The following is a 114,262-nucleotide window of genomic DNA, read 5'->3' on the forward strand; positions in this document are numbered from 1 at the left end:
CAGATTTCTGCCGTGATCTCAAGGAGCTGGGGCATGAAGCCAAAGTCTCCGCCACCACCGGCCTCCTGCTTGATCCCTATTTCTCCGGCACCAAACTACGCTGGCTGCTCGACAATGTCGAAGGTGCCCGCCAGAGGGCCGAGGCGGGTGAGTTGCTGTTCGGCACGGTCGACAGTTTCCTGATCTGGCGTCTGACCCGCGGCAAGACCCACGCCACCGACGCCACCAATGCCTCGCGCACCATGCTTTATGACATCCACGCCGGCGGCTGGAGCTCCGAGATGTGCGAGATGCTGGATGTGCCGATGGGAATGCTGCCGCAAGTCTTTGATTGTGCAGCAGATTATGGTGTGAGCGATGCCGCCATCCTTGGGGCGGAAATTCCGATCATGGGCGTCGCCGGCGACCAGCAAGCCGCCACCATCGGGCAGGCCTGTTTTGCGCCGGGCATGATGAAATCTACCTATGGCACCGGCTGTTTCGCCCTGTTGAACACCGGCGATACGGCGGTGGCGTCCAAGAATCGCCTGCTGACCACGGTGGCCTACCAACTGGACGGAAAACCCACCTATGCCCTTGAAGGTGCTATCTTTATTGCCGGTGCGGTGGTGCAGTGGCTGCGCGATGGACTGAAGATCATCGAGACCGCCAGCGAGACGCAGGCCCTTGCCGAGGCCAGCGACAGGGAGCAGTCACTGATCATGGTGCCCGCCTTTACCGGCCTTGGTGCGCCGTATTGGGCGCCCGATTGCCGTGGGGCTGTTTTCGGCCTGACCCGAAACTCCGGCCCCGCCGAATTCGCCCGCGCTGCGCTGGAAAGCGTCGGTTTCCAGACCCGTGATCTGATCGAGGCGATGATTGCCGACATGAGCGGCGCACCGGATACCGTCTTGCGCGTCGACGGGGGCATGACGGCGAGCGATTGGACGATGCAGTTCCTCTCCGACATCATCGGCGCGCCGGTCGACCGTCCGACGGTTTTCGAAAGTACCGCGATGGGGGCGGCATGGCTTGCCGGTATGCGGGCCGGTATCTATCCGGATATGCAGGGTTTTTCCGAAACCTGGGCGCGTGATCGCCGTTTTCAGCCCGCGATGACACCGGAAGACCGCGCGCATCGCTATGACGGCTGGAAACGCGCCGTTGCGGCCACGTTGGCGGTTTAGTCCCGGATCGCGATCACCAGATCCATCACGTTGGTGCCGGTCGGGCCGGAGGTGAACAGCGCCCCGTGCTGTTCGAGGAACCGTCCGCTGTCTGCCTGTCGCAGATAGCGATCTCCGTCTTCGCGCCAGGTTGCCCCGGTGATGATCCCGCCTGCCGCAGCCGTTGGCCCGTCGGTGCCATCGGTCCCGGCAACCAGAACAGTCAGGCCAACCACGCCTGATACCTCGCGGGCCAGCGCCAGCGCCAACGCCTGATTGCGACCGCCTTGACCGGGGTCCGGCGGCAGGACGACTGTCGGCTCACCGCCCCAGATGTGCACACCCGAGGGCGCATCACGCAGGTAGTGTCCGATCTCTTCGGCCAGTGCGAAGACATCGGCATAAAGGGTTTCCTTGTCCGACAGCACGTTCAGCCCGAGGCCGGTTGCCTTTTCCGCCGCCGCCGCGCGGGCGATGCCGTTCGAGGCAACGATGAAGGGATCAAAGGAAAACCGATAGAATTCAGGCGCATCGCCGATGCCCGACCCGATGACCGACAGCGCGTCGCCCTCGACGTCCGAGATTGCCAGAGTGGTGACAAGGGCCCCGTTGAAGTTCGCGAGCAGCTTGCCGCCCTTGATCTGCGAAAGCTCTTTGCGGCGTGCGTTCATCGCATGAATGTCGAGCCCCTGTGACAGGAGGCGCGTGTTCTCGGTTTGCAGCGCGGCCAGCGAGAGGCCGTCCTCGGGCAGTTCCGCCAGCGCCGATGCCCCGCCAGAGACCAGCACCAGAAGGTGGGCCTCTTCCGGCAGGTCGCGGACGGCGGCCAGCAAGGCATGACCAGCAATCAGCGAGTTTTCATCCGGCACCGGATGGGCCGCCTCAATGATCCGGGCCGAGGGGGGCAGGGGCTCTGCGTGATCATACTTGGTGACCACAAGCGCCGGAATATCGCCACCGAACACCTCGAACGCCCCCGCGGCCATGGCGCAGGCGGCTTTGCCCACGGCAATGATATGATCCGGCCGCGCCACCTGTTCCGCCAGAAGCGCACGTTTCACGGCCTCGGTGCCGCGCACCGCGTTCACACCGTGCCACCAGATATCCTGGGCCTGCTGCCGGGCAATCTCGCTCATCCGTGTCTCCTCTCACACGTTAACGCTAACGTCGCTTCATATCCTGTTCCCGCACCAGAGGAAAGCTCTGGACGGGGGCAGGGGGCAGGGCCATAAGCGGGGCAAACACGCAAGGATCACCTCATGTCAGACCAATGCGCCCTTTGCGGGGCAGTTGACGGGATCGCGCCCCATGTTGTCGCGCCCAAAACGGAAGAAATTGCGCTTTGCGCGACATGTTTGGCCGGTGTCGAAGGAACGCTCGAAGACGCGCCGCACTGGCAATGCCTGCACGACGCCATCTGGAGCACGGAACCTGCGGTGCAGGTGGTGGCATGGCGTCTGTTGAACGCATTGACGGCGGCACCCTGGGCGCGTGACCTTCTGGATATTGCCTATCTTGAACCCGATGTCCTGGCCTGGGCCGAAGCAGGCCTGCCCGATCCGGACGCTCTCACGCACCGCGATAGCAACGGCGCGGTGCTGGCGGGCGGCGATACGGTCGTGCTGATCAAGGATCTGCCGGTCAAGGGTGCGGGCTTTACCGCCAAGCGCGGGACGGCGGTGCGCAACATCTCGCTCGTGGCGGACAATGCCGAACACATTGAAGGCCGCGTCGAAGGCCAGCGGATCGTGATCCTCACCAAGTTTGTCAAGAAATCCTGACGGTTAGCTGTCGGTATCCATCCAGATCGTGACCGGGCCGTCGTTCAGCAGGCGCACCTTCATGTCTGCCCCGAACCGGCCCTTCGCGGTGGGCAACCCTTCGGACGCAATGCGATCTGCGAAGTATTCGTAAAGCCGTTCGCCCTCAGCAGGGGCGGCGGCGGTCGAGAACCCGGGACGGTTGCCGCTGCGGGTGTCGGCGGCAAGGGTGAACTGCGAGACCACAAGCACGCTGCCGCCAGTATCGCGGACCGATTTGTTCATTTTGCCCGCGTCATCCTGAAAGATGCGCAGCTTGGCGATCTTGGCCGCGAGCTTGTCGGCCTGTGCCTCGCCATCGCCCTGCATCGCGCAAATCAGAACCAGAAGGCCTTGGCCAATCTCTCCGACAACCTCGCCCTCTACGGTGACCGAGGCTTCGCTGACACGTTGGATAAGGGCTCTCATGCGAGGTCTTTCTTGGTTGGCGGGGTGGCCCCGGCGCGGGTGACGGAATAGGTGGCCGCGCGAATGCCATAGGCCAGCGCACGGTTCAAGGTGCCCATGTCTGTCCGAGCGAGCTGCGCCGGCGTGGTGATGCCCTGTTCGAACAATGAGGCCAGAAGACCCGCCACCAAAGTGTCTCCGGCACCGACGCTGTCGACAACCTCGACCGGCGAGGTGGGGATATGCTGTGCTCCGTGGCGCGAATAAAGCGTGGCGCCCTGTGCGCCATGACTGTGGATCACCAGTGCGGCACGGCCAGTCAGCAGGTGTTCCGGCGGATCGGGGTGCAGCCAGTCGATGTCTTCATCCGACAGCTTGATGATGTCCGCCATCGCCATCATGCGCTGTAACCGTTCCCGATAGCCGGCTTCCTCCTCCCCTATGAGGGCAGGGCGGATGTTCGGGTCGATCAGGATCAGGCGATCGTGGCCCGCCATCTGCATCAGCGCCTCAAAGGCCCCGGCAGCAGGGCGATGGATCAGGCTGATCCCCCCGAAAACCAGCGCCTGAACGCCGGTTAGGTCGGGGAGCATGGTCACCGCGAGGGACCGTCCGGCGCTGTCGGTGTCAAAAAACGAAAACCCCTGACTTTCTCCGGCAGGGTGCACAAAGGCCAGCGTTGATGGCTGCGCGACGGGGGAAATGCGCGACAGGTCAACGCCTTCGCGTTGCATCTCCTGCATCAGGAACTGCCCGAAGGTGTCGTTCGACATCCCGCCGAAAAAGCCAACGCTCTGGCCAAGTCGCGAAAGGGCGATTGCACAGTTGACCGCCGCGCCCCCAGTCACGGGGCGGAAGCCGGATGCACCATCCGCCAGTTCGGCTGACAGCATGTCGATCACGGCTTCGCCGCAGGTCAGGATCATGGCAGGGCTTTCGTCAGGCGCGTTTCGGTCCGTCCATGATGATACAGGTGGTCGAGCCGGTCGCATAGAGGCGACCATCGTCTGCGCCAATGATTTCACCGTCGGAAATCCCGGTCGAGCGGCCGGAGTGATGCACCGTCCCCACCGCATGTACCCGCGTGCCAAGGGGGATCGGGCGGATGATGTTGATCTTGTATTCCAGCGTTGTGTAAATCTGACCCGCTTTCAGCTTGGTCTGAACCGCGCAGGCCATGCAGCTGTCCAGGATCGTGCCATACCAGCCGCCATGAACCGTGCCGATGGGGTTCATCACCTTGAATTCCGGCACGCCTTCGAAAATGGCCTTCCCGTCTTCGACGTGGTGCAGGCGAAAACCGAGGGTCTGGCCAATCGGTGGGGCGGCGAACTTGCCATCCAGAATGCCTTGCATGAACTCGAGCCCGGTACAGTCCAGGATGTCGTCCATCGTGGCAAGCTGGTCGGGGGATGTGGCAAAGAAATGGTTGGACATGGTTGCGGCCTCCTGAGTCTCCTCTCTCAGAAGGCCGCAATTTGCGGGCCGCTACAAGCGGTCCGGCGGGGATTTACGCAACGTTCTCAAGCGTGATCTGCGGGGTGATCCCCAGGGCAAAGCACACGTCGCGGGTCAGTTCGGGGCGGTTCAGCGTGTAGAAGTGCAGCGACTCCACACCTTCATCCAGCAGGTCCGAGCACAGTTCGGTGCAAAGCGCGGTTGCCAGAAGGTCCTGACGGTTGTCACGTTCGGCCTTGGCAAAGGCATTGTCGAGCCAGGCCGGGATCTCCGTGCCACAGCGTTTGGCAAAGTTGCGCGCGCCTTTCCAGTTCTCGATCGGCAGGATGCCGGGGATGATCGGCGCGTCGATGCCAGCCTTGGCACAGGCGTCACGGAAGCGCAGGAAGGTGTCGGGCTCAAAGAAGAACTGGGTGATGGCTTCCGAGGCACCGGCGTCGATCTTGCGCTTGAGCCAGTCGATGTCAGCCTGCGCGCTGGCAGCTTCGGGGTGTTTGTCGGGATAGGCCCCCACGCGGATGTTGAACTTGCCCGTCTCGGCAAGGGCTTCGATCAGTTCGACCGAGTTCGCGAAGCCCTCGGGGTGGGGTTCGAAGTTGGCGCTGCCCTTGGGCGGATCGCCCCGCAGGGCAACCAGTTCGGAAACACCGGCGGCGGCAAAGTCGTTGGCGATGCGCAGGGTTTCCTCGCGGGTGGCGTTCACGCAGGTCAGGTGCGCCGCAACATTCAGGCCGCTGGATTTGTGCAGGGTTGCCACCGCATCGCGGGTCAGATCGCGGGTGGTACCACCGGCGCCATAGGTGACCGACACAAAGCGCGGGTCCATCGGTGCCAGAGTCTGAACGGTATCCCAAAGACGAAACGAGGCCTCAAGGTTCTGAGGCGGGAAGAATTCGAAGGATATTGCAGGTGCGGTCATGATCTCTGGTCCAATCTTGCTGTTGCACTCATATTGCAGACGTGACACCTTACGGCAAATTCATAATCCTCAAGAACAATATGAGTTCCACATGAAGATGCATCTTGAGCTTCGTCACCTGAAAACGGTGCGGGCGATCCACGAGGCAGGCGGTCTGGCCAAGGCGGCAGAACAGCTCAACATCACGCAGTCGGCGCTGAGCCACCAGGTCAAGGGGCTTGAGGCGCAGGCCGGGGTCGAGCTTTTCGTGCGCCGCTCGAAACCGATGAAACTCTCGGCGGCCGGGTTGCGCCTGCTGCGGCTGGCCAACAAGATCCTGCCTGAAATCGACGCGCTTGAGGCCGAGTTCAACGGGCTGCGCGACGGCAGTTCCGGCCGCCTGCATATCGCCATCGAATGCCACGCCTGTTTCGAATGGCTGTTCCCGGTGCTCGAGAAGTTCCGCAAGATCTGGCCCGATGTGGATGTCGACATCCGCCCCGGGCTGGCCTTCGAGGCCATGCCGGCGCTTCAGAAAGAAGAGGTCGATCTGGTGGTGTCCTCCGACCCCGAGAACCTGCCCGGTATCTCGTTTTCGCACCTGTTTGACTATTCCCCGGTGTTCGTGGCGGCCGCCCAGCACCCGCTGGCGCAGAAAGACTACATCGATGCCGAGGATTTCCGGGGCCAGACCCTGATCACCTATCCGGTCGAAAGGGCGCGTCTCGACATTTTCTCGCAGCTTCTGACGCCGGCCAAGGTCGAACCCGCCTCAGTGCGTCAGGCGGAACTGACGGCGGTGATCCTGCTGCTGGTGGCTTCGAACCGCGGCGTTTCGGTGTTGCCCGACTGGGTGGTGCGCGAGGTGAAATACTCGTCCGACTATGTCACCCGGCCCCTGACCAAGGAGGGACTCACCCGTCAACTCTTTGCCGCAACCCGCGATGACGACCTCGAAAAACCCTATATGCGCGACCTGATCCGCCTCGCAGGCGAAGAAGCCCGCCGCCTTCAGGAGGCTTGAGCCCTGCGCATGGCGGATTCGCGCGGGAAACAAGGGTCTAAAGGCTTGGCAAGCGGACTTTAGACGCGTATACGCGCGCCCTGAACATCTTATAGGAGCCGTGCCATGCCGGGCAGCGCAAATCTGAACATCATGATGAAGGCCGCCCGTAAAGCAGGGCGTTCGCTGGTCAAGGACTTCACCGAAGTCGAGAACCTTCAGGTGTCGATGAAAGGGGCAGGCGACTTTGTGAGCCGCGCCGACCTGCGCGCCGAGGAAATCCTCAAGGAAGAACTGATGGGCGCGCGCCCGACCTATGGCTGGGTTGCCGAGGAAGGTGGCGAGGAAGCAGGGCAGGACCCGACCCGCCGCTGGATTGTCGACCCGCTGGACGGCACCACCAACTTCCTGCACGGCCTGCCGCACTGGGCGATTTCGATCGCGCTCGAGCACAAGGGCAACGTGGTGGCTGGCGTGATCTATGACGCCGCCAAGGACGAGATGTTCTGGGCCGAGAAGGGCGAGGGCGCATGGCTGAACGACAAGGTGCGCCTGCGCGTGTCGGGCCGTTCGCGGATGATTGAATCGATCTTTGCCACCGGCCTGCCGTTCGGTGGCCGCGGTGATCTGCCCCAAACCCTGCAAGACCTCGCGCGCCTGCTGCCCGCAACCGCCGGTGTGCGCCGCTTCGGCTCTGCCGCGCTGGACATGGCCTATGTGGCGGCCGGTCGCTACGAAGGTTTCTGGGAACGCCGCCTGAACGCCTGGGACATGGCCGCAGGTATCATCATTGTGAAAGAAGCAGGTGGTTTCGTGCAGCCGCTGAACCCCGAGGGCAATATCCTTGAGGACGGCGAAGTGATCTGTGCCAACGAACCGATCTTCGATCAGTTCGCCAAGGTGATCCGCCAGGGGTAATACAGGGGCGTAAGCCTTTGTGAACAAGGCGCCGTTGCGGCGCCTTTTTTATTGCGTGTCAGACGGATGGTTGACCCCGTCGACCCAGCCGATCTCGCCAAGGTCGCGCGGGTTCACGCCTTCGAGGGCGCCAAGGTTGACGCCGTATTCATTCGGGTTCGAGCGCCGCTGGTGGTGGGTGTAGATGCCGCAGGTCTTGCAGAAGTAGTGCTTCGCCACCTTGGTGTTCCATTGGTAGAGCGAGAGGTTCTCCGCGCCCTTGACGATTTCCAGCCCCTCCAGCGGCACCGTCACCGCGGCTGCGCCCCGGCGGCGGCAGAAGGAACAGTCACAGCGCCGTGCCGTGTTCAGCCCGTCCAGAAGATCGACACGCAATTCGACGGCGCCGCAATGGCAGGTAAGTTTGTGGCTCATTTTCTGATCCTTCTGACAACGGGTATGGAACTGCGATCATAGCGGGTTTCGGGGTGGGGCGGATGGCCTGCGGTACGCGCCCAGAACCCGGTTCCGCCGCGGCGGAGCCAAAGCGGCAGGGTCAAGAGGACACCGGCGACAAACCCGCCCGCGTGGGCCCAGTGCGCAACGCCGCTGCTGGCGGCATCCACAAGCAGGCCGTTGAACACCTGAAAGGCAAACCACAGCCCCAGAACAATCCACGCCGGGATCGTGAAAACCTTGAAAAAGATCACGAGGATCAACAGGATGTCGACCCGCGCCTTGGGAAACAGCAGAAGGTAGCCGCCCATGACACCGGCGATGGCCCCCGAGGCCCCGACCGTGGGAATATGCGAATATGGCTCGGACAGAACCTGCGCCATGCCTGCTGCAAGCCCGGCCAGCACGTAGAAGAGGGCAAAGCCGACATGGCCCATCTCGTCTTCCATGTTGTCGCCATAGATCCACAGGAACAACATGTTGCCGGCAAGGTGCATAATGCCGCCATGCAGGAACATCGAGGTGAAAAGTCCCAGCTGGTCGCGGCCACTGCTGACCTCGGAAGGGATCAGCGCCCAGTCGTTGAAGAAGCTGGCAATCCTGTAGGGGTCATCAAGAATGGGCCAATACATCAGGAAAATCCCGATATTGGCGGCCATCAGGGCATAGACGACATAGGGCGTCCGCCCTGACGGGTTGTGGTCACGTATCGGAAGCATGCTCCCAATGTGGCGGTTCTGGCTGGGGCGTCAAGCCGCCCCGCCAAGAAGCGCGGCGTTTCCGCCCGCTGCGGTGGTGTCGACACAGACGTGACGTTCGCCCACCGCCCGTGCCCGATCCGGCAGGCCGGTGATCAGCGGCAGGATCGGGCCGCTGCGCTGTGCCAGTGCCTGCTCATAGGCGCGGGCCTGATCGACGTCGCCCCACCACATGGCTCCCGAGAAACCGTCAAGCGTTTCCAGCGCACCGGCGGGCAGGGTGCCGGTGGCCTGAACGGCCACGCCGCCCAAGGCCTCGATCGCCGCCGCCTGCGCCGCGGCTGCGTTGTGGCCTGGTCCAAGGCAGAGGACCGGCGGGCGGGCAAAGGTGGTCAGGCGGTTGGACTCGCCGGTTGGTCCCGGCAGGCTGACCGTGGTGGTGGCGGGTTGTGCAGGTGCCGCAGCAAGCGCCGCCTGTGCCGCATCGGCCGACATCGGCGCCTGCCACTGGCCCGCGTCCTGCGGTGCGACCTTGGCAAAACGGCCAAGGTAGTTTGGGCCGCCCGCCTTGGGGCCGGTGCCGGAAAGGCCTTCGCCGCCAAAGGGTTGCGATCCGACGATGGCGCCGATCTGGTTGCGGTTCACATAGATGTTGCCCGCGTGAATGCGATCCGAGACATGCTGAACACGGTCGTCGATCCGGGTTTGCAGGCCGAAGGTCAGGCCGTATCCGGTGGCGTTGATCGTATCGATCACCGCGTCCAACTCATCCGCCTTGAAGGTGGCGACATGCAGAACCGGGCCAAAGATTTCACGCTCAAGATCGTCGATGCCACCCACCGTGATGATGGTCGGCGCGATAAAGGTGCCGGTTTGCGGCGTGCTCAGCTGGAACACCACGCGCCCTTCGGCCTGTGCCTGAGCGATGTGGTCGGCAATCCCCTGACGCGCGGCCTCGTCGATCACCGGGCCGCTGTCTGTGCGCAGCTCCCACGGGTCGCCAAGGTGCAACTCTTTGGTGGCCCCGATCAGCATCTCGAGAAGGCCCTCGGCAATGTCTTCCTGCACATAGAGGCAGCGCAGGGCGGAACACCTCTGGCCCGCCGACTGGAAGGCGCTTTCGATGATGGCGGTCACGGCCTGTTCGGGCAGGGCGGTGGAATCCACGATCATGGCATTCAGGCCGCCGGTCTCGGCAATGAAGGGGGCACCGGGTGCGAGGTTATCTGCCATGTTCCGGCGAATGCGCTGGGCGGTGGCGGTCGAGCCGGTGAAGGCCACGCCATTCACGCGCGGATCAGAGGTCAGCGCCGCGCCGACAACCGCGCCCGAGCCGGGCAGCAATTGCAGCACGTCACGCGGCACGCCTGCCTCGTGCAAGAGTTTCACGGCCTCGTGGGCAATGATCGGCGTCTGGTCGGCGGGTTTTGCAAGCACCGCGTTGCCCGCGGCAAGGGCCGCCGAAATCTGGCCGGTGAAGATCGCCAGCGGGAAGTTCCAGGGGCTGATGCAGGTGAACACACCGGCCGGTGCCTCTTGCGGCGCGTTGGCGGCGTAGTAGCGCAGGAAATCCACCGCCTCGCGCAGTTCCGCCACCGCATCCAGCGGGGTCTTGCCCGCCTCGCGCGGCAGGATGGCAAAGAACAGGCCATAGTTCTCTTCGTAGAGGTCCGCGGCGCGTGCGAGGATCGCGGCCCGTTCTGCCGGGGTCGCATCCCAGGGCTTGGCGGCGGCGAGCGCGGTCTCGACATCCGCCGCACTTGCGTGGGCCACGGTGCCGGGGCTGTCGGATTGCAGGTAGGGGTTGGTGACGGGGTGCGGCACCTCTGGCTGGGCCTCGCCCGCGATCAGCGGGCCTGCCTGCCAGGTTGCCTTGCGATAGGGCGCATGTGCGGCCTCGAGACGGTCAAGCGTCGGCAGGTCACGCAGGTCGTGACCCACCGAGTTCGGGCGCTCGGGTGCAAAGAGTTCGGGGCCGGTGGGCAGGGGCGCGGCGGCATCTTCCAGCGCCACGAAGGGATCGCGTGCAACTTCCTCGGCCGGGACCTCTTCATCGACGATCTGGTTCACGAAGGACGAGTTCGCGCCGTTTTCCAGCAGGCGGCGCACCAGATACGCCAGAAGATCCCGATGCGCCCCAACCGGCGCATAGATGCGGCAACGGGTGTTTTGTGCTTCCAGAACAATGCCATGCAGGGCCTCGCCCATGCCGTGCAGGCGCTGGAACTCAAAGGCGCTCATGTCTTCGGCCATGTCGAGAATGGCCGCAACCGTATGCGCGTTGTGGGTGGCGAACTGTGGATAGATGCGATCGGTCATGCCCAGAAGCTTGCGGGCATTGACGATATAGCTCACGTCGGTCGCCGCTTTCGAGGTGAACACGGGGAAGCCGTCGACACCCAGCACCTGAGCATTCTTGATCTCGGTGTCCCAATAGGCCCCTTTCACAAGGCGTACCATGATCTTGCGATCCAGTCGCGTGGCGAGGTCGTAGAGGTAATCCAGCGTCGCACCGGCGCGTTTGCCATAGGCCTGCACCACGATGCCAAACCCATCCCAGCCTTCAAGCGCCGGCTCGGACAGCACGCTTTCGATCACGTCCATCGAGATCGACAGGCGGTCGGCTTCCTCGGCGTCGATGTTGAGGCCCATGCCGGCAGACTTCGCCAAGAGCGCCAGCGACCGGAGGCGCGGCACCAGTTCTTCCATCACGCGGTCCTTTTGGGACACTTCATAGCGCGGATGCAGCGCCGACAGCTTAACCGAGATGCCGGGGTTTTCGCGGATGTCTTCCTTGGTGCAGGCCGCCGCAATCGCGGTGATCGCACGGGAATAGGCAAGGTGATAGCGCATGGCGTCGGCGTCGGTTTTCGCAGCTTCGCCCAGCATGTCATAGGAATAGGTATAGCCCTTTTCCTCCATCGCCGCCGCACGTTCCATCGCGCTGGTGATGGTTTCCCCCAGAACGAACTGACGCCCCATTTCCTTCATCGCGCGGCCAACCGCCGTACGGATCACCGGCTCGCCCAGACGCTTGACTGCCCCGCGTAGGGTGCCGATCAGGCCCGGTTCGCGATCTTCAAGCACCTTGCCGGTCAGCATCAGGGCCCAGGTCGAGGCGTTCACCAGTGACGAGGTCGAGGCGCCGAGGTGCTTGCCCCAGTCACTGGGGGCGATCTTGTCCTCGATCAGCGCGTCGATGGTTTCCGCATCCGGCACCCGTAGCAGGGCCTCGGCAAGGCACATCAGCGCGATACCTTCGTCGGTCGACAGCCCATATTCGGCGAGGAACACTTCCATCAGACCGGGATTGGTGGTGTCGCGGATCGCGCGCACGAGATCAGCTGCCTGATCGCAGATGCGGGTGCGGTCCTCGGCGCTCAGGCCGGCCTGTTCGATCAACTCGGCCACAAGCGCGGCTTCGTCACGATAGGTTGTGGTGTCGATAAGGGTGCGGGCAGACATCGGCATCTCCAGTTGTTTCGACCAGAGTATCACGTTCAATCAGGTTGATTTTCCCGAATTGATCGGAAATGATTTTCGAAACGACTGAATAATCGGAGTAAGGCAATGCAAAACGGTCAGGTGGGACTTGATCGCTTCGATCATAAGATTCTGGATGTTCTGTCTTCGGACGGGCGCATTTCGATTACCGACCTTGCCAAGCAGATCGGCCTGTCCAAAAGCCCGACCCAGGCCCGTCTCAGACGGCTTGAGGCCGAAGGGGTCATCACGGGCTACTCTGCAATGATGGACCCGATCCGCCTTGGGTTGGATCACGTTGCCTTCGTCGAGGTCAAGCTTACCGACACCCGCGAAGCCGCGCTGGCCGCCTTCAATGCCGCGGTGCTCAAGGTGGGCGAGATCGAACAGGCCCATATGATGGCGTCGAATTTCGACTATCTTCTGAAGATACGAACCCGCGATATGGCGGCCTATCGCACTGTGCTGGGCGAGAAAATCTCGACCCTTCCGCATGTGGCCAGTACCTCGACCTATGTCGCGATGGAAGCGGTCAAGGAGGGGCCTCTCGCGGACGTGACTTGATTTCGCTTGGCAATGCGTCATCCTCTTGACCCATGCGAACCCTCATTGCCCTTGTTTTCATGGCGTCCCCGGCCTTTGCCGCGACATGCCCCGCCGCTCCGGATCACAGCGAAGTGTTGGATACGCTGATCGCGCAGATCCAGACCGCCCCGAACCAGGCCGCGGCCTCTTCGCTCTCCGATGACATGTGGTCCTACTGGGCAGATGCCCCCGACGAAACCGCGCAGGAGATTCTCGACCGCGGGATGCGCAAACGCTCGGGGTGGGATCTTCTGGGGGCGCTTGAGGATTTCAATGCGCTGGTCACCTATTGTCCCGAGTACGCCGAGGGCTACAACCAGCGCGCCTTCGTGAACTTTTTGTCGCAGAACTATGCGGCGGCCTTGCCGGACCTGGATCGCGCGCTCAGCCTGTCGCCCCGCCACATCGGAGCGCTTTCCGGGAAGGCGCTCAGCCTTATAGCATTGGGCCGCGAGGCCGAGGCGCAGGATGCGCTTGCCGAAGCCCTCGAGCTGAACCCCTGGTTGCCGGAGCGATCGCTTCTTAAAGCGCCGCCTGTAAACCCTTCGAATGAAGAAGAATTATAGCCATATCGATACTTTACACCTAGGCCACAGACGCTATGTTGCCGCCAGTTGACCTTTAGGTCAGGATTTTACGAGTGCCCGCGTGGTGGAATGGTAGACACAGGGGACTTAAAATCCCTAGGCTGAGAGGCCGTGCCGGTTCGAGTCCGGCCGCGGGTACCAATTTCTATCCTTCGTGATTGCCGACGAACGGCGCCCTATTGGGCGACCTTTTCGCCAAGCGGCACTTTCGCATCAAGCTCGACTCGCCCCTTGGAAAGCGCTGGTGTCAGCCAATCCAAGGCCTGAAAACGCGAACTGTCACAAAATCGAAGTGTTTTTTGGCGAGTTTATGGGTACACTCCTCCGAGTACCTGAATCATTTTAACAAGGCGAAGCATGGCGTTGAGCCCACGGCATCGCGCTGTCGCGATAGGAATTATGGTTGCAGCCGGATTGGCGGGCACAGGGTCCGCAAGTGAATTGGATGTGTCGGAATTTCAGCTTGGCGATGGATGGTTGCCGTCAAGCGATAGCTTCTGGGTGTCCAATACCGAAATCGGCGTGATCGCCCAGAAGGGCGGCGCCAACGGGGTGTCCTACGGCCTGCTGACACTGGCGCAAGACGGATCGTCGGAATTGGCCTTGCCCCTGGCCGATCAGGGCCACTGCATCACTCCAGACCGCAGGTTCCTTTTGCGCACCGGATCGCGCAGCGCCCCGGAAGCCGTGGAATGGCGCGTGGATCGAACCACCACGCCGCTGGAAAGCCCGCAGGTGATCACCCTTTGCAAGTCGCAACTGGCCAAGGCCAATCGCGACAACGAGGACCGCTTTGGCCGCCAGAACGTTCTTGCCACGGATGGCACGCGGTTTGCGGGGCTTCTGGCTGCGGGCGAGGATACCTCGGAAATCGTGCTGTACGATGCGCAGGACATCCTTGGCCGCTGGAAAATCGCCGGTGATCTTTGGCGTGATCCTGTCGAGGCCGTGGCCCGGCCCGACGGCAGTTTCCTCTTCTATGCCGATGTCGGCGCACGCCGTCAGGCCGAATTGAAGGATCAGTTCGGGTACGAGGGCATTCCGACCTTCGTGATCTCCGCCGATGGCGACTTTGAAATGCGTGACCTGCCCTGGCCGGGCTGGAAGAAGGTCGGGAACTACAAGATTGCCGAAAGCCGTGTCGGATGGCTGCTTGCTGCCACAAGCCGCCGCAATGACGCGATTGACGGTCTTTATCATCTGGGGCTGGACGGTTGGCGCCAGATCCGCAAGACGGACGTATTACCAGAAACTTTGGAAATCAGCCCCGACGGGTGCCGCGTGCTCTGGCATGAGCGCGAAGATGCGGCATCTGCCGGTGGCCCAAGACAGATCCGCAGCGCAACTCTGTGTCGCTCAGACGACTGAGACCTGCCGCCTAGCATTTTGGGGGGGATGACCCATGCCGAATAACAGACTTGGCCGTGATGCCGCGAATATTGCTTACAAGGACCTCAAGGTCGGAAGCACGATCAACGATCCGAACTATGCCAGCCTGAATGGCTTCAAGGTCGAACGCTATTTCGGCGACAAGGCAGATCCGGACGGTCTGAATGCCTATGCGCTGCGCAACCCGAACACGGGCGAGGTGGTGATTGCCTTCCGCGGGTCCTACGAAGGGCGCGACTGGATCGATGACGCGACGAACTTGGGCTATCGCCAGTGGGAAGAAGCCCGCAGCGAAGTTCGCAACTATCTTGCCAACAACTGGGATGCGGGCGCCGACGTCACCTTTGCCGGCCACAGCCTTGGTGGCGCGCTTTCGCAATACGCCCTTTACGACATCGCGGGCCAGCATCCGGACCGGACCGGCGACATGAACATGGTCACCCTGAATGGTCTGGGGGCGCAGAACGGGATCGAGGAAAACGAAGGCCCCTATGATTCCTCGCGGATCGGCGATGCGGACACGGCCAACCTTTATAACGAAGACGACCGCGTGCCGCGCCTTGGCGATGGCCACGTCGGCGATACCTACAACGTGGGCTCGTTCCGCGATGGCGTTGACGGTGTCTATACGGCACACGCCGGGGACGGCTTTACCAATGCCGTGCTTGATCGCGCGGTTGCCGGCAATCCGGACTATTACCAGATGTCGGCGATTCAGTCCGATCCCGGGGCCTATGCCGCCTTCCTCGGTCAGCTCGCCTGGGCCATGGGTGTCGACAGCGTCAATCCGTTCTCGAACGATTTTGACAACACGATGCAGGTGGTGCTCGACAACCTTGATTTTGTCACCCAGACACCCGCTGCGCTGGATTTTGTGCAGGACATACTCGAGGGCATCGGGATCGAGATCAAGGACGGCGTGAACGACTATATCGTTGACCCGGCCCTGCAAACCGCCGAAGCCGCATGGAACGGCCTGATCGACCTGGGCGAAGACCTCGGCGAGGTTGTTGTCGAAGGGTACAACTGGGCGGGTGAGGCCGCGGGCGATCTGTGGGACAAGTTTTCCACATTCCTCGACAACACCACGGACTGGACGACGCAGACGGTTCAGGACGCCTATGACTATCTCGGCGACCTTAAGGATGACGCCCTAGACTGGTTTGACGTGCAGGCCGACAACATCGAGGCCTGGGTCGATGATGGCATTGAGTCCGCCTATGACTTCGTCAACGACACCGGCGAGGCGATCGACGATTTCGCGAACTGGCTCAGCGATAACGCGACCGAACTCGGCAACGATCTGTCGGATCTCTGGGATGACGCCAGCGACGCCTTTGACAATGCAAAGGATGATGCGCTTGACTGGCTGGGCGAACAGAAAGACGACCTGCTTGAAACGGCCAACAATACGCTCGATAGCGCGCGGGACTGGCTCGAAAACCGGGTCGATACCCTGCTTGATCGGGCGGATGATTTTCTTGATAGCATCGGTGACGGCGTCGATGAATTCAAGGATGCGGTTGGCGACAAGCTCAACGAAGGTCTGGATGCCCTTGGGGACGCCAAGGACAGCCTGACCAGTGCCGCCAATGATCTCTGGGACGACCTCAGCGAGTGGTGGAACGGCGACGACGATGACACGGCCGACTACTCTGACGATGTCGATGACCGGTCGACGACCGCCCGCACCGAAGCCTCGCCGCTGGTGCTCGACCTGGATGGCGACGGCATCGAACTGGCCGGCCCGACAAGCCGTGGCGCGGTCTATTGGGATATTGATCTCGACGGGATGCTGGAACGCACTGGCTGGGTCAAACCCGATGACGGGCTGCTTGCCATTGATACCAACCAGAACGGCGAGATTGACGACCACTCGGAACTGTTCGGCACTGAAACCACCGATGGTTTCTCGGTTCTTCAGGTCTTTGACTCCAACCTCGATGGCGTGATCGACAATACCGACGATGCCTTTGGCGATCTCGTCGTGTGGCGCGACCTGAACCAGAACGGGCGCTCGGATGTTGGTGAAATCCAGACACTGGACGAGGCCGGCGTGCGCTCGATCAATGTCAACGCCACCACCTCGACCGATGTGATCGCGGGCAACCGCATCAGCCACGAGTCGACCTATGTCACCACCTCGGGCCAGACCCGCGACATTGTCGATGCCTGGTTTACCTACAGCAACCTCAACAGCCGTAGCAGCGACCTGCCGACCTTTGATCTGATCGCGGCGGCCCTGCCGCAGATCCGCGGCTATGGGCGTCTTGAAGACATGCGCACCGCGATGTCCAAGGATGACACGCTGCGCGACATGATGCAGGCCATTGAGCAGGCCGGTGCCGCGGGCATGTTCGATCCGACGTTTGATCTTGTCGGCAAGATGGAGGCGCTGCTTTATCGCTGGGCCGGAACCGAGAACATCGATCCCACCAGCCGTGGCTCTTATGTGGATGCCCGCCAGCTTGGGTTCGTCGAAGCCTTTACCGACCGCGACTTCCTGCAAAGCGGCCGCCCCAATCCGGCCCCGGAAGCCAGCCGCACCCTGACAAGCGCCTTTGAAACGGCGATGAACAACGCGCTCCTGCGTATCGCGGTTCAGACCATCGGCAGCGAAATCTTCAAACAGAACCCGCTTTATGACTGGGCCACCGACACGTTCAGCAGGCCGCTGGAAATCAAGTTCACGGGCCTCGAAAACCTTGTGAACGGCTATCTGGCTGCGGGCGCCGACATGGAGGATGTCTGGACCAACCTGATCCGCATCTATGACACTGGTGTCGGTATCGACAATCTCACGGCGCAACAGCGCACGCGCCTTGATAACCTCGTGCAGGCCACGTCGAACGGCACGGGTATCACCGTCGAAAACGCCTTGCTCACCATCTATCCGGCCCAGAGCCTTGGCCTCAACGGTACCAGCGGCGATGACAACCTGAATGGCGGCGGCGGTCGTGACAACCTTTCGACCGGTGCGGGTAATGACTACCTCAAGGGCTTCCGCGGCGATGACGTCCTGAACGGCGGCGCCGACAACGACACGATGGACGGCGGCAGCGGCAACGACCTTGTGCAGGGCGATCTTGGCAACGACACCTATATCTATCGCAGCGGCTTTGACACCTTCGTCGAACGCGGCGGCGAAGACACGATCCTGATTAAGGGCAACGTGACCCTTGCCAATCTCGCCTTCCACCGCTCGCTCAGCAACGAGGACGATCTTGAAATCTACCTCGATGGTGCGCTGATTATCCGGGTTGAGGGCTTCTATACCGATGCCGGCGCGATCGAGAGCCTGCGTCTTGATGACGGCACCCTGTTTGATCTCAAGCGCATGGCGCGCGGCATCGTGGGCACGGCCCAGAACGACAAGTTGAACGGGGACCAGAACTCGGGCGTCCTGTCCGACCGCATGATCGGCCTCAAGGGTAACGACAAGCTGTTCGGCAAGCTGGGCTCGGACGTGCTTGAAGGCGGCAAGGGCAAGGACCAACTGTTCGGCGGCGCAGAAGGCGACATCCTGATTGGTGGCGAAGGCTATGACACGCTGGTCGGTGGCGCGGGCAACGACGTGAACCATGGCGGTCGCGGTAATGACCTCTACAAGGTGTTTGGACACGACACGATCGAGGAAACCGGCGGCTTTGACACCATTGCCTTCCCGACGGGTATCGGCGTCAAGCATATCACCCTGTTCCGCACCGTGAACTCGGACGACCTGACCATCTTGGCCGGATCGCACAGCGTGACGATCCTCAACCACTTCAAAGATGCCGACAGCGCGGTGGAACGCCTGCGCTTTACCATCAATGGCAACACCTATCACCGCAAGATCGTTGACCTGCCCATCGAAACCCGCGGCACGGCCAACTATGACTATCTACGCGGTGACGAGGACGGCATCGAACGTCCCGACGTTCTAGTTGGTCTTGAGGGCATCGACCGCCTCTATGGCTATGGCGGCAACGATGAACTACGTGGCGGCGATGATACCGACTATCTCTATGGCGCTGACGGAAATGACACGCTGAAAGGCGAAGCCGGCGACGACAGCCTGTATGGTGGTAACGGAAATGATCGTTACGAAGTTGGCGAAGGTAATGATTTCATTCAGGATTATGGTGCCGACACCGATGTGAATGACAAGCTCAAGCTGGCGCAAGGCCTGCATGAGGGCAACATCACCATGTACCGCATGGTCGATGGCGACATCATGATTTCGTGGAATGGCGGCAGCGTGCGCATCGACCGTGCCTACGAGTCGCGCTATGCCATCGAAAAGCTGATCTACGGCGGCGGCAAGACGGTGAACCTGCTCGACCTTGCCCTGCAAACGCGCGGCACCGAAAACGACGAGTCGATTTATGGCAACCGGTCACCGCTTGGTGGGCGCGACGATCACCTCAAGGGCTTTGCCGGAGATGACAACCTCTACGGCTATGACGGCAACGACACGCTGGAAGGCGGTGCCGGAAACGACAATCTCTATGGGGCCGAAGGCGGTGACACCTATATCGCGGGCAAAGGCGACGACTATATCCGCGACTACGGCGATGTCGGTGATCCCGATGACACAATCATCCTGCCGAACAAGGTCAAGGCAGCCGATCTTTCGGTCGCGCGCCTTCTGGATGGCGACCTGCTGCTGACCTGGGATGGCGGGTCGATCCGTATCGACCGCGCTTATGATGCACGTTACCTGATTGAAAAGCTGGTCTACGGCGATGGAACCACGGTTGATCTGCCGGACCTGATCGCCAAGACGGCGGGCACCAACGGCTCTGAGAACATCTACGGCAACACCGAGGAATTCGGTACCCGCGACGATCACCTTCTGGGACGCGACGGCAACGATACCCTGAACGGCTACGACGGCGAGGACACGCTGGACGGCGGCAAGGGGGATGACTCGCTCCTTGGGCGCGACGGGGCGGATACCTACATCGTCGGCAAGGGCAACGACACCATCGAAGACTATGGCAACGTGGATGACGATCCCGACGTTGTCGTCCTTCCGGCGGGCGTGAAAAAGGCCGACCTCACCTATACCCGCACACCCGATGGTCACCTTCTGATCTCATGGGCCACGGCAAGTGTGCTGATCGAACGCGCCTTCGACGAGCGTTACGCGATTGAAACCCTGCGCCTGGCATCCGGCGCGACGGTGGACCTGACCCAGCTCGAAGTCGACACGCTTGGAACAGCCGCTTCGGAAGCCATTTACGGCAACCGCGAGGAACACGGCAGCCGCAACGACCACATCTTCGGCTTTGCCGGAAATGACACGCTCTATGGCTACGACGGCAACGACACGCTGGTTGGCGGCACGGGCAACGATACCCACTACGGGGCCGATGGCAACGACACCTACAAGATCAGCAGCGGCCACAACTATATCAGCGATCAGGGCGACGAGACCGACACCGCCGACCGCCTTGAATTCGTGGGCAATGTGCTGGCATCGGATATGACCATGTGGCGTGACAGCGCTGGGCATATCTACATGACCTGGGGCAGCCATTCGGTGAAAATCAACTATGGTTTCGACAAGGACTATATCGTCGAAACGGTGCAGTTCACCGACGGCTCCACCCTCGACATGACCACGCTTGCGCTGCGCACGCTGGGCACCACGGCCAGCGAGCGGCTCAACGGTAACCGCGAGGAATTCGGCAGCCGCAACGACCACATCATCGGCTATGACGGCGATGACACGCTCTATGGCTATGATGGCAATGACACGCTGAACGGCGGCCCGGGCAACGACAGCCTCTATGGCGCCGAAGGCAGCGACACCTACATCGTCGGCAATGGTCACAACTACATCTATGACTACGAGGCCTCGGGCACCGAGATTGACACCCTGATCCTGCCCAATGGCGTTGGCAAGGACGACATCACCCTGACCCGTGTCACCGGTGGGGATCTTCTGATCACCTGGTCCACCGGATCGGTGCTGATCGACAACGCCTTTGACCCGCGCTACGCCATCGAAACCCTGCAATACGGTGTTGCGGCGGATGGTACGCTCGATCTCACCACGGTCACACCGCCGGTACATGGCACGCTGGGCGACGACCGCGTTTATGGCCAGCAGGAAACCTATGGTGGCCGCAACGAAAGCCTCTATGGCTTTGCCGGTAACGACACGCTGTACGGCTACGATGGCAATGACACGCTGGATGGCGGTCTGGGCAATGACACCCTCTACGGCGCAGAGGGCAACGATACCTACATCGTGGGTGAAGGTCATGACTACATCAGCGACTACGACACCTCCAAGCTGGGCGTGGATGTGATTGTCCTGCCCGCGGGCGTGGCCCCGGGCGATGTGAGCTATAATCGCGTGAATGGCGACGATCTGCTGATCAGCTGGCCCAATGGCTCTGTCCAGATTGCGAACGCCTTCGAAGACAATTACCGCGTGGAAACCCTGCGGTTCAATGACGGCACCGAGGTCGACCTTACCACGCTGGCGGCCCCAACCATTGGCACCGCGGCGAGCGAAGGCCTCTATGGCAACACCGATCCCAGCGGCTCGCGTGATGACCTGATGCAGGGCGAGGGCGGGAACGACACGCTTTATGGCTATGATGGCAACGACACGCTGAACGGCGGCGACGGCAACGACACGCTCTATGGCGAGGCAGGCGGCGACACCTATGTGGTCTCGGCTGGCAATGACTTTGTCCGCGACTATGGCACCGTCGGTGATCCGGCTGATACGCTGTTGTTCGGCCCCGGTGTGACAGCCTCCGATCTCAGCTTCTCGCTGCTCGACAACCGCTATCTGCTGATCGATTGGGGCGGCGGCATCGTCACCGTCGATTACTGGACGACCGACCGCTACAAGATCGAGACCGCCCGGTTCCACGATGGCAGCACGCTTGATCTGTCGACCATCACCCCGACGCCGATCACCTCGACAAGCGGGCAAACCTTCTATGGGGATGCCACCAACAATTCCCTCACGGGCACTGCCGGCAATGATCGTTTCTATGGCTACGAGGGCAACGACACCCTTGATGGTGCGGCGGGCAACGACACCTTCTACGGTGCCGCAGGCAATGACCGCATGATCGTTGGCAATGGTCACAACTACATCGATGACTCAGGGCTTGCGACCGATACGGCGGATATTGCCGTTCTGCCGGTCACACAGGCCGAGGTAGACATCTACCGTCGCCCGGATGGCGATCTGATCATCACCTGGGCTGGCGGTTCGCTGGTGATCAACCTTGCCTATACCGAAATCCGCGCCGTCGAGACGCTGGAATTCAGCGACGGCAGCACCATCGACCTGCGCACCTTTGCCGTGGAAACACGTGGTACGGGTGGCAACGACCGGGTTTACGGCAACCGCGAAACCCACGGCGCGACAGACGAAACCCTTGTCGGCAAGGAAGGCAATGACTCGCTTTACGGTTACGAGGGGGCCGATACCCTGATTGGCGGTGAAGGCAATGACTCGCTTTATGGCGACGACGGGGCCGATGTCTACCGCGTGGGCGAAGGCCACGACTATATCGACGACAACGGCTTGGCCACGGACGGCGCCGATGTCATCGAACTGCCCGCCGGCGTGGTTCCGGGCGACGTGACCTTCACGCGCCTCAACGATGGCGACCTGTTGATCGACTGGGGCTTTGGATCGGTGCGCATCGACAACGCCTTCGATCTCAATTCGGCGGTCGAAACCCTGCGCTATGCCAATGGCACCACGGTCGACCTGACCACCCTCGCGGTGGAAACCCACGGCACGCTTGTCAATGAAACCCTGCGCGGCAACCGCGAGGAAAACGGCAGCCGCAACGACACGCTGCGTGGCTTTGAAGGCAATGACATCCTCTATGGCTATGACGGCAACGACGATCTGATCGGCGGCCCGGGCAATGATACGCTCTACGGGGAAAGCGGTGGTGACAATTACCGCATCGATATCAACGGCCACGATTATATCTCGGACTACACCACCGTTGATGGCGACGGCGATGACACGATCTTCCTGCCGGTCGGCGTCTCCCCGTCAGATGTGACATTCACCCGCCTGAAAGATGGTGATCTTGTCATCGCGTGGAGCACCGGATCGGTCCGGATCAACGAAGCCTTCGACACGCGTTACCATGTCGAAAAGCTTACCTTTGCCAACGGCACGACCCAGAACATCGCTGATCTGACCTTTGTCACCGAAGGCACCCACGCGGGGGAAAGCATCTATGGAAACCGCGAAGCCTTTGGCAGCCGGGATGACAGCATGAAGGGCCGCGATGGCAACGATGCGCTTTACGGCTATGACGGCGATGACTCCCTGGCTGGCGGCAACGGCAACGACTCGATGTATGGCGCGGACGGCGAAGACACCTACTATGTCGGCCCGGGCGACGACTATATTTCCGATGTCGGTGTTGTTGGCGAGAACGATACGATCGTTCTGCCCTTCGGCGTCAAACCCAGCGATGTGACCATGATCCGCCGCAGCAATGACGATGTGGAAATCATGTGGGAGGGTGGCTCGGTCTATGTCGACTACATGTTCGACGAACGCTATGGCATCGAAACGCTTCAGTTCCGCAATGGCACCACCTGGGACCTGACCAGCCTGCAACTGGAAACCCACGGGTCAGGCAACAACGAAACCCTGAACGGCAACCGTCAGGAATTCGGCTCGCGCGATGATTTCATCTTCGGGTTTGCCGGTAATGACGTTCTGAACGGTCACGACGGTGCAGATACGCTTGTTGGCGGGCTTGGAAACGACAGCCTGTACGGCGGCGTCGATGCCGACACCTACCGCGTGGGGCAGGGGCACGACTATATCTCCGACTACTCGGCCTCGGGCGAAACCAGCGATGATGTCATCAAACTGCTGAATGGCATCAACAAATCCGATGCCACCCTGTCGCGGATGCTGGATGGCGACCTTCTGGTGGAATGGAATGGTGGCTCGGTGCGTGTCAACAACGCCTTCGACGAACGCTATGACATTGCCCGTATCGACTGGGCCAATGGTGCCTCGACCGATGTGCGCACGCTGGAAATTGCCACCATGGGCACGGGCGGCAGCGAACGTGTCTACGGCAATCGCGAACTCTACGGCAGCCGCAATGACAGCCTCGTCGCGAAAGACGGCAATGACTCGCTTTATGGCTATGACGGCAACGATACGCTGCTGGGCGGTCTGGGAGATGACTTTGTCTATGGCGGCGCGGACAACGATGTCTATGTCGCGGGCAGCGGCAGTGACGTCTTTGATGAGCAGGGTTATGGCGGTGACGATACCATCCTGTTCCGCAATGTCGCCTCGGCCAGCGATCTGACGATCCAGCGGTCGGGCACCTACGACCTTGCCATCTCCTGGTCGGGCGGTGACATCCTGGTGCGCAACCACTTCTACCGTGATGATTACCGTATCGAGACGGTGACCCTCTCGGACGGCAGCACCTTCGATCTGCTGTAAGAGTGCAGCCTAGAACGTGGCGCTGGCCTTCATGGCCAGTGCCCCGTCGTGACGGCGGGCCCAAAGGGTCATGCCGCCCTCTGAGTTGCGGCCCTCAATATGGAGCGGCTGCATCCCGGCCAGAGGCGCAAGCCCGCGGAATTCAAAGGTTTTCGGCGCGCGCCCGATCGTTCGCGCCGCCAGATCCACCAAGAGGGTCGCGGTCAGTGGCCCGTGGAACACCAGCCCGTCATAGCCTTCCACCTGCCGCGCATAATCCACGTCATAGTGAATGCGGTGGCCATTGAAGGTCAGGGCGGAATAGCGGAACAGCATCACCTGAGAGGGTGTGATCTCTTCTGAAACCTCCGCCGTCTCGGGGGCCATCGCCGGTGTCGGCGACGGGGCATCCGGATCAGGGTCTTCCCGGTAGACGATGTCATGTTCTTCGCTCAGCGCCAGCGTGCCATCTTCAAGGAACAGCTCGTGCAGGACCGTCACGAAACACAGGTCTCCGGTCCGTCCTGACTTTTCGACGATATTCTTGATCGTGGATGTTTTCGACGTCGTACCGCCAATCCGGAGCGGCCTGTGAAAAGTGAACCGACCTCCGGCCCACATGCGGCGGGGCAGGGCAACGGGGGGAAGAAAACCGCCTTTCTGCGGGTGTCCGTCCCGCCCCAATTCCCCAAGCGGCTTGGCCTCTAGGAAATACAGCCAGTGCCACAGCGGGGGCAGGGCATCGCCCTCCATCAGGCTCGCCTCACGCCCCAGGGTCGCCTGCATGAACCGCGCCGGTTCACTGCGCAGGATGTCGGTATATCCCTCGCTGCGTCCGAGCCAGTTTTCGACGGCGTCAGTCATTCTCACTCTCCCGCTCCCTGCGTCACCTCTGACATTTACACCCTCAAATCCCCGCCTTTGCAATTGCGGGATTCCGACCAATTGCGGGTATCGTTTTCCCAAAAGGCAAAAACCCGCCCCGGTTATCCCGGGACAGGTCTCCTCGCTCCAACTGGCAGAAGGTTATTTCAGCAAAACATCGAGCGGCACCGGCTCGCTGATGGTCCAATCGCCTACGACACCGGGTTTGGCGTTCGAGATCTCGATGATCTGCATCTTGGCGCTGTTCTGGTGATGCAGGCTGTCGCTGAAACTGCGCGGACCAAAGGCCGTGCCTTCACTCTGCATCTGTTCCAGTTTGGCCGTCACAGCGGCACCCTCGACCGAACCGGCACGCTCTACGGCCTTGGCCCAGAGATCGATCAGGATATAGCCGGGATAGGCATATTGGCTTGCCGGACGTGCACCCGTGGCCGCTTCGTAGGCAGTGTTGAACGCTTCGACCGCCGCGCGCGGGTCATCGCCATAGATCGATCCCTGAACCGGCAGGACGAACCCCGAGAGGTTCGGCACCGCGTCAAGCCAGTAAGAACCATCGACTGCTGAGCCATTCAGGATCAGCGAATTGATACCCGCCGCTCGAATCTGGCGCACGGCAGCAGCGGCGCCCGGAATGTAGGAACACAGCATGATCACGTCAGGCTCCTGCGGCAGGGCCTTGATGCGGCTGATCTGCGAAGCGATCGAGGCATCGTTGTTCTTGAACGTGTCTCGGCCGACGATTTCGCCACCCGCCTTGGGGAACATCCAGTCAAAGCCGGTGCAGATGCCCTTGTTGTATTCGATCGTAGTGTCCAGCAGGACATAACCGGTTTTGGCATTGCGTGCGGCCATCGACCATTCGGCCATCGTGGCGCCCTGGACCGCGGCAAGAACCGATCCGGAAAAACTATTGGGGCCAACGCCTTGGATGCCGGCTTTCACGTCTTCGGCGCAAAGAAAGAACGAGTTCTTGCCTTCTGCTTCCGCCGCCAGCGCTGCCGGCGCGCCGAAGTCGTAGTCACAGCTGACCACCATCATGTCAGCGCCCTGGTCCAGCACTTGCAGGCCCGCCTTGGCCGATTGTGCACGGTCGGTCTTGGTGTCGGCCTCGACCCACTTGATCTGTTTGCCGAGAAGGCCGCCATTGGCGTTGATCTCGTCAATCCGGATCTTTGCCGCCGTGGCTGCCGGGGTGTCATAGGCTTCCATCCATCCGGACTGGGCGATGGCAAAGCCGACGGTGATGTCATCCGCAGCGGCAGGCAGGGCCAGCGCAAGGGACAATGTGGTTGCAAGCATGGTGTGTTTCATCATGCGTCTCCTCTGTTGGGGTTGGTTTGTTTTGAGTGAAGGGAAAGGGGCAGGCGCGGCAGTTGCAGGTCCTTGCCGGCCATGAGACCCGAGGGGCGCAGGATCAGGACAAGGATCATGACCACGCCGATCAGGATTTCCTGTGCGCCGCCCGGCAGGGCGAAACGTGCCCCACCAAGGGTGACCCCTTGTTCCAGCCGGACAAGCATCTCGATGAGCATCGACAGGCCCAGCACGCCGACGACAGCGCCGGACAGGCTTCCGATGCCGCCGACAACAAGCATTGCCAGCGAGATGAAGGTGATCCCGAGATAGAAACTGTCCGGATTGAGAACGCCGATCGAATGGCCAAGAAGTGCGCCGGAGACGCCGGTGAAAAAGCCGCTGATCACCAGTGACAACAGGCGGTGCCGATACATGTTGATGCCAGAGGCGCTTGCGGCCACTTCGTCTTCGCGGGTGGCTCGCAGGGCCAGGCCGCTGGCAGAGTTGGCATAGAGATTAGCCACCAGAATGGCCGCCGCCGCCCAGGCCAAAGCCACCCACTGATCGACATAGCGCGGCAGCCCGACAACCGAACTGGTCGCGCCTGTCACGCCTTCCCAGTTGGAATAGACCGTGTTCACGATGGCGAGAAAGGCAAAGGTTGCGATCGAAGCCGCGATCCCCGACAGCCGCAGGATGGCGGCACCGGAAATCAGCGCCACGATTGCGGCCAGCAGACCCGAGGCAATCGCGGCAGGCAGGACCGGCCACTGCGCCTGGGCCAACCACTCGGGCAGGTCCGGCAGGAAAAGGGCTTTCATTTGCGGTTTCAGGGTCAGCCAGGCCGAGCAATAGGCCCCGATGGCCATATAGCCTGCGTGTCCAAAGCTCACGACGCCCGAGTTGCCGACAAAGATCCAAAGGCCAACCACGAGGACCACGCGGATCAGGGTCTCGGCGGCCATGCGCGCCAGCGCCTTATCCCCGGTGAGGGCAATCAGGCTGACGAACAGGATCAGAAGCGCGATCAGGACAATCGGTGTGGAATAGGCCATGCGCCTGTTTTGTGCGTGTTTTCCCATTGTCTTAGATCCTTGGCTTGGCTGAGCTGGGCACGAACAACCCCTGCGGCCGCAGCAACAGGCAGACGATCACCAGCGTGTAGAGAAAGGCGTCGCGGAACGGACGCACGTCGAGCGGCAGAAAGGCTTGAAGCAGGACCGAGGCCGCGCCGATCAGAAAGCCTGCGGCCACTGCGCCGGGCAGAGACCCAAGCCCCCCGATCACGGTGGCGATAAAGGCGACAAGCATGATCTGCCCGCCCATCCGTACATCCGCGACACCGGTCTGCGTGGCCATGATCAGGGCGACGGCGGCGGCCAACGCTCCGGACAGGGCAAAGGCCCCTGTGATCACCACGTTGGCCCGTACCCCAAGAAGGCGCGCCATCGTGAAGTTTTCGGCAGCTGCGCGCATCTCGAGGCCGAGCCGGGTTTTCTTGAGCAAGAGCGCCAGCCCCGAGACGACCACCAATGTCGACAGGATCACGATGAGCTGCAATAGCGGCACCTCGGCCCCGGCCACCGCGACGGGCGTATTCAGATCGGGCCAGAGGCTGATCGCCTTCGGTCGACCGCCATAGACGGCAAGAAGCGCATTCTGGATCACGAAACCAAGCGCAAAGGACGAGATCATCATCGCCACCGGGCTTGCCTTGCGCATGTGGCGGAACACCACGTATTCGCTGGCCATCGCGGCCCCGGCTCCTATCCCAAGGAGGATCGGGATCAATAGGAAAGCCGGGGCCTTGCCCAGGAACATGACCGCGACGGCCTCTGTCGAGGGCACGATCAGGGCAAAGACGCAAAAGGCGATGTATTCCCCATGGGCGAAATTGACGAGGTTCATGACCCCGAAGATCAGGGCGATGCCAAGCGCGGCCATCGCGTAGATGCCGCCCAGCGAGGCCGCGTCGAAAAACAGCTGTGCAAGGGAACTCATTGCGCCGCCTCCTTGTTGGAATTGCCGAAATAGGCTTCGCTCAGCAGGTCGCTTTCGGCGAAATCCGATGCGTCGCCGTCTCCCACGATGCCGCCGCCCCGCAAGAGGATCATGCGTCCTCCCACACGCGCGGCACGGGTCGAGCTCTGCTCGACGATTAGGAGCGTGAGCCCACGGTCTTCCTGCAGCTGAACCAAGGTGTCATAGACCTGGTCGACGATCTTGGGAGCGAGACCAAGCGACGGTTCATCGACCATCATCAGCTTGGGGTTTGTCATCAATGCCCGCCCGATCGCTAGCATCTGCTGCTGCCCACCGGACAACGCACCGGCGCTGGCGTAGCGGCGGTCGCCAAGGATCGGGAAAGCTTCGAAAATCTCGGCGATGTCGCCGGCAATCGCGTCGCGGTCTCGGCGCAGGCCGGTGCCGACCAGAAGGTTTTCTTCCACGGTCAGGCTGCCAAAGATCTCGCGGCCTTCGGGCACCATCGACAGACCCAGGCGGGCAATGGCTTCGGGCGGACGGCCCGTCAGAAGATCGCCGTCCATCTCGATGCGGCCGTGCGATGTGGCCACCTTGCCGCTGATCGCGCCAAGCAACGAAGACTTGCCCGCGCCGTTCGGCCCCGAGATGAACACCCGCTCGCCTTCGGCAAGGTGAAGGGTCACATCGTTCAGTGCAGGGACCTTGCCATAGCGCACGGACAGATCGAAAACACCAAGTTTGGACATCACGCCGCCTCCTGGTCTGCGCCAAGATAGGCGTCTCGCACCGCGCGGCTTTTCAGGATGACGTCCACGTCGCCTTCCTCGATGATCATCCCGGCATCCAGCACGTAGATGTGGTGAGAAACCGACAACACGAGCCCGACGTTGTGTTCGATCAACAAAACACCGGTGCCAAGGTCCTCGGCGACCCGCCGTATCAGTGCCGCAAGGTCTGCGGCTTCGGTTTCCGACATGCCTGCCGCCGGTTCGTCCAGCAGCAGGAAGGCCGGCGAGAACATCAGGGCGCGGGCAATCCCGACGCGCCGTTCGTCCGTATAGGGCAGGCCCGCCGCAGGATGTTCGGCAAGGTGGGGCACGCCCATCCAGTCAAGGATGCGCAATGCCTCGGCTTCTGACGCAGCACGCCCGTGGCCAAGCCCGACGCCGGTCACCGCGAGGTTGTCGAGAACGTCCAACCCCGAGAACAGACGGCCGGCCTGGAAGGTGCGCGCCACGCCTTCGCGACGCAGATCATGCGGCGAAAGCGTTCCGACGTCGCGACCGCCGAGCCCGACAGTCCCGGAGGTCGGAGACTGAAAGCCGGTCAGGGTGTTGACCATCGTGGTCTTTCCCGCCCCGTTCGGACCGATCAGCCCATGCACGGCCCCGGGTGTGATCGACAGCGTCACGTCGGTGAGAGCCTTGAAGCCGCCGAACGCCACCGTCACCCCGGAAGCCGACAGGGAGGACCCGTTTTTCTTTCGCCGCATCATGGATCAGACCTCGGCCAGTTCTTTGAGCTGATCCATCTGACGCGCTTCGGGCGAGGCATCCGCGGTCAGCACGTAGACGCCGGTTTCGTGCAAGCTCACCGTCCAGCCCGGTTCGACCACGATGGTGGTGGTCACTTCCTCGATCACCGCGGGTCCGTGCAGCGTGTCACCGGCGCCCATTGCAGAACCGTCGTAGACAGGGGTATCCTGCGTGGTGCCGTCTGCGTTGAACACCATCGGACGCGTGCCCTTGAGCGTTGCTTGCGCCCCGGTGCCTTCGGCAATCGTCATCCGCGCCGGTTTGTCGACGTGGCCGGCAATGGTGCTTTCAACGTTCACCACTTCCACCGCGTTGTGCGGCTCGTCATAGGTGTAGAGTTCCTTGTGACGGGCATGGAAGGCGGCCTTGATGTCTTCCAACGTGGCCTCTGTCACGTCAAAGGCCTCGATTTCGACCGTGCATTCGTGCACCTGCCCGACATAGCGCATGTCCAGTGACCGGCGGATCGAGATACGGTCTTCGCCAAAGCCATCACCTTCAAGGTCATCCTTGCCGCGCAGTTCCAGCGACTTGAACAGACCATCCAGCTTGGCAGCCGCTTCCGCGCCCTCAAGACGGATCGGGGCAGGGGCCATGTAGTTGTATTTCACGTCGGAAATGATCTGACCGTAGGCGCAAAGACCAGAGGCCAGTTTCGAGATCAGCACCTTTGAAATGCCCATCTCGCGGGCCAGCGCGGTGATATGTGCCCCTGTCGCGCCACCTGCGCCCATCAGCACGAAATCGCGCGGGTCATAGCCGCGTTCCACCGAAACCCGGCGGATGGCGTTGACCATGTTGTTGTTGACGATGGTGAACATGCCATAGGCGGCTTTCTCGACCGAGATCCCGAGCGGATCGGCGAGGTTCGTCTTGATCGCGCCGCGAGCCTTTTCAACGTCAAGTGGCAAGCGCCCCCCGACAAGGCCGTCCGCATTCAGATAGCCCAGTGTCAGGTTGGCATCGGTGGTGGTCGGGTTTTCGCCGCCCTGCCCATAGCAGGCAGGCCCCGGCTCGGACCCCGCCGATTGCGGACCCATCTGCATCAGGCCCATCGAGTCGATCCAGCCGATCGAGCCGCCACCGGCCCCCAGCGTCTCGACCTGGATCATCGGAATGCCGATGCGATAGCGCAGGAAGTCGATGTTCTTGTTGACGTTGGCCTGACCATCCTTGGTCAGGGTGATGTCGAACGAGGTGCCGCCCATGTCGCAGGTGATGATGTTCTTGTCACCCCAGGGTTCGGCCACGTCGAGGGCCGCCTGCGGCGCCGAAGCAGGCCCGGAATTGATGGCATAGACCGACTGGTCGCTGACCACTTTGCCAAGCGCCAGGCCACCGTTCGACTGGAAGTATCGCACAGGATGCTGGCTGCCCAACTCGCGGAAATAGGCGTCGATGGCCTCGACATAGCGTTGCAGGATCGGCGCAAGGTAAGCGTTCACGATGGCGGTTGAGGTGCGGGTGTACTCGCGCACCTGTGGATAAAGCTGCGACCCCACGGTCAGGCGCACATCCGGCATCATCTCGCGGACGATCTCTGCCGCGCGCAACTCGTGCTCGGGGTGCAGCACCGACCACACAAAGCTAATGGCAACCGACTCGACACCTTCGGCAATGAAGTACCGACAGGCCTCGCGCACGTCCTCTTCGTTGATCGGAGACTTGACCGATCCGTCCGAAATCACGCGCTCGCTGATGCCTTTGCGAAGGTGACGCGGGACCAGCATGGTCGCGGGCGGATAATCGGGATCATAGCGATAGCCGTCTTCCTTGTGGCCAAGCCGGATCTCGATGGAATCCTCGTGCCCCTTAGTGGCGATCAGGCCTGTCTTGGCACCGGTGTGGGTGATGAGCGCGTTCAGGCCAACCGTGGTGCCGTTGATGCAGAGATCAGAGTTCGAAACGATCTCCTGCGCCGTCAGCCCGGTTTCTTCGGTGATCAGGGCAAGACCGTTCTTGATGGCCTTGGTGGGTTCCGTGGGCGTGGACAGAACCTTGAAGATCTGGGTTCCGCCTTTCTTGTCGGCCAGAATGAAGTCGGTGAAGGTGCCGCCGGCATCAATGCCCAGACGATATTGGGTACGCATGTTGTTTTCCTTTCTGTCGGGCTTCAGGCTGCCTTGCGGGCCTGGGCTGTTGCGGCTTCGTCGATGGCAAGGGTCTCGGCGTCAGCGATGATCACGCCGTAGTCGAGCCGTGCGCCTTCGATCGAAACGAGGCCGTTGCGCACGTCTTCGACAACCTTCAGCGGGTCACGCTCGAACGGGTTGCCAAAGCCACCACCACCGGGGTTCAGGTTGGCCGCGATTTCACCGGGCTTGATGGTTTCGATCACGTTGTCGGTGATGATCTGAGTCTCGCCGTCGCGGGTGACTTCCAGTCGTCCGACCTTCTTGTCGATCATCGTCGACTTCGCCCCGCCTGCGCCCATCGCCGGAATACGGCGGCCTTCGCCGAAGGTGACCAGCGTCATGTCGGTGTCCAGCGGCTCAACCGCCCAGCGGGTGCCCGAGCCACCCCGGAACTTGCCAGCCCCGCCACTGTCGGTCATCAGGCCGTATTCGTGGATGATGATCGGGTAGGAATGCTCGAGCATCTCGATGTCACCCGAGGTCAGCGCCCCGAAACAGCATTCCGGTCCACAGGCGTGCCAACCGTCCTGACTTGCCGTTGCCCCGGCGCCCGAGATGATCGAGGCCAGAACCATTGTGACGTATTCCTCGTCGTGGCGGCTGTCCCAACCGGCGATGTTACAGCCATTGGCATGGCCCCAGCTTGCCGAAACCTTCTCGGGCGCGGCCTGTTCAAAGGCCAGGCGCACAGCGTCGGTCAGGGTTTCCATCGGCGTGGTCGTGCAGTTCATGTGTGGGGCAGGGGGCTTGGCGTTGCACAGCGTCCCCTTCGGCCCCATGTCCACCGTCACATTGCGGTAAAGGCCTTCGTTGTAGGGCGGTGGCAGTTGGGCAAACATCATCAGGCCGAGATAGACGCCCGAATAGGAATTGCCCTCGTAAGAATTGATGAAATAGGGGATCTGCGGTGGGCTGGCGATCTCGATGTGGCAGGTTTCGCCCTTGATCGTGACCGTGGCGGTGATGTCGAAATCCCCGAACCCGTGGCCTGCGTCTTCAAGGATGGCCGTACCGGAATAGGTGCCATCGGGAACCTGGGCGATCAGGCTGTTCATGTGCCGGTTGGCCATCGTCAGCAGCTCTTCGATACAGGCCTGCACCGTGTCCTTGCCGTATTTGTCCATCAGCGCCACCAGATTGCGCGCGCCTACCTGGCAGGCCCCGATCAGGGCGTTGAAATCGCCTTCCTGGTCACGGCGGGCCCGCATGTTCGTCAACAACATGTTCATGATGTCGTGGCGCGGCACGCCCTTGTCCCAGATCTTGATCGGAGGAATGCGCAGACCCTCGGCAAAGATCTCCTTGGCCTCGGGATTATAGCCGGCGGGCACCGGGCCGCCGATGTCGGTCAGGTGGCCCTTGCAGACCGTCCAGAACACGAGCTCCCCCTCATAGAACACCGGGTAGTACATGCAGGTGTCGATGATGTGGCTGCCGGCATAGTCGGGGTCGTTGTGCAGGATCAGGTCACCCTCGTGGATGTCCCCTTCAAAAAATCCGTCCACGGCCTTCATCGCCGGAATGAGCGAGCCAAGATGGATCGGAATGTCCTGTCCCTGAAGGATCATTTCCGGGGTGTGGTTGAACAGGGCGGTTGAATAATCGTGCGCCAGGTTGAACACCGAACTGCGCGCGGTCTTTTCCAGCGCCAGGGTCATTTCGCGCTGCGTGGTTTCCAATACACCCCGCACCACTGAAAGCGTGATGGGGTCGACTTGTCTCTCTGCCATTTTCTCGTCCTTTGCTCTGTGCAAAGGGCACGTCAGACGGGTGTGTTTTCCTCCCGATCCGCCGCGCTCCTCCAGCACGTCGTTCTCGGATTTCAGGATGGACGCATCGCCTCGGGGCCGTCTTGACGCTCAGTGCACAAGCGTTTGACAAACCGCGCAGCAGAATTTGACACTCCGCGCACAACTGCTTGCATATCCGTGCAAAGACGCAGTTTTCCTTTGTTTTATTGGGCTGTCCGGATAGTCTTTTGCGAAGGGAGGAACACAACATGACCGCCGGGTACACATTCTCGACGGCCACGACAGAGCCGCAGCACCGCTCCAGCAGATGGAACGCGGTGATTGCCGACGCGTATTTTCCGCTCGAGCTTCAGTTTCGTGACCCGATCCATTTCAACGGCGACCTAAGCCGCAACACCCTGGGACATGTCTGCATGTCGCGCCTTGTGTCGGATCCCCTCAGCTATGAGCGCCGCAGGGCCCACATCCGCGAGGCACGCGAAGAGGAATACCTGATCACCCTGCCGCGGGCCTCATCCGTAGAGTTCCGCCAACTGGGCCGCGAAGTGCGCTGTGATCCCGGTGGCTTCATCATCGAACGCGGGGACGAACCCTATAAGTTCCTCTATGAAAACCCCAATGACCTCTTTGTGCTCAAGGTCTCGCGCAAGGCACTGGAAGAGAGAGTGCGCCAGCCCGACCGTTTCTGCGCCCGCGTGTTCAATGCCACCTCGGGCACGGCCGGTCTGTTTTCGTCAATGGTGGATCAGGCCCAATCCATCGCCCCAACGCTCGACAGGGCCGCGTCTGAGACCATTGGCCGGCAATTGCTCGAACTCCTTGGCCTGATCTTGGAAGACGGGGCCTCCGCGGCCACCAGTTCCCTGTCGACGGTGCGCGCGGCTCATATCTCGCGCGTCGAGAAGTTCATTCGCGCCAATCTCAAGAACCCCGATCTGTCGCCGGACCTTATCGCCGAGAGTTGCGGTATCTCGAAACGCTACCTGCACGATCTCTTCAAGGATGTGAATGGCACGGTCAGCCAGCAAATCCGCGACCAACGCCTCGTCGCCGCGCGCGACCGTCTTGCCGCGACCCCCAATCTGGCGATCTCGGAACTGGCCTACCGGTTCGGATTTTCCGATCAGGCCCAGTTCTCCCGCCTGTTCAAGGCCAAGTTCGGCAGGACCCCGACCGAGTTCAAGGCCGAAACGGCAACCTCCTTTGATACACGCGGCAGTGAGAATCTGTCCTGATCATCCTACTGGTTCAGGTCGTTCAGTCGCGCTTTTCTCGCTGATGTCTCGCAAGCCCTATTGACCTCCCAAAACACCTGTTTTAGGTAGTCAGAACTTCGAGCGGGTATGGTGAAATGGTATCATAAGAGCCTTCCAAGCTTAAGGTGCGGGTTCGATTCCCGCTACCCGCTCCAAGAAATCCCTGCTTGCTCTCCTTGAATTAGAAACGTCACGTAAGGCGCTGATTTTGCGCGCTTAACTCTTGGGGTTTATCCGCCAACATCAGCCGCGGCCGCGCGGCCTGCGTTGCGACCCGAGAAAATGCAACCGCCAAGGAAGGTGCCTTCGAGGCTGCGGTAGCCGTGATAGCCGCCACCGCCAAAGCCCGAGACTTCGCCCGCTGCGTAAAGCCCCGGCATGATCTCTGCGCCACGGCCTTCGGCGCTGCGGAAACACCGCCCTCCCAGATCGGTTTCCAGACCGCCAAGCGTCTTGCGCGTCAGGATGTTCAGCTTCACGCCGATCAGCGGCCCTTTCGAGGGATCAAGAATCTTGTGCGGTTTGGCCGTGCGGATCAGCTTGTCGCCGATATAGTTCCGGAACGTCCGCAACCCCATGATCTGCTGATCCTTGGTATAGGGGTTGTCGATCTGGCGGTCCCGGTCCTCGATTTGGCGCTGTACGGTGTCGACATCCAACAACTCATTGCCGGCGATGCCGTTCATCTTGCCAATCAGCTCGGGCAGGGTGTCGGCCACTGCGAAATCCGCCCCGTGTTCCTTGAACGCCTCTACCGGCCCCGTCGCCTTGGGGCCAATGGCCCGTCCCAGTACCTGTTTCCAGTCACGCCCCGTCAGGTCGGGGTTCTGTTCTGATCCCGACAGCGCGAATTCCTTCTTGATGATCGCCTGCGTGAGGATAAACCAAGTGTAATCATGGCCGGTCTGCATGATGTGTTCCAGCGCACCAAGGCTGTCGTAGCCTGGGTAATTCGGGGCGGGCATCCGCTGGCCCGTGGCATCGAACCACATCGAAGAGGGGCCGGGCAGGATGCGAATGGCGTGATCCGGCCAGATTGGATCCCAGTTGCGCACCCCTTCCACATAGTGCCACATCCGGTCGCGGTTGATGATGTTGGCGCCGGCGTTTTCGGAAATCCCGAGCATCCGGCCATCGACATGCGCGGGCACCCCCTTGATCATATGTGCAGGCGGCGGGCCAAGCCGCTTGGGCCAGCTTTGACGCACCAGATCAAGGTTGCCGCCAATCCCGCCCGAGCAGACAATCACCGCAGGCGCGCGCAGCTCGAAACTGCCGGTCACGTCGCGGTTGCTTTCTTCGCCGCGTGGCCGGGCATCTGGCGCGAGGATCGAGCCCGAGACGCCAACACATGATCCGTTTTCGACAATAATATCATCCACTTGATGGCGGAATCTGAAGTCTATCTTTCCCTCGGCCGCCATCGCCCGTGCGCGGGTTTCGAACACCTCGACAATGCCCGGTCCGGTGCCCCATGTGATATGAAACCGCGGCACTGAGTTGCCGTTCTTCGAGGCATCAATACCGCCCCGTTCCGCCCAGCCGACCACCGGAAAGATCCGGTGCCCCATGCCCCGCAGCCAATCGCGTTTTTCCCCGGCGGCAAACTCGACATAGGCGCGGGCCCATATCTGCGGCCAGTGATCTTCGTCGCGGTCGAAACCGGCCGTACCCTGCCAATCCTGCCAGGCGAGATCAAAGCCGTCCTTCACGCCAAGGCGGCGCTGTTCCGGGGTGTCCACCATGAAAAGGCCCCCCAGCGACCAGAAGGCCTGGCCGCCCAAATTGGCCTCGCTTTCCTGTTCAAGTACGATAACACGCCGCCCTGCATCCGCCGCTTCAGTTGCGGCCACGAGCCCGGCCAATCCCCCGCCAACGACAATCACATCTGCCTGCTGCGCCATGCGTCCCTCCCCGAAAACATGTGCTTTGAGGAAGTATTGTCGCCTTTTTTCACCCTGACAACGCAAGCGCGCAGTAAACGCCACGTCAACCAACCGCCTTGCGCGCGCCCGGCTAGCCCACCTCGCGCATCTGTTGTGCCGCGTCGCGAACGACTTCCGCGATCTCGGCAAGTTGCGAGGCAAGGGGGCTGGTCTTGCGCCATATCATGCCAACCGTGCGCGACGGACGCGGAGCAGGGAAGTAATCAATGCTGACATCGGCCGAACGCGTTTCGATCGGCACCGCCATTTCCGGGATCAGCGTGACACCGATCCCCGATCCGACCATCTGCACCAGCGTCGACAGCGAACTGCCATCCAGCCCGTCGCGGGGCACCGCGCTTTGCACGCTACAGAACGACAGCGCCTGATCGCGGAAACAATGCCCTTCCTCAAGCAGCAAGAGCTTCATTTCCTTGAGCTTTGCGGCATCCGGGATCGGCTTGTCCGCATCCCCGTCGGGCCGCACCAGAACGAACTCTTCCTCGAACAGGGCCACTTCGGTCAGATGCGGCTCCGAAACCGGAAGCGCGACGATGGCGGTGTCAATCCGCCCCTCCGAAAGATCCGCCAGAAGCTTTGAGGTCAGCGTTTCGCGCACGTGGATATCCAACCCCTCGTGGCGCTTGGTCAACTCGCGGATCACCGCCGGCAAGATATAGGGCGCGATGGTCGGAATGACCCCGATTCTCAGCCGCCCGGCAAGCCCCGTACGGGCTGCGCGCGCCATTTCGCCGACTTCATCCACCGCCCGCAGGATATCGCGGATACGCTCCTGAAGGTCTTCGCCAAAGGTTGTCAGCCGCACCTTGCGGGCGCTGCGTTCAAACAAGGGGAGCCCAAGGGTTTCCTCCAACTCCTTGATTTGCAGGGATAATGCGGGCTGGGAAATGGCACAAGCATCGGCGGCGCGGCCAAAATGCCCGTGTTCGGCAAGCGCCTTGAAATAGCGCAGCTGGCGGAGGGTGAGATTCATCATAAGAAATACCTATCGTTCCGATCAGAAAATGCAACTTCTTCAAATCAAAACCCTTTGCTAGCCTCAAACCATCGAGGTTGAAAGGGAGGTCAGCCTCAGGCCCCGGCATCTGCCGACGGCCTGTTTTTTCCTCCGCAAGACCTACATTTCCCGTGACCCACGCGTCACATCCATAGCCAGATCGGAGAGCCCCATGGACGGAAACAACATCGGCAAATGCCCAGTCATGCATTCGCACAGCACCCACGCAACGCGCACCAACAGCGATTGGTGGCCGAACCAGCTTAACCTGTCGATCCTGCATCAGAATTCCTCCAAGTCCGATCCGATGGGCACGGATTTCGACTATGCCACCGCGTTCAAATCGCTGGATTTTAAGGCGCTCAAGCAAGACCTCTATGCCCTGATGACCGACAGTCAGGACTGGTGGCCGGCTGACTATGGCCATTACGGCGGCCTATTCATCCGTATGGCGTGGCACAGCGCGGGCACCTACCGTATGGGCGACGGTCGTGGCGGTGGCGGCACCGGCCAGCAACGCTTTGCGCCGCTCAACTCCTGGCCGGACAACGGCAACCTCGACAAGGCACGCCGTCTTCTGTGGCCGATCAAGAAAAAGTACGGCAACAAGATTTCCTGGGCTGACCTGATGATCCTTGCCGGCAACTGTGCCATTGAATCCATGGGCGGGCGCACCTTCGGCTTTGGCGGCGGTCGTGCCGATGTCTGGGAGCCGGAAGAAGACGTCAACTGGGGCTCGGAAGCCGAATGGCTGGCCGAGAACCGCTATACCGGCGAACGTCAGCTGGATAACCCGCTGGCCGCCGTGCAGATGGGCCTGATCTACGTGAACCCCGAAGGCCCCAATGGTGAGCCGAACATCCTCGCCTCGGGCGAAGACATCCGCGACACCTTTGGCCGCATGGGCATGAACGACGAGGAAACCGTGGCGCTGGTCGCGGGCGGCCACACTTTCGGCAAGGCGCACGGGGCAGGGGATCCCGCACTGGTCGGGCCGGAACCCGAAGCGGCCCCGATCGAGGCGATGGGTCTTGGCTGGATCAACGCGCATGGCTCGGGTAAGGGCGGTGACACCACCACCTCCGGCATCGAGGGCGCATGGACGGCCAACCCGATCAAATGGGACAACGGCTATTTCGACCTGCTGTTTGGCTATGATTGGAACCTCACCAAGTCGCCCGCCGGCGCATGGATCTGGGAACCGGTCGGTGTGCCCGAAGAGCACATGGCCCCCGCCGCGCATGACCCGAGCCAGAAGGTCAAGACCATGATGACCACCGCCGACATGGCGATGCGCATGGACCCGATCTACGGTCCGATCTCCAAGCGGTTCCACGAAAACCCCGAGGAATTTGCCGAGGCCTTTGCCCGCGCCTGGTACAAGCTGACCCACCGCGACATGGGCCCCAAATCCCGTTACCTGGGCGAGGAAGTGCCGAGCGAAGACCTCGCATGGCAGGATCCGATCCCGGCTGGCACGGCTCTTAGCGACGATCAGGTGGCCGACATCAAGGCGCGCATTCTGGCAACCGGTCTCTCGGTTTCGGAGCTGGTCTCGACCGCGTGGAACTCGGCCGCAACCTACCGTGGTTCGGATCACCGTGGCGGCGCGAACGGTGGCCGCATCCGCCTTGCACCGCAAAACGGCTGGGCCTCGAACGAGCCCGAAGCCCTGTCCAAGGTTCTGGCCGCGCTGGAAGGCGTTCAGAACGATGTCGGCGGGTCGGTGTCGATGGCAGACCTGATCGTGCTGGGCGGTGCTGCGGCAATCGAGAAGGCCGCCAAGGACGCAGGCCATGATGTCACCGTTCCGGTCAGCACCGGACGCGGCGATGCGACAGCAGATCAGACCGACGAGGCCGGCATTGCCTATCTCGAACCGGTGGCCGACGGGTTCCGCAACTACCAGAAGGCCCAGTATTCGGTATCGCCCGAAGAACTGCTGGTGGATCGCGCCCAATTGATGACGCTGACCGCGCCGGAAATGACCGTCCTGATCGGTGGCATGCGTGCCCTTGGTGCCAACCACGGCAACAGCGCCCATGGCGTCTTCACCGATCGTCCGGGCGTTCTGTCGACCGACTACTTCGTGAACCTCCTCGACATGGGCACCACCTGGACGCCCTCGTCGGAAGAGGGCATCTACGAAGGCCGCGACCGCGCCAGCGGCGATGCGAAATGGACCGCCACACGCGTTGACCTCGTGTTCGGCTCCAACTCACAACTGCGCGCCATCGCCGAGGTCTATGCGCAAGACGACTCCGCAGGCGATTTCGTCAAGGACTTCGTCGCCGCCTGGACCAAGGTCATGGACGCCGACCGCTACGACCTGTCGTAATCCGCTCAGGTCCATTCCCTGATCCCGAAAGGCGCGAGGCACTCCCTCGCGCCTTTTTTGCGGTCAACTGCACGCGCAGCGAATCTCTCAACCCGATCCTGCACCCGAAACCACCGCTCGAAGGGCACAACCAAGACCTTTCCACTGCGTCCCCCGCCTGTTGCACCCCCCATTTCCGACATGGCCCGCCTCGCCACCGACGGCCGTTTCGGACAGGCTGACTTTTTGACCTTCGGACCTTCTTTCAGGCATGGTCATTTTGTCCAAAGTGGATACCAGTATGATTTTTGTCGTTTTTCCGCCCGAGTCTTCGTGATTTTGTGCGGCAAAACGGCGGCGCAGCATGGGCGAGGGAGGCCAGTAAAAGACATGACGGATTTGTGGGACGGACTGTCCCGTGCCTTCTTTCTGCTCGTGTCCCTCGACGCCGATCTCGTCGAGATCACCCTGCGTTCGCTCAGGGTGACGCTGACCGCTTTGCTGATCGCCTCCCTGATCGCCTTGCCCTTCGGGGCGCTTTTGGCCGTACGCCGCTTTCGCTTCCGCCGCACCACGATTGCCGTCCTGAACGCCCTGATGGGGCTGCCGCCGGTGGTGGTTGGCCTGATCGTCTATGTCTTCCTAAGCCGCTCTGGCCCCTTTGGTGTCTTCGGACTGCTGTTCACGCCCACGGCGATGATCATCGCTCAGATCATCATCATCGTGCCGCTGATCGCCTCGATCGCGCATCAGGCCCTGCGCGAACTCTGGTCCGACTACCACGATCTCCTGATCTCGATGAACACCACCCACATCCAGCGCATCCAGACGCTGCTGTGGGATGGCCGCCGCGCGCTCCTGACCGCCGCGCTGGCCGGTTTCGGCCGCGCCATTGGCGAAGTCGGCGCGATCATGGTGGTGGGTGGCAACATCGACCACCACACCCGCGTGCTGACAACCGCCATCGCGCTGGAAACCGGTAAGGGTGAATTCGCCATGGCACTGGCGCTTGGCTTTATCTTGATCGGCCTCGCCATCCTCGTGAACATCGCCATCCACTGGCTGACCCAGACCGAACGGGAGGGCCGCTGGTGAGCGATCTCTTCCCCCTCAAGGTCGAACAGGCCGTCTCGCGCAGGCGCGGCAAGGTGCTGGTCGGTCCGGTTGACCTGACCCTAAAGGCCCGCGGCACCACCGTCGTGATCGGCCCCAATGGCGCGGGCAAGACATCGCTGCTGCGCATGCTGCATGGCATCGCCCGCCTTAACGCCGGCAAAATCACTTGGAACTGCCCCCAGGACGAGGCACAGCGCCGACAGTCCTTTGTGTTCCAAACCCCGGTCATGCTGCGCCGCTCGGTGCGCGACAACCTCGCCTATCCCCTGCGTGTCCTGGGCACACCCCGCGCGGATGCCTTGCAACAGGCCGACGACTGGGCCGAACGCGTGGGCCTTGGCTATGCAGTCAATCGCCCCGCCACGGTTCTCTCCGGCGGCGAACGCCAGAAACTTGCCATCGGCCGCGCCCTGATCCGCAGCCCGGACGTGCTGTTCCTTGATGAACCCTGTTCCTCGCTCGATGGCCGCGCCACCCGCGAAATCGAAGACATCCTGCAAAAGGCCGCCGCATCCGGCACCCGCCTGATCATGTCGACCCATGACATGGGACAGGCCCGCAGGCTCGCCTCCGAGGTGCTGTTCATCCTGGGCGGCAAGGTTCACGAATTCGGACCCGCAACACCATTTTTCGAAGGGCCGCAAACCGCACAGGCCCGCGCATTCCTAAGAGGAGACATTGTCGAATGAAACGAGCGATCCTGGGGGCAGTCGCTGCACTTGCCCTGTCGACGGCTGCCCTGGCAGAGGACATGAAGATGGCCGTCACCACCTCGTTCCACAACTCCGGCCTGTCCGACATCCTGCTGCCTGCGATCAAGCAAGACCTTGGTCTCGAGGTGCAGCTGCTGGTTGTCGGCACCGGTCAGGCCATCCGTCTGGGTGAGGCGGGCGACGTGGACGCCATCCTCGTCCACTCCCGCAAGGCCGAGGACAAGTTCCTCGCCGGCGGCTACGGCACGCACCGCCGCGAGATCATGTACAACGATTTCGTCTTTATCGGTCCCAAGTCGGACGAGGCCGCAATCGCAACCGCCACCGCCGCCACCGACGCCTTGCAAAAGATCGCAGGCGCCAAGGCCCCCTTCGTCAGCCGCGGCGACGACAGCGGCACCCACAAGAAGGAACTGAGCCTCTGGTCGACCGCCGGTCTTGATGCGGCTGCCTTTGACGGCTGGTACAACGCCGTCGGCGCAGGCATGGGCGCGGCGCTCAACACCGCGTCGGGGATGAACGCCTATATCATGTCCGACCGTGCAAGCTGGCTCAACTTCGGCAACAAGGGCGATCTGGCGCTGCTCTATTCCGGCGATCCGGTGCTGTTCAACCAATACGCCTACCTGCCGGTCAATCCCGCGAAACACCCGCATGTGAAAACCGAACTGGCGGCGAAACTCGAAGGCTGGCTGGTCTCGGACAAGGCCAAGGCGCTGATCAACGCCTATACCATCAACGGTGAGACACTCTTTGTCTTCAACGCCAAGCCATGAGCGCAAATCTAAAATTCCCCAAAAGGCCCGGAGCTTCCCCTCCGGGCCTTTTTCATTGGCAAGAACAGGCCCGGCACCAAATCCCTTTTGATTCATCCCGTTTCGGATAGACTTTCCCGAACGTCCGGCGCGTGGATGGGAGGCAAGCTGTGAGAGGGTGGCTGCGAGCACACTTCAGGGGCAGGCAGGGCACGCTTGCCCTGCTGTGCAACACCATTGGCCTATCTCTCGCCGCAACCCTGCTGTCACATCATCTTGGCCTACTTTACGCGGTGATCGTCACAAGCGCGCTTTGTCTCCAGGTGTTTTGGCAAGTGATCGGGGCCTTCCGGTTCGGCGACAGGCACGCCCGCGACAACCACATGGGGTTGGCGTGGCTTGGCTATGGCTCGATCACGATCGTGTTGGCCCTGCTGCTGGTCACACTGCCGGGGGTGTGGCTTGAAAAACCGGCTGTCGATCTCACACCGCACGACACGCGCGTCCGCGTCGAAGCGCACGAAGATCACCTCCTGATCAAGGGACAGATCGACTATCGCACCCTGTCCCAGTTGCGCACGGCCATTGCCGACCATCCTGCCGTTCCCATCTGGCTCGACAGCACCGGTGGGCATGTCATCGCTGCGCGGGTGATCGCAACGGTGATCGAGGCCGAACAGCGCGACACCCACGTGCCCGAACGCTGCCTGTCTGCCTGCACGATGGTGCTTGCCGGAGGCGCTCACCGCTCTGCCGCGCCGGATGCGGTGATAGGCTTTCACAGCTACCGTTTCGACCATGACATGCGCGTCGAAACCCTGAATGTCGCCGAACAGGAAGCCAAGGATCAGGCCTATCTGATTGCCCGCGGCATCGACCCGACCTTTGTCCGCCGGATCTACGAAACCCCGCCCGACAAGATGTGGCACCCCACCCGGCAGGAGATGCAGGCGGCGGGAGTCTTGAGTGCTCCTCAATGACTGTCCCGCAGGGTCGTTAACACTTTCCCGCTCGTCGGTCGCCGCACCTCCGCAATACCGACGTAATACCGACGTGATACCGACAGGCGTTTTGGCGTTAACCTATTCGTCCAATGAGCCATGCACGGCGAACTGTTCCAGCCCGGCATCCTGCGGCTGGATCACACGGTAAGCCTCGCGCACACCGGCCTCCGACAATTCACGCGCCACGGTCAGCAGGGTATTGGCCTCGTGCTCGTCACACAGGTCTGCCATTTGGGAAATCTCTTCCGCCGCTACGGGACGCGCGGCCTCTAGGCTTGGTGCGCCGTAATAGTCCACGAAATGCTGTGCCAGAAGATCGGTCAAGGTGTTGACTTCAAAGGGTTCTATCTCGGTCACGGCGACAAAGGTCACACGCCCCGACGTCTCAAGCCCGAACCAGCCGTTGGCAAAGGCCTGGCGGGCCTTGCCGCTGAGGTCCGCCTCGCTCCAGTTCGAGAACTCGAAGCCCCCCGAGATGCACCACTCGCCGGTGCGGGCCGATACCGCGAACACCCGGCTGTCGCTCTCGTCAAAATGAATGGCCCGTGCCAGCTTCATCGCCCATCCTCCAGAAGTTCTGTCAATGAAATCATAGTGGTATCTTCGTCCTGTCGCAGCAGCATGCCAAAGCGTTCATCGACCCCAAGGAAGGTGCCCGCATTGCCCATGATCTCGATCTCTTCGCCCATGCCATGCGCCAACCCGCGCCACTCGGCGTGCAGGGGTTTTACCCCTTCGTCTTCCCAGCGGGTGATCCAGTTCAACGTATGCCGCGCAAAGCTTTCCAACAGGGCAGGGGCCTCGACATCGGCACAGCCCTCGGCATAAAGCGCGGTGTCATCCGGTGTCGTCCCCGGATCGTCACTCGCCGGCCAGAGCGGCAGCTCAAGCCCCACGACCAGCCAGTCGGGGACCTCATCCGCCCCCCCCGTCGACGCCGCCACCCGCAAGCGTCCACACCGTGCCCCGTTGATCCGCAGACCACCACCCCATTCAAGGTGGACCGCCACCTCTGGCGGCGCAAGCGCCCCAAGCGCGTTCTGAAACCCCACCCCGCAGGTCGGCAGCATGGCCATCGCATCCTGCAACGGCACCTCTGGCGCAAACACCAACGCCGCGCGCAGCGTGTCGCTGCCCAAGGCATAAACCACCATCCCGGCATCACAGCCAAGCGCTGCCTTCATGCAGGCCGTCTGGAACGGATCTTCCGATCCCGACACCTCGTGACCCGCCATCAATGGTGGAAAAATCACCTCGTTCATACCTGTCCCTTCGCAATAAGCCCTTGAGCAACCTCGCGGAATCCCGCCGCCTGGGCGCTGTCCGGTTCCGAGACCACAATGGGCGCGCCGCCATCTGCGGCCATGCGAATTTTAAGGTGTAGCGGGATTTCCGCAAGCAGCGGAACCTCCATTTTTTCGGCTTCCAAGGCCACGCCGCCATGCCCGAAAACATGCTCTTCATGCCCGCAGTTCGAACAGATATGCGTCGACATGTTCTCGATCATGCCAAGGATCGGCACGTTCAGCTGGCGGAACATATCGATTCCCTTGCGGGCATCAATCAACGCCACATCCTGCGGGGTCGAGACCACGATGGCGCCGTCCACCTCGGCCTTCTGGGCCAGCGTCATCTGCACGTCGCCGGTGCCCGGCGGCAGGTCCACCAGCAAGACGTCAAGCGCCCCCCATTGCACCTGCATCATCATCTGTTGCAAGGCCCCCATCAGCATCGGCCCACGCCAGACCACCGCCTGATCATCGTTGGTCATCAGGCCAATCGACATCATCGTGACGCCGTGGTTGCGCATCGGCAGGATGGTTTTGCCATCCGGGCTCGACGGACGCCCCGACACGCCCAGCATGCGCGGCTGGCTTGGCCCATAGACATCCGCATCCAGCAAGCCAACCCGCTTGCCCTCCGCCGCCAGCGCACAGGCGAGGTTGGCCGAAACGGTCGATTTACCAACGCCGCCCTTGCCACTGGCAATCGCGATGATCTTGGCAACTCCGGGGATTTTCTCGGGGCCCTGCGGTTTGGGCCGCGCCCCCATCTTCAGGTCGGGTGGGGCCGGCTGGGCGCTGTGGCCGGTCATCACGATCGAGACCTCCTCCACGCCATCCAACTCGCGAAGGGCCGTTTCGGCCGCCGCCTGGATCGCCGCGTAACCTTCTGCCTTGGCGGGGTCGATCTCAAGCACGAACCGCACCGTGCCGCCGTCGACGTTCAAGGCCCGCATGACACCGTTCGACACGATATCCCCGCTGCCCGACAAATCGGCGATCCCTTTCAGAACCTCAAGAACCGCTTCTCGCGTTGCTGCCACCTTCGTCACTCCTGTCCCTTGATCGTGCCGGTCACCACATGCTCCATGTCCAGCCCGTCAATCGTGATGACGGCCTTGGCGGTGAACTCTTTTCCAGCGGTCTCCGCGCCGCGCATGGCCTCTTCAATCGCCTGCTGGGAGGTGACCCCAACCTGCTTCAGAAACTTGCGCATCGACATGTTGAAATCATCGCTCATCCGAGCCTCTCCTTTTTGAGTTGTTGACGAAACGGGCCGTGTGTTTTTACCATTTTCCATGCGCGCCCTTCTGAAAATATGGTTCTTTGTTGCTGTCATTTGCGTCACCTTCGCGATTCAAGTGTCTGCAAATGAACGGCAATTCCGCCTGTCCGCTCCGGCCGATCTGGTCGAAAGCGGGGTGTTGAAATACCTGCTGCCGCGCTTCTCTCTCAAGACCCAGGTGCGTATCGAACTGGTGGAACCGGGCGAAACCTCTGCGGTTTCTCTCGGAACCGAAGGCACGCCGGTGTTCAACGGATTGGGGCGAAACTGGGCGGCGCAATTGAACAATCCCGACCACGTGGGCGCACGCCGCTTTGTCGATTGGATGCGCTCGGACGTGGGCCAGCGCACGATCACGTCTTTCACCGTTGATGGCGCGTCGCCCTTCACCCTGCCAAAGGCCGAGGCGCAGGTTGTAGCCGCTGTGTCTTTTGACGGAGACGCCGAGGCCGGGCAGGTGCTTTCCCTGCAAATGTGTGGTCGCTGCCACGTGGTGAGCGATGCCAACCGGATGAACGCCATCGGCTCGACACCCTCGTTTTTCGCCCTGCGCACGCTGTCGGATTGGGACGAACGGTTTACTGCGTTCTACGCCCTCAACCCGCATCCTTCCTTCACGCAGGTTGCAGAGATCACGCCCCCCTTTGCCGACGACAGGCCATCCCCGATCGTGCCGATAGAAATGACCCTCGCTGACCTCGAGGCGATCCTGTCCTACGTGGCGCTGCTTGAGCCCGCCAACCTTGGTGCCCCCCTGCAACATCAATGATCCCGGCGCTTGCTGAGGTAGTCCGCGGTGGTGCGTGGTGCAGGGCGATCCCCTGCGGCGAAGGGGTTGTTTTTCGAATGGAATTGGGCATTCACCCGACAGTCATCGCACATCTGGATCATGCGGATGGCTTCGGGATTCTGGAACATACCGTGATTGCCCGCCAGTTTCTCGGTGATCTTGTCGATGGTCGACTTGACCCCGAACAGGGTGCCGCACTCGACACAGGCGAAAGGCTCTTCCTCGTTCAGCACCACCTGTTCCAGCGCGGTGTTCTCGAGGTTCATGCGCGGCTCATAGGTGATGGCGTCCTCGGGACAGACATTCGCGCACAACCCACATTGCAAGCAGGCATCTTCCTGAAAACGCAGCTGCGGCAGGTCGGGATTGTCGCCAAGCGCCCCGGATGGGCAGAGCGAGATGCACGACAGGCACAGGGTGCAACTGTCGGTGTCCACGAGAACCGCGCCATAAGGCGCGCCTTCGGGCAGGGCAATCTGTGCCTGATCCGGGTTCAGAGCCTTGGTCGCGGTGCGGGTCACCTGTCTGCGGGTCCCCATCGGGCGCACCGGTACGGCAATCGGCTGGTTGTCCGTGCCTTCAAACAGCATTCCTGACAGCGCGTCCGGGTCCATCGTGTCGATCAAGGCGACGCCCGAACCGGCTAGCGCCCCCGCCAGATCGGCCTGCTCCTGCATGACCTCGCGGTCGGTCTTGGGCGCGAGGAGGACGGACACATCCGCAAACCCTGCGGCAAGGGCCGCAACCATTTCGGCGTGACCAAAGGTGTTCAGGGCGTCCACCTCAAGCGGAATGACATTGGCGGGCAGGCCATCGCCAAAACGGGCGGACAGGCGGATCATCTCGCTGCCGTGATCATCAACCACCAAAAGGCGCGGCTGGCTGCCACCCGCTTCGAGATAGCTCTTGGCAAGTGTCTGAACGCGGCGGAACAGGATGTCGGGGGCAGGGGCGTCATAGCTGATCGCACCGGACGGACAGAGCGAAGAACAGGCACCGCAGCCCGCACAGATCATCGGATCAATGCTGACGTGATCGCCATTGGGTGTGATCGCCCCCGTCGGGCAGGCGTCCAGACACCGGCTACACCCTGTCTGGCTGGCCCGCGAATGGGCACAGAGCAGGGGCTCCGCCTTGACATACAGGGGTTTTTCAAAGGTCCCGACAAATTGCGAGGCCTCGAGAATGGCATCCGCGACCGCAGGGATGCTGCCCGGATCTGCCCAGAGATAACCTTCGCGTTTCTCTGGCGCGGGAAACAGCGGGGTTTCGCCGCGCAAATCAAGGATCAGATCGCATTGGGACAGGCCGCCATCGCGCGGGTCCGTGAACTGCATGGCACCGCGGCCACCGGGAATGCCCTGGCGCAACGCGTCGATCCGGACCTCGAACTGCCCAAGCGACCCGCGCGCTGACCTGAGATCGCCGACAACGACATCATAGGCCCGCGACGTCACCTGTCCCGGCTGGCTGTCCAGAAGCACGGTAACGGTCAGCAGGTCCTTGAGCTTTTCCGCCGCCGCAATTGCCACGTCTTCGGTGCCGAGGATCAGGCAGATCCCCTCGGAAATCACGTCGACCGTCTTGGCCCCCCCTTGCGGAAGGCTGGCCTCGGCCACAAGCGCGGCCATTTTGGGTAGTTTCGGGGCCGCGTCGGTCGACCATCCGGCCCGATCGCGCAGGTCAAGAAGCGCCGGTGCGGGGGCGTCTATCTCGTCTGCGAGGGCGGTGAAAAACGCCTGTTCCTGTCCGCAACAAATTATTGCCTCACCCGTGGAAATCGCCTCGGCTGCGGCCTGAACTTCGCTGGTGCAAAGTCCAGTGTGCACCTTTGAACATGCCAGTCTGGTCGTGGCCTCAAGGCCTGCCGCATCGATGGTTTGTGATCCTGAACAATCACACAAAATCAATGTCTTAGGCATGTTTTTCCTCGCTGGTTTTTGCCGGATATTCGGCGATTTCTGGCTGGATTTCCCTATCCAACTAGGCATGATTCCCGCAGGTCGTAAACCAGTTTTCTGCTGTCCTCCCGTGCTTGGAATCGCCGAATCAGAGCCGTTGATTCTCGTCAAAACGGCCATGTCGGTTTTCTGATAAAATTAGTCGGATTGGACATTTCGTCCCCCGACACACCCCGCTCCCCTCCGGTCTGCCCAATTTGTCCCGAAGCGTTGAAAACCCGCTCAAGACCCTTTGCCCAGCCATGTCCCTACGGCACCTTTGACTGAGAGCATCACGAGAGGACTTTGGGAGGCGTGATCATCGAATCCGAGAAATACGCGGCAATGCCGCTCGGCGTCGTATTGCGCCGAAGCCCTGGCGTGACCCGCTGGGCCAAGTGGTCCTGGCGCTGTGTCGATGTTCTGCCCGGCGCCGGGGATGCCGACTGGGCAGAACTCCGCAGCGAGGCCGAAGTTACCGATTTCCACGCCGCCACCCCGTCGCTCGAACTCTACGCAGACGAGACCGAAGCCTATCTTCACGGCCTCACTGCGCAGGTGCCCTGCCTCTATGTCGTGATGCGCGAAACCGAGGAAGACGCTCGTCCCTTCGACATCGTACTCGTCACCGCTTCGCCCTACGAGGCGCAGGACTATGCCGACAGCGGTGAAGAGGTGATCGAGAAAATCGCAATGCCGGCGGCCATTGCATCCTGGGTTCATGCCTTCGTTGCGCTGCATCACAAGGAAGAGGTTTTCAAGAAACGCCGCCGCGACAAGAAGGACATCACCCTTGTCGAAGACGGCATTGGCGACCCGCGCATCGCGCAGATGGCTGATGTCTACCGTTCGCCGGTTCAGGCCAAGAAGGAGCGGCTGCAATGAGCGGGGATTTCTGGTCACGTCGCAAGGCGGCCGTTGAGGCAGAACAGGCCGCTGAGGCCCGTCTTGCCGAGGAACGCGCCGAAGCCGAGCGTGATGCGGCGCTGGAAGACAAGAGCGATGCGGAAATCCTGGCCGATCTTGATCTGCCCGATCCCGATGATCTGGGCCAAGGCGATGACTTCACCGTTTTCCTGTCGAAAACCGTGCCGCAACGCATCCGTACCCGCGCTTTGCGGCGTCTCTGGCTGACCAATCCCGTTCTGGCCAATGTCGACGGCCTCGTCGACTACGGCGAGGATTTTACCGACGCCTCCTGCGTGATCGAGAACCTCCAGACCGCCTATCAGGTCGGTAAGGGCATGACGGAACATGTGCTCGAAATGGCCCGTCAGGCCGCCTTGGAAGAGGAAGGTGAGGTCGACCCGGAGACACCGGAGCCCGACGAGCCCGAAGCCGTCGAAGAGGTACCCGAGGCTGTCTTGGCCGAACGCCAGCCCGCGCCGACACCCGTCCCTGCCATGGCAGAGGTCCACGAAGACCTCTCCGAACAGACCCCCCAACCCATCCCGCGCCGTATGCGCTTTTCCTTCCAAGAGGACGCCACCGCATGATGCAGGAACAGATGATGACAGCACCTGAAACCGCCGCCCCGCCGATTTCCCCCGAAGATCGCATGCGTGCCGATCTTTACAACTTCCTTGGCATGATCCTTGCCCGTCCGGCCGACCAGCTCTCGCTTGATATGGTTGCCGGCCTTGAAGGCAACGACACGGAGCTGGGGCAGGCGATCACATCCCTGACCCGCGTGGCCCGTGTGGTCGCGCCCAAGACGGTTGAACGCGAGTTCAACCAGCTTTTCATCGGGCTGGGTCGCGGCGAACTGCTGCCCTACGCCTCCTATTACATGACGGGGTTCCTGAACGAAAAACCCCTCGCCACCCTGCGCCGCGACATGGCGGCCCGTGGCCTGAGCCGTGCGGAAAACGTCTACGAGCCGGAAGACAACATCGCTTCGTTGATGGAAATGATGGCCGCGCTGATCGTCGGGCGCTTTGGCACGCCTGCCACGCTTGAAGACCAGAAAACCTTCTTCAACCGGCACATCGCCCCATGGGCCGGGCATTTCTTTTCGGATTTGGAAGCCGCCAAGACCTCGGTCTTCTTTGCACCGGTCGGCCAGATGGGCCGCCTGTTCATGGAGATCGAAGCCGAGGGCTTTCGAATGATCGCGGAGTGATCCGCATTCACCGGCGGGCGACCGCCATCAACCAGAGAGGAGGACTCTCATGACCAAGAAAGCCGAGGAGACCCGGATCGCAGATCAGGGCCGCCGAGATTTTCTGAAACTGGCCGCGACCACCGCCCCTGTTGCCGCAGTGGCTGTTGCGACCACCGGAGGTGCGGCCGAGGCCGCAGAGCCGGACCTGTCCTTGGAAAAGATGCAGGATACAGCGCACACCCGTGCGTATTTCGACAGCGCCCGTTTCTGACGGACGGTGTTTTCTGCCAAGGGCGACTGGTTGCGATTGGCCCGACTGCCCGAGGTTTTCGTTAACCCAGCTAGGTTCCCGAAGGGGACAGCAAGGGAGGTATAAATGCTTAGGAAAAAGACCAACGGGGTAGCGAGACGCCCCCAGCGGACAAGTATCCTGTCTGACGTCGCAGAGAAATCTGTCGACCGCCGCGCATTCCTGCGGGGCAGCGGTCTGGCCATTGGGGGCCTTGCCGCGATCAGCGCCACCGGAGGAACGGTGACGCAAGCCAATGCCGCCGCGGCCGCCGCGTCTGGCACTGTCGAAACTATCAAATCGGTCTGCACCCACTGTTCGGTGGGCTGTACCGTGGTCGCCGAAGTGCAAAACGGCGTCTGGATCGGGCAGGAGCCCGGTTGGGACAGCCCGTTCAACCTCGGTGCGCATTGCGCCAAGGGCGCCTCGGTGCGCGAACACGCGCATGGTGAACGCCGCCTCAAGTACCCGATGAAGAAAGAGGGTGGTGAGTGGAAGCGCATCAGCTGGGAACAGGCGATCAACGAGATCGGCGACGGCATGATGAAGATCCGCGACGAGAGCGGACCTGACAGCGTCTACTGGCTCGGCTCGGCCAAGCACAACAACGAACAGGCCTATCTGTTCCGCAAGTTCGCCGCCTACTGGGGCACGAACAACGTGGATCACCAGGCCCGGATCTGTCACTCGACCACGGTTGCAGGTGTTGCCAACACCTGGGGCTATGGCGCGATGACGAACTCCTACAACGACATCCACAACTCCAAGGCCATCTTCATCATCGGCGGCAACCCAGCCGAGGCGCACCCCGTCTCGCTGTTGCACGTCCTGAAGGCCAAGGAACAGAACAACGCGCCGCTGATCGTCTGCGATCCGCGTTTCACCCGTACCGCGGCCCACGCCGATGAATACGTCCGGTTCCGTCCCGGTACCGACGTTGCGCTGGTCTGGGGCATTCTGTGGCATATCTTCGAAAACGGTTGGGAAGACAAAGAGTTCATCCGCACCCGTGTCTGGGGCATGGACCAGATCCGCGAGGAAGTGGCCAAGTGGAACCCGGAAGAAGTCGAGCGTGTCACCGGCACCCCGGGATCGCAGCTCAAGCGCGTGGCCCGTACCATGGCCAACAACCGCCCCGGCACCGTGATCTGGTGTATGGGCGGCACGCAGCACACCAACGGCAACAACAACACCCGTGCCTACTGCATTCTGCAACTGGCCCTTGGCAACATGGGCACCTCGGGCGGTGGTACCAACATCTTCCGTGGTCACGACAACGTTCAGGGCGCAACCGACCTTGGTGTTCTGTCCCACACCCTGCCGGGCTACTATGGCCTGTCCAAGGGCGCATGGGCACACTGGGCACGCGTCTGGGAAGAAGACGGCGAGTGGCTGAACGCCCAGTTCGACACGCTTGTCGGTAAGGACGGCAAGGAAAAATCGCTGCAGAATCTGCGCGGTATTCCGGTGTCGCGCTGGATTGATGGTGTTCTTGAAGACAAGGACAACATGGATCAGCCCAACAACGTGCGCGCGATGGTGCTTTGGGGCCATGCCCCGAACTCGCAGACCCGCGGTCCGGAAATGAAAACGGCGATGGAGAAGCTGGACATGCTGGTCGTGGTCGACCCGTATCCCACCGTCTCGGCCGTTCTGCATGACCGCACCGATGGCTGCTACCTGCTGCCGGCCTGTACCCAGTTCGAAACCCGTGGCTCTGTCACCGCCTCGAACCGGTCGTTCCAGTGGCGTGATCAGGTTGTCGAACCGCTGTTCGAATCCAAGACAGACCATGAAATCATGGGCATGTTCGCGAACAAGTTCGGCTGGGCAGATCGTTTCTTCCGCAACATCGAGATGGAAGACGAGAACACCCCGAACATCGAGAGCGTCACCCGCGAGTTCAATCGCGGCCTGTGGACCATCGGCTATACCGGTCAGAGCCCGGAACGTCTGAAGCTGCACATGGCCAACCAGCACACCTTTGACCGCACGACGCTGCGCGCCATTGGTGGGCCTGCTGACGGAGACTACTATGGTCTGCCGTGGCCGTGCTGGGGCACTGCGGATATGAAGCACCCGGGCACACCGAACCTCTATGACATGTCCAAACCCGTCTCCGAAGGCGGCCTGACCTTCCGCGCCCGTTTTGGCGTTGAACGTGATGGCGACAACCTTCTGGCCGAAGGCGTCTACTCGGCGAATTCGGAAATCCAGGACGGCTATCCGGAATTCACCATGCAGATGCTGATGGATCTCGGATGGGATGCGGACCTGACCGACGAGGAACGCGCCAGCATCGACGCGGTGGCCGGTCCCAAGACCAACTGGAAAACCGACCTGTCCGGCGGTATCCAGCGGGTCGCGATCAAGCACGAGTGTGCGCCCTTCGGCAACGCCAAGGCCCGCGCCGTGGTTTGGACCTTCCCCGATCCGGTGCCGCTGCACCGCGAGCCGCTCTATACCCCGCGGCGCGATCTGGTCGCGGACTATCCGACCTACGAAGACCGTCAGGCCTATCGTCTGCCGACGCTTTATGCCTCGATCCAGAAGAACGATTTCTCCAAGGACTATCCCATCGTCCTCACCTCCGGCCGTCTGGTCGAATACGAAGGTGGCGGCGAGGAGACCCGTTCGAACCCCTGGCTGGCAGAGCTTCAACAGGACATGTTCGTCGAGATCAACCCGCGCGACGCCAACAACCTTGGTGTTCGGGACGGGGCTCAGGTCTGGGTCGAAGGTCCGGAAGGCGGCAAGGTCAAGGTCATGGCACTGGTCACCGAGCGGGTGGGTGAGGGCGTCGCCTTCATGCCCTTCCACTTCGGCGGTCATTTCCAGGGGGCCGACCTGCGGGAGAAGTATCCCGAAGGTGCCGACCCCTATGTGCTCGGCGAAAGCTCGAACACGGCCCAGACCTATGGCTATGACTCGGTAACCCAGATGCAGGAGACGAAGACGACTCTCTGCAAGATCTCAGCAGCATAAGGAGACAAGAGAATGGCAAGAGCAAAGTTCCTCTGTGATGCCGAACGCTGCATCGAGTGCAACGCCTGCGTGACCGCGTGTAAGAACGAGCACGAGGTTCCCTGGGGGATCAACCGCCGCCGTGTTGTTACCATCAACGATGGTAAACCCGGCGAACGGTCGATCTCGGTGGCCTGCATGCACTGCTCCGATGCGCCATGTATGGCCGTCTGTCCGGTAGACTGTTTCTACCAGAACGAAGAAGGCGTGGTTCTGCACTCCAAGGATCTCTGCATCGGCTGTGGTTATTGCTTCTACGCGTGTCCCTTCGGGGCACCGCAATACCCGCAGGCGGGCAACTTCGGCAGCCGTGGCAAGATGGATAAATGTACCTTCTGTGCCGGCGGCCCCGAGGAGACCCACTCGAACGCAGAGTTCTCCAAGTACGGTCGCAACCGGATCGCGGAAGGCAAACTGCCGATCTGCGCCGAGATGTGCTCGACCAAGGCCCTCCTGGCAGGTGACGGTGACGTGGTTTCGGCCATCTACCGCGAGCGTGTCGTGGCCCGTGGCTTCGGCTCCGGCGCCTGGGGTTGGGGTACCGCCTACGACCAGAAGGGCGGCTGATCCCGGTCTTGCAACACAAATCCGGGGCGGCCTGCAATGGGCCGCCCCGGCGACCGGTTCCTGGATAGTCTTGAAAAACAAGGAGGTGGCCCATGCTTCGCGTGGCACTCGCACTCATTTTGTCTTTGTCTCTGGGCATCATGGCCCAGGCCCAAGAGACCCCGGATCGCAGCGCCACCGGTGGGGCGCAAACCCTTGAAGATATCCTCGCACGCCAGCAGGGGCAGTCCATCGACGACAGCTTCCGGCGGGATGATGTGGGCGATCCGGGACGCGCGGCTGGCGCAATGAACCAGCTTGGCACGCTCGGAGGCCTGTCCGATCCCGAAGTCTGGCGCGCGGTGCGTTATGGCTCTGCCGAGGTCAAGGTGTCCTCGGGCGGCGAGGTGGCGTCTGTCCTGATGCAGGACGGCGGCATGAAGTGGCTGGCGTGGCGCGACGGCCCGCTGCGCACCTATGGTGGCTGGTTCCTCATCGGAACGCTGGCGGCGCTGCTAGTCTTCTACCTGCTGCGCGGCAAGATCATGATCGACGAACCGATGACAGGGCGCACGGTCACCCGCTTCAAAGCCTTTGAGCGTTTCGGCCACTGGCTTCTGGCAGGGTCCTTTATCCTGCTTGGCCTCACGGGGCTCCTCATCCTGTTCGGTCGCATCTTTATCGCGCCCTATTTCGGCAAGGAGGCCAATGCCACCCTTCTGGAAGTCTCCAAATGGGTGCACAACAACGTGGCCTGGGCCTTTATCGCAGGCCTCGTGATGATCTTCGTGATGTGGGTCGTACACAACATTCCCAACCGCACCGATCTGGTCTGGCTGCGCCAATTCGGGGGCATCATCGGCAAGGCCCACCCGCCCGCGAAAAAGTTCAACGCGGGCCAGAAGGTGATCTTCTGGTCGGTGATCGTCTTTGGCGGCTCGATTGCCGTCTCCGGTGTCTCGCTGCTGTTCCCCTATGAACTGCCGCTGTTTGCCAAGACCTTCACGGTTCTGAATGACATGGGCATTCCCGGCCTGATCGGGCTGGAACAACTCCCGACCGAACTCTCCCCGCAAGAGGAAATGCAGTTCGCGCAGGGCTGGCACGCGATCATGGCCTTTGTCCTGATGGCGATTATCCTCGCCCATATCTACATCGGGTCCGTTGGCATGGAAGGGGCCTATGACGCCATGGGGTCGGGCGAGGTTGACGAGGCATGGGCGCACCAGCACCACTCGATCTGGCTGGACGAGATGAAAGAGGCCGACGCCTCAGCGCCCAAAGAGGCTACACCCGCCGAGTGATCCCATGAATCGCCTGATCTTCATGACCCTCTGTTGTCTCTCCTGCGCCGCCCCGCTTGCGGCGCAGGAGTTTACCACTTTGAAGGGCCACGGTGGTCCGGTCATGGGGCTGGACGTCGCCCCGACGGGGCAGGTGGCCAGTGCCAGCTTTGACAATTCGGTTGGTCTGTGGACCGACAGAACCCCGCTCTGGCTTGAAGGTCACGATGCGGCGGTCATCGACGTGACCTTCGCCGGCCGCGATCTCCTGTTGACGGGTGGCGATGATTTTCGGGTCATCGCCTGGCATCTCGACACGGGCGCGCATCAAACCATTGTCGTACACAAGGGCAAGGTGGCCGACATCGCCTATGATGCCGAGCGCGGTCTCATCGCCTCGGCAAGCTGGGATGGCAGCATCGCCCTGCGCTTTGTCAGGACCGACCAGCAGGGCCAGACCGTCTTTGAAGAAGGGCCGCTTTTCAAGGGGCATGCCGCAGGTGTCAATGCCGTGGCCTTTGCCAAAGAGGGCCTGTTCTCGGCCTCCAGCGACGGCTCGATCCGCCTCTGGGACATTGCCACCGGCCAATCCCGCGCCATCGTCAAACACGGCTTCGGGGTGAACGCGCTCGTCGTTGACCCCGATGGCGATTGGCTGGCCTATGGCGCGGTGGATGGCGGCACACGCATCGTTGCCCCCTTTACCGGCGCAACACTTGCCGATCTCACCCTTGATCGCAGGCCAATCCTTGCCATGGCCCATCACGCGGCAAGCAACCAACTGGCGGTGGGCGACGGGCATGGGTTCATCATGATGGTCGATACCAAAACCCGCACCATCACGCGTGATTTCCGCGCGACCCGCCGTGGCCCGGTCTGGGCGCTGGCTTTCTCGCAGGATGGCGAAACCGTCTTTGCCGGTGGCCTTGACGACGTGGTCTACGGCTGGCCCGTGGCGCTCATGGATCGTTTTGCCCCCCAGATGGGGCAGGACCGCAGCTTTCTGCAAGCCCCCGAGACCATGCCGAATGGCGAACGCCAGTTCATGCGCAAGTGTTCCATCTGCCACGCGCTGGAACCCGGTGCCTCGCGCAAGGCCGGTCCAACCCTTCATGCCCTGTTTGGCCGCCGCGCCGGGACCGTGCCGGGCTACGCCTATTCCCCGATCCTTCGCGGATCCGAAATCGTCTGGTCGGATGACACCATCGACCAGCTCTTCGACCTTGGGCCGGATCACTATATTCCGGGCTCCAAGATGCCGATGCAAAGGATCACGTCAGCCCGGGATCGGCTTGACCTGATCGCTTTTCTCAAATCCTACACTCACCTCAAGGAACAAAAACCATGAAAGCCATGTTGACCGGTTTCGTTGCGATCATTCTAATTGCGGTAGCAGCAAACTTCGCGCTCGAGCGCGCGGGCTTTGCCTCGGCGGATGTGAATTCCGGCGAGGCGGTACGGCTTGACTAAGGATGAACATGCAAAGACCACAACAGGATGAATACGGCGAAAGCCTTGCCAATGCTTCGGTTCTCGTAATCGACGATGAACCGGGGATGCGCAACTTCCTGACCAAAATCCTGTCGCCACGTTGCAAACGCGTCGAACAGGCAGCGTCTGCTGCCGAAGCCTCGGCCATTCTTGACCGTGCCTATTTCGATCTGGTGATCCTCGACAATATCATGCCGGGCAAGACCGGGCTCGACTGGATTCGCGAGCAAAATCAGGTCGGGCTTTATTCCGATACCATCCTGATCACGGCCTATGCCGACCTTGAAACAGCGATCAAGGCCCTGCGCACGGGCGTGGCGGATTTTGTCCTCAAGCCGTTTCGCGCCAACCAGATCCTGAATGCTGTGGCCCGCGCGCTGGATCGCCAGAACCTGCGGCGCGAGAACTATCTTCTCAAACACGAACTCTCGGCCGAGGCCAATGTTGCCCGTGGTCGGCTTCTCGGCAACTCCGCAGCCATCTGCGACGCCCGCGACATGCTGAAACGTCTGGCCCCGCTGCCGACACCCGTCCTCTTCACAGGGGCGACGGGCACCGGCAAGGAAGTGGCGGCCCGCACCCTGCATTCCCTGTCTGATCGCGCGGAAAAACCCTTTGTCGCCGTCAACTGCGCTGCCATTTCACCGGATCGCATGGCGCAGGAACTCTTTGGCGTGATCGACGAGCAGGACCGCCGCCGCGATGGCCTTTTCCTGCACGCGGAAGGGGGCACCCTGTTCCTTGATGAAGTGGTGCAGATGCCCGATCAGGTACAGGCGGCGCTGCTGCGGGTGCTTGAAGATCAACGCGTGCGTCCTGTCGGGGCGGAACGCGACATCCCTCTCAACCTGCGCTTTCTGTTCGCCACCAACGCCGATCTTGAAAAAGCGGTCGAGGAAGGAAGCTTTCGCGCCGATCTCTATCACAGGATCAACGTGGTGACGATCGACATGCCGCCGCTGCGAGACCGGTCCGAGGATATCGTCGAACTGGCGGCGCTGTTCATCCAGCAGTTCGCCACAACCCTTGGCCTGCCCGCACTGGAACTGGACGAGGAAACCCTTCTCAAGTTCTCGCGCTATGACTGGCCCGGCAACGTGCGCGAATTGCGCAACCTGATCGAACGCTCGGTCATCCTCGGGGCCTTTCCTGACAAGTTCTCGGGCAGTGGCCAGATCACCGGCGTGCAGGCGATGGAGAACCTCGATCTAGTGGTGCAGCGCCACATCATGCACATCCTGGATGAATGCGATGGCAATCGCGCCGAAGCGGCCCGTCGTCTCGGCGTGTCGCGCAAGACAATCGACCGCAAATGCGCCTCGTGGGGGGTTTAGAGCTGCTCTGCCGGTAGCCAGACCGAGAATTCGGCGCCACCCGCATCGCGGTTGGTTGCGCTGATCAGCCCGCCATAACGCTGGATCAGCGTCTGGCTGATCGACAGGCCCAGTCCGGTGCCTTCGGCAAGCTTGGTGGTGAAGAACGGATCAAACACCGTGTCCAGCAAATCACCGGGAATGCCCGGGCCGGTGTCGGCCACACGCAGGCAGGCGCCCTCGATCCCCTCGCGGGTCTCGGTTCCGATCGCAACCGTCAGGGTGCCGTCCTCGCCCATCGCATGAGCGGCGTTGACGATGATATTCACGATCACCTGCTGCAATTCGCCGGGATTGATGCGCACCAGCGGCGCATCTGAAAACGACCGCTCAACCGCGATATTGGTCTTGGACAGAACGTGGTCGACCAGCACCAGACAATCCTCGGTGACCATCGCCATATCGATGCTTTCCTCGAAGGTGCCAAACTCGGTTGGTCGCGCGAACTGAAGCAACTTGCCGACAATCGCTTCGATCCGCTGGACCTGCTGATCAATCAGGGCAAGTTCCGTTGCAACGTCGTCACTGCGCTGATCCAGCGTCTGGCGGATCACGTCCACGTTGCCCTGAATAACCGCGACGGGATTGTTGATCTCATGGGCCACGCCGGCGGTGATTTCCCCGATCGACGCCAGCTTTTCCGACATCACAAGCTGTTTGAAGGTATCTTCCAGCTTCTGGTTGGCTTCCTTGAGCTGCGCGGTGCGCTGTTCAACCCGCGTGTTCAATTCACCGGCCCAGGATCGCAGCGCCTGATCGCGCTCCTGTACCTGATCCAGCAGGGTATCCAGATGTCGCGCAACCTGGCCGATTTCATTGTTCGATCCGACATTGCCGTTGCGGGCAGCAAGGTCTCCGCGCTCGACCCTTGTCATGGTCTGGATCATGCGCTCCAGCGGCGAGAAGATCCCTTTGGCCATGCGCAGGAAGATCGGACCTGACAAGCCAAGAAGCACAAGGAAGGCCGCGAGCATGGTGATATAGGCGGCCCGTTTGGCCGCATTGAACGGTGCTTCGAGAAAACCGACATACAACATGCCAACCCGATTTCCGAAACTGTCGGACAAGGGCAGGTAGCCCGAGATATACCAGTCATTCACCACGAAGGCGCGATCCAGCCAGGTCTTGCCTTCGGTCAGCACCTCGTGGCGCACCACCGCTGAAACGCGGGTGCCAAGGGCGCGCACGTCCTCGAACAGGCGCACATTGGTCGAAACGCGCACATCCTCAAGGAAAAGGGTCGCGGTGCCCTGACGCTCGCCGCCTGTGGTGGCGTTCAGATAGACCAGCGCGTTGATGGTATCGATGAAATCAAGGTTGCGGTTCAACAGGATACCACCCACCAGAACCCCGCGCTGATCCCCAAGGCCCACGGGGCTTGCGGTATGAACCACCATGCCGCGATCCTCGACCGTGCGCCGAGTCGGAACGGCCGCCACGGTTTCGATCAGGGGAACGCTGGCACGCTGGGCAAGATCATCCGACAACGCCGTCAGATCTTCGCCAGAGAAAATATCGATTTCGGTCGAGAGGATGCCTGTAGATGCCGCGTCAATCACGGGCCATCTGCTGGCAAGAGCACGGGTTTCTTCGACGGGCAGGTAATAGAGAAAATCCAGCTCAAGCGCCTTTTTCTTCTCCATCAGATAGGTGTCGACCCGCTCGTGTCCGAACTCCAGCTGTCCAAGGAATTCGGCAGAATCCGCAACCCCTTCCACGTTCGCCCCGGTCCGCGCGAGGATGCGAAACAGGTATTGTTCCGCAATTCGCAGGTCACTTTGAACATTGGCGATCAGGATCTTGTCATAGTCCGCCGTCCAGCGGCTCATGCCCAGCAACAACAGCAGCGGCATCAACACCACGAGCGGCAAAAGCGCCAGCGTCAAGAGACGGAGGCGGACCGACTTCACGCGGGAAATCCTTTTGCTTTCGGGCACATGGGTAGAGTGTAGGGAAGGGGCAGGCATATTGCAATTCTGGCGTCACAGCACATCCAGCGAGACCTTGACCCGGTCCATCACGACAGCGGTGGTAAATCGGCTGACGTTGGATTCATCAAAGAAATGGCGTTGGGTAAAGGCCTCGTATTCCTTGATGTTTTCCACCGCGAGGATCATCACGAAATCTGCCTCGCCAGTGGTATAGTAGCACTGCTGCACTTCCGGCGCCTGCCGCATCTTACGCTTGAAGGCGTCCAGATGCGCACGGCTTTCCCGTTCAAGAATGACCTCGACGATGATGGTCATCTCCCGCCCAAGCGCGCCGGGCGACAGGACCGCGATTTCCTTTTCGATCACGCCGCTTTCACGCAGCCTTTTCAACCGCTTCTGAACGGCCGCAGGCGACAGGTGGACCTCCTGGCTGATCACGTCGGCAGTAAGGCGGGCGTTGCCCTGAACAAGGCGAAGAATTTCGAGGTCTTTGTCATCCATGCGCGGAAAATCGTCGCCATCGACAGAATTTGCAATCAAATTTCTCGCACCTCGCGCGATATTCGCGCACCATCCGACGGTGCTTGCCGTACCTTAGGCTGGAAAGGAGACCCCATGCCCCTAAGCCACCCGCATCTTGTCGAGATCAGGCATGATCTGCACCGCCATCCCGAACTTGGGATGCAGGAGGCGCGCACTAAAGCCTTTGTTGCCGGTTACCTGCGCGATCTGGGGCTTGAGGTTCACGAGGGCGCAGGTGTTGTCGGCATCCTGCGCTCCGGCACCGGCAATCGTGCCATTGGCCTTCGCGCCGACATGGATGCCCTGCCAATCACCGAGCAAAGCACGCATGATTACGTCTCGCAGAACACCGGCGTCATGCACGCCTGCGGCCACGACGGCCATACCACCATGCTTCTTGGCGCTGCGGCGGACCTTGCCGCGACGCGGGATTTCGACGGCACGGTGGTTTTCCTGTTCCAACCCGACGAGGAAACCGGCCACGGCGCCAAGGCGATGATCGACGAAGGCGTGCTCGAACGCTTCCCCGTGGAAGAGGTCTACGCCATCCATAACCTGCCGGGCGCGCCCCTGGGCCAGATTTCCACCCGTCCCGGCCTGATCTGCAGCAGCGAAAGCCTGTTCGAGATCACGATCACGGGGCAGGGGGGACATTCCTCCATGCCGCAGGTCGGGGTCGATGCGATCACGGTTGGCGCGGAAATGGTGCAGGCCCTGCAAACCATCGTGTCCCGCAAACTCGCACCCGGCGCTGGCGTGGTGGTCTCGATCACCGAGTTTCTGACCAACGGCCAGCGCAACGTGCTGCCGGGGCAGGCGGTCCTCAAGGGGGACGTGCGGGCGCGATCTCCCGAGGATCGCGCGCAGGTCGAAACCTTCATGCGCCAGATCACCGCCGGCATTGCCGCTGCACACGGCGTGACGGTTGAGGTGAGTTTCGTTACCGAATTCGTGGAATCCATGAACGCCACCGCTCCGGTCGAGGCCGTCGCCCGCGTCGGCACCGCACTTGGCCACGACACCATCGCCGACCGCCCTCCGATGAGCTTTTCCGAGGACTTCGGCCAGTTCAGCGCCGCCGTGCCCGGCTGTTTCCTCTTGATGGGCAACGGCACCGAGGGGGCGCAGGGGCGGCCGCTGCACTCTGACGACTATGATTTCAACGACGCGCTTTTGCCCCTCGGGGCGGCGTTCTGGGCCGCGCTCGTGCGCGACCGCCTGCCAACTGACAAGAAAGGCTGAGCATCATGCACCCCGCATTCCAAACCGCTCATATCGACCATGTTGCCACGACGCCGAAGGGCGGTGATGCGGCGCAACGTGTCCTGTCGTCGGATGATTTCGCCCGCTCCTGGCAGGAAATCACCTCGTGGCAGGGGTATGCCCCGTCGCCCCTGGCATCGCTCGACGGTCTTGCCCGCGAAATCGGCGTGGGGGCCATCCTTTACAAACACGAAGGCCCGCGGTTCGGCCTCGGCAGCTTCAAGGCGCTTGGCGGTGCTTACGCCGCGCTACGGGTTCTCCAGCGTCAGGTCTCCGAGACGCTGGGCAAAGAGGTATCCCTTGCCGACATCCGCGCCGGACACCATGCCGAGACCTGTGCCGCGATCACGCTGGTGTCGGCAACCGATGGCAACCACGGCCGGTCGCTCGCCTGGGGATGCCAGCGTTTCGGCGCACCCTGCCGCATCTACATCCACGCCGAAGTCAGCCAAGGCCGCGCAAAGGCCATGCGCGATCTTGGGGCCGAGGTCATCCGGATTGACGGCGACTATGACGCCTCGGTCGCCCTCGCACGCGATGAGGCCGAAGCCAACGGCTGGTTCGTGGTGTCCGACACCTCCTGGGAAGGCTACAGCGAGCCGCCGCGCGACGTGATGGCAGGCTATGGCGTGATGACCCGCGAGGCTTGCGAATCCATGGATCAGGCCCCGACCCATGTCTTCCTGCAAGGCGGCGTCGGCGGTCTAGCGGCCTCTGTGGCTGCGGGCCTGCGCCAATACTGGGGCGCGGATGCCCCCCGCGTGGTCGTGGTTGAACCCGAACTGGCCGCCTGCCTTTACGCCAGCGCCAAGGCCGGTGAAATGCGGGACGTACAGATCGCCGAGGAAACCATCATGGCGGGTCTCTCCTGCGGGGAACCCTCGCCAATGGCTTGGGAAATCCTTGAGGATGAAGCCTCCGACTATCTCACCATCCCCGACAGCATCGTGGCCCCCACCGTGCGTATGCTGGCCCATGCCCCCTATGGCGATGGCGCGCTGGAAGCGGGGGAAAGCGCCGTTGCGGGGCTCGCTGCCCTGATCGCCGCCCGCCAGAACGCCAGCCTCTCTGCCGCCCTCGGTCTCGATGCCACGTCCCGCGTGCTCCTGATCGGCTCCGAGGGCGTCACCGATCCCGACATCTTTGCCCAGATCATGGCCGAGGTCGAACATGCCTGACACCCCCGCACGCGGTTTTCCCGAAGCTGAATTTGCCGCCCGCACCGCCAGGGCACAGGCGCTGATGGCAGATCAAGGGTTGGCTGGGCTTCTGCTGACCACGGAACCCGAAGTGCGCTACTTCACGGGCTTCCACACCCTGTTCTGGCAAAGCCCGACACGCCCGTGGTTCCTGTTCCTGCCCGCAAGCGGCAAACCCGTCGCCGTGATCCCCGAAATTGGCGCCGCCCTCATGCGGCGGACGTGGATCACCGACATCCGCACCTGGAGCGCCCCCGCGCCAGAAGATGACGGCATCTCGCTGCTCATTGACCTCCTGTCTCCCTTGCAGGGCGACACCATCGGCATGCTCAAGGGTCACGAAACCCATATGCGCATGCCGCTTGGCGACTATGAGCGCCTGATGGCCAACCTTCCCGGCCTGAACGTCGCGGATTGCACGGGCCTTGTCCGCGCCCTGCGCATGGTGAAATCCGAAGCCGAGATCGAAAAGCTCTCCCATATCTGCGCCCTTGGCTCAGCCACCTTTGCCCGCGTGCCAGAGATCATCCATGAAGGCATGCCCTTCGATACAGCCTTCCGCACCTTCCGCCGCGAGGCGCTGGCGCAGGGGGTGGACGATGCGCCCTACCTTGTCGGGGGCGCGGCACCGGGTGGCTATGACGATGTGATCTCTCCGCCAACGGCTCGGCCGCTGCAAATGGGTGACATCCTGATGCTGGACACCGGCGCCACATGGGACGGCTACTATTGCGATTTTGACCGCAACTTCGCGATTGGCTCTGCCGACGACCTGTCCCGCCGCGCCTATGACGTCCTATGGCGCGCCACCGAAGCCGGCCTTGCCGCCGCCCGACCCGGTGCCACCTGCCGTGATCTGTTCAACGCCATGCAGAACGTGATCCGCGAAATGGACGATCAGGGGGGGGATGTCGGCCGTCTTGGCCACGGCCTCGGAATGCAACTCACCGAATGGCCCTCGCACGCCGCCTTTGACGAGACGGTGATCGAGGAAAACATGGTGCTCACGCTGGAACCCTCGCTTGGCTATGGCGATGGCCGTATCATGGTGCACGAGGAAAATATTGTCGTGCGGCAGGATGGTGCGCATCTGCTGACCACCCGTGCGGCATCTGATCTGCCGGTGATCTGAGGAAGCCACATGTTCCGCTCCAAACCCCGCACCCCCGAGATGGACAAGGGTCGCCACCACCGCGCGCGCCTTGGGTTCATCCTGATGTCGACCGACCTTGCCTTCGAGGACGATGTCTTTCGCATGGCCCCGCCGGGGGTGGGGGTGCATATCACCCGCCTGCTGACCGAGGACCACACCACCAAGGAAACGCTGGCCCGCCACATCGACACCATGGCCGACGCCGCCGCCCGCCTTCAGCCCGATGCCCGCCCTGATGTCATCAGCTACAGCTGTACCAGCGGCTCGATCGTGAATGGCGAAGACCGCGTGTTCGAGGCCATCCTCGAAGGTGCCCCTTGGACGACGCCAATGACCGTTGTGACTGGGGTGCAGGACGCGCTGCGCACATTGGGGGCAAGGAAGATCGTTATCGGCACGCCCTATCTTGACGAAATCAACGAGGCCGAAGCCCTGTTTCTTCAACAGAGGGGCTTTGACGTGCTCGACATTCAGGGCCTCAACCTCTCTACCGGCATTGAATTCGGGCAAGTCACGCCTGCCTACTGGAAGGCATTTGCGCTCGAGATCGATCAGCCCGAGGCCGAGGCGATTTTCCTGTCCTGCACCGGTATCCGCTCGCTTGAGGTGATCGAAGAGATCGAGCAGGCCGCGGGCAAGCCGGTCATCACCTCCAATCAGGCACAGTTCTGGGCCTGCCTGCGCCTTGCCGGTGTCGATGATGTCTTGCAAGGGTTCGGCCAGCTGTTCAACAAGACCCGCGCCGATCTCATGGCATCACGAAACCGCTAGGTCCTTGCACTTGCCGGGGGCGCGGCCCACTGTGCCACGGCAACAGGAGGGCAGGGCATGGCGAAACTAAAGGGCATCGGGCTATTGACCGCCGTGGTGATGGTGGCCTTTGCCGCAAATTCCCTGCTGAACCGCGCCGCCTTGCTGGATGGCGGCATGGGGCCGTCGGCCTTTTCCCTGATCCGTGTCGGGGCAGGGGTTTTTACCCTGCTGATCCTGCTTGCCCTGCGTGACAAAACCCTGCCAAAGCCGATGGCTCTGAACCTGCCCACCGTGGCCGGTCTGTCTGCCTATATGCTTGGTTTTTCCTTTGCCTACGTGTCGATGGACGCGGGCCTTGGTGCACTGATCCTCTTTGGTGGCGTGCAGATCACCATGTTCGCAGGCGCCTTGAAAGCAGGCGAGCGCCCGCCGGTAAACCGCTGGCTTGGCATGTTCATTTCACTTGGCGGTCTGGCCTATCTCGTCTGGCCCTCGGACGAGATCACCCTGTCCGCATCCGCCTTTGCCCTCATGTCCCTCGCAGCCCTGGGGTGGGGGGCGTATTCGCTGATCGGGCGCGGCGTGTCCGATCCCCTGAAAGCAACCGCTTGGAACTTTGTCTACAGCCTGCCGGTGATGGCCCTTGCGTGGCTGGCCCTTGGCACGAGCGAGCCTGTGTCCCAACACGGCGTCCTTTTGGCCGTTGCCTCTGGCGCAATTGCTTCCGGCATGGGCTATGCGCTGTGGTACAGCGTGCTTCCAAACCTCGGCACGACCGTCGCGGGCCTTGCCCAGCTTTCCGTCCCCGCCATCGCACTGGCGCTGGGCGCGGTATTTCTGGGCGAGGGCATCACGCTTCACGCGCTGTTGGCGGCTGGTATGATCCTTGGCGGCATCGCTTTCGGCATCGCGCGCCTGCGCTGATCGTCAGGTCAGATACGAGGGCACGTCGATCCCGCTGTCGCGCAGCAACCACCGCGCCACGCGCTTGTTCAGGGGCCGCGACTTCTCAAGGCGAACGGTCGACAACCCGTGCGTTTTGCCGATCAGCCGTTTCTTGGGAACGATCTCGACCAACTCACCCGCCGCAAGCGCCGCATTGGCAAAGGGCAGCGCGACAAGGCCAACCCCGATCCCCATCCGGGTCAGTTGGAGTGTCGAGCCCATGGAGTTTGCCTGGATCACCCGTCCATCAAGGGCGCCGGCATAGCGTGTCGACGCTCGCCACGCCGGCCAGCTGACCCGTGGGCCTGCGCTTTCGATCAATACGCCTTGGCCCCAGTCCTCACCCACCTCATCACGATAGGCTGGTGTGCAGGCCGCGATCAGCGTCTCTCGTGCCAACGGCACGAAGGTCGAGGACTTCGCCGCCTCGTAGGCGATCACGATATCATCCCGCTCGGCCTGTCGGCTGCTGGCCTGATAGTCGATGATCAGGTTCACTTCGAGTTCCGGAATATCCGCCATCAGCGCCGGCAGGCGCGGCGCGATCCAGTGATCGGCGAAGGTCGGCGAATAGCAACGGATCGTCACCACGTTGCGGCTCTGGCGCGAAAACATGCGCGTGGTGGTTGTCGAAAGAGAATCCAGCGCCTCGTTCACATGCGGAAAATAGGCATGACCTTCGTCGGTCAGAACCACGTGCCGCCCCCGCCGCTCGAACAATGCCGCGTTCAACGCCTCTTCCAGCTTCCTGATCTGGATCGAAATTGCCCCTTGGGTCAGGCCCAACTCGTCCGCGGCTTTGGTAAAGTTCAGGTGCCGTGCCGCGGCATCAAAAGCCGAGAGCCAGGCAAGGTTGATATTCGAATCACGAAGCATTGAATTGATCCATTAGGAATTTGTGTGATGGGCATAAAATTTACCGCCCTAGACCGGAAAAATCACGGGTTTGAGTGTGAATGTTTTGTAAAGTCTTGCGAATGGTTTGAAGACGGTCATGGCTCAAGCCCTTGAAAATAGGGCTTTGGCGGCATCAGACGCACTTCCGCGTCTAACGCAGGGTCACTTTGGACACAAAACTTTTGCAAAGAATCGAAATTTCGGCGGCAAGGCGCCAACGCCTCCACTCACGCCCCGAAACCTCCCCAAGGGTAGACCCATGAAAAAATCTCTCCTGCTTTCCGCAGCCATCGCCGTTGCAAGCACCGCGGCGACTGCCGAAACCCTGCGTATCCCGCACGAACTCGGCTATGGCGGTTCGGAGTCCATCGACCCGATTTCGCCCCAGCGCTTCTACGAAGCAATCCAGAACGTCTATTCGCGCCTTGTGCGTCAAGGTGACGACGGTCGCCCCTCGGCAGATCTGGCCCTCAGCTGGGAAGCCACTCCTGACGCCAAGGAATGGACCTTCAAGCTGCGCCCCGGTGTAACCTTCCACAACGGCAACGAATTCACCGCCGAAGACGTGGCCTTCTCGCTGATGCGCACGCAGTCGGAAACCATCGACAGCCCGACCAAGGGTGTGATGGAAATCATCGACCACGTCGAAGTGGTCGATCCGCTGACGGCCAAGGTTGTTCTGAAGCAGACCCATGCGGATTTCCCGCTGCTGGTCATGGACTACCGCATCAAGATGCTCGACGCGGAAACCTGCGGCGGTGATCTGGACGCCCTGTGCGAAAGCGGTGTCGGGACCGGCCCGTTCCAGCTGACTGGCTATGATCCGCTGGGAACCACGACACTGGACCGCTTCGACAATTACTATGGCGGCGCCGCTGGCGTTGAAAAAATGGAACTGATCGCCATTGCAGATCAGGACGCGCGCGTTGCCGCCCTGCAGGCGGGCCAGATCGATTTCATCTATGCCCTGTCGGCAGAACAGGTACCGCTGTTCAAGAACAACCCGAACTTCACCGTTCAGTCGGTTCCGACCGGGCGTTGGGTTGGTCTGGTGATGAACACCACCCTCGAACCCTTCAACGATCCGCGCGTTCGCAAGGCGATCCGCATGACCGCAGACCGCGACGCACTGGGCAAACTGGTGTACGGCAAGGACGGGTTCATTACCTCCTGTGACCATCCGGTCTGGTCCGGCGATCAATACCGCGCCGAGATCGAATGTCCGCGTGACATCGAAGGAGCCAAGGCCCTGCTGGCCGAAGCCGGCTATCCGAACGGCCTGACCGTTGAACTCTTCGTTTCGGACATCTCGGAAGGTGCCGTCAAAATGGCCGAGGTCCTTCAGAACCAGGCCAAGGATGCGGGCATCACCATCGAACTGGTCCAGGCACCGTCGGACGGCTACTGGGGCGACGTGTGGATGAAAGAAGCCTTCTTCGCCACCGGTTGGTCGCAGCGTCCTGCGGACCAGATCCTGAACGAAGCCTACCGTTCGACCGCCGCCTGGAACGAGACCGCCTGGAACTCGGCCGATTTCGATGCCGGTCTAGACGCTGCCCGTGGCGAGCTCGATTTCGACAAACGCAAGGCGCTCTACGGCAACCTGCAAAAGGAACTGTGGGAGAACGGCGGCTCGTTCATTCCGGTTCACCTCAACACGGTACGCGCCTTCTCGTCCAAGCTGGGCGGCATCCAGCCGGTCGAGGATTTCTCGATCCGCTACGAAGACGTCACCAAGTCGGGCTCGGGGTCTTAAGACCTCGCTACTCAACTCCATCAACTTGGCGCAGCCCCACCGGGCTGCGCTCCTTTGCATCAAGGGATAGCCATGATCGCCCTGATTTTCCGCCGCTTCGGCTTTGCGGCTTTCACCATTGCCTTTGTCTCGGTCGTGATGTTCGCCGCAGTCGAGGCATTGCCGGGCAACGTCTGCACATCGTTCCTGCAACGTTTCGCCCAGGGGCCGCGTCTCGAACGCTGTATTGAACAGCAGGGACTCGATCGTCCTGCGCTTGTGCGCTACGGCGAATGGGTCGCCGGGGCGGCAAAAGGCGATTTTGGCTATTCCCTGAAAAAGCGAAAACCCATCAACGAACTGATCTGGGAGCGTTTCCGCAACACTGCACTTCTTGGCGGGATTGCGGCGCTTCTGGCCATTCCCCTGGCCATCTTCCTGGGCATTGTCGCAGGCGTCAGACGGGACCGACCCGCAGATCTCACCCTTTCAAGCGCTGCCATGCTTGCGATGACGATCCCGGAATTCGTGACGGCGACCGCCCTGATCTACATTTTTGCCGTGACGCTCCAGTGGTTTCCGGCGGTCACCATCGTCTCTCCCGGTGCCTCGTTGGCACAGATGTTGCCCAACATCGTACTGCCCGTCATCGTGCTGTCTGCGGTCCTTGTAGCCCATATCATGCGCATGATGCGCGCCAGCGTGATTGACGTGATGGCCTCGGACTATGTGCAGATGGCCCGTCTCAAAGGGGTGCCGGAGCGCCAGATCATTCGCAAACACGTCGTGCCAAACGCCATGATCCCGGCTTTGAATGTGATTGCGCTGACGATTGCGTGGCTCTTGGCGGGCGTTGTCGTGGTCGAGAAGGTCTTCAACTACCCCGGTCTCGGCACCCTCATGATTCAGGCGATCTATGACCGGGATCTGCCGATGGTACAGGCCATCGCCCTGATCTTCTCGGTCATCTACGTCGGCGTGAACCTTCTGGCCGATCTCGCTGCGCTTGCTCTCGATCCTCGCCTGCGCCGGAAAGGACACTGAAATGCTGAAACTCCTGAAAACCATCGTTTCGCGCCCTTCCGGAGCGATTGGCCTTGGCCTTACGGTCTTTCACATCCTGATGGCACTCTGTGCGCCCTGGATCGCGCCTTTTGATCCCACGGCCCAGAATGCGGATGCCATCCTCATTGCCCCCTCCGCGCAGCACTGGATGGGCACCGACACCCTTGGGCGCGATGTGTTTTCGCGCGTGTTGCACGGCGGGCGTCTCGCCATTGCCGTGACTTTTTCGGCCGCCGTGCTCGCGACCCTTTGGGGCGGTTTCGCTGGCATTTTCTTCGGTACGGTCGGCGGGCGGGTCGATGAATACTCGATGCGCATCGTCGATGCATTCCTGTCGATGCCTTGGCTCCTGTTCCTTCTGCTGATCATTTCCATTGGCGGGGCAGGGCCTGTGACCATCATCCCGACCTTGGGCTTTTTCTACGGGGTTGCCGTGCTGCGCGTCATCCGCGGTGCCGCGATGCAGGTCGCCGCACGCGACTTTGTCACGGCCGCCAAAGCCCGGGGCGAGGCTCTCTGGCCGATCCTGAGCCGTGAAATGTTCCCGAACCTCTCGGACATCCTTCTGGTCGAAGGCGCGATGCGCTGGAGCTGGATGCTCCTGGCCTTCTCCTCGCTCTCGTTTCTCGGCTTCGGCGCAACACCCCCGACACCGGATTGGGGGTTGATGGTGGCCCAGGAACGCGGCCTCCTGTCGACCGCGCCTTGGGGTGTGTTCTGGCCCTGTGTTGCCTTGTCGTCGCTCATCATCGGGATCAACCTTCTGGCAGATGCCGTCGGCAAGGCCCTTGGTCTTGATCGCGCCACAGCCATCGCCGTCTGAGGAGACACACCATGACTAAACCTCTGATCAAGATCGACGATCTCTCGCTTGGCTTCACGGCCAGGGACGGTCGGCAGGCCCCGATCCTGCGGGGTGTTTCCCTGGAACTGCGCGCTGGCGAAACCCTTGGCATCGTGGGCGAATCCGGCTCCGGCAAATCGACGGTGGCTCTGGCCATGATGGGCTACCTGAAATCCGGTCTGTCGGTCTTTCGAGGCAACGCCTTTTTCGACGGCCACGACATGTTTTCCCTGCCGGAAAAGGAACGAGCCCGCCTGCGCGGATCGTCAATTGCTCTGATCCCGCAGAACGCAGGTCAGGCCCTGACCCCGACGCTCAAGATTGGTCAACAGATCGATGAAGCGCTGAGGCTACACACCGATCTTGATGCGTCGGCCCGTGCCGGCAGGGTGATAGAACTGCTGTCACGCGTCCGCCTGCCAAGCCCAGAAGATATGGCCCTGCGCTATCCGCACGAGCTTTCCGGTGGCCAGCAGCAACGCGCTGCGGTGGCAATGGCTCTGGCGGGCAACGCCAAGGCGCTCCTGCTGGACGAGCCGACCACCGGCCTTGATGTCACCACCCAGGCCCACATCCTCGAATTCCTTCGCCATCTGGCGCAGGAAATGGGCGTAGCCATGATCTACGTCAGCCACGATCTGGGCGTGATCGCCCGCGTCGCCGACCGTGTGGCCGTGATGTATGCCGGCCAACTTGCCGAAGAGGGCCCGACGCGAGAGGTGCTTCGCGCCCCGCAACACCCGTACACACGGGGTCTTCTTGCCTCGATCCCACGCCTGGGCGAGCCGGGCATCCCAGCGTCGATGCCCGGCGTTCCGCCTGCCGTGGGCTCCGAACTCACGGCATGTGCCTTCGCCGACCGGTGCGATCAGGTCCGGCCCGAATGCCGTCAATCGGTGCCGGCGCTTCTGGAAACACCACATGGTCGCGTGCGATGCCTCTTCTCCAACGACCCCGGACAGCCCCGCGAGACCACGATCCGCGACCCCCAGATCAAGGACGCCCGCGCGCTTACCCTCGACCAGGTGGCGATCTCCTATTCCAAGATCGGCTGGTTTGATCGCCTGATCGGGAAAAAAGACCCAACTCCGACGGTGGAACGCGCCACTTTCGGCCTGAAGAAGGGAGAAACCCTAGGCCTCGTGGGTGAGTCCGGATCAGGCAAGTCAACCATCCTGAGAGCCATTGCCGGGCTTGTGGGCACACAGGACGGGTCCGTTACCCTGTCAGACGGCGAAAGCCTGGCAGCCCCCGTCAACGGCCGTGATCGCGAAACCCTGCGCCGTGTCCAGATGATCTTCCAGAACGCAGATGCATCGTTGAACCCGCGCCAGACCATCGGCGAAATTCTCGCCACGCCCTTGCGTCTGTACTTTGGTCTCAAGGGCGATGACGCCCGCAAGCGCGCCGAAGATCTCCTTGAGGCCGTCCGCCTGCCGGCGCGTTACCTCGATCGGTTCCCGGGGCAACTCTCTGGCGGAGAAAAACAACGCGTCGGAGTAGCGCGTGCCTTTGCGGCCAATCCCGAGGTGACACTCTGCGACGAGGTCACCTCTGCCCTCGACGTGTCGGTTCAGGCCGCCGCGCTTGCGCTATTGACCCGCCTGCAAAAAGAGAACGGCTCGTCTTATATCTTTGTCAGCCACGATCTTGCCGTTGTGCGTGCGGTGTCGGATCGGGTAGCGGTGCTGTACCAGGGACGGATATGTGAAATCGGCCCCTCCGCGCAGGTCTATGCGCCGCCCTATCACCCCTATACCTCGACCCTGATGGGCGCAGTTCTCGAACCGGATCCAGATACCGCGCCCGCCTTGCTTGCCAACGACATGACCGAAAAGTCTCCGCCCGCGAAAGGATGTCCGTTTCAACGCTGCTGTCCGCGCCACATGGGGGATGTTTGCGACACCGAGGTGCCGCCTGCACGCGATCTTGGTACCGGTCACCTGATACACTGCCACATGCTGCCCGAGCAGTTGGTTCGCTCTGCTGACACCTCAGTGGATCAAGTTCCGGAAGAGGCGGCAGAAAACGCAATGGCTTGAGGGACGCGCAAAGCATGATCATCTTTGATTTCGACGGGGTTCTGGCGGACTCGCTTCAAACCTGCCTGTCGGCCTGCACGATTGCGGCGCAACAACAGGGCCGCGAGGTGGCCTTTGACACCGGGGCCTTTGCCACGCTCGATCCTCTGACCTTCGAAGCCCTGGCAAAACGGCACCATCTGGATCCCGACAGGTTCGCGGCGGACGTAGCAACCGCCGTTTCCTCCTTCGAGACCCCGTCGCCTGTATTCGATGGCATCTTCGATGCGCTGTCCGGTTTGGCCAAAGACCACAGTCTCGCCGTGATCAGCGCCAGCCATAGTTCCGTTATTCGAACTGTCTTGGCCCAGCAGGGGATCGATGCGCTCATGAAGCACATCATCGGTGGCGATACACCGGGCCAGAAACCGGAAAAGATCGCCGCGCTTGTGGCGGATCTGCGGGACGAAAAACACGTGATGGTCGGCGATGCCTGTAGCGATATCAAGGCGGGTCGCTCGGCCGGTATCCATACCATTGCCGTGGCATGGGGCTGGCAGTCTCCCGAGTTCCTCGCGGCTTTTTCGCCCGACGCCATTGTCGGCTCGCCGGCCGAGCTTGCGAATTCTTGCCGCTCTCTTCTAACCTGAGGCCCCAGACATGAAGCTCATTCACCTCACCGATCTCCATATTGCGGTAAACCGACCCGAGCCCGCGCTCGCGGGCACTGCGGACAGAACCCGCCAGGCTATTGCGGAAATCAACGCCCTGCATGGTGATGCCGAACTGTGCATCATCACCGGGGACATCGTGGCCGATCCGGATCCGGCCTCCTACGATCTCGCGCAGGACATCATTTCCGAACTGTCCATGCCGACAGTCGGCCTGTTGGGGAACCACGATGACCGCGACATGGCCCGCCGCCAACTGTCGTGTGTTGCCGAAACCAGCGATGGCTTTCTGCAACAGGCGATCCCGACATCTCGCGGCCTGTTTCTGACCCTGGACACCCTCGCAGAGGGAACCCACGCAGGCATGCTTTGCGACAAACGCCTGGAGTGGGTGTCTCAACACCTCTCTGCGCATCCTGGTCCGGTCTGGATCTTCATGCACCACGCCCCCTTCGCCACCGGTCTTGCAGCGATGGACAGCATCGGCCTTGATCGGGACGCCGCGAACAAACTTGGTGATCTGCTCACGAAACATGGCAATGTCGCGCATCTGTTCTTTGGCCATTATCATCGCCCGATGTCGGGCGTGTGGCGTGGCATCCCGTTCTCGTCTCACCGGTCCATGATGCTGCAATGCGCCCTCGATCTGGTCACCGAACACGAGGTCAACGCAATCTACGAAGAGCCGCAGTATGCCGTGGTTCTGGCCGATGATGAGCGCACCGTCGTCCACTACCACGATTTTGCGGCAAACGCCGTTCGCGTGAGCATGGGGTCCGCAAGCGGTTAGGGCAGGGACCTGACATATCCCTGTCGCAAATCCAGACTAGGACAGTCCTCGTAAGTGCGACCTTTGCGCTCCGGTAACACATTCTGCCTGCCGCCCCGCGGGCGGGATGTGTTCTGTCGATTCCCGCTTTTTGTGCATGATCGGAAACAAAAAGTGGGACATTTCAGGTCGTGTTTGGGCGCTAACGTGGGCAATACCCTTAAAAACAAAGTCTATTGTCCTAGTCAGCCTCTGGGATTTTGATATACAGGCGGCTCTAACGTCCCGGTGACTTCAACAGGCAGAGACTTCCACCTTGTTTGATCTACCCGCGCTGCGCGCAACGCTTTCCGAACATTACGACCTCACTCCCTCCGCGGAAATCGCCGAAGAACTTGGCGACATCTACGAGCGGATGGACCGGGTTGTTCCCCCCGCCGATTTCGCGATCTACGCGCCTTACATCAAGGCGATCAACCAGCTCAAGAAAGAGCGTAACGCGGTCATTCTCGGTCACAACTACATGACGCCCGAGATTTTCCACGGTGTTGCAGACTTCGTGGGCGACAGCCTTCAGCTGGCCATCAAGGCCACCGAGGTCGAGGCTGACGTGATCGTCCAGTGCGGCGTGCACTTCATGGCGGAAACCTCCAAGATCCTCAGCCCCGACAAGATCGTACTGATGCCTGACATGGAGGCCGGGTGCTCGTTGGCCGAGTCGATCACCGCCGAAGGGGTCGAGGAAATGCGCGCCAAGTATCCCGGCGCCCCCGTGGTTTCCTACGTCAACACCACCGCCGAGGTGAAAGCCGCCTCCGACATCTGCTGCACCTCGTCCAACGCGGTCCAGATCGTCGATGCGATGGAAAGCGACACGGTCATCATGACCCCTGACCAGTACCTCGCACAGAACGTTGCCAACGAGTCCAAGAAGAACGTCGTCTTCTGGCCCGGCTCCTGCATCGTGCACGAACTCTACACCGCCGAAGATCTGCGCGCCTACCGTGACTATGATCCGGAAGTGAAGATCATTGCGCACCCCGAATGCACCCCCGCCGTTGTCGCCGAAGCCGATTTCGCGGGCTCGACCAGCGGTATCATCAAGTGGGTCCACGACAACAAGCCCGCCAAGGCCATGCTCGTCACCGAATGTTCGATGGCTTCGAACATCTCGGACGAACTGCCCGAGGTCGAATTCGCCAAGCCCTGCAACATGTGCCCCTACATGAAGAAGATCACCCTCGAAAAGGTGCTCTACGTTCTTCACACCATGGAGAACCAGGTCGAGGTCGATCCCGAGATGGCAGACAAGGCCCGCCAGTCGGTCGAGGCCATGATCGACCTAAGCCGCAAGCTGGGGATCTGATCGCCCGATGAAAACCGTCACGACCGACCGCATCGTCATCGTCGGTGCCGGCTTGGGAGCGCTTTATGCCGCGCTCAAGCTGGCGCCGCGTCCGGTCGTGATGATTTCCCCTGAACCCCTTGGCGAAGGCGCATCTTCGGCCTGGGCGCAGGGGGGCGTTGCCGCCGCGATGGACGCCAAGGACAGCCCGCAATCCCACGCCGCCGATACCGAACGCGCCGGGGCAGGAACGGTTGATCCGGTTGTCGCCGATCTCGTGACCCGTGAGGCGCGGGAATATATCTTCGACCTCACCACTCTTGGCACCCCCTTCGATCGCACGCCCGATGGCGGCTATGTCCTGAGCCGCGAAGCAGCCCACAGCTTTGCCCGCGTCGTACGCGTCAAAGGCGATCAGGCCGGGGCCGAGATCATGGCCGCACTGATCGAACAGGTCCGGGAAACCCCGTCAATTCAGGTGCTTGAAGGCACGATGGCGGTGGATCTCGAAGTGTCCGACGACCGCATCACCGGCGTTGCCATCCAGAAGTCAGACGAAAATCGCTCGGCCCCCATCATGCTGCGTGGCGCGGCCTTCCTGCTGGCTGGTGGCGGCTCTGGCGGGCTCTATGCCCTGACCACCAACCCCCACCGCATTCGTGGACAGGTGATCGGCATGGCCGCCCGCGCAGGAGCCGAAATCTCCGACGCCGAATTTGTCCAGTTCCACCCGACCGCGATGGACGTCGGCGAGGACCCTGCACCGCTGGCCACCGAGGCCCTGCGCGGGGAGGGGGCGATCCTTATCAACAAGGACGGCCACCGCTTCATGACCGACATCCACGCCGACGCCGAACTGGCCCCGCGCGACGTGGTGGCCCGCGCGATCTATGCCCAGAAGCAGGCAGGCAATCGCCCCATGCTCGACACCCGCGCGGCGCTGGGCGAAAAGATCAAGACCCAGTTCCCGTCGGTCGCGGAATACTGTGCCCGCAACGGGATCGACCCCGCGCAAGAGCCGATCCCGGTTGCCCCCGCCGCGCACTACCACATGGGCGGCATCACCACCGACACCAAGGGCCGCTCCACGCTGGAAAACCTCTGGGTCTGCGGCGAAGCCTCGAGCACCGGCCTGCACGGGGCCAACCGTCTGGCCTCCAACGGCCTTCTCGAAGCCCTTGTTTTCGCACGTGTCTGCGCCCTGAACATCGCCGATAAAGTCTCCTGCAACGAGGCCGCACCGCTGGACCTCATGTTCGAGGAAGGTGGCGAAGCCCCCGATGCCGAAGCGGTTGCAACCCTGCGCAACACCATGACTGATCTGGTCGGTGTGGTGCGCAACGGTGACGACCTGCGCAGGGCGCTGCACACTATCGCGGCCCTCGAAGCGGCCAGCACAAGCCGTGCTTTTCTCAACATGTGCGCCACCGCCACCCTGATCGCCGCCGCCGCCCTCAAGCGTGAGGAAAGCCGCGGCGCCCACGAGCGGTCTGATTTCCCCGAACCACTGCCCGGACCGGGCAAACGGTCCCGCCTGATGTTGACCACCGCGCTCGCCATTCGGGCGCAGGCTTGCAAGGATCTGTCATGAGCTATGCCACCCTCCCTGATCTTGTTCTGGAACCCGTCGTGCGCAACGCGCTGATGGAGGATCTTGGCTCCTACGGTGACGTCACCACCCGCGCGGTTATTCCCGCAGGCACCACCTACAATGCCGCCCTGAACGCCCGTGAAGATGCGGTTGTCTCGGGCATGCAGATCGCGGCCCTGGCGTTCCGCCTTGTCGATCCCACGCTCGACATCACCACCCACATCGCCGACGGCCAGCCCTGCAAAAAGGGCGACGCGCTGATGACGATTAAAGGTTCTGCGGCCTCGATCCTGTCGGGCGAGCGCGTGGCGCTGAACTTTGCGGGCCGCCTGACCGGCATCGCCACCAAGACCGCCGGTTTCGTGGCAGAGACCAAGGGCACCAAGACCCGCGTCACCTGTACCCGCAAGACCACCCCGGGCCTGCGCATCGTCGAAAAGCTCGCCGTGTTGCACGGTGGCGGCTTCAATCACCGCTACTCGCTCTCTGATGCCATCCTGATCAAGGACAACCACATCGCCGCCGCCGGCGGGGTGAGGGCGGTTCTTGAGGCCACCAAAGCCCACGCCAGCCACATGATGGCCGTCGAAATCGAAGTCGACCGCCTTGATCAGCTGGCCGAGGTGCTCGAAGTCGGTGGTGCCTCCGTGGTGCTGCTGGACAATATGGACAACGACATGCTGCGCGAGGCTGTGGCGATGGTTGACGGTCGCATCCAGACCGAAGCCAGCGGCAATGTCACGCGTGAGCGCATCGCGTCGATTGCGGCCACGGGCGTCGATTACGTCTCGTCCGGTGCGCTGACCCATTCGGCACGCACCGTCGATCTTGGCCTCGATTTCTGATCCCGCGCCCCGCGAAACCAGACACAGACAGATCACAATTTAATCGCCCGGCGCCACCGTCGGGCCGATCATGCCTGCCGTGCGATCTCGTGACCGCGCGAGGCGAAGTTCATCGTGCAAAACATTGTTCCGAAAACAAAAACAGGCGCTCGAGGCGCCTGTCTTCGTCAACGTTTACCATGTCATACATGGTAAGAATGGTGGGCGACCTTGGAATCGAACCAAGCGTGAGTCGCCTCGAGGGAGTTACAGTCCCCTGCCACACCTTGCGGCCTGTCGCCCACTTAGCAGTGCCTTGCGGCCCTTGCGTGAGGGGCTGATTATAGGGCCTTTCAGGGAGCGTCAACAAGAAAATCGCTTGCAGTGGCCGCCTTCTGCACGCATTGGTAAAACCTCTAAGAAAACAGCGGATCAGAGCGATGAAAAAACCCAAATGGGTCGTTGAAAAGGAACAGGCCAAGCGCAAGGCAGCGGCCGAAACCGTGTGGCTTTTCGGATTGCACGCGGTGCGCGACGCGCTCCTGAACCCGGCACGCGAGAAACTGCGCCTTGTGGTGACAAAAAACGCCTCGGACAAGCTGGCTGACGCGATTGCCGAGTCGGGAATCACGGCCGAAGTCGTCGATTCGCGAAAGTTCAACGTGCCGATCGATCCGCAATCCGTACACCAGGGGGCCGCGCTTGAGGTAAAACCGCTCGATTGGGGCCGTCTGGTGGATCGCGCCATCGGCACCGAGGACCGCCCCCAGCGTCTCGTGCTGCTGGATCGTGTCACGGATCCGCACAACGTCGGGGCCATCCTGCGCTCGGCCGAGGTGTTCGGCGCGCTGGCCGTGATCGGCACCCGCCACCATTCCGCCCCCGAAACCGGCGCTCTGGCCAAAACCGCCAGCGGTGCACTCGAGCGGCAACCCTACCTGCGCCTGCGCAACCTCTCGGATGCGATCGTTGAACTGCAGCAGATGGGCTATCTCGTGCTTGGCATGGACGGGGAGGCCGAACAGACCATTGAACAGGCGCTCGAGGGCAAGCTGGACGCCCCTGTCGCGCTTGTGCTTGGTGCCGAAGGTCCGGGCCTGCGCCAGAAGACCAAGGAAACCTGCGACGCGCTGGTACGGATCGACTTTGCCGGCGGTTTCGGATCGCTCAACGTTTCCAACGCTGCCGCTGTGGCGCTTTACGCATCGCTGCCGCACTAGCGGAAAATTTTGTGCGCAAGGCTCCAAACGGGGCCTTAGCACCCTACATTGGGTCAAACACCGGCACAGACGCGGAGCAGACCTATTCCACACAACGCCAAGATCGCAACCTGCAACTATTGTGGCACCCGTGCTGCCCTCGTGCTGACCGGCGACACCCGCCACGAGCTGGCCTGCGCCTCCTGTGGCGCGCCGTTGCATGATTTGAAACACCTGCCCGCCGCGCCGAAACGGGAAAAGCCGCGCGAAAAGGTCAAGGTGGTGCATGTGCCGGCCTACCGCGACAAGCCGGAAAAGAAGGCGAAGAAGGTCAAGAAAACCAAGCGGCGCAAGGGCTGGTCCCAGCGCTTCATGGAAGAGGTCTTTGACGTGGTCGAAGATATCTTTGATTGACCCGCGACGCCGTTGATCAATCGTTCACAGGTTCTTTACCAGCCCTTTAAATCTGCGATCTCACCCCTAAATTGAACTGTGAGAGAGGCAGAAACGGAACTTCTGCTTCTCACTTCACTGTCCCTCGTTCCGTAACTATGCGCCCAAGGGTCTCCTTGGGCGCTTTTTTATTCTTCAAAAGACGGCTAGCGTGCCTGCATGAGTTATTCCGACGATCTTCTGAAATCCGTCCTGACCCGCACCAAATGTGTGGCGGTTGTGGGCGTGTCCATGAATCCGGTGCGCCCGAGCTACTATGTGGCGCGCTACCTTGGTCTCAAAGGCTACCGCGTGATCCCGGTCAATCCGGGCCATGCGGGCAAGATGCTGTTCGGGGAAACCGTTGTTGCCAGCCTCTCGGAGATCGACGCCCCCGTCGACATGGTCGACATCTTCCGCCGCTCAGAGGCCGTGCCACCCATCGTCGACGAGGCGCTGGAGGCCTTTCCAAACCTCAAGACCATCTGGATGCAGATCGGGGTGGAACACGCCGAGGCGGCGGCAAAGGCCGAAGAGCGCGGGGTCACGGTGATCCAGAACCGTTGTCCCAAGATCGAATACCAGCGCCTGTTCGGAGAGCTGCGCATGGGTGGTTTCGCAACAGGGGTGATCAGCTCGAAACTGTGATGGCCGGTTGGTGAGGCGGGCAGGGGGCTTTGCCCCCTCTTGGCGTTGCCAATTCACCCCCAGGGTATTGGCACCAAGAAGAAATCAGCCCTTGGGACGGTTGGCCTTTTCCGTGATGCCGCTGGTGCCCTGGCGGCGCGCCAGTTCCGCGAGCACCTCGTCAAGGCCCACGCCGCGCGATTGCAGCATCACCAGCAGGTGAAACAGCACATCTGCGCTCTCCGAGATCAGCCCCTCGCGGTTGTCCTTGACCGCTTCGATGATGGCCTCAACGGCCTCTTCGCCGAATTTCTCGGCGCATTTCTCCGGGCCCTTGGCCAGCAGTTTGGCTGTCCAGCTCGACTCGGGGTCGGCCTTGGCACGTTCAGCAATGGTTGCGGCGAGATCAGTCAAAGTGTTCATTGCAGCCTCATCGGAATGCCGGCATCGACCATGTGCTGTTTGGCTTCCTGAATGGTGTATTCGCCAAAGTGGAAGATCGACGCTGCCAGCACCGCGCTTGCGCCGCCCTCGGTGACACCGTCGACAAGGTGGTCCAGCGTCCCGACACCGCCCGAAGCGATCACGGGGACATCGACGGCGTCGGATATCGCCTTGGTCAGGGGCAGGTTGAAGCCCGCCTTGGTGCCGTCGCGGTCCATCGAGGTCAGCAGGATTTCACCAGCGCCTTTTTCCACCACCAGCTTGGCAAATTCCACGGCGTCGATGCCGGTGGATTTACGTCCGCCGTGGGTGAAGATTTCCCATTTTCCGGGGCTCACCGTCTTGGCATCGATCGCCACGACAATGCACTGGCTGCCGAATTGCGCGGCGGCCTCGGCGACCACGTCGGGGTTGGCGACGGCGGCAGAGTTGAAAGAAACCTTGTCGGCGCCGGCAAGCAGCAAGCGGCGCACATCCTGCACCGTGCGCACACCGCCGCCCACTGTCAGCGGTACGAAACACTGTTCGGCGCAGCGCTGCACCATGTCGATCATCACGCCACGGTTGTCATGGGTCGCGTGAATGTCGAGGAAACAGATTTCATCCGCCCCCGCCGCGTCATAGGCGCGTGCGGCCTCGACCGGATCACCGGCATCGCGCAGGCCAACAAAGTTCACACCTTTGACCACGCGGCCATCGGCAACATCAAGACAGGGGATCAGACGGGTTTTCAGCATCACAAGTCCTTTGACCGCAGGCGTATTTGCCTTGTCTCTACTGTGTCGCTTGCAAGGATGCAATCACGCTGCGGCGCGGGCGATGCGACGCATTGCATCTCGCACGATCAAAACGTGAAACGGCATGACAACCGCGAGGTAGATATGCCCCATCAGGTTGTTGCGATGCACCCATGTGCCCATATGGATCCGGCCGTCCTGGCGACGCAGGCAAATCCGGAAATCCAGATGCCTGTCATCGGTGCCAAGGATCAGCTCGTCAGCATCGCTATAGGTCTGGGGAAAGATGGCATTTCTGCCGGTGTCCGAGGCCTCGGTCTTGAGGCCGAAGGGCTTCATCAGAACGTTGCGCAACCGCAATAGCCCCGCGGCCCACCCGGGCATGGAAAATGCGATTGCGGCGGCCTCTTCGGGCGACAGCGGGCTTTGCACCGCATAGCCATCGGTAAAATCACCCGGCGCTACGTGGTGCCACCAATGGGCATCCCTGGGGATCGGGGTTTTCAGGATATCCGCCAAATCGGGGCCTCCCTTGCAGAAAAGGCATTTACCACCTTTCCCACGACCTAAGGACGCCCCGGCCGGCGATCAAGTCATGCTTTCATGACTTTCAGTGCTTCGGTCAAGTCGATCGCCCCGTCATAAAGCGCGCGCCCCGAGATCGCACCGTTCAGCGGCGCACCGCAGGTCTTGAGATTGCGCAGATCTTCAAGGGACGACACGCCGCCCGAGGCAATCACCGGAATCGAAACCGCATTGGCAAGGTCTGCCGTGGCCTCGACGTTTGGCCCCTTCATCGCGCCATCGCGCATGATGTCGGTATAGATAATGGCCGCAACCCCCGCATCTTCGAAGGATTTCGCAAGATCGTTCACCATCACGTCGGTTTCTTCGGCCCAGCCCTTGGTAGCCACCTTGCCGTTGCGCGCATCGATGCCCACGGCGACCTTGCCGGGGAACTCGCGGGCCGCCTCGCGCACCAGATCGGGGTTTTCCACTGCCACCGTGCCAAGGATGACGCGGGCCAGCCCCTTGTCGATCCAGTTTTCGATGGTCTTCATGTCGCGAATGCCGCCACCCAGCTGAGCGGGCACCTTGGTTTGCTTCAGGATCTCTTCAACCGGCGCCGCGTTCACCGGCTCGCCCGCAAAGGCACCGTTCAGGTCAACAAGGTGCAGCCATTCGCAGCCCGCTTTCACGAACTCCAGCGCCTGCGCAGCAGGGTTCTCGTTGAACACTGTCTCCTGCTCCATGTCACCATGTACGAGACGCACGGCATTTCCGTCTTTGAGGTCGATGGCGGGATAGAGGATCATGGGGCACCCAGTCTTGCAGATATCATCGCAGGTGCTTTGGCACGGCATCGCCGGAAATGCAACGTGACCCCAAGTCAGGCTTGATCGAAAATGGCGACTGTCTCAAGATTTTCCCAATCAACGGGAGGAACAACATGAAAAAGATGGCTCTGGCCACTGCGATGGTCCTGATCGGGGCAGGGGCTGCCCTTGCCGATCCGGTCTACGGCACCTGGAAAACCACGCCGGATGACAACGGCAACTTCGGCCATATCAAGGTCGCGGCCTGCGGCGCCAAGATCTGCGGCACGCTGGTCAAATCCTTCGGCCCCGATGGCAAGCCGCTCAACTCGCCCAACAACGGCAAACAGATCATCTGGAACATGGAGAACAAGGGCGACGGCAACTATGGCGGCGGCAAGGTCTGGTCCCCGGACCGCGATAAGACCTACAACTCCAAGATGGTGCTCAAGGGCAACTCGCTTGGCGTCAAGGGCTGCGTGCTGGGCATCTGCCGTGACGGTGGCAAGTGGAGCCGCGTTAATTAAGGGGTGAACAGCCCCATCTGAACCGGGATCACCGCGTATCCCTTCTCCAGCTTGAGCGCCTTCTGGCGCTCGGCTTCTTTCTGGGCCTCGGAAAACTCGGGCAAATAGGTCCGCTCTTTCTGACCGGTCTTGCCGATCGGCCCCCATTCCCGCTCAAGACACCAGTCCCCGAACAACGTCTTCGTCACGCGCAGAGCGTAATAGCGCTTCTGGCGTTTCGTGTGGTTGAACTTTTCAAGCCGGATATGCAAATCACGCGCCCTTTGTTCACGTCGGGACCCTAGCTATGGCGACATCCCGGCATGAAGTCCATCTTCCAACGCATCGCAAAGCTTCACGAAAGAAGGAGCGTGCCCCATAGGACACGCTCCTTTCGCGTTTCACACCCGCCAACGGAAGACGAAGGTGCAAAACGCGCCTGCAAGAGCTCCCCGTGCTCCTGCGAAGCCGGACTCAGACCGCGCCGGTATATTCGCCGCGGGCCGGGTAGTTGTTGGCAATTGCGAAATCGAGCGCACCGACCAGCTCCGAGAAATGCGGGCGTACGAAAGGCATGGTTTGCACCGAGCCATAGTAGAGGGTCTGCTCGGGCGTCACCATGAACAGGCCCGGCTCCGAGAACAGCGCCGGCTCCTCAATGCCGATCGAGGTCTTGCCGCGCGACGTGGAGATATAAAGCCCCCAGTCCCTGGCCACCGAAAGCGGCAGGTCATAGGCAAAGCGCAGGGCCTTGGCGTCGATCTTCTCGGCCATCTGGCGGGTCCGCTCTTCCCCGTCCGAGCTGACCGCGATGCAGGTCACACCCCGTTCTGCGAAATCCGCAACCCGCTTTTCAAGTTCTTTGAGATAGTTCGCGCAGATCGGGCAGTGCAGTCCGCGATAGAAACAGATCACCGTACCGCGCTCGGAGGATTCCGAGGCGAGGTCAAAGGTGCCGTTGTCCAGGGTCGGCAGGGTCAGGCCGGGGGTCTTCTGGCGAGGGATAAGCATGGGTGCTCCTATGAATGAATGTCCTTGAAGCCTGTTATGTCAGGGGTTAATGTTCAATAAATCCGAAATACCGTACCGGAACACCGATTTATATGGACCGCCTGACCACGCTTGTTGAAAGATTTCACCTCTCCGTGCAGGGCGCACCCTTGCCCGACGCCAATCTCGTCGCCTTCGCCGCGGCCGATGGCACCCCGGCGCGTGTGACCTTCTACGTCTCGAAAAACTGTGGCCTTGAAGAGGCCGCCGGTGTGATCTTCTCTGCTCATGTCGACTGGTCCGGACCCGCCAATCCGCTGCTCGCGGCCTTGCCCGCGCAGGTCGACTTCGACCTGACCACGCAGGAAGACACCCGTGCCCTGGTGTCACTCATGTCGGAAGAAGCGCGGGGAAACCGCTGCGGTGCGCAGACCGTGATCAATCGCCTGGGCGAGGTTCTGATGGTCCGCCTGTTGCGCGACCAGATCGAACGCGGCACCACCGAGGCCGGGCTTCTGGCTGGTATGGCCGATCCGCGGCTGCACCGGGCCATCGTTTCGATCCACGATCACCCCGAGCGGCTCTGGTCAAATGCCGACCTTGCCGAGGTGGCCGGGCTGTCCCTGTCGCGTTTTGCGGAACTCTTTGGCCAGATCGTTGGCGAAACACCTATGGGATACCTGCGCCGCTGGCGTCTGATCCTTGCGCGACAGGATGTGCTGCGCGGTGACCGGATTGACGCCGTGTCCCGCCGCTATGGCTACGGCTCCGCCGAAAGCTTTACCCGCGCCTTTCGCAAGGCCTATGGCACGGCCCCTTCGGCGCTCAGACCGTCCTGATCTTCTTCTTGTGCAAATACCCCGGGGGTTTGGGGGCAGCGCCCCCAAGCTGCCTTATGGGGTCCAGCGCAGGAAATTCCCGATCATGCGCAGGCCGACATGCTGGCTCTTTTCCGGATGGAACTGCATGCCAAGCATGGTGTCCCGGCCAATGATGGCTGTCACGTCACCGCCATAGTTCACATGGGCAATGCGCTCTTCGGCTTTTGCCACGTGGAACTGGTAGGAGTGCACGAAATAGGTGTGGTCGCCGGTCTCGACACCGTCCAGAACCGCATGGGGGCGTTCGATCACCAGATCATTCCACCCCATGTGCGGCACTTTCAATGCCTTGTCTTCCGGCGTGATCTTCTGCACATCACCCGCAACCCAGCCAAGACCGGCTGTTTCTTCGTATTCGTGACCCGTGGTCGCCATCAGCTGCATGCCGACACAGATGCCAAGGAACGGCCGGCCTTTCTGCTCGACCGCCTCGATCATCGCATCATAGATGCCCTTGTGGCCGCGCAGTTCCGCGGCACAGGCCGGAAACGCCCCGTCACCCGGCAGGACAAGCCGGTCGGCCTTGGCCACGACATCCGCATCCGAGGTCACGACGACGTCGCCCCCGTCCACTTCCCGCGCCATGCGCTGGAATGCCTTCTCGGCCGAGTGCAGGTTGCCGCTCTCGTAGTCAATGATTGCAGTCAGCATCTGGCTTACAGCGCCCCTTTGGTCGACGGAATGGCATCTGCCTTGCGCGGATCGGTCTCGACCGCGTCCCGCAGCGCACGGGCCACGGCCTTGAAGGTGGCCTCGGCAATGTGGTGGCTGTTGAAGCCGTGAATCTGGTCCACGTGCAGGGTGATCCCGCCGTGGGTCGACAGCGCCTGAAAGAACTCGCGCACAAGCTCGGTATCAAAGGTGCCGATCTTCTGGGTCGGCATCTCGACGTTCCAGATCAGGTAGGGACGCGCCGACAAATCGAGCGCCGCGCGCACCTGCGCGTCATCCATCGGCAGGTGACACGCCGCATAGCGGCGAATGCCCTTCTTGTCGCCAAGCGCCTGAGTCAACGCCTGACCCAACGCGATGCCCACGTCTTCGACGGTGTGGTGATCGTCAATGTGGTAATCGCCCTTGGCGCGGATGGTCATGTCGATCAGCGAATGGCGCGACAGCTGGTCCAGCATGTGGTCGAAGAACCCCACGCCGGTCTGGTTGTCATACACCCCGGTGCCGTCGAGGTTGATCTGCACCGTGATTTCGGTTTCCGCCGTTGTGCGGCTGACCTCTGCGCTGCGCATCTGTCGTGATCCTTGTTTGTTGCGAGGCCCTTATAGGCGGCACATGGGCACAGGCCAAGAGGACAAGCTGTCAATTCCCCGAACCCGTGCCAAATGCGCCATTGCGTAGCTGGTATCCTCAATGTGCCTGGTTGACAGGACAGGCACACGATCCGGCATTCTGACGGTGTGACAGCAGACAGGAAAGGGGCCTCTCATGGCAACCCGGCAGGAACAGAACAAGGCCAACGCGATGGCGTTCTACGACATGATGTTCAACCAGAACAAACCGCGGCAGGCGATCACCACCTATGTGGGGGATCACTATATTCAGCACAATCCGCATGTTGGCGACGGCAAAGAGGCCTTCGTCGCATATTTTGAGCGCATGGCGTCTGAGTATCCGGACAAACAGGTGCACTTCAAACGCGCGATTGCCGAGGGCGACTACGTGGTGCTGCATTGCCACCAGATCTGGCCGGGGGACGAAGATTACGCCGGAATTGACATCTTTCGCTTCGATGAAAACGGCAAGGTTGTCGAACATTGGGACGTTCTCCAGATCGTCCCTTCAGAAAGCGCCAATGACAACGGCCTTTTCTAAGTCTCTGACATATTTCAAAAATAACATGTGAGCGCTGCCGGTTCCCGGCTCCGACCGAGTCGCTTTTGTCGCATTTCGTGCCGCGCCCGAGATGATTCCATACCGTTGCGTATAGTTTTTGCCCAAATCGTGGTCGGTTTGTGCGTTTTGTGTCGCAAAAAGGCACAATCATACCGCTGGCAAACCAATGCAAACGCCGAACAGACGAAAGGATGGCCGGAATATTCAACAGCAGGGAGTAACGCGTATGTCTATAAAACCCCCATTCACGGATCTTGAGATCCGCAAGGCCGCAAGCGGCTTCTACCAGGGGCACAGCCTCGCAATCGCCTTTCTCAGCAAGGGCATCATGGTGGCACTGGTCATCTGGGCACTGGTCTGGCCGGCAAATGCCAACGGTGTTCTGGGCAGCCTGAACTGGGCCCTCCTTGAAGGGTTCAACGCCTTCTACATCATCATTGTCGGCCTGTTTGCGTTCTTCCTCTTTATCGTGGCCCTACTGCCGCAAACCGGCAAACGGATCATGGGCACCCCCGGCGAAAAGCCCGAGTTCTCGAACTTCTCCTGGTTCTCGATGATGTTCGGTGCCGGTCTGGGTGTCGGCCTGATGGTCTTTGCAACTGCCGAGCCGCTGGGCCTCTGGGGGTCGAACCCCGTTGTTGTCGCCGGCGATGTAGCTGGCAACACCGAAGCGGCGCTGACCTCCGGCTTCCGCTACACCTTCCTGCACTACGGCTTCCACGCCTGGGCGATCTATGTGGTGACCGGCCTGTCGTTGGCCTACTACGCCTATACCCGTGACATGCCGCTGACCATCCGCTCCGCGCTGACGCCGCTGTTCGGCAAGCTGATGAACGGCTTCCTCGGCCACGTCGTCGACGTTCTGGGTGTGGTTGCGACCATTCTCGGCGTGTCGGTCACCATCGGCTTTGGCGTCTCGCAGTTCATCGACGGCCTCTATGCGATCACTGGCATGGAGTGGATGATGGACATGACCGGGGACGCACCCGCGCCGGCCACCGTTGGCCTGATTGCCGGTCTTCTCGTGATCATGAGCCTCTCGATCATTTCGGCCGTGTCGGGTGTTGGCCGCGGGGTGAAGTACCTCTCCAACCTCAACCTCGTACTCTCGATCATCCTGCTGCTGACCTTCGTTGTCTTCGGCTCGTTCCTGTTCGCAATGACCACCTATGCCTCGGCGATGGTGGACTACATCCTGAACTTCATCTCCCTGAGCTTCGAAGCCTACAACCCCCAGTCGGTCGAGGCCTTCTCGGCAGCCCTGCCTGAAGCCGCCCAGCCGCACGCCGCCGCCCTCGCGGATGGCGCGCGCAACGCCTGGGGCAGCTATGACGGCTTTGTTGCTGGCCTCAGCGGTGATGCAGCCGCCCTCGACGAAGACACCCTTCGTGCAGCCTATGACGCCGGCGCCGACCAGCGTCTGTTCGGCTGGCAGGCTGGATGGACCACCTTCTACTGGGCCTGGTGGATTGCCTTCTCGCCCTTTGTCGGCCTGTTCCTGGCCCGCATCTCCAAAGGTCGTACCGTGCGCGAGTTCATCATCGGCTGCGTCTTCGCCCCGGCACTGGTCTGCTTTGCCTGGATGACCATCCTCGGTGGCACCGCGATCGATCTGGAGCTGACCGGCAACGCAGAAGGGGCCATCATCGGCGCGTCCAACACGGCCAAACTGTTCGTGACCTTGGGCCAGATGCTCGAAGGCGGTCTGTTGTCGGCAATCACCGTGATGTGCGTTGTGCTGATCCTGACCTTCCTTGTCACTTCGGCTGACTCGGGCATCCTCGTGATGAACACCATCATGTCGGGCGGTGATCAGGAGATCGGCAATAAGCACAAGATCATCTGGGGCCTGATCCTGACCTCGGTCATCGGTGCGCTGTTGCTGGCGGCTGGTGAAAACAACCCGCTGGATGCGCTGCGCAATGCGATGATCATCGGTGCACTGCCGTTCACCATGGTCATGGGCCTGATGTGCGTCTCGCTCGCCAAGGCGCTGTTCCGCGACCAGAAGCGTGACGCCGCCGCGTCCACGGCTGCCGCAGAATAAGCAAACAAGCATCAAAGCCGGGCAGGGGAGATCCTGCCCGGTTTTTCTATCCGCGCGTTCCGTTGATCCAGACATCCCGGATCGCCCGGTCATCGCCCATCATGATCGTCGGGAACAGAGCTTCCCAAATATCCTCGGCGCGGTTCGTGCGTTGTGCGATATCGGGGGTAGAGGCCAGATCCAGCACCACCAGATCGGCTTCCATGCCTTCCGCGACATTGCCGATCTTGTCTTCCATATGCAGCGCCTTGGCCGATCCCGCCGTACCCAGCCACAAAAGCTGTGCCGCATGCAGCGAATTGTGCCGCAGATGCGCCACCTCATAGGCCGCAGCCATGGTGCGCAGCATTGAAAAGCTTGATCCGCCGCCCGTGTCCGTTGCCAGACCCACACGCTGGCCATCGGCCATCAACCCGCCCATGTCGAACAGGCCCGAGCCGATAAAGGTGTTTGAGGTCGGGCAATGGATCAGGCCCGCGCCAACCTCTCGAAGTCGCGCCTTTTCACGCTCTTCCAGGTGGATGGCATGACCATAAAGGCCCTTTTCACCAAGCAGCCCAAAGGCCTCGTAGGTATCCAGATAATCGCGTGCTTCGGGGAACAGGCCCTTGACCCACTCGATTTCGTCGGTCTGTTCGCTCAGGTGGGTCTGCATCAGGCACTCGGGATGTTCCGCCCACAGGTCGCCAAGCGCCCGCAGTTGCTCGGGTGTCGAGGTCGGGGAAAACCGCGGCGTGATCGCATAAGAAATCCGGTCGACGCCGTGCCATTTCTCGATCAGCGCCTTGCTCTGGTCATAGGCCAGCTGCGCCGTATCGCGAAGCCCCTCGGGTGCATTGCGATCCATGCAGGTTTTGCCAGCCACCACTCGCTGTCCACGTGCGCTTGCCTCGCCAAAGAAGGCATCCACCGATTCCGGATGGATGGTGCAATAGCTCACCATCGTCGTCACGCCATGCGAGCGGGTCAGGTCAAAATACAGCTTTGCCATCTCGGCGGCATAGGCCGGATCGCCAAAACGCATTTCTTCGGGAAAGGTATAGCTGTTCAGCCAGTCGATCAGCCGCTTGCCCCAACTCGCGATGATACCGGTCTGCGGATAATGCACGTGCGCATCGACGAACCCGGCGCAGATCAGCCCGTCACCGTAATCCACCACGTCGGCCTGTGGATGGGCTGCGCGCAGGTCATCGCCTTCGCCCACGGCCGCGATCTTGCCGTCTTCCACCAGAACACCGCCGCGCCGCCGGAAAACCGCCGCGTCCTCGACGGCCATGTCGAACGGGTTGCCTGTGAACCCCAGCGTCTGCCCCAGCAAAAGCACTGCCTTGCTCATCCCTGTCTCCTTGCATTCGCGCATTCCGAGTCTAAAGCCTTTCGGGGTATACGGGAAGCGACCACCGCTCGAAACGCCCCATCTGAAATAGGTGTTTAAAGGGTTTCCAGAAAATCCTGCCGCCCCCTTGGGCCACATGCCCGAAGATTGTGAAAAATCTCGAAAATTCCGTCGCTTTCCGTTGAGTTTCCCCCGAATTTTCCCCTATTGTCCGGCCACGAGCAGAACACTTGGAGGGTGAACCATGAGCCAAGCGACCGACCAGATCACCCCCGAAGTCGAAGCCGACGAAGACGTCTACGCGCTCGATCCCAAGGTTGTCTCCGCGATCCTCTACGCGGTGGAGGTTCACGACAAGGACCAGCTGACCGCGCTGATGGACCCTCTGCACCCGGCCGACATCGCCGACGTGCTGGAACAGATCAACGCCTTTGACCGTCGCCGCCTGATCGAACTCTATGACCGTGAATTCGACGGTGACATCCTCTCGGAACTGGATGAAAACATCCGCGAAGAGGTCATGTCGGTCCTGAAACCCGACGTCCTTGCCGAAGCGGTGCGGGATCTTGATTCCGATGACGTTGTCGACCTCGTCGAAGACCTTGATGAACCCCAGCAGGAAGCCATCCTCGAGGTTCTCGAAGATGCCGACCGTGTCGCCGTCGAACAGGCGCTGTCCTATCCCGAGGAATCCGCTGGTCGTCTCATGCAGCGCGAAACCGCGTGGGCACCCGAGCATTGGAACGTGGGGCAATGTATCGACTACCTTCGCAATGCCGACGACCTGCCGGAACAGTTCTACCACGTGATCCTTGTCGACCCGCGCATGCGCCCCATCGGCAATGTCACGCTGGGCCGCATTATGGGCTCGCGCCGCGAAGTCCTGCTCAAGGACATCATGGAAGAGATGTTTCAGGTCATCCCCGTCTATCAGGACGAGGAAGACGTGGCCTATGCCTTCAACCAGTACCACCTGATCTCGGCCCCGGTTGTTGATGAAAACGAACGCCTCGTGGGTGTGATCACCATCGACGACGCCATGATCGTTCTGGACGAGGAGCACGAGGAAGACATCCTGCGCCTTGCCGGTGTTGGCGAAAGCTCGATGTCCGACACGGTTGTCGACACCACCAAACAGCGCCTGCCGTGGCTTGCCGTGAACCTTGTGACCGCGATCCTTGCATCGCTGGTGATCGCCCAGTTCGAAGACACCATTGGCCGCTTTGTCGCCTTGGCCGTCCTGATGCCGATCGTCGCTTCGATGGGCGGCAATGCCGGCACCCAGTCGCTGACGGTTGCGGTGCGCGCCATTGCCACCAAGGACCTTACCGGCGCCAACGTCTGGCGCGTGATCCGTCGAGAATGCCTTGTCGGCCTGTTCAACGGCCTCGCCTTTGCGGTCGTGATGGGCGTTGTTGGCGTCATCTGGTTCGGCTCTGCCCAGCTTGGCTATGTGATAGCTGTCGCGATGGTGATCAATCTGGTCGTGGCCGGGCTTGCCGGAACGGTCATTCCGGTGTTGTTGGAAAAGGTCGGCGTTGACCCGGCCCTGGCCTCCGGCTCTTTCGTGACAACGGTCACGGATGTTGTCGGCTTCTTTGCCTTCCTGGGGCTTGCCGCCGCCGTTCTGACCTAAGAAAAACGAGGAATTTCATGGATCTGACCGAGATCAAGGCCGCCGCCCGCAAGGCCGCCTTTGCCCGCCGCAAAGAGGCGTTTCACGCCGCTGCACCCGGCCAGTCCGCCCATCTTTCCGAAGTCCTCGCAGGCTATCGCGGCGTGCCCGTCGCGGGCTACATGCCGATCCGGACCGAGATCAACCCGCTGCCCGCCATGGCCGAAGCCGCCGCGCACGGCCCCGTCGGCGTGCCGGTCATTCAGGGCGAGGCGATGCCACTGGAGTTTTCCCGCTGGGAACCCGACGGCCCCCTGCGCGAAGGCCCCTTCGGTGCGCAGGTGCCGGTCGAGGACAATTACTTTGATCCCGAGATCGTCATCGTCCCGCTGGTGGCCTTCGATGCCAATGGCGGCCGTCTGGGCTATGGCGGCGGCTTCTACGACCGCACCCTCGAACGCCTGCGCGCCCGCCGCGCCACGCTCGCCATCGGCTTTGCCTTCGACGCACAGGAAGCCGAGAGCCTGCCGCTTGAGCCCACCGACCAGCCGCTCGACATGATCATCACCGAAAGCGGCGTGCGTACGTTCAAATAGCCACGCTCAAGGGTGCGCAGTTTGACCTGAGATCGATATGCGCATACCTTATGTGCATACGTTGCTGACGGGGTCACCATGCAAACCGCCACCAAGAAACCCACTAACCTCACTCTTGATCAGGGACTCTTGAAAGAGGCCCGCTCTTTCGGCGTGAACCTGTCACAGGCTGCTGAGACGGGCCTTCGTCAGGCTGTGAAAGAGGCCAAGGCAGAGCATTGGAAAAAGCAAAACGCAACGGCGCTGCAAAGCTCGAACGCTTGGGTTGAGGAAAACGGTCTCCCGCTTCAGAAATACCGCGCCTTCTGATGGCACGCTTCGACGTCAGCCCCAATCCCGATGGGAACGGATATCTGCTCGACGTTCAAAGTGATCTCCTGGAGCAACTGAATACCCGGGTCGTGGTGCCCCTTATGCCTTTGGGCGACGCGCCAGAACCGGCAAAGCGCCTAAATCCGGTTTTCACAATCGATGGAACACCACATGTTATGGTCACCCAGTTTCTGGCCGCGGTACCCACCGCGCAACTACCACCCCCGGTGGTGAATGTCGCGGAGCGCTCTGGCGAGGTGATCAACGCGCTCGACATGGTGTTCGTCGGGTTTTGAACGGCCCGCCGCAAGGCGGGTTTGCAGCCCGCGCATCCTATCCCCCCTATACAAACCCGCGCCAATGGGCTAAGGCGCGGGCTTTACCGCTCCCCGAGATGGCCAGATCATGATCGCCCCCGTGGCAAGGGTCATGCGACGCTGCCTTGATGGCACCCCCGGATAGACAAAGAAGACACCGTCGTGAAAAACGCCCTTCAGACCGCGCTGGACAAACGCGGCTACACCTCGCTCACCCCCGTGCAAGAGGCCATTCTCAACCCCGAGTACGAAGGGGCGGACCTGCTGGTTTCGGCCCAGACCGGTTCTGGCAAGACGCTGGCGTTCGGCATGACCATCGCGCCCACCATTCTGGGCGAAGAAGAGGTCTTTGGCCCGGCCGCCGCACCGCTGGCGCTCGTCATCGCGCCAACCCGTGAACTGGCCCTTCAGGTCAAGCGCGAGCTCGGCTGGCTCTATGCCGAAGCGGGTGTCTTTGTGGCCTCCTGTGTCGGTGGCATGGACATGCGCGATGAACGTCGCGCCTTGGCGCGCGGCGCGCATATCGTTGTCGCCACACCGGGCCGCCTGCGCGACCACATCATGCGCGAAAGCATCGACCTCTCGCAAATCCGCGCCGTGGTTCTGGACGAGGCCGACGAGATGCTTGACCTCGGCTTCCGCGAAGACCTCGAATTCATCCTTGGCGAAGCGCCCGAAGACCGCCAGACCCTGTTGTTCTCGGCCACGGTCCCGAAATCCATCGCCGCGCTGGCCCAAAGCTACCAGCGCGACGCCATCCGCGTGGTTGCCAAATCCGAAGCGACCCAGCACGCCGACATCGAATACCGCGCGATGCTGGTGGCCGACCGCGACGTGGACAACGCCGTCATCAACACGCTGCGTTACTACGAGGCACCCAACGCCATCGTCTTTGCCAACACACGCGCCATGGTCAACCGCCTGACCACGCGCCTGTCGAACCGTGGTTTTAACGTCGTTGCGCTCTCCGGTGAACTCTCGCAAAGCGAACGCACCCATGCGCTGCAAGCCATGCGCGACGGTCGGGCGCAGGTCTGCGTGGCCACCGATGTGGCGGCTCGCGGCATCGACCTACCGAAACTCGATCTCGTGGTGCACGCCGAACTGCCGTCGAACCATGAAACCCTTTTGCATCGCTCGGGCCGTACTGGTCGGGCAGGGCGCAAGGGCGTCAGCGCGCTGGTTGTGACTAAGAAAAGCCGTAAGAAGGCCGAGCGCATCCTTGGCTGGGCCAAGCTTACGGCAGAATGGAACAACGCGCCCTCTGCGGATGAGGTCAAGGCCCGCGACGAGGAACGCATGTTTGCCGATCCGGTCTGGGCGGAACCCATTGCCGAAAGCGATCTCGACACCGTCACCAAGCTGACCGAGGCCTTCAGCGCCGAGCAGATCGCCGCCGCTTACCTGCGCCTTTTGCACTCGATTCACACCGCGCCGGAAGAGCTGTCCGAGTTCGAAAAGAAACGCCCCCTGCACAAGGATTTCGGGCCAAGCGTCTGGTTCTCGATCGAAGGCGGTCATGACGCCGGGGCCGAGCCGCGCCGTGTCCTGCCGATGCTCTGTAAGATGGGAGACATCACCAAGGATGACATCGGCGCAATCCGCGTCCAGAAGGATCAGACCTACGTCCAGATTCTCGAGGCCAGTGTCGACGGCTTCCTTGCCGCCATCGGCGCCGAGATGAAAGTCGAAGATGGCGCCGCTCTGACACGTCTCGCCGAAGAGCCCAAACTTGCCCCGCAAGGCGGCAAACCGCGCTTTGGCGGCAAGCCGTCGGGCAAGTTCGGCTCCAAGCCGCATCGTGGTAAACCGCGCAAGGACGACGGATACAAGCCGCGCCCACCGCGTGAGGATGCCAAGGGCGGCGAGGGCGAGACCCGAAAGTCCAAACCGGGCAAGCCGCCCCGCAAAGCCGATCCCGACGTACACCGCGCGGCGAAACCACAGGGTAAGCCGCAGGGCAAACCACAAGGCAAACCCGGCAAACAGGGCGGCAACGACATGCCGCGCCGGGCCAAGTCAGATGCGCCATCGAAACCGCGCAAGCCCAAAGGCCCGCCGCCGCCCGTCGGCAAGCCCAACAGCAAGAAAAACAAGGCCCGCGCTGCGGCGGCTGCCAAGGCCAAGGCCGCAGAAAAGCGCAAGGGCGGCCGCAAGTAACCCGCCATAACGTCAGGTCGCGTCCCTTTGGCGCGTTAAAACCGCATCGCGACCTGTCGTGCCCTCTTGCCCGTGCGCAGCCAAACGGCTACGGCATGGGGCCATGAAAATTCTTTTTTTGGGCGATGTCATGGGGCGTGCGGGGCGCGCTGCCGTGAAAGATACTCTGCCGCGGCTTCGTGAAGACTGGCGGCTCGATTTCGTAGTAGTCAACGGCGAGAACGCCTCGAACGGCATGGGGCTCAGCGCCGACCATGCCAAGATCCTGCTGGATGCCGGGGCCGATTGCATCACCCTTGGCGATCACGCCTTCGACCAGAAAGACATGATGCAGTTCATCCAGACCGAACCGCGCATCATTCGCCCGCAGAACTATGCCCACGGTGATGTGCCGGGGCGGGGATACCGCGTCTTCGAGGCACGCGGCGGACGCAAGGTGCTGGTGGCACAGGTGCTGGGCCAGGTCTTCATGAAGCGCCCCTTCGATGATCCGTTTTCTGCGATTGACACGATCCTGCGCAAGCATCCGCGCGGCGGCATGGTGCAGGCCTCCATCGTCGATGTGCATTGCGAGGCGACCTCGGAAAAGATGGGGATGGGCCACTTCTGTGATGGCCGTGCCTCGCTCGTGGTCGGCACCCACACCCACGTTCCCACGGCTGACACCCAGATCCTGCCGAACGGCACCGCTTTCCAGTCCGATGCCGGCATGTGCGGAGACTACAATTCGGTGATCGGCATGGAAAAAACCGAACCCATGCGCCGCTTTGTCACCGGTATGCCCAAAGCCCGCTTTACGCCCGCCTTGGGCGAAGCCACGCTGTCCGGTGTCTATGTGGAAACCGACGATCGCACTGGTGCGGCCACCCGTATCGAAATGGTCCGTCAGGGCGGACGCCTCACGCAGGCCGGACCTGCATGAACCAGCGGCACTTCTTCGCCATCCTGCTCCTGCTCGGGTCGGGGTGGGGGCTGACCATCCCGCTGACCAAGGTCGCCGTCAGCGAAGGCTACGAACCGCTTGGCCTGATCTTCTGGCAGATGGCCATCGGTGCCGTCGCGCTTGGCCTGTTCCGCGTGATCCGGGGCAAACCCGTCGGTATGCCACGGGGCAAGCTGTGGTTCTTCCTGATGGTGGCGCTGCTGGGAACGGTCCTGCCGAACACCTTCTCCTTCCGCGCCGCGGCGCATCTCCCGGCAGGGGTGATGGCGGTCTGCATCTCCTTGGTGCCGATCTTTGCCTTTCCCATCGCGATGGCCCTGCGCACCGACAGTTTCGACTGGCTGCGCCTTGGCGGGCTGGCTGCGGGCCTTGCCGGCGTTGTGCTTCTGGTCGGCCCCGACAGCCTGCCCGAAGCCGGCATGGCACTTTGGATTCCCATCGCACTGGTCGCCCCGCTTTGCTACGGGCTCGAAGGCAATATCGTGGCCAAGGTCGGCATGCAGGGTCTTGGCCCCGGCCATGTGCTCTTTGGGGCGTCCGTCCTCGGAGCGATCATCGCCCTGCCGCTGGCCATTGGCTCAGGCCAGTTCATCGACCCGCGCACCGAATGGAATGCGCCCGAGTTTGCAATTCTCGGGGCGGCGGTCATCCACGTGGCCGTTTACACTGGCTATGTCTGGCTGGTTTCACAGGCTGGCGCAGTCTTTGCGTCGCAAGTCGCTTATGTCGTAACCGGCATGGGCGTAATCTGGTCCATGCTCCTGTTGTCCGAACGCTACTCGGGTTGGGTATGGGCCTCTTTGCTTCTTATTCTTGTTGGAATGTTTATGGTACAGCCCCGGCGCAAGGATGTGCTTGCCTCCTAGGTGGGCATCGGCAATTGTGATCGCAGGCAAATTTCGGAAGACGAATGGACCTTTTTGATTTCTCTCAGACAACTCAAGCATACCTCGCCATGGGCGTCGTGGTGTGCATGTTCGCCCTTTTCATGCGCGAAGCCTATCCGGCAGAGGTGGTTGCCATCGCAGGCGCATCGGTGCTGCTGATCCTTGGCCTTCTGCCCTATGACGAGGCGCTGCACGTCCTGTCGAACCCGGCCCCCTGGACCATTGCGGCGATGTTTATCGTCATGGGCGCGCTGGTGCGCACAGGGGCCCTCGACTGGTTTACCCAACTCGCGGAATCCCAGGCCGAACGCAGCCCGTTAATCGCGATTGGCGCCCTCATGGGGTTCGTGATGATCGCCTCTGCTTTCATGAACAACACCCCCGTTGTGGTGGTCATGATCCCCGTGTTTATTCAGCTCTCGCGCAAACTGGGCGTCTCGGCCAGCAAGCTGCTGATCCCGCTGTCCTATGCGGCGATCCTCGGCGGCTGTCTGACCCTTATCGGCACCTCGACCAACCTGTTGGTTGACGGTGTGGCCCGTTCGCGCGGCATGGAACCCTTCACCATTTTCGAGGTCACGCCGCTGGCTGCGATCCTCGCGCTTTGGGGCGCGTTTTACCTCAGCGTCATCGCCCCCCGCCTGTTGCCCAGCCGAGGCAGCATGTCCGACCTCCTGTCCGACAAGGCCTCGAAGAAATTCTTCACCGAAGCCGTGGTGCCGCCGGAATCCAACCTGATCGGGCGTGAAGTCACCGGTGTTCAGCTGTTCAAACGCGACGGCGTGCGCCTTGTCGACGTGATCCGCGGCGATGCCTCGCTGCGCCGCAACCTTGATGGTGTCACCCTTCAGGTTGGCGACCGTGTGGTCCTGCGCACGAAGATGACCGAACTTCTGAGCCTGCAACGCAACAAGAGCCTCAAGCGCGTCGATCAGGTTTCGGCCGTTGAAACCACCACCGTCGAAGCCCTCATCACGCCAAACTGCAAGATGGTTGGCCGCCGCCTTGGCGAACTGCGTCTGCGCCGTCGTTTCGGTGTCTACGTCATCGCTGCGCACCGTCGCGACAAGAACATCGGCCGCCAGCTTGACGACCTGATGGTTCAGCCCGGTGACACGCTGCTTCTCGAAGGCTCTCCGGAAGACATTCAGCGCCTGTCGACCGAGATGAACATGCTCGACGTGTCCAAACCCACGGACCGTGCCTACCGCCGCAGCCATGCGCCCCTGGCAATTGGTGCGCTGGCGGGCATCGTGGCTCTCGCGGCCTTTGGTGTCGCCCCGATCCTGCTCCTCGCGGTTCTGGCAATGGCGCTGGTCTTCCTGACCCGCTGTATCGACAGTGACGAGGCCTTCGGCTTTGTCGATGGGCGCCTGCTTGCCCTGATCTTCGCCATGCTGGCGGTGGCCACGGCGCTCGAGACCTCGGGCGCGATCGAGCTGATCGTACATGCCATCACGCCCTATATCGCGGAACTCTCGCCGTTCTTCATCGTCTGGTCGATCTACCTTCTGACCTCGGTGCTGTCGGAAACCATCAACCACGCGGTTGCGGTTGTTCTGACGCCGGTGGCCATCGGTATTGCCACCTCGCTTGGCATCGACCCGCGCCCGCTTGTCGTGGCCGTGATGATCTCGGCAAGCGCCACCTTCGCGACACCGATCAGCTACCAGACCAACATGATGGTCTATGGCCCCGGCGGTTACCGGTTTACCGACTTCATGAAGGTGGGCATCCCGCTCAACCTCAGCGTCGGTCTGCTTGCATCACTTCTGATCCCGTTTTTCTGGCCGCTGTGATCCTGGCGGCCAGACCCTTTCCTTCGTCAAAAGGCAACGTGCGTTTGCGAAACCGCGGAATTTCCAAACTCCGCACCTCCGCAATACCGTCACGATACCGACGTAATACCGACGTTGGGTTTTCAGGGCCTCAGACCAGTTAACCCCTTGATTCGAAAAGGGCCGCTCCAAACGGGCGGCCCTTTGTCATTGAACTGCGATACCGATCACTTCCGCTTCTTCGGCGGCATCAAATCGGTGATGGTGCCTTCGAACATTTCAGCGGCAAAGTTCACCGTCTCCGACAGCGTCGGGTGCGGGTGGATCGTATGGCCCAGATCAACGGCATCAGCGCCCATTTCAATGGCCAGCGCCACCTCGGCGATCAGGTCGCCAGCGTTGGGGCCCACGATACCGGCACCGATCACACGGTCGCCGTCTTCGTCGAAGATGACCTTGGTGATCCCCTCTGAGCGACCCAGCGACAGCGAGCGACCCGAGGCAGCCCATGGGAACACGCCCTTGCCAACTTTGATGCCTTCCGCCTTGGCCTGCGTCTCGGTGACACCCACCCAGGCAACCTCGGGATCGGTATAGGCAACCGAGGGGATGACGCGGGCATCAAAGAAGCGCTTGTGACCCGCGCAGACCTCTGCCGCAACCTTGCCCTCATGCACGGCCTTGTGCGCCAGCATGGGCTGGCCAACAACGTCACCGATGGCAAAAATATGAGGCACACCAGTGCGTTGCTGGTTGTCGACCGCGATAAAGCCACGCTCGTCCACAGCCACGCCAGCCGCACCAGCATTGATCTTGGCACCATTCGGGCGACGTCCGACAGCCACCAGCAGCTTGTCGAAGGTATCCACCTTCTCGCCGTCCGGACCTTCCATTGTCACTTTAAGACCTTCGTCGGTTGCCTCAACAGCCGTGACCTTGGTTTTGGTCAGCACCGCCTCATAGCGCGCTTCAATGCGCTTTTGCAGCGGCTTGACGATGTCCTTGTCGGCACCGGGAATGATCTGGTCCATGAACTCAACGATGGTCACGTCAGAGCCAAGCGCATCATAAACGGTTGCCATTTCCAGACCGATGATCCCGCCACCCAGAACCAGCAGGCGACCGGGAACATCTTCCAGTTCCAGTGCACCGGTCGAGTCGATCACCCGCGGATCGTCATGCGGGATGAAGGGCAGGGTCACCGGCTCGGACCCGGCGGCGATGATGCACTGGTCAAAGCTGACAGTGGATTTTTCGCCGTCGTTGTCGACCTCGATCATGTTCGGCCCGGTAAAGGTGCCATAGCCATTGACGACCTGAACCTTCCGCCCTTTGGCCAGACCCGCAAGACCACCTGTCAACTGGTTGATAACGCTCTCTTTCCAGCCGCGCAGCTTGTCGAGATCGACCTCCGGTTTGGCAAAGGTGATGCCGTGATCGGCCATCTCTTCGGCCTCGGTCATGACCTTGGCCGCGTGCAGAAGGGCCTTGGACGGAATACAGCCGACGTTGAGGCAGACGCCACCAAGCGACGAGTCCTTCTCGATCAGGACAACCTTCTTGCCAAGGTCCGCCGCGCGGAACGCCGCGGTATAGCCACCCGGGCCGGAGCCCAGAACCACCACCTCGGCATGAACGTCGCCCGCCCCGGTCGCGGTGCCTGTTGCTGCCACGGCTTGCGGTGCGGCCGGAGCCGCAGGCGCGTCTGCCTTGGGGGCGTCTTCCGCCGCTGCACCTTCGAACACCATGATGACCGTGCCTTCGGAAACAGTGTCGCCTTCGGCAACCTTGATTTCCTTGACCACGCCCGCTGCGGGCGAGGGCACTTCCATCGTGGCCTTGTCGCTCTCCAGTTCGATCAGCGGGTCCTCGGCGGCGACAGTGTCGCCAACCGAAACCAGGATCGAGATCACGGGAACGTCGGAAAAATCACCAATATCAGGGACTTGAACTTCCATTGTGTCGTCCTCCTTACCACATCAGCTTGCGCATGTCGCCGAGCAGGGTCTTGAGCGTCACGCAGAAGCGTGCGGCCAGGGCACCGTCGATGGCGCGGTGGTCATAGCTCAGGCTCAGCGGCTGCATGAGGCGCGGTACAAACTCTTCGCCGTTCCAGACCGGTGCCATTTTCGAGCGCGTCAGGCCAAGGATGGCCACTTCCGGCGCGTTCACGATCGGAGTGAACGAGGTGCCGCCGATACCGCCCAGCGACGAGATCGTGAAGGTGGCGCCCGACATGTCCGCCGACTTCAGCTCGCCTGCGCGCGCCTTGCCCGACAGCTCCATCAGGTCCTTGGAAATCTCGACAAGACCCTTGCGATCGGCATCCTTGATGACCGGAACAACAAGGCCGTTCGGCGTGTCCGCCGCGAAGCCGATGTTGTAGTAGTCTTTCTTGATCAGCTTGTCGCCGTCGGGATGGATCGACGAGTTCACTTCCCAGTGCTGCTTGAGCGCCGAAACCGAGGCTTTGATCACGAAGGACAGCAGGGTCACGCGATAGCCGTCTTCCTTGGCCAAGGTGTCCATTTCCTTGCGGTATTTGTCGAGGTCGGTGATATCGGCCTCGTCGTTGTGCGTCACGTGGGGCACGTTGAGCCACGAACGGTGCAGGGCAGGGCCCGAAATCTTCTTGATGCGCGGCATGTCCACGTCTTCGACCGGCCCGAACTTCGAGAAGTCGACCGCGGGGATCGGCGGAATGCCCATGCCGCCTTGAACCGCACCACCCGCTGCCGGAGCGGCGGCCGTCGAGGATTTCAGGAAGGCCGTGACGTCTTCGCGCAGGATACGGCCCTTGCGGCCGGTGCCGTTGACTTTTGACAGGTCGATCTCAAGCTGGCGGGCAAAGGCGCGCACAGACGGCGAGGCATGCGCCTTGCCAAAGCCCGCATCGGTTACCGCTGCCGGGGCAGGGGCCGGAGCCGCAGGAGTTGCCGGAGCGGCGGCAGGCGCCGCTGCCGGGGCGGTTTCGGCTGGGGCTTCCGCCGCGCCTTCGCCTTCCACCAAAAGCAGGAGCGAGCCTTCAGAAACCGAGTCACCCTCGGCGACTTTGATCTCGACAACCTTGCCCGACGCAGACGAGGGCACTTCCATCGTGGCCTTGTCGCTTTCCAGCTCAACAATCGGGTCTTCTTCCGCGATCACGTCGCCTACGCTGACCAAGATGGTAACAACCGGAACTTCCGAGAAATCACCGATATCGGGAACTTTTACTTCAACAGTCATTGTTCAATCTCCTCTCTTCCCGATCACACCAGGCGCGGGTTCGGCTTGGTGCCGTCGATGTCATATTTGGCAAGCGCCTCTTCCAGCACTTTCTTGGTGATGCTGCCTTCGCGGAACAGGTCCACCATGGCGGCTGCTGCGATGTGGTTTGCGTCCACCTCGAAGAAACGGCGCAGATTTACACGGCTGTCCGACCGGCCGAACCCGTCGGTGCCAAGCACCGTGTAGCGGCCCGGAACACAGGTGCGGATCTGCTCTGCATAGTTCTTCATGTAGTCGGTGGCCGCGATGACCGGACCCTTGGCCTTGGCAAGCTGCTCAGCCACGAAAGAGGTTTTCTGCTCTTCCAGCGGGTTCAGGCGGTTCCAGCGCGCCACGTCCTGGCAATCTCGCGCCAGTTCGTTGTAGCTGGTCGCCGACCAGATTTCCGAAGTCACGCCGAAATCAGCTTCCAGCATCTCGGCAGCCTTGATGGCCTGAACCAGAATGGTGCCCGATCCCATGAGGGTGACGTGTTTCTTGGACGGCTTCTTAACCTCTTTGAAACGATAAAGCCCTTTGATGATCTCGTTTTCGACACCCATCGGCATATCCGGGTGGCTGTAGTTCTCGTTCATCAGAGTGAGGTAGAAGAACACGTCTTCCTGATCTTCGTACATCCGCTTCAGACCATGCTGTACGATGGCCGCAACCTCGTACTGGAAGGTCGGGTCATAGCTGACGCAGTTCGGGATGGTACCGGCCAGGATGTGGCTGTGGCCATCTTCGTGCTGAAGGCCTTCACCGTTCAGGGTTGTGCGCCCTGCGGTGCCGCCAAGCATGAAGCCACGCGCACGGCTGTCACCTGCGGCCCAGGCCAGATCGCCGATCCGCTGGAAGCCGAACATCGAGTAGTAGATGAAGAACGGGATCATCGGCACGCCGTGGTTCGAATAGGCAGTGGCAGCGGCGATCCAGTCGGCCATTGCGCCGGCTTCGTTGATGCCTTCCTGAAGAACCTGACCGTTGGTCGATTCCTTGTAGTACATCATCTGGTCGGCATCTTCCGGCGTATAGTTCTGCCCTTCCGGGTTGTAGATGCCCACCGAACGGAACAGGCCTTCCATGCCAAAGGTACGGCTTTCGTCCGGAACGATCGGAACCACGTTCTTGCCGATCTTCTTGTCACGCAGCAGCGTGGTCAGGATGCGGACAAAGGCCATCGTCGTCGAAATCTCGCGATCCCCGGTGCCCTTGAGCTGGGCATCGAACTTCTCGAGCGCGGGAATTTCGAGTTTCGGCGCATCGTGGAAGCGTTTGGGGAATTCACCACCCAGAGCTTTACGACGATCCGCGAGATAGGCTTTCTGGGCGTTGTTCAGTTGAACGAACGGTGCCTTGGGCAGATCTTCATCACTTACCGGGATTTTGAAACGGTCGCGGAAAGCACGCAGTTGGTCTTCTGCGAGTTTCTTTTGCTGGTGGGTGATGTTCATGCCTTCACCAGCAGACCCCATGCCGTAGCCCTTGACAGTCTTGACCAGAAGGCAGGTCGGGGTGCCCTTGGTGTCGCTGGCACGTTTGAACGCCGTGTACACTTTTTGCGGGTCGTGACCACCGCGGCGCAGCGACCAGATCTGTTCGTCGGTCCAGTCCTCAACCAGCTTCGCGGTTTCGGGGTATTTGCCGAAGAAGTGTTCACGAATATAGGCACCGTCCTTCGACTTGAAGGTCTGGTAGTCGCCGTCCACGGTTTCATCCATGAGCTGGCGCAGCTTGCCGGTGGTGTCTTTCTCGAGAAGCTCATCCCAGCCCTTGCCCCAGAGGAGCTTGATCACGTTCCAGCCGGCACCACGGAAGTCACCTTCCAGTTCCTGAACGATCTTGTGGTTGCCGCGCACCGGACCATCAAGGCGTTGCAGGTTGCAGTTCACAACGAAGATCAGGTTGTCGAGGCCCTCGCGCACCGCGAGGTCGATGGCGCCACGGCTTTCCGGTTCGTCCATCTCGCCATCGCCAAGGAAACACCAGACCTTGCGGTCGGCCATGTCGATGTGGCCGCGGTTGTGCATGTATTTCATGAACCGCGCCTGGTAGATCGCCATGAGCGGGCCAAGACCCATCGAGACGGTCGGGAACTGCCAGTAGTCGGGCATCAACCAAGGGTGGGGGTAGGAGGACAGGCCGTTGCCGGCAACCTCCGAACGGAAGTTCTCAAGCTGCTCTTCGCTGATGCGCCCTTCCATGAAAGACCGCGCGTAGATGCCGGGGATCACGTGACCCTGGAAGAAAACAAGGTCGCCACCGTGGATCGCAGACTTGGAGCGCCAGAAATGGTTTAAACCTATATCATACATGACCGCCGAAGAGGCGAAGGAGGCGATGTGGCCGCCGTATTCGCTGGATTCCTTATTGCGACGTACAACAGTCGCCATGGCGTTCCAGCGGTTGATGGTGCGGATGCGCCATTCCATTTCCAGATCGCCGGGAAACTCTTCCTGGTCATCTGCAGGGATGGTGTTCTGGTAGGGCGTGGTTGCCGAGAAGGGCAGGTTGGCCCCGGATGCGCGGGCCTGTTGAACAGCTTTATCCAGCAAATAATGGGCGCGTTCGGCACCGTCGCGTGCAATTACATCCTCGACGGCTTCTTGCCATTCACGGCTTTCAATTGGGTCGATGTCTTCGAATTGGGTCGCCATTCGCAGCGTCCTCCTCCTGTTTGACGTAGCGTTGCTCGCTTATAGTTTAATATTAAACAATCTAGCTAGTCCACTACAGACATAGCTGCCATGCGTCAGATGGGAGACTTGGTTTAGGGGCTGGAAAACAAAAAAGGCGCTGTGAAGACCGTCACAGCGCCTTTGATTTTTTGATGTGGGGCTGTCTAGGTCGCCGAGTTGTCCTCATGTGGGAGAACGAGGTTCAGAACAACAGCACAGAGAGCTGTTGGTGCCACGGCTGACGTCATGAGAGTCTTGACCACACCGGGAAGATACTGAACCGCAGTGGGGACAAGGTTCAGACCCAGACCTGCGGCCAGCGACACGGCGATGATCACCATGTTGCGGCGGTTCATCTGAACTTCGGACAGAACGTTCATGCCCGCGGCGGCCACCATGCCGAACATCACGATCACACCTCCACCAAGAACCGGCAGGGGCATCGAGGCAATGATGGCTCCGATCTTGGGAAGCAGACCACAGACGATCATGATCAGGCCCGAGATGGTTACGACGTGACGGCTCATGATGCCGGTCATGCCAACGATGCCCACGTTCTGGCTGAACGAGGTATTCGGCAGGCCCCCAAATACGCCCGCAACGGCGGTTCCCAAACCATCAGCATAGGTCGCGCCCTGGATCTCGGCGTCGGTGGCATCCCGCCCCGCACCGGCCTTTGCGGTTGCCGAAGCATCGCCAACGGTCTCGATTGCCGAAACCACCGAAACAAGAGTCACTGCAATCACGGCTCCAAGGCTGAACTCAAATCCATAGGGCAGCGGTGTGATACCAGTGACCCAGGATGCCTTGCCAACGGCGGCGAAATTCACCATGCCGAGGAAGTAGGCAAGGATATAGCCTGCGATCAGACCGATCAGGATCGCCGCATTCGAAAGCGTGCCCTTAGCAAAGAACTTCACGCCCAAAGCAACAATGACCACCGTCAGGGCAACCGACCAGTGCATCAGGGAGCCAAAGCTCTCTGCTTCCATCTGGAACTTGGCCGCGCCTCCAGCGGCATATTTGATTGCGACCGGGATCAGGTAGAGCCCGATGGCCAGAATGACCAGGCCGGTGACAAGCGGGGGGAACAGCCAGCGAAGCTTACCGATCACCGAGCCAAGTGCAAAGTGAATTGCCCCGCCGATGATGCAAGCCGTGAGTGCGACCCCAAGTCCTTGGGTGGCGGCCACACCGGCCAAAACGCCGACAAATGCAAAGCTCGTGCCCTGCATGATGGGCAGGCGTGCGCCGATCGGGCCCATGCCGATTGTCTGAAACAGCGTGGCAACGCCCGCGAAAAGCATTGCCATCTGGATCAGGTAAACTTGCTCCGCGCCGCCAAAGGCAAGACCAGCGGCCCCGGCAACGATAATGGAGGGCGTCACGTTCGAGGCAAACATCGCCAAGACATGTTGCAACCCAAGCGGCACAGCCTGTGCCAGTTGAGGGGTGTAGTTGGGATCCTTGAGATTTGGTGTCGTCCCTGTCGTAGTCGTATCCATACGTTTTTCTCCTGTTGTATGGGGTGTTCGCCGCCTTCGTTTGACGTGCGGCTTTGGGTGATTGGGCCGGGTCTGGGACCCTGCCATCGGAGGCCTGCCACCAAAGATGCTTTTGACCGGGCGCATGATAAGGTTGCGCAGATCCCTGGTAGCGGTTTCGACGCATCCTACAGCAGAGCTGTAAGCAGGACTTTCAAGGAATTCCTGAAAGTTCTCTTTGTGACTTGTGATGCGGCTTGGGGCAGGCCGGCCGAAATTTGGGCGCCGCGCAAAAATTTAGCCCGCTAACGATGGGGCAGGTGTTTACAAACTTTGGATTTTTTGTCCTGCGGGAGCCTTGGATTGGCTCGGATCAGACAAGCTCTTGCTGAATACGTTCCACCATGTGATCGATAAACAATCGGGTCTTGGGGTCCTGGTGACGGCGATGCGTATAGAGGCAGGCCATCTGGATGGGAATTGGGAGATTATCCGTCAACACGGGCACAAGAGAGCCGGACTTGAGGTGTTCGGCCACTTCAAAAACGGGTTTTAGAACAATGCCCTGCCCGTCAAGTGCCCAATTCGTCAAAACGTCTCCGTCGTCAGTTTCAAACGGACCCTTTACGGCAAATTTCTTGGTGCCGTCTTGCGTCTGGAGCTGCCACTGAAATTCGGGTGCCCCGGGATAGCGAAGATTAAGTGCATCGTGCGTTCCGTTAATGAGGTCTTCCGGTTGCGTGGGCATGCCGCGTTCCTGAATATAGGCAGGCGATGCGCACAGTATGCGGGGACAATCGGCAATTTTCCTAATACGCAAAGTACTGTCCTCGGGCAGACCAAGAAAAAACGCCACGTCCAGTCCCTCGGCGGTCAGATCCAACTTTCGATCCGACAGGCGCAATCTCAGGTCAACTAGAGGATAGGCTTTCTTGAAGCTGGGTATATGTGGGGCAATCAGGCGTCGTCCTACCCCCAGTGGAGCGGCGACATACAAAGTGCCGCGCGGGGACTGGGTGACAGAAGAGACCGCGGCCTCTGCCTCGTCGATGGTTTCGAGAATTTTGCAGGCGCCCGAGTAGAATATCTGACCCTGTTCCGTTGCATTCAACTGTCGCGTGGTGCGCATGAAAAGTCTGACCCCAAGGTATTCTTCCAGCTGGGAAATTCGCGACGAGGCCACCGCCGCCGAGATACGTTGATCGCGGGCGGCTGCGGACATGCTGCCCAATTCGTAGACACGGACGAAGGTTCGGATATTGTCGAGGTAGGACATTTGTTATTTTTTGGTTTTCTTTGAAGCTGTTCGGGTTTTTTCTACGATAGCGGATAATCGTGTGTCACGTTAATTTGCGAAAAAGTCACGGAAGGGCCGGGTATGGATTTTGTGTTCCTGTGGGATTGGGTGGAATTCGCCCTGCGTTGGTTGCATGTGATTACGGCTATCGCATGGATTGGATCTTCTTTTTATTTCATTGCCTTGGATCTGGGTTTACGTCGCGATGGAGAGCTTGGCGGGGCGGATGGAGAAGAGTGGCAGGTGCACGGCGGCGGGTTTTACCATATCCGCAAGTACCTTGTTGCACCTGAGGCAATGCCCGAACATCTGACATGGTTCAAATGGGAGAGCTATTCAACCTGGTTGAGTGGTGCGGCGCTTTTGATGGCGGTCTACTGGGTTGGCGGAGAAATGTACCTGATCGATGCCACCAAGTCGGAGCTGAGCCTGTGGCAGGGGATCGGCATTTCAGCGGTTTCACTAACCATCGGTTGGCTGGTTTACGATCGGCTTTGCAAATCCGGACTGGCGCAGAATCCGACAGCTTTGATGCTGTTGTTGTTTGTGCTGCTTGTGGTCATGGGGTGGGGGTATACACAAGTCTTCACGGGCCGCGCCATGATGCTGCATCTTGGCGCTTTCACGGCAACGATCATGACGGCGAACGTGTTTTTCATAATCATGCCCAATCAACGGATCGTGGTGGCGGATCTGAAGGCGGGGCGAAAGCCTGATCCGAAGTACGGCAAGATTGCCAAGCTGCGGTCGACACATAACAACTATCTCACCTTGCCCGTGATTTTCCTCATGTTGTCAAACCATTATCCCTTGGCCTTCGCGACCGAGTACAACTGGATCATCGCCGCATTGGTATTCCTCATGGGCGTCACGATCCGGCATTTCTTCAACACGATGCATGCGCGCGGCGGTATGAAGTGGTGGACCTGGGGCGCGACCGCGGCCTTGTTTGCAGCAATCATCCTGCTTTCGTCGGCGGGGCCGGAGGTTTCGGATTACGATGAGGAGGAGGCGCGGGCGTTTACGCCGGCGGAGGCGGTTTATGCCGAAGCAGAGGGTTTTGACGAGGTGATCGACATCGTGTTGGGGCGGTGTTCGATGTGCCATGCAAGAGAGCCTGGCTTTGACGGGATTGGCCATGCGCCGAAGCAGGTACTCCTTGAAACTCCACAAGAAATTGCCTTTCAGGCCAAGCGGATCTACCTGCATTCCGGGCTGAGCACGGCCATGCCGCCGGCCAATGTGAGCTGGATGGAGCCCGAAGAACGGGCGGCCATCGTGCGGTGGTTCAAGGCGGCGCAGCGGGGCTGAAACCCGCGTCGGTGCAACGTCGGTATTACGTCGGTATTGCGGAGGTGCGGTGTCCGTCTTGATGGGCGTTTACCGATGTTTCCAAAGAATGAAGATATTGTAATTCACACATTTGAATGTCAGCATGTAGGCAATTCGCCTAGGTGAGGAGAGGATCATTCAAATGGCAATGACGCGGAGACAACTGCTTCAGGGGGCAGTTGCAGGAACGGCCCTGGCCGGCATGGGAGGCAAGCTGGCGCTGGCCTCGGACAAGGCCGAGATCGGCAGCATGAAAATCACGACACTGTCGGATGGCAATCTGAACCTGCCGGGGGATTTCATTTTCGGGCCGATGCCGAAAGACAAGCTGGCGCCGATCCTTGCTGCGAACGGGATTGGCGACGGGCCGTTGACGCCTGAATGCAATGTAACGCTGCTTCAGGACGGTGAGCGCACAATCCTTTTTGATACGGGCTCGGGTCCGGCGTTTCAGGAGAGCGCAGGGCTTTTGGTGGACTCGCTGGACGAAGCGGGTGTGGCGGTCGAGGATGTGACCCACGTTGTCTTTACCCATTGCCACCCGGATCACCTTTGGGGCGCATTGGATGATTTTGACGATCCGCTGTTTCCTGAGGCCGTTCACATGATGGGGCGGTCCGAGTGGGATTATTGGTGGAACCCCGAGACCGTGAACACCATCGAGGAAGCCCGAACCACGATGGCCGTTGGAGCCAAGCGGCGGATGGAGGTTCTGGAAGACGCGATTACCCTGTTTGATGCGGGGCAGGAAATTCTGCCGGGGGTGATGGCGCGGGCGTCTTACGGTCACACGCCGGGCCACATGGCTTTTGAGCTGCGCTCCGGCAGCGAGAGCGTGATGGTTGTGGGGGATTCCATCGGCAACCACCACGTTGCCTTTGCCGCGCCGGGCTGGCATTCGGGGTCGGATCAGGACAAGGAGACCGCAGCGGCCACGCGGCAAAGCCTTCTGGACCAGATGAGCGCCGAAAAGACGCGGATCATCGGCTATCACCTCCCGGGCGGCGGCATGGGACATGTCGAACGCACGGGCGACGCCTATCGCTTTGTGCCTCAGGGGGCGTGACCCCGAACAGTAGACCTGTGCGCCTTGCCCGGATATGACGGGGCAGGGCAGACAGGAGGCCATCATGCAGGCAGTGATTTTCGATCTTGATGGAACGCTGGTTGATAGCGTCTGGGATATTCAGGCGTCGGTGAACCGCGTGCTGGCCGAGGAAGGCCAGGAAGCGCTTGATGTGGATACGATCAAGTCCTTTGTGGGCGACGGGCTTCCCAAGCTGACGGAACGTGTCATCCTGCATCTTGGTTTGGGCATGGAACATCATGCGCGCCTGACGGCGGATATCCTGCAGGTCTATGAAACAGCGGACCTGACCCATTCGCGCCTTTATCCCGGTGTCGAAGAGGCGCTGGCTGCCTTGAAGGCCAAGGGCTACCGGATGGGGGTCTGCACCAACAAACCCTTTGGCCCGGCGGTCAAGGTTCTGATGGCGATGGGGATCGATCATTTCTTTGAAGGTGTGATCGGAGGGGACTCGCTGGCGCAGCGCAAACCCGATCCGGCCCCGCTGATCGCCACGATGGAGAAAATCGGCGCCACGCAGGTGGTGTTTGTGGGGGATAGCGAGATTGACGGGGAAACGGCGCAGCGTGCGGAAATCCCCTTTGCGCTGTACTCGGAAGGGTATCGCAAGCGCGAAATTGACGAAATCCTGCACTCCGCGGTGTTCTCGGACTATGACGACTTGGTGAAAATCGTATCAGACAGCTTTGCAAACGTTGCCTGACGCGCCCTGTTTTGCCTAGTCTTAGGCAAAACAGGGAGTGAATGATGAAACAAGCGATGCTTACGGCGGCGATGGTTCTTGGGCTTGCAGGTGCAGCCATGGCAGCGCCGCCGGTTCTTGAACTTGCCGATCCCCAGCCGAAGTCGGTGAAATCCGGCCTTGCGGTGACCTATGCTTATCCGATTGATGTGAAGACCCTGAGCGATGCGCGTACCGCGTTGAAGAAAGAAGGCGTGGCAGGGCGCCCGCTGGCGGGTCTGGATTATCCTGATACTCGTGAAGGCGCCAAGGTCATGACCTCGGACAAGGCCTATGTGGTGGCAGCGCGGATCAACGGCTACATGAAGTTCGATGCGCCGGGTGTGTACGAGATCGAGATGTTCTCGAACGATGGTCTGGATCTGTCGCTTGGCGGGCAGCGGATTGCCAAGCTTGACGAGCGCGCGCCCTGTGGCAGTGCGGGGCGTCGCCGGGTCGAGGTCAAGGACGCCGGCTGGTACAAGCTTTCGGCAGTTTATTTCCAGCGGATGGGCACCAGTTGCCTTCAGATGGAGATGGGCAAGGACGGGGCGAAGCGAAAGCAGGTGTCCAACGCGGTTTTCGGATACTAGGGAGCGGGCGGCCGAAATGCGCCGCCTTTTTCGTGGCCGGTGGCTAGATCAGTTCCACGAGGGATTTACCCAGTCTGAAAGGGGCTGCGAAGGCCACGAGGCATAGGGCGATGATCTGGAGCACGAGGATCAGGGCGTTGTCCTGAAGGAACTCCCATTCCTGTTTCAGCTCGCTGACCTGTGTGATCAGCTCGTCGTAGGAATCGGCAAGAATCTGGAAGTCGGCGGCGATCACCGGCTGCGAGAGGCGCACCTTTGCGAGGGCGGGGCGGGTGATCGCGTCGCGCGGCTCGAAAGCCAGGAACTCGGCCGGGTCAAAGGCGTTGGCGGTTTCCTGCATTTCTGGCATCTCGCTGCGCCCGACAAGAAAGTTCAACCCTTGCAGGGGGGCCGCGGCGCGGGTGACCGTCAGGAACAGGGGAAGGTCGCTGTTGCCTGCGGTCGAGGCAGAGAGGAATTCGACCTTTTCGCACAGGGTGCTGACCTGATCATCAAGGGGCGACAGGCAGTAGCGCAGCCGGAAGCGGGCGGCGTCGGCGTCGAACTCGTGGCTGGCGGTGTAGGCGATGTCGATCTGGCGGTCGAGGCGGGCCGTGTCCTCGGTGTAGATGCCGGCGAGAATGGCGGTGACGGCGCCGATGCCGCCAAGAAGAACCCAGACGAGATCGGCGATTTTCCAGGCGCGGGAGGATTTGGGCAGGCGGAACAGGAAAGCTGTTGCGACGATCCCTGTGGCGAAACAGCCAAGGAGGAGAGGGAGTTGGTTGTCCACGACAAAGTTCATGCAGGCACCTGAGACGGGTTGGGTCAGGGGAGAGTTTAGGGAGCGGGGCTGTGCAGGGGCAACCGGCCTCACGCGGGTGTGTACTGCGCGAGAGGGGTGACGCAAATTCACGTCATTCTGTCGGCCTGCCACATTTGCGGCATATTCCTAAAGTATAAATTACCCCAGGTAAGAACAATTTTGAGGAGAGTGAGGGGTTACCTAGCAGGAAAGGAGCAGTCATGCTGGGACATATTAAGAAGCTATTTTCTGGGCGCGGTCGCGCTCCGCACCATAAACTTGGTCATCCCAATCCGCATCTGTCGCGTGATCCGCTGGATGATGAGATGGGGCTTGAGGAACTGTTCGAGGAATACGCCGAACACGATGAAGTGCCGATGCGGATGCTGCGGATGTCGCGGATGTTCGGGTTGAGTAAACAGCAGATTGCTCATCCCAACACGCAAGGGCGGATGCTTGTTCTGCGCTGCAACAACTGTTCGATGCGCGGTCGGTGTTTCAGGGACCGCGACCACAAGTGGACCAGCACGCCGGGGTTTGACAAGGAGCGCTGCGCCAATATCGAGACCTACCGCGAGATTGCGAAACGGGATGGCAACCGCGCGCCGATCAAGCACCAGATGTTCCGGATGCCAAAATTTCTCGGGAGATCATAATTTCACCATAATCCTATGGTTGAGTAGGATTGGGAAAGAAGACGTGATGATTGAGTAGTGACATGGTGGGACAAGAAACTGCATCGCGGGTTTGGGCCTGGTTCATCAAGCCGCTGGACAAACCTCTGACCGAAGAACAGGCGCGCGCGAAGGTGAGCCTGCATCGCGACACGCTGGGCCTTGGGGCGCTGATCGACGAATACGCCAATTCGACCGACGTGGCGCGCAGGCTGATGCGGATGGGGCACCTGTTTGGCCTTAGCAAACAGCAGATCGCCCATCCCAACACACAGGCCAAGCTGTTGGTCGAAAGCTGCAACACCTGCCGCAACCGCAGCCACTGTTTCCGCGACCGCAACGGCGCGCCGGTGGACCATCCGGGCTTTGACATCGAACGCTGCCCGGTGATCGAGACCCTGCGGGCGATCGCCAAACGCGACGGCAACCGGACAGCAATCCGCAACCGGATGATCTGAGGGCGGTCAAGGCTCGGTTACGTGGCCCTTTGCCTTCCGTATCGAAGCGGGATGGTTCGCT

At 61.2% G+C, this 114,262-nt stretch carries 102 protein-coding genes and 3 tRNA genes (1 of these 105 only partly in view); 63 read left to right on the plus strand and 42 right to left on the minus strand.

The window, feature by feature from the left end; genetic code table 11:
• Positions 1–1,166 carry the 3' portion of a glycerol kinase GlpK gene (gene glpK, locus NNA36_RS07115; RefSeq protein WP_255105730.1) on the plus strand. 319 nt of this gene lie to the left of the window's left edge, so only the last 1,166 of its 1,485 coding nucleotides appear in the window; its start codon lies beyond the left edge, outside the window; the stop codon is at positions 1,164–1,166.
• Here glpK and NNA36_RS07120 read toward each other — a convergent pair.
• Positions 1,163–2,281 (minus strand): glycerate kinase, encoded by a 1,119-nt coding sequence (locus NNA36_RS07120; RefSeq protein WP_255105732.1) that lies wholly within the window; start codon positions 2,279–2,281, stop codon positions 1,163–1,165. The two genes, glpK and NNA36_RS07120, sit on opposite strands and share 4 nt — an antisense overlap.
• A gap of 123 nt (positions 2,282–2,404) precedes the next feature.
• Here NNA36_RS07120 and NNA36_RS07125 point away from each other — a divergent pair, with 123 nt between their 5' ends.
• Entirely contained in the window at positions 2,405–2,926 is a 522-nt protein-coding gene (locus NNA36_RS07125) for an alkylphosphonate utilization protein (RefSeq protein WP_255105733.1), read from the plus strand.
• Positions 2,927–2,929: 3 nt separating this feature from the next.
• Here NNA36_RS07125 and dtd read toward each other — a convergent pair whose 3' ends face one another.
• The 4 genes from dtd to metF form a co-directional block, all read right to left on the minus strand.
• On the minus strand, positions 2,930–3,373 hold the full coding sequence (dtd, locus tag NNA36_RS07130) for a D-aminoacyl-tRNA deacylase (protein WP_255105734.1): 444 nt from the start codon (positions 3,371–3,373) through the stop codon (positions 2,930–2,932).
• Entirely contained in the window at positions 3,370–4,278 is a 909-nt protein-coding gene (locus NNA36_RS07135; RefSeq protein ID WP_255105735.1) for a carbohydrate kinase, read from the minus strand. The genes dtd and NNA36_RS07135 overlap by 4 nt, the downstream gene beginning before the upstream one ends.
• 13 nt (positions 4,279–4,291) lie before the next feature.
• Complete coding sequence (locus NNA36_RS07140) at positions 4,292–4,789, minus strand: PaaI family thioesterase (RefSeq protein ID WP_255105736.1); 498 nt, start codon at positions 4,787–4,789, stop codon at positions 4,292–4,294.
• A 73-nt stretch (positions 4,790–4,862) separates the two neighbouring features.
• Positions 4,863–5,729, minus strand: coding sequence for a methylenetetrahydrofolate reductase [NAD(P)H] (gene metF, locus NNA36_RS07145; protein ID WP_255105737.1), 867 nt, complete (start codon positions 5,727–5,729; stop codon positions 4,863–4,865).
• Positions 5,730–5,826: 97 nt separating this feature from the next.
• Between metF and NNA36_RS07150 the strand changes: the two genes are divergently transcribed.
• Together NNA36_RS07150 and NNA36_RS07155 are read left to right on the plus strand one after the other, a co-directional pair.
• Entirely contained in the window at positions 5,827–6,732 is a 906-nt protein-coding gene (locus NNA36_RS07150) for a LysR family transcriptional regulator (protein ID WP_255106826.1), read from the plus strand.
• 105 nt (positions 6,733–6,837) lie between these two features.
• On the plus strand, positions 6,838–7,629 hold the full coding sequence (locus NNA36_RS07155; RefSeq protein ID WP_255105739.1) for an inositol monophosphatase family protein: 792 nt from the start codon (positions 6,838–6,840) through the stop codon (positions 7,627–7,629).
• 48 nt (positions 7,630–7,677) lie between these two features.
• On the opposite strand, the gene NNA36_RS07160 is transcribed toward NNA36_RS07155, so the two are convergent.
• From NNA36_RS07160 to putA, 3 genes are read right to left on the minus strand one after another with little or no spacing between them, the layout of a single operon-like run.
• Entirely contained in the window at positions 7,678–8,043 is a 366-nt protein-coding gene (locus NNA36_RS07160) for a GFA family protein (RefSeq protein WP_255105741.1), read from the minus strand.
• Positions 8,040–8,783 carry a rhomboid family intramembrane serine protease gene (locus NNA36_RS07165; protein WP_255105743.1) on the minus strand — a complete coding sequence of 248 codons (744 nt, stop codon included), beginning with the start codon at positions 8,781–8,783 and terminating at the stop codon, positions 8,040–8,042. The genes NNA36_RS07160 and NNA36_RS07165 overlap by 4 nt, the downstream gene beginning before the upstream one ends.
• A 30-nt stretch (positions 8,784–8,813) precedes the next feature.
• Complete coding sequence (putA, locus tag NNA36_RS07170; RefSeq protein ID WP_255106827.1) at positions 8,814–12,233, minus strand: bifunctional proline dehydrogenase/L-glutamate gamma-semialdehyde dehydrogenase PutA; 3,420 nt, start codon at positions 12,231–12,233, stop codon at positions 8,814–8,816.
• Positions 12,234–12,332: 99 nt separating this feature from the next.
• Here putA and NNA36_RS07175 point away from each other — a divergent pair, with 99 nt between their 5' ends.
• The 5 genes from NNA36_RS07175 to NNA36_RS19925 all read left to right on the plus strand — a co-directional run bounded on the left by NNA36_RS07175 (position 12,333) and on the right by NNA36_RS19925 (position 24,266).
• A complete protein-coding gene (locus NNA36_RS07175; protein WP_255105745.1) occupies positions 12,333–12,809 on the plus strand; it encodes an Lrp/AsnC family transcriptional regulator in 477 nt (158 codons plus the stop codon).
• A gap of 32 nt (positions 12,810–12,841) precedes the next feature.
• Positions 12,842–13,396, plus strand: a complete 555-nt coding sequence (locus NNA36_RS07180; RefSeq protein WP_255105747.1) for a tetratricopeptide repeat protein — start codon at positions 12,842–12,844, stop codon at positions 13,394–13,396.
• A gap of 76 nt (positions 13,397–13,472) precedes the next feature.
• Positions 13,473–13,558, plus strand: a tRNA-Leu gene (locus tag NNA36_RS07185).
• A 306-nt stretch (positions 13,559–13,864) separates the two neighbouring features.
• A complete protein-coding gene (locus NNA36_RS07190; RefSeq protein ID WP_255105749.1) occupies positions 13,865–14,785 on the plus strand; it encodes a hypothetical protein in 921 nt (306 codons plus the stop codon).
• 34 nt (positions 14,786–14,819) lie between these two features.
• Complete coding sequence (locus NNA36_RS19925; protein ID WP_303623680.1) at positions 14,820–24,266, plus strand: Mbeg1-like protein; 9,447 nt, start codon at positions 14,820–14,822, stop codon at positions 24,264–24,266.
• Between the two features lie 9 nt (positions 24,267–24,275).
• Here the strand turns inward: NNA36_RS19925 and NNA36_RS07210 are convergent, their stop codons facing one another.
• The 8 genes from NNA36_RS07210 to NNA36_RS07245 all read right to left on the minus strand — a co-directional run bounded on the left by NNA36_RS07210 (position 24,276) and on the right by NNA36_RS07245 (position 33,812).
• A complete protein-coding gene (locus tag NNA36_RS07210; RefSeq protein ID WP_255105752.1) occupies positions 24,276–25,109 on the minus strand; it encodes a MaoC family dehydratase N-terminal domain-containing protein in 834 nt (277 codons plus the stop codon).
• A 162-nt stretch (positions 25,110–25,271) separates the two neighbouring features.
• On the minus strand, positions 25,272–26,441 hold the full coding sequence (locus tag NNA36_RS07215; protein ID WP_255105754.1) for an ABC transporter substrate-binding protein: 1,170 nt from the start codon (positions 26,439–26,441) through the stop codon (positions 25,272–25,274).
• Positions 26,441–27,481, minus strand: a complete 1,041-nt coding sequence (locus NNA36_RS07220; protein ID WP_255105756.1) for a branched-chain amino acid ABC transporter permease — start codon at positions 27,479–27,481, stop codon at positions 26,441–26,443. Before NNA36_RS07220 ends, NNA36_RS07215 begins: the two co-directional genes overlap by 1 nt.
• 31 nt (positions 27,482–27,512) lie before the next feature.
• Entirely contained in the window at positions 27,513–28,427 is a 915-nt protein-coding gene (locus tag NNA36_RS07225) for a branched-chain amino acid ABC transporter permease (protein WP_255105758.1), read from the minus strand.
• Positions 28,424–29,158 carry an ABC transporter ATP-binding protein gene (locus NNA36_RS07230; RefSeq protein ID WP_255105760.1) on the minus strand — a complete coding sequence of 245 codons (735 nt, stop codon included), beginning with the start codon at positions 29,156–29,158 and terminating at the stop codon, positions 28,424–28,426. The genes NNA36_RS07225 and NNA36_RS07230 overlap by 4 nt, the downstream gene beginning before the upstream one ends.
• Positions 29,158–29,907 carry an ABC transporter ATP-binding protein gene (locus tag NNA36_RS07235; RefSeq protein ID WP_255105761.1) on the minus strand — a complete coding sequence of 250 codons (750 nt, stop codon included), beginning with the start codon at positions 29,905–29,907 and terminating at the stop codon, positions 29,158–29,160. The genes NNA36_RS07230 and NNA36_RS07235 overlap by 1 nt, the downstream gene beginning before the upstream one ends.
• Before the next feature lie 3 nt (positions 29,908–29,910).
• Positions 29,911–32,037: a hydantoinase/oxoprolinase family protein gene (locus NNA36_RS07240; RefSeq protein WP_255105763.1), complete on the minus strand. Its 2,127-nt coding sequence runs from the start codon at positions 32,035–32,037 to the stop codon at positions 29,911–29,913.
• 23 nt (positions 32,038–32,060) lie between these two features.
• Positions 32,061–33,812, minus strand: a complete 1,752-nt coding sequence (locus NNA36_RS07245) for a hydantoinase B/oxoprolinase family protein (RefSeq protein ID WP_255105766.1) — start codon at positions 33,810–33,812, stop codon at positions 32,061–32,063.
• A gap of 269 nt (positions 33,813–34,081) precedes the next feature.
• Here NNA36_RS07245 and NNA36_RS07250 point away from each other — a divergent pair, with 269 nt between their 5' ends.
• Both NNA36_RS07250 and NNA36_RS07255 read left to right on the plus strand, forming a co-directional pair.
• Positions 34,082–35,068 (plus strand): helix-turn-helix domain-containing protein, encoded by a 987-nt coding sequence (locus NNA36_RS07250; protein WP_255105768.1) that lies wholly within the window; start codon positions 34,082–34,084, stop codon positions 35,066–35,068.
• Positions 35,069–35,170: 102 nt separating this feature from the next.
• Positions 35,171–35,244 (plus strand) — tRNA-Gly (locus NNA36_RS07255).
• A gap of 75 nt (positions 35,245–35,319) precedes the next feature.
• On the opposite strand, the gene NNA36_RS07260 is transcribed toward NNA36_RS07255, so the two are convergent.
• Together NNA36_RS07260 and NNA36_RS07265 are read right to left on the minus strand one after the other, a co-directional pair.
• Positions 35,320–36,993 (minus strand): FAD-binding dehydrogenase, encoded by a 1,674-nt coding sequence (locus NNA36_RS07260; RefSeq protein WP_255105771.1) that lies wholly within the window; start codon positions 36,991–36,993, stop codon positions 35,320–35,322.
• 112 nt (positions 36,994–37,105) lie between these two features.
• Positions 37,106–38,011 carry a LysR substrate-binding domain-containing protein gene (locus NNA36_RS07265; protein WP_255105773.1) on the minus strand — a complete coding sequence of 302 codons (906 nt, stop codon included), beginning with the start codon at positions 38,009–38,011 and terminating at the stop codon, positions 37,106–37,108.
• 193 nt (positions 38,012–38,204) lie between these two features.
• Here NNA36_RS07265 and katG point away from each other — a divergent pair, with 193 nt between their 5' ends.
• The 5 genes from katG to NNA36_RS07290 all read left to right on the plus strand — a co-directional run bounded on the left by katG (position 38,205) and on the right by NNA36_RS07290 (position 43,913).
• On the plus strand, positions 38,205–40,370 hold the full coding sequence (katG, locus tag NNA36_RS07270) for a catalase/peroxidase HPI (RefSeq protein ID WP_255105775.1): 2,166 nt from the start codon (positions 38,205–38,207) through the stop codon (positions 40,368–40,370).
• A gap of 369 nt (positions 40,371–40,739) precedes the next feature.
• Positions 40,740–41,444 (plus strand): ABC transporter permease, encoded by a 705-nt coding sequence (locus NNA36_RS07275; protein WP_255105777.1) that lies wholly within the window; start codon positions 40,740–40,742, stop codon positions 41,442–41,444.
• On the plus strand, positions 41,441–42,154 hold the full coding sequence (locus NNA36_RS07280; protein ID WP_255105779.1) for an ATP-binding cassette domain-containing protein: 714 nt from the start codon (positions 41,441–41,443) through the stop codon (positions 42,152–42,154). Before NNA36_RS07275 ends, NNA36_RS07280 begins: the two co-directional genes overlap by 4 nt.
• Positions 42,151–42,954 carry a substrate-binding domain-containing protein gene (locus tag NNA36_RS07285; RefSeq protein WP_255105781.1) on the plus strand — a complete coding sequence of 268 codons (804 nt, stop codon included), beginning with the start codon at positions 42,151–42,153 and terminating at the stop codon, positions 42,952–42,954. Before NNA36_RS07280 ends, NNA36_RS07285 begins: the two co-directional genes overlap by 4 nt.
• A 149-nt stretch (positions 42,955–43,103) precedes the next feature.
• Positions 43,104–43,913, plus strand: a complete 810-nt coding sequence (locus NNA36_RS07290; RefSeq protein ID WP_255105783.1) for a hypothetical protein — start codon at positions 43,104–43,106, stop codon at positions 43,911–43,913.
• Between the two features lie 102 nt (positions 43,914–44,015).
• Here the strand turns inward: NNA36_RS07290 and NNA36_RS07295 are convergent, their stop codons facing one another.
• From NNA36_RS07295 to NNA36_RS07310, 4 genes are read right to left on the minus strand one after another with little or no spacing between them, the layout of a single operon-like run.
• On the minus strand, positions 44,016–44,495 hold the full coding sequence (locus tag NNA36_RS07295; RefSeq protein WP_255105785.1) for a DUF6505 family protein: 480 nt from the start codon (positions 44,493–44,495) through the stop codon (positions 44,016–44,018).
• Complete coding sequence (locus NNA36_RS07300) at positions 44,492–45,199, minus strand: biotin/lipoate--protein ligase family protein (RefSeq protein ID WP_255105788.1); 708 nt, start codon at positions 45,197–45,199, stop codon at positions 44,492–44,494. The genes NNA36_RS07295 and NNA36_RS07300 overlap by 4 nt, the downstream gene beginning before the upstream one ends.
• Positions 45,196–46,263 carry an iron-sulfur cluster carrier protein ApbC gene (gene apbC, locus NNA36_RS07305; protein ID WP_255105790.1) on the minus strand — a complete coding sequence of 356 codons (1,068 nt, stop codon included), beginning with the start codon at positions 46,261–46,263 and terminating at the stop codon, positions 45,196–45,198. Before apbC ends, NNA36_RS07300 begins: the two co-directional genes overlap by 4 nt.
• A 5-nt stretch (positions 46,264–46,268) precedes the next feature.
• The gene (locus tag NNA36_RS07310) at positions 46,269–46,460 is read right to left on the minus strand and encodes a DUF6494 family protein (RefSeq protein WP_255105791.1); all 192 of its coding nucleotides are present in this window, start codon (positions 46,458–46,460) and stop codon (positions 46,269–46,271) included.
• A 121-nt stretch (positions 46,461–46,581) separates the two neighbouring features.
• Here NNA36_RS07310 and NNA36_RS07315 point away from each other — a divergent pair, with 121 nt between their 5' ends.
• Complete coding sequence (locus NNA36_RS07315) at positions 46,582–47,274, plus strand: hypothetical protein (RefSeq protein ID WP_255105793.1); 693 nt, start codon at positions 46,582–46,584, stop codon at positions 47,272–47,274.
• On the opposite strand, the gene NNA36_RS07320 is transcribed toward NNA36_RS07315, so the two are convergent.
• Complete coding sequence (locus NNA36_RS07320) at positions 47,268–49,217, minus strand: 4Fe-4S binding protein (RefSeq protein WP_255105795.1); 1,950 nt, start codon at positions 49,215–49,217, stop codon at positions 47,268–47,270. The two genes, NNA36_RS07315 and NNA36_RS07320, sit on opposite strands and share 7 nt — an antisense overlap.
• Between NNA36_RS07320 and NNA36_RS07325 the strand changes: the two genes are divergently transcribed.
• The 11 genes from NNA36_RS07325 to NNA36_RS07375 all read left to right on the plus strand — a co-directional run bounded on the left by NNA36_RS07325 (position 49,117) and on the right by NNA36_RS07375 (position 59,306).
• Positions 49,117–49,389: a hypothetical protein gene (locus NNA36_RS07325; protein ID WP_255106846.1), complete on the plus strand. Its 273-nt coding sequence runs from the start codon at positions 49,117–49,119 to the stop codon at positions 49,387–49,389. The two genes, NNA36_RS07320 and NNA36_RS07325, sit on opposite strands and share 101 nt — an antisense overlap.
• A 191-nt stretch (positions 49,390–49,580) precedes the next feature.
• Entirely contained in the window at positions 49,581–50,120 is a 540-nt protein-coding gene (locus NNA36_RS07330) for a DUF3305 domain-containing protein (RefSeq protein WP_255106829.1), read from the plus strand.
• Entirely contained in the window at positions 50,117–50,731 is a 615-nt protein-coding gene (locus tag NNA36_RS07335; protein ID WP_255105797.1) for a DUF3306 domain-containing protein, read from the plus strand. The genes NNA36_RS07330 and NNA36_RS07335 overlap by 4 nt, the downstream gene beginning before the upstream one ends.
• Positions 50,728–51,357: a molecular chaperone gene (locus NNA36_RS07340; RefSeq protein ID WP_255105800.1), complete on the plus strand. Its 630-nt coding sequence runs from the start codon at positions 50,728–50,730 to the stop codon at positions 51,355–51,357. Before NNA36_RS07335 ends, NNA36_RS07340 begins: the two co-directional genes overlap by 4 nt.
• Before the next feature lie 49 nt (positions 51,358–51,406).
• On the plus strand, positions 51,407–51,610 hold the full coding sequence (locus NNA36_RS07345) for a twin-arginine translocation pathway signal protein (RefSeq protein WP_255105802.1): 204 nt from the start codon (positions 51,407–51,409) through the stop codon (positions 51,608–51,610).
• Between the two features lie 105 nt (positions 51,611–51,715).
• Positions 51,716–54,613 carry a formate dehydrogenase subunit alpha gene (locus tag NNA36_RS07350; protein WP_255105804.1) on the plus strand — a complete coding sequence of 966 codons (2,898 nt, stop codon included), beginning with the start codon at positions 51,716–51,718 and terminating at the stop codon, positions 54,611–54,613.
• Positions 54,614–54,625: 12 nt separating this feature from the next.
• Entirely contained in the window at positions 54,626–55,219 is a 594-nt protein-coding gene (gene fdh3B / locus NNA36_RS07355) for a formate dehydrogenase FDH3 subunit beta (protein ID WP_255105806.1), read from the plus strand.
• Between the two features lie 92 nt (positions 55,220–55,311).
• Entirely contained in the window at positions 55,312–56,502 is a 1,191-nt protein-coding gene (locus NNA36_RS07360; RefSeq protein WP_255105809.1) for a formate dehydrogenase subunit gamma, read from the plus strand.
• 4 nt (positions 56,503–56,506) lie between these two features.
• The gene (locus tag NNA36_RS07365; RefSeq protein ID WP_255105811.1) at positions 56,507–57,829 is read left to right on the plus strand and encodes a c-type cytochrome; all 1,323 of its coding nucleotides are present in this window, start codon (positions 56,507–56,509) and stop codon (positions 57,827–57,829) included.
• Positions 57,826–57,951, plus strand: coding sequence for a hypothetical protein (locus NNA36_RS07370; RefSeq protein WP_255105813.1), 126 nt, complete (start codon positions 57,826–57,828; stop codon positions 57,949–57,951). Before NNA36_RS07365 ends, NNA36_RS07370 begins: the two co-directional genes overlap by 4 nt.
• Before the next feature lie 8 nt (positions 57,952–57,959).
• Positions 57,960–59,306, plus strand: coding sequence for a sigma-54 dependent transcriptional regulator (locus tag NNA36_RS07375; protein WP_255105815.1), 1,347 nt, complete (start codon positions 57,960–57,962; stop codon positions 59,304–59,306).
• Here the strand turns inward: NNA36_RS07375 and NNA36_RS07380 are convergent.
• Together NNA36_RS07380 and NNA36_RS07385 are read right to left on the minus strand one after the other, a co-directional pair.
• On the minus strand, positions 59,303–61,255 hold the full coding sequence (locus tag NNA36_RS07380; protein WP_255105817.1) for a cache domain-containing protein: 1,953 nt from the start codon (positions 61,253–61,255) through the stop codon (positions 59,303–59,305). The genes NNA36_RS07375 and NNA36_RS07380 overlap by 4 nt on opposite strands.
• A 72-nt stretch (positions 61,256–61,327) precedes the next feature.
• On the minus strand, positions 61,328–61,777 hold the full coding sequence (locus tag NNA36_RS07385; RefSeq protein WP_255105819.1) for an Lrp/AsnC family transcriptional regulator: 450 nt from the start codon (positions 61,775–61,777) through the stop codon (positions 61,328–61,330).
• 114 nt (positions 61,778–61,891) lie between these two features.
• Here NNA36_RS07385 and NNA36_RS07390 point away from each other — a divergent pair, with 114 nt between their 5' ends.
• From NNA36_RS07390 to NNA36_RS07410, 5 genes are read left to right on the plus strand one after another with little or no spacing between them, the layout of a single operon-like run.
• Positions 61,892–63,040: an amidohydrolase gene (locus NNA36_RS07390; RefSeq protein WP_255105821.1), complete on the plus strand. Its 1,149-nt coding sequence runs from the start codon at positions 61,892–61,894 to the stop codon at positions 63,038–63,040.
• Between the two features lie 5 nt (positions 63,041–63,045).
• Positions 63,046–64,239 carry a diaminopropionate ammonia-lyase gene (locus NNA36_RS07395; RefSeq protein WP_255105824.1) on the plus strand — a complete coding sequence of 398 codons (1,194 nt, stop codon included), beginning with the start codon at positions 63,046–63,048 and terminating at the stop codon, positions 64,237–64,239.
• A complete protein-coding gene (locus NNA36_RS07400; RefSeq protein ID WP_255105826.1) occupies positions 64,232–65,392 on the plus strand; it encodes a Xaa-Pro peptidase family protein in 1,161 nt (386 codons plus the stop codon). The genes NNA36_RS07395 and NNA36_RS07400 overlap by 8 nt, the downstream gene beginning before the upstream one ends.
• 9 nt (positions 65,393–65,401) lie before the next feature.
• Entirely contained in the window at positions 65,402–66,184 is a 783-nt protein-coding gene (locus NNA36_RS07405) for an arylmalonate decarboxylase (RefSeq protein WP_255105829.1), read from the plus strand.
• A gap of 57 nt (positions 66,185–66,241) precedes the next feature.
• Positions 66,242–67,090 carry a DMT family transporter gene (locus NNA36_RS07410; protein WP_255105831.1) on the plus strand — a complete coding sequence of 283 codons (849 nt, stop codon included), beginning with the start codon at positions 66,242–66,244 and terminating at the stop codon, positions 67,088–67,090.
• Between the two features lie 3 nt (positions 67,091–67,093).
• On the opposite strand, the gene NNA36_RS07415 is transcribed toward NNA36_RS07410, so the two are convergent.
• Positions 67,094–67,987 carry a LysR family transcriptional regulator gene (locus NNA36_RS07415; RefSeq protein ID WP_255105833.1) on the minus strand — a complete coding sequence of 298 codons (894 nt, stop codon included), beginning with the start codon at positions 67,985–67,987 and terminating at the stop codon, positions 67,094–67,096.
• A 280-nt stretch (positions 67,988–68,267) separates the two neighbouring features.
• Between NNA36_RS07415 and NNA36_RS07420 the strand changes: the two genes are divergently transcribed.
• From NNA36_RS07420 to nadC, 9 genes are all read left to right on the plus strand, one after another.
• Entirely contained in the window at positions 68,268–69,764 is a 1,497-nt protein-coding gene (locus NNA36_RS07420) for an ABC transporter substrate-binding protein (RefSeq protein WP_255105836.1), read from the plus strand.
• 72 nt (positions 69,765–69,836) lie between these two features.
• A complete protein-coding gene (locus tag NNA36_RS07425; protein ID WP_255105838.1) occupies positions 69,837–70,787 on the plus strand; it encodes an ABC transporter permease in 951 nt (316 codons plus the stop codon).
• A 1-nt stretch (position 70,788) separates the two neighbouring features.
• Positions 70,789–71,631, plus strand: coding sequence for an ABC transporter permease (locus NNA36_RS07430; RefSeq protein WP_255105840.1), 843 nt, complete (start codon positions 70,789–70,791; stop codon positions 71,629–71,631).
• An 11-nt stretch (positions 71,632–71,642) separates the two neighbouring features.
• Positions 71,643–73,694 carry an ABC transporter ATP-binding protein gene (locus NNA36_RS07435; RefSeq protein WP_255105842.1) on the plus strand — a complete coding sequence of 684 codons (2,052 nt, stop codon included), beginning with the start codon at positions 71,643–71,645 and terminating at the stop codon, positions 73,692–73,694.
• A 14-nt stretch (positions 73,695–73,708) separates the two neighbouring features.
• Positions 73,709–74,323, plus strand: coding sequence for an HAD family hydrolase (locus tag NNA36_RS07440; protein ID WP_255105844.1), 615 nt, complete (start codon positions 73,709–73,711; stop codon positions 74,321–74,323).
• 10 nt (positions 74,324–74,333) lie between these two features.
• A complete protein-coding gene (locus NNA36_RS07445; RefSeq protein WP_255105846.1) occupies positions 74,334–75,134 on the plus strand; it encodes a phosphodiesterase in 801 nt (266 codons plus the stop codon).
• A gap of 295 nt (positions 75,135–75,429) precedes the next feature.
• A complete protein-coding gene (gene nadA, locus NNA36_RS07450) occupies positions 75,430–76,479 on the plus strand; it encodes a quinolinate synthase NadA (RefSeq protein WP_255105848.1) in 1,050 nt (349 codons plus the stop codon).
• A 7-nt stretch (positions 76,480–76,486) separates the two neighbouring features.
• Positions 76,487–78,049 carry an L-aspartate oxidase gene (locus NNA36_RS07455; RefSeq protein ID WP_255105850.1) on the plus strand — a complete coding sequence of 521 codons (1,563 nt, stop codon included), beginning with the start codon at positions 76,487–76,489 and terminating at the stop codon, positions 78,047–78,049.
• On the plus strand, positions 78,046–78,894 hold the full coding sequence (gene nadC / locus NNA36_RS07460; protein WP_255105853.1) for a carboxylating nicotinate-nucleotide diphosphorylase: 849 nt from the start codon (positions 78,046–78,048) through the stop codon (positions 78,892–78,894). The genes NNA36_RS07455 and nadC overlap by 4 nt, the downstream gene beginning before the upstream one ends.
• 198 nt (positions 78,895–79,092) lie before the next feature.
• Here the strand turns inward: nadC and NNA36_RS07465 are convergent.
• Positions 79,093–79,176: transfer RNA gene (locus tag NNA36_RS07465), tRNA-Tyr, on the minus strand.
• 137 nt (positions 79,177–79,313) lie between these two features.
• Between NNA36_RS07465 and rlmB the strand changes: the two genes are divergently transcribed.
• The 3 genes from rlmB (at position 79,314) to NNA36_RS07480 (ending at position 81,152) form a co-directional block, all read left to right on the plus strand.
• On the plus strand, positions 79,314–80,093 hold the full coding sequence (gene rlmB, locus NNA36_RS07470; protein ID WP_255105856.1) for a 23S rRNA (guanosine(2251)-2'-O)-methyltransferase RlmB: 780 nt from the start codon (positions 79,314–79,316) through the stop codon (positions 80,091–80,093).
• Between the two features lie 48 nt (positions 80,094–80,141).
• A complete protein-coding gene (locus NNA36_RS07475) occupies positions 80,142–80,486 on the plus strand; it encodes a hypothetical protein (RefSeq protein WP_255105859.1) in 345 nt (114 codons plus the stop codon).
• Positions 80,487–80,684: 198 nt separating this feature from the next.
• Positions 80,685–81,152 (plus strand): CoA-binding protein, encoded by a 468-nt coding sequence (locus NNA36_RS07480; protein ID WP_255105861.1) that lies wholly within the window; start codon positions 80,685–80,687, stop codon positions 81,150–81,152.
• An 84-nt stretch (positions 81,153–81,236) separates the two neighbouring features.
• Here the strand turns inward: NNA36_RS07480 and NNA36_RS07485 are convergent, their stop codons facing one another.
• The 4 genes from NNA36_RS07485 to hisA form a co-directional block, all read right to left on the minus strand.
• Positions 81,237–81,554, minus strand: a complete 318-nt coding sequence (locus NNA36_RS07485) for a phosphoribosyl-ATP diphosphatase (RefSeq protein ID WP_255105863.1) — start codon at positions 81,552–81,554, stop codon at positions 81,237–81,239.
• Complete coding sequence (hisF, locus tag NNA36_RS07490; RefSeq protein WP_255105865.1) at positions 81,551–82,312, minus strand: imidazole glycerol phosphate synthase subunit HisF; 762 nt, start codon at positions 82,310–82,312, stop codon at positions 81,551–81,553. The genes NNA36_RS07485 and hisF overlap by 4 nt, the downstream gene beginning before the upstream one ends.
• A gap of 63 nt (positions 82,313–82,375) precedes the next feature.
• Entirely contained in the window at positions 82,376–82,831 is a 456-nt protein-coding gene (locus NNA36_RS07495) for a DUF2867 domain-containing protein (protein ID WP_255105867.1), read from the minus strand.
• 74 nt (positions 82,832–82,905) lie between these two features.
• Complete coding sequence (gene hisA, locus NNA36_RS07500; protein ID WP_255105869.1) at positions 82,906–83,628, minus strand: 1-(5-phosphoribosyl)-5-[(5-phosphoribosylamino)methylideneamino]imidazole-4-carboxamide isomerase; 723 nt, start codon at positions 83,626–83,628, stop codon at positions 82,906–82,908.
• Between the two features lie 134 nt (positions 83,629–83,762).
• Here hisA and NNA36_RS07505 point away from each other — a divergent pair, with 134 nt between their 5' ends.
• Positions 83,763–84,155 (plus strand): DUF2147 domain-containing protein, encoded by a 393-nt coding sequence (locus NNA36_RS07505; protein ID WP_255105872.1) that lies wholly within the window; start codon positions 83,763–83,765, stop codon positions 84,153–84,155.
• On the opposite strand, the gene NNA36_RS07510 is transcribed toward NNA36_RS07505, so the two are convergent.
• Together NNA36_RS07510 and NNA36_RS07515 are read right to left on the minus strand one after the other, a co-directional pair.
• The gene (locus NNA36_RS07510; protein WP_255105874.1) at positions 84,152–84,406 is read right to left on the minus strand and encodes a WGR domain-containing protein; all 255 of its coding nucleotides are present in this window, start codon (positions 84,404–84,406) and stop codon (positions 84,152–84,154) included. The two genes, NNA36_RS07505 and NNA36_RS07510, sit on opposite strands and share 4 nt — an antisense overlap.
• 202 nt (positions 84,407–84,608) lie before the next feature.
• Positions 84,609–85,145, minus strand: coding sequence for a peroxiredoxin-like family protein (locus tag NNA36_RS07515; RefSeq protein WP_255105877.1), 537 nt, complete (start codon positions 85,143–85,145; stop codon positions 84,609–84,611).
• 92 nt (positions 85,146–85,237) lie between these two features.
• Here NNA36_RS07515 and NNA36_RS07520 point away from each other — a divergent pair, with 92 nt between their 5' ends.
• On the plus strand, positions 85,238–85,963 hold the full coding sequence (locus NNA36_RS07520; protein WP_255105878.1) for an AraC family transcriptional regulator: 726 nt from the start codon (positions 85,238–85,240) through the stop codon (positions 85,961–85,963).
• 54 nt (positions 85,964–86,017) lie between these two features.
• On the opposite strand, the gene hisH is transcribed toward NNA36_RS07520, so the two are convergent.
• Together hisH and hisB are read right to left on the minus strand one after the other, a co-directional pair.
• Complete coding sequence (gene hisH / locus NNA36_RS07525; RefSeq protein ID WP_255105880.1) at positions 86,018–86,656, minus strand: imidazole glycerol phosphate synthase subunit HisH; 639 nt, start codon at positions 86,654–86,656, stop codon at positions 86,018–86,020.
• A 5-nt stretch (positions 86,657–86,661) separates the two neighbouring features.
• On the minus strand, positions 86,662–87,249 hold the full coding sequence (gene hisB, locus NNA36_RS07530; RefSeq protein WP_255105883.1) for an imidazoleglycerol-phosphate dehydratase HisB: 588 nt from the start codon (positions 87,247–87,249) through the stop codon (positions 86,662–86,664).
• A gap of 196 nt (positions 87,250–87,445) precedes the next feature.
• Between hisB and NNA36_RS07535 the strand changes: the two genes are divergently transcribed.
• Positions 87,446–87,832, plus strand: a complete 387-nt coding sequence (locus tag NNA36_RS07535; RefSeq protein WP_255105885.1) for a nuclear transport factor 2 family protein — start codon at positions 87,446–87,448, stop codon at positions 87,830–87,832.
• Positions 87,833–88,079: 247 nt separating this feature from the next.
• On the plus strand, positions 88,080–89,900 hold the full coding sequence (locus NNA36_RS07540; protein ID WP_255105888.1) for a BCCT family transporter: 1,821 nt from the start codon (positions 88,080–88,082) through the stop codon (positions 89,898–89,900).
• Positions 89,901–89,946: 46 nt separating this feature from the next.
• On the opposite strand, the gene guaD is transcribed toward NNA36_RS07540, so the two are convergent.
• Complete coding sequence (guaD, locus tag NNA36_RS07545; RefSeq protein ID WP_255105891.1) at positions 89,947–91,236, minus strand: guanine deaminase; 1,290 nt, start codon at positions 91,234–91,236, stop codon at positions 89,947–89,949.
• A 244-nt stretch (positions 91,237–91,480) separates the two neighbouring features.
• Here guaD and mgtE point away from each other — a divergent pair, with 244 nt between their 5' ends.
• The 8 genes from mgtE (at position 91,481) to NNA36_RS07585 (ending at position 99,865) form a co-directional block, all read left to right on the plus strand.
• Positions 91,481–92,872 carry a magnesium transporter gene (gene mgtE, locus NNA36_RS07550; RefSeq protein WP_255105893.1) on the plus strand — a complete coding sequence of 464 codons (1,392 nt, stop codon included), beginning with the start codon at positions 91,481–91,483 and terminating at the stop codon, positions 92,870–92,872.
• Positions 92,873–92,889: 17 nt separating this feature from the next.
• Positions 92,890–93,447, plus strand: a complete 558-nt coding sequence (locus NNA36_RS07555) for a 5-formyltetrahydrofolate cyclo-ligase (protein ID WP_255105896.1) — start codon at positions 92,890–92,892, stop codon at positions 93,445–93,447.
• A 78-nt stretch (positions 93,448–93,525) separates the two neighbouring features.
• Complete coding sequence (locus NNA36_RS07560) at positions 93,526–93,756, plus strand: type II toxin-antitoxin system CcdA family antitoxin (protein ID WP_255105899.1); 231 nt, start codon at positions 93,526–93,528, stop codon at positions 93,754–93,756.
• Positions 93,756–94,055 (plus strand): CcdB family protein, encoded by a 300-nt coding sequence (locus NNA36_RS07565; RefSeq protein WP_255105901.1) that lies wholly within the window; start codon positions 93,756–93,758, stop codon positions 94,053–94,055. The genes NNA36_RS07560 and NNA36_RS07565 overlap by 1 nt, the downstream gene beginning before the upstream one ends.
• Positions 94,056–94,238: 183 nt before the next feature.
• The gene (locus NNA36_RS07570; RefSeq protein ID WP_255105903.1) at positions 94,239–96,236 is read left to right on the plus strand and encodes a DEAD/DEAH box helicase; all 1,998 of its coding nucleotides are present in this window, start codon (positions 94,239–94,241) and stop codon (positions 96,234–96,236) included.
• Between the two features lie 103 nt (positions 96,237–96,339).
• Positions 96,340–97,158: a TIGR00282 family metallophosphoesterase gene (locus NNA36_RS07575; protein ID WP_255105906.1), complete on the plus strand. Its 819-nt coding sequence runs from the start codon at positions 96,340–96,342 to the stop codon at positions 97,156–97,158.
• Entirely contained in the window at positions 97,155–98,045 is an 891-nt protein-coding gene (locus NNA36_RS07580; RefSeq protein WP_255105907.1) for a DMT family transporter, read from the plus strand. Before NNA36_RS07575 ends, NNA36_RS07580 begins: the two co-directional genes overlap by 4 nt.
• Positions 98,046–98,089: 44 nt before the next feature.
• A complete protein-coding gene (locus tag NNA36_RS07585; RefSeq protein WP_255105909.1) occupies positions 98,090–99,865 on the plus strand; it encodes an SLC13 family permease in 1,776 nt (591 codons plus the stop codon).
• A 206-nt stretch (positions 99,866–100,071) separates the two neighbouring features.
• Here the strand turns inward: NNA36_RS07585 and lpdA are convergent, their stop codons facing one another.
• From lpdA to NNA36_RS07610, 5 genes are all read right to left on the minus strand, one after another.
• Complete coding sequence (gene lpdA / locus NNA36_RS07590; RefSeq protein ID WP_255105913.1) at positions 100,072–101,802, minus strand: dihydrolipoyl dehydrogenase; 1,731 nt, start codon at positions 101,800–101,802, stop codon at positions 100,072–100,074.
• Positions 101,803–101,815: 13 nt separating this feature from the next.
• A complete protein-coding gene (aceF, locus tag NNA36_RS07595) occupies positions 101,816–103,072 on the minus strand; it encodes a dihydrolipoyllysine-residue acetyltransferase (protein ID WP_255105915.1) in 1,257 nt (418 codons plus the stop codon).
• 23 nt (positions 103,073–103,095) lie between these two features.
• Positions 103,096–105,750, minus strand: coding sequence for a pyruvate dehydrogenase (acetyl-transferring), homodimeric type (aceE, locus tag NNA36_RS07600; RefSeq protein WP_255105918.1), 2,655 nt, complete (start codon positions 105,748–105,750; stop codon positions 103,096–103,098).
• Positions 105,751–105,935: 185 nt separating this feature from the next.
• Positions 105,936–107,276 carry a uracil-xanthine permease family protein gene (locus NNA36_RS07605; protein WP_255105920.1) on the minus strand — a complete coding sequence of 447 codons (1,341 nt, stop codon included), beginning with the start codon at positions 107,274–107,276 and terminating at the stop codon, positions 105,936–105,938.
• 352 nt (positions 107,277–107,628) lie between these two features.
• Positions 107,629–108,531 (minus strand): LysR family transcriptional regulator, encoded by a 903-nt coding sequence (locus NNA36_RS07610; RefSeq protein WP_255105923.1) that lies wholly within the window; start codon positions 108,529–108,531, stop codon positions 107,629–107,631.
• A 102-nt stretch (positions 108,532–108,633) separates the two neighbouring features.
• Here NNA36_RS07610 and NNA36_RS07615 point away from each other — a divergent pair, with 102 nt between their 5' ends.
• From NNA36_RS07615 to NNA36_RS07630, 4 genes are all read left to right on the plus strand, one after another.
• Complete coding sequence (locus NNA36_RS07615) at positions 108,634–109,863, plus strand: urate hydroxylase PuuD (RefSeq protein WP_255105926.1); 1,230 nt, start codon at positions 108,634–108,636, stop codon at positions 109,861–109,863.
• 163 nt (positions 109,864–110,026) lie between these two features.
• Complete coding sequence (locus NNA36_RS07620) at positions 110,027–110,950, plus strand: MBL fold metallo-hydrolase (protein ID WP_255105928.1); 924 nt, start codon at positions 110,027–110,029, stop codon at positions 110,948–110,950.
• A gap of 64 nt (positions 110,951–111,014) precedes the next feature.
• On the plus strand, positions 111,015–111,674 hold the full coding sequence (gene gph / locus NNA36_RS07625) for a phosphoglycolate phosphatase (protein ID WP_255105931.1): 660 nt from the start codon (positions 111,015–111,017) through the stop codon (positions 111,672–111,674).
• A gap of 44 nt (positions 111,675–111,718) precedes the next feature.
• Positions 111,719–112,285: a PA14 domain-containing protein gene (locus NNA36_RS07630; RefSeq protein WP_255105933.1), complete on the plus strand. Its 567-nt coding sequence runs from the start codon at positions 111,719–111,721 to the stop codon at positions 112,283–112,285.
• A 43-nt stretch (positions 112,286–112,328) separates the two neighbouring features.
• Here NNA36_RS07630 and NNA36_RS07635 read toward each other — a convergent pair whose 3' ends face one another.
• Positions 112,329–113,069 (minus strand): hypothetical protein, encoded by a 741-nt coding sequence (locus tag NNA36_RS07635; protein WP_255105936.1) that lies wholly within the window; start codon positions 113,067–113,069, stop codon positions 112,329–112,331.
• A gap of 221 nt (positions 113,070–113,290) precedes the next feature.
• On the opposite strand from NNA36_RS07635, the gene NNA36_RS07640 reads away from it, so the two are divergent.
• Positions 113,291–113,725: a hypothetical protein gene (locus NNA36_RS07640; protein ID WP_255105938.1), complete on the plus strand. Its 435-nt coding sequence runs from the start codon at positions 113,291–113,293 to the stop codon at positions 113,723–113,725.
• Positions 113,726–113,787: 62 nt separating this feature from the next.
• Positions 113,788–114,201 (plus strand): hypothetical protein, encoded by a 414-nt coding sequence (locus NNA36_RS07645; RefSeq protein WP_255105943.1) that lies wholly within the window; start codon positions 113,788–113,790, stop codon positions 114,199–114,201.
• Positions 114,202–114,262 lie beyond the last annotated feature (61 nt).

Source organism: Shimia sp. CNT1-13L.2 (genome assembly GCF_024331145.1).
Taxonomy (GTDB): domain Bacteria; phylum Pseudomonadota; class Alphaproteobacteria; order Rhodobacterales; family Rhodobacteraceae; genus Shimia.

What these genes read in the sequence shown, in the direction of transcription:
- NNA36_RS07120 (WP_255105732.1), bottom strand. Translation starts at nt 2,281, where the DNA reads ATGAGCGAGATTGCCCGGCAGCAGGCCCAGGATATCTGGTGGCACGGT.
- NNA36_RS07125 (WP_255105733.1), top strand. Translation starts at nt 2,405, where the DNA reads ATGTCAGACCAATGCGCCCTTTGCGGGGCAGTTGACGGGATCGCGCCC.
- dtd (WP_255105734.1), bottom strand. Translation starts at nt 3,373, where the DNA reads ATGAGAGCCCTTATCCAACGTGTCAGCGAAGCCTCGGTCACCGTAGAG.
- NNA36_RS07135 (WP_255105735.1), bottom strand. Translation starts at nt 4,278, where the DNA reads ATGATCCTGACCTGCGGCGAAGCCGTGATCGACATGCTGTCAGCCGAA.
- NNA36_RS07140 (WP_255105736.1), bottom strand. Translation starts at nt 4,789, where the DNA reads ATGTCCAACCATTTCTTTGCCACATCCCCCGACCAGCTTGCCACGATG.
- metF (WP_255105737.1), bottom strand. Translation starts at nt 5,729, where the DNA reads ATGACCGCACCTGCAATATCCTTCGAATTCTTCCCGCCTCAGAACCTT.
- NNA36_RS07150 (WP_255106826.1), top strand. Translation starts at nt 5,827, where the DNA reads ATGCATCTTGAGCTTCGTCACCTGAAAACGGTGCGGGCGATCCACGAG.
- NNA36_RS07155 (WP_255105739.1), top strand. Translation starts at nt 6,838, where the DNA reads ATGCCGGGCAGCGCAAATCTGAACATCATGATGAAGGCCGCCCGTAAA.
- NNA36_RS07160 (WP_255105741.1), bottom strand. Translation starts at nt 8,043, where the DNA reads ATGAGCCACAAACTTACCTGCCATTGCGGCGCCGTCGAATTGCGTGTC.
- NNA36_RS07165 (WP_255105743.1), bottom strand. Translation starts at nt 8,783, where the DNA reads ATGCTTCCGATACGTGACCACAACCCGTCAGGGCGGACGCCCTATGTC.
- putA (WP_255106827.1), bottom strand. Translation starts at nt 12,233, where the DNA reads ATGCCGATGTCTGCCCGCACCCTTATCGACACCACAACCTATCGTGAC.
- NNA36_RS07175 (WP_255105745.1), top strand. Translation starts at nt 12,333, where the DNA reads ATGCAAAACGGTCAGGTGGGACTTGATCGCTTCGATCATAAGATTCTG.
- NNA36_RS07180 (WP_255105747.1), top strand. Translation starts at nt 12,842, where the DNA reads ATGCGAACCCTCATTGCCCTTGTTTTCATGGCGTCCCCGGCCTTTGCC.
- NNA36_RS19925 (WP_303623680.1), top strand. Translation starts at nt 14,820, where the DNA reads ATGCCGAATAACAGACTTGGCCGTGATGCCGCGAATATTGCTTACAAG.
- NNA36_RS07210 (WP_255105752.1), bottom strand. Translation starts at nt 25,109, where the DNA reads ATGACTGACGCCGTCGAAAACTGGCTCGGACGCAGCGAGGGATATACC.
- NNA36_RS07215 (WP_255105754.1), bottom strand. Translation starts at nt 26,441, where the DNA reads ATGAAACACACCATGCTTGCAACCACATTGTCCCTTGCGCTGGCCCTG.
- NNA36_RS07220 (WP_255105756.1), bottom strand. Translation starts at nt 27,481, where the DNA reads ATGGCCTATTCCACACCGATTGTCCTGATCGCGCTTCTGATCCTGTTC.
- NNA36_RS07225 (WP_255105758.1), bottom strand. Translation starts at nt 28,427, where the DNA reads ATGAGTTCCCTTGCACAGCTGTTTTTCGACGCGGCCTCGCTGGGCGGC.
- NNA36_RS07230 (WP_255105760.1), bottom strand. Translation starts at nt 29,158, where the DNA reads ATGTCCAAACTTGGTGTTTTCGATCTGTCCGTGCGCTATGGCAAGGTC.
- NNA36_RS07235 (WP_255105761.1), bottom strand. Translation starts at nt 29,907, where the DNA reads ATGATGCGGCGAAAGAAAAACGGGTCCTCCCTGTCGGCTTCCGGGGTG.
- NNA36_RS07240 (WP_255105763.1), bottom strand. Translation starts at nt 32,037, where the DNA reads ATGCGTACCCAATATCGTCTGGGCATTGATGCCGGCGGCACCTTCACC.
- NNA36_RS07245 (WP_255105766.1), bottom strand. Translation starts at nt 33,812, where the DNA reads ATGGCAGAGAGACAAGTCGACCCCATCACGCTTTCAGTGGTGCGGGGT.
- NNA36_RS07250 (WP_255105768.1), top strand. Translation starts at nt 34,082, where the DNA reads ATGACCGCCGGGTACACATTCTCGACGGCCACGACAGAGCCGCAGCAC.
- NNA36_RS07260 (WP_255105771.1), bottom strand. Translation starts at nt 36,993, where the DNA reads ATGGCGCAGCAGGCAGATGTGATTGTCGTTGGCGGGGGATTGGCCGGG.
- NNA36_RS07265 (WP_255105773.1), bottom strand. Translation starts at nt 38,011, where the DNA reads ATGATGAATCTCACCCTCCGCCAGCTGCGCTATTTCAAGGCGCTTGCC.
- katG (WP_255105775.1), top strand. Translation starts at nt 38,205, where the DNA reads ATGGACGGAAACAACATCGGCAAATGCCCAGTCATGCATTCGCACAGC.
- NNA36_RS07275 (WP_255105777.1), top strand. Translation starts at nt 40,740, where the DNA reads ATGACGGATTTGTGGGACGGACTGTCCCGTGCCTTCTTTCTGCTCGTG.
- NNA36_RS07285 (WP_255105781.1), top strand. Translation starts at nt 42,151, where the DNA reads ATGAAACGAGCGATCCTGGGGGCAGTCGCTGCACTTGCCCTGTCGACG.
- NNA36_RS07295 (WP_255105785.1), bottom strand. Translation starts at nt 44,495, where the DNA reads ATGAAGCTGGCACGGGCCATTCATTTTGACGAGAGCGACAGCCGGGTG.
- NNA36_RS07300 (WP_255105788.1), bottom strand. Translation starts at nt 45,199, where the DNA reads ATGAACGAGGTGATTTTTCCACCATTGATGGCGGGTCACGAGGTGTCG.
- NNA36_RS07310 (WP_255105791.1), bottom strand. Translation starts at nt 46,460, where the DNA reads ATGAGCGATGATTTCAACATGTCGATGCGCAAGTTTCTGAAGCAGGTT.
- NNA36_RS07320 (WP_255105795.1), bottom strand. Translation starts at nt 49,217, where the DNA reads ATGCCTAAGACATTGATTTTGTGTGATTGTTCAGGATCACAAACCATC.
- NNA36_RS07330 (WP_255106829.1), top strand. Translation starts at nt 49,581, where the DNA reads ATGCCGCTCGGCGTCGTATTGCGCCGAAGCCCTGGCGTGACCCGCTGG.
- NNA36_RS07335 (WP_255105797.1), top strand. Translation starts at nt 50,117, where the DNA reads ATGAGCGGGGATTTCTGGTCACGTCGCAAGGCGGCCGTTGAGGCAGAA.
- NNA36_RS07340 (WP_255105800.1), top strand. Translation starts at nt 50,728, where the DNA reads ATGATGCAGGAACAGATGATGACAGCACCTGAAACCGCCGCCCCGCCG.
- NNA36_RS07345 (WP_255105802.1), top strand. Translation starts at nt 51,407, where the DNA reads ATGACCAAGAAAGCCGAGGAGACCCGGATCGCAGATCAGGGCCGCCGA.
- NNA36_RS07350 (WP_255105804.1), top strand. Translation starts at nt 51,716, where the DNA reads ATGCTTAGGAAAAAGACCAACGGGGTAGCGAGACGCCCCCAGCGGACA.
- fdh3B (WP_255105806.1), top strand. Translation starts at nt 54,626, where the DNA reads ATGGCAAGAGCAAAGTTCCTCTGTGATGCCGAACGCTGCATCGAGTGC.
- NNA36_RS07360 (WP_255105809.1), top strand. Translation starts at nt 55,312, where the DNA reads ATGCTTCGCGTGGCACTCGCACTCATTTTGTCTTTGTCTCTGGGCATC.
- NNA36_RS07365 (WP_255105811.1), top strand. Translation starts at nt 56,507, where the DNA reads ATGAATCGCCTGATCTTCATGACCCTCTGTTGTCTCTCCTGCGCCGCC.
- NNA36_RS07370 (WP_255105813.1), top strand. Translation starts at nt 57,826, where the DNA reads ATGAAAGCCATGTTGACCGGTTTCGTTGCGATCATTCTAATTGCGGTA.
- NNA36_RS07375 (WP_255105815.1), top strand. Translation starts at nt 57,960, where the DNA reads ATGCAAAGACCACAACAGGATGAATACGGCGAAAGCCTTGCCAATGCT.
- NNA36_RS07385 (WP_255105819.1), bottom strand. Translation starts at nt 61,777, where the DNA reads ATGGATGACAAAGACCTCGAAATTCTTCGCCTTGTTCAGGGCAACGCC.
- NNA36_RS07390 (WP_255105821.1), top strand. Translation starts at nt 61,892, where the DNA reads ATGCCCCTAAGCCACCCGCATCTTGTCGAGATCAGGCATGATCTGCAC.
- NNA36_RS07395 (WP_255105824.1), top strand. Translation starts at nt 63,046, where the DNA reads ATGCACCCCGCATTCCAAACCGCTCATATCGACCATGTTGCCACGACG.
- NNA36_RS07400 (WP_255105826.1), top strand. Translation starts at nt 64,232, where the DNA reads ATGCCTGACACCCCCGCACGCGGTTTTCCCGAAGCTGAATTTGCCGCC.
- NNA36_RS07405 (WP_255105829.1), top strand. Translation starts at nt 65,402, where the DNA reads ATGTTCCGCTCCAAACCCCGCACCCCCGAGATGGACAAGGGTCGCCAC.
- NNA36_RS07410 (WP_255105831.1), top strand. Translation starts at nt 66,242, where the DNA reads ATGGCGAAACTAAAGGGCATCGGGCTATTGACCGCCGTGGTGATGGTG.
- NNA36_RS07415 (WP_255105833.1), bottom strand. Translation starts at nt 67,987, where the DNA reads ATGCTTCGTGATTCGAATATCAACCTTGCCTGGCTCTCGGCTTTTGAT.
- NNA36_RS07420 (WP_255105836.1), top strand. Translation starts at nt 68,268, where the DNA reads ATGAAAAAATCTCTCCTGCTTTCCGCAGCCATCGCCGTTGCAAGCACC.
- NNA36_RS07425 (WP_255105838.1), top strand. Translation starts at nt 69,837, where the DNA reads ATGATCGCCCTGATTTTCCGCCGCTTCGGCTTTGCGGCTTTCACCATT.
- NNA36_RS07430 (WP_255105840.1), top strand. Translation starts at nt 70,789, where the DNA reads ATGCTGAAACTCCTGAAAACCATCGTTTCGCGCCCTTCCGGAGCGATT.
- NNA36_RS07435 (WP_255105842.1), top strand. Translation starts at nt 71,643, where the DNA reads ATGACTAAACCTCTGATCAAGATCGACGATCTCTCGCTTGGCTTCACG.
- NNA36_RS07440 (WP_255105844.1), top strand. Translation starts at nt 73,709, where the DNA reads ATGATCATCTTTGATTTCGACGGGGTTCTGGCGGACTCGCTTCAAACC.
- NNA36_RS07445 (WP_255105846.1), top strand. Translation starts at nt 74,334, where the DNA reads ATGAAGCTCATTCACCTCACCGATCTCCATATTGCGGTAAACCGACCC.
- NNA36_RS07455 (WP_255105850.1), top strand. Translation starts at nt 76,487, where the DNA reads ATGAAAACCGTCACGACCGACCGCATCGTCATCGTCGGTGCCGGCTTG.
- nadC (WP_255105853.1), top strand. Translation starts at nt 78,046, where the DNA reads ATGAGCTATGCCACCCTCCCTGATCTTGTTCTGGAACCCGTCGTGCGC.
- rlmB (WP_255105856.1), top strand. Translation starts at nt 79,314, where the DNA reads ATGAAAAAACCCAAATGGGTCGTTGAAAAGGAACAGGCCAAGCGCAAG.
- NNA36_RS07480 (WP_255105861.1), top strand. Translation starts at nt 80,685, where the DNA reads ATGAGTTATTCCGACGATCTTCTGAAATCCGTCCTGACCCGCACCAAA.
- NNA36_RS07485 (WP_255105863.1), bottom strand. Translation starts at nt 81,554, where the DNA reads ATGAACACTTTGACTGATCTCGCCGCAACCATTGCTGAACGTGCCAAG.
- hisF (WP_255105865.1), bottom strand. Translation starts at nt 82,312, where the DNA reads ATGCTGAAAACCCGTCTGATCCCCTGTCTTGATGTTGCCGATGGCCGC.
- hisA (WP_255105869.1), bottom strand. Translation starts at nt 83,628, where the DNA reads ATGATCCTCTATCCCGCCATCGACCTCAAAGACGGAAATGCCGTGCGT.
- NNA36_RS07505 (WP_255105872.1), top strand. Translation starts at nt 83,763, where the DNA reads ATGAAAAAGATGGCTCTGGCCACTGCGATGGTCCTGATCGGGGCAGGG.
- NNA36_RS07515 (WP_255105877.1), bottom strand. Translation starts at nt 85,145, where the DNA reads ATGCTTATCCCTCGCCAGAAGACCCCCGGCCTGACCCTGCCGACCCTG.
- NNA36_RS07520 (WP_255105878.1), top strand. Translation starts at nt 85,238, where the DNA reads ATGGACCGCCTGACCACGCTTGTTGAAAGATTTCACCTCTCCGTGCAG.
- hisH (WP_255105880.1), bottom strand. Translation starts at nt 86,656, where the DNA reads ATGCTGACTGCAATCATTGACTACGAGAGCGGCAACCTGCACTCGGCC.
- hisB (WP_255105883.1), bottom strand. Translation starts at nt 87,249, where the DNA reads ATGCGCAGCGCAGAGGTCAGCCGCACAACGGCGGAAACCGAAATCACG.
- NNA36_RS07535 (WP_255105885.1), top strand. Translation starts at nt 87,446, where the DNA reads ATGGCAACCCGGCAGGAACAGAACAAGGCCAACGCGATGGCGTTCTAC.
- NNA36_RS07540 (WP_255105888.1), top strand. Translation starts at nt 88,080, where the DNA reads ATGTCTATAAAACCCCCATTCACGGATCTTGAGATCCGCAAGGCCGCA.
- guaD (WP_255105891.1), bottom strand. Translation starts at nt 91,236, where the DNA reads ATGAGCAAGGCAGTGCTTTTGCTGGGGCAGACGCTGGGGTTCACAGGC.
- mgtE (WP_255105893.1), top strand. Translation starts at nt 91,481, where the DNA reads ATGAGCCAAGCGACCGACCAGATCACCCCCGAAGTCGAAGCCGACGAA.
- NNA36_RS07555 (WP_255105896.1), top strand. Translation starts at nt 92,890, where the DNA reads ATGGATCTGACCGAGATCAAGGCCGCCGCCCGCAAGGCCGCCTTTGCC.
- NNA36_RS07560 (WP_255105899.1), top strand. Translation starts at nt 93,526, where the DNA reads ATGCAAACCGCCACCAAGAAACCCACTAACCTCACTCTTGATCAGGGA.
- NNA36_RS07565 (WP_255105901.1), top strand. Translation starts at nt 93,756, where the DNA reads ATGGCACGCTTCGACGTCAGCCCCAATCCCGATGGGAACGGATATCTG.
- NNA36_RS07575 (WP_255105906.1), top strand. Translation starts at nt 96,340, where the DNA reads ATGAAAATTCTTTTTTTGGGCGATGTCATGGGGCGTGCGGGGCGCGCT.
- NNA36_RS07580 (WP_255105907.1), top strand. Translation starts at nt 97,155, where the DNA reads ATGAACCAGCGGCACTTCTTCGCCATCCTGCTCCTGCTCGGGTCGGGG.
- NNA36_RS07585 (WP_255105909.1), top strand. Translation starts at nt 98,090, where the DNA reads ATGGACCTTTTTGATTTCTCTCAGACAACTCAAGCATACCTCGCCATG.
- lpdA (WP_255105913.1), bottom strand. Translation starts at nt 101,802, where the DNA reads ATGGAAGTTCAAGTCCCTGATATTGGTGATTTTTCCGACGTTCCCGTG.
- aceF (WP_255105915.1), bottom strand. Translation starts at nt 103,072, where the DNA reads ATGACTGTTGAAGTAAAAGTTCCCGATATCGGTGATTTCTCGGAAGTT.
- aceE (WP_255105918.1), bottom strand. Translation starts at nt 105,750, where the DNA reads ATGGCGACCCAATTCGAAGACATCGACCCAATTGAAAGCCGTGAATGG.
- NNA36_RS07605 (WP_255105920.1), bottom strand. Translation starts at nt 107,276, where the DNA reads ATGGATACGACTACGACAGGGACGACACCAAATCTCAAGGATCCCAAC.
- NNA36_RS07610 (WP_255105923.1), bottom strand. Translation starts at nt 108,531, where the DNA reads ATGTCCTACCTCGACAATATCCGAACCTTCGTCCGTGTCTACGAATTG.
- NNA36_RS07615 (WP_255105926.1), top strand. Translation starts at nt 108,634, where the DNA reads ATGGATTTTGTGTTCCTGTGGGATTGGGTGGAATTCGCCCTGCGTTGG.
- NNA36_RS07620 (WP_255105928.1), top strand. Translation starts at nt 110,027, where the DNA reads ATGGCAATGACGCGGAGACAACTGCTTCAGGGGGCAGTTGCAGGAACG.
- gph (WP_255105931.1), top strand. Translation starts at nt 111,015, where the DNA reads ATGCAGGCAGTGATTTTCGATCTTGATGGAACGCTGGTTGATAGCGTC.
- NNA36_RS07630 (WP_255105933.1), top strand. Translation starts at nt 111,719, where the DNA reads ATGAAACAAGCGATGCTTACGGCGGCGATGGTTCTTGGGCTTGCAGGT.
- NNA36_RS07635 (WP_255105936.1), bottom strand. Translation starts at nt 113,069, where the DNA reads ATGAACTTTGTCGTGGACAACCAACTCCCTCTCCTCCTTGGCTGTTTC.
- NNA36_RS07640 (WP_255105938.1), top strand. Translation starts at nt 113,291, where the DNA reads ATGCTGGGACATATTAAGAAGCTATTTTCTGGGCGCGGTCGCGCTCCG.
- NNA36_RS07645 (WP_255105943.1), top strand. Translation starts at nt 113,788, where the DNA reads ATGGTGGGACAAGAAACTGCATCGCGGGTTTGGGCCTGGTTCATCAAG.